Here is a 114425-nt window from a genome sequence, read left to right as displayed (position 1 = left end):
AACGCCAGGGCCTGCATCTGCTCGTTCATGGCTTCGCGGCCGGCCGACAGGCGCACGTGGGACTGCGGCATCAGGATGCGCGCCACCGCCAGCATGCGGATGAAATCGAAGGGGTCGATGTCATCGGCGTTTTCCAACGGCGTACCCGCTACCTTCACCAGCATATTGATCGGCACCGATTCCGGATGCTCCGGCAGGTTGGCCAGTTGGATCAGCAAGTTGGCGCGGTCGTCGAGAGACTCGCCCATGCCGAGGATGCCGCCCGAGCAGATCTTCATCCCCGACTCACGCACGTACGCCAGGGTTTGCAGGCGCTCGCTGTAGGTGCGGGTGGTGATGATCGAGCCGTAGAACTCAGGCGACGTATCGAGGTTGTGGTTGTAGTAGTCCAGGCCGGCCTGGGCCAGGGCTTCGGTCTGGTCCTGGTCGAGGCGACCAAGGGTCATGCAGGTTTCCAGGCCCATGGCCTTCACGCCTTTGACCATTTCCAGCACATAGGGCATGTCTTTGGCCGATGGATGTTTCCACGCCGCGCCCATGCAGAAACGCGTCGAACCGATGGCCTTGGCGCGAGCGGCCTCCTCGAGGACCTTCTGCACCTCCATCAGCTTCTCTTTTTCCAGGCCAGTGTTGTAGTGGCCTGACTGCGGACAATATTTGCAATCTTCCGGGCAGGCGCCGGTCTTGATCGACAACAGGGTCGACACCTGCACGCGGTTGGCGTCGAAATGCGCGCGGTGCACGGTCTGCGCCTGGAACAACAGGTCGTTGAAGGGCTGCACGAACAGGGCTTTGACTTCAGCTAAAGACCAATCGTGACGCAGGGTGGCAGAGGTGCTGGCGCTCATGGGCGATTCCTTGATTATGCTTTGGCAAGCGCTGTGGGAAGGGCAATACCCACAGGCACGACACGGATGCTCGGCATATTTAAGGAAGATCCATGCACTGTCAACCCAAGTACAAACACCAGGTTTACATCTGGTTAAAAAACATACAATCCTGTTTGATTTGCGATGAGTGCACCGAATCGGCCGAGGCCGTGTGCAGCGCCTGCGAAACGCAATTGCCATGGCTGATGGAACAATGCGAGCGCTGCGCCCTGCCCTTGCCCATGGATGGGTTGATCTGCGGCCAGTGCCAAAAACAGCCTACGGCCTTTCACCAAGTGGTCGCGCCATGGACCTACAGTTTTCCCGTGGATACCCTGATCAGCCGCTTCAAGCATCAGGCGCGTTGGCCGCTGGGGCACCTGTTGGCGCGCCTGCTGGGGCAGCACTTGCAGCATCGCTTCGATAACGGCGAACTGGAGCGCCCCGACTGCCTGCTGCCCGTGCCCATGGCGCGTAAACGCCTGCGCGAACGCGGCTTTAATCAAGCGTTGATGCTGGCCCGCTGGCTCAGTCACGCCCTCGACATTCCCTTTGATGAGCATGCGCTGTTGCGCCCCCATGAAACCGTGGCGCAGCAAGACCTCGATGCCAAGACCCGCAAACGCAACCTGCTCAACGCCTTCGCCCTGGCCCCCGGCATCCAGGTTGCCGGGCAGCATCTGGCGCTGGTAGACGACGTCCTCACCACCGGCGCCACAGCCCACAGCCTGGCGCGCTTGTTGATAAATGCCGGCGCCCGCCAGGTGGACGTGTATTGCCTGGCCCGTACGCCCAAACCCGGCAGCTGACTTGACTCCCCCGCGCCAGCGCGGCAACGTCGGCGCATCTCACCCAAGCGTATCTGCCATGTCTGTGCCCAGCCCTCTCAGCCAACACATCATCCGCCGCCCCCAGCGTATTGCCTTGCTGGGGCATATCGCTGAACAAGGTTCCATCACCCGTGCGGCCAAGAGTGCCGGGTTGAGTTACAAGGCCGCCTGGGACGCCATCGATGAACTGAACAACCTGGCGCAAAAACCGCTGGTGCAACGCAGCGTCGGCGGCAAGGGCGGTGGCGGCGCCAAACTGACGCAAGAAGGTGAACGGGTGCTGCGCCTTTATCAGCGCCTGCAACTGCTTCAGGCCGAAATCCTTGGCTCGGACGAAGCGGCCAGCGACTTCAACCTGCTGGGCCGCTTGATGCTGCGCACCAGCGCGCGCAACCAATTGCACGGCCAGGTCAGCGCCATAGAGAGCCATGGCCACAACGACATGATCCGACTGCAATTGGCCGGCGGTCTGCATCTGGATGCACAGATCACCCACGACAGCACCCTGCGCCTGGAACTGCAGACCGGCGTGGAAGTGGTCGCCCTGATCAAGGCCGGATGGCTGGAATTACTGGCGGACGGGCAAACCGAAACACTTGGACACAATTGCCTGGGAGGCAGGATTGAGACCATTCTCGCCGCCGAAGACGGCCCCAGCGAGGTGCGTATCGCCCTGCCCAACGGCCAAGTGTTGTGCGCACTGGCGCAGCCCGTCGCACTCAAGGCCATCGACGCAGCGCAGGGCCAGGCGATCCGCGTGCAGTTTGCACCCAGCCATGTGTTGCTCGGCACCCCGGTGTAACGGGCCCGCGTCTTCAAGCTGCAACAATTCGGTCACAAGCGCTGCTTAAGGTGTCTGCAAAAACCTTAAAGGAGCCTGTGATGAGCCTATTAGAAGAACACCAAGCCACCGACCTTGAACAGATGGTGGGCCTGACCCGCCGTCGCTTTATCGGCGCAGGCGCCTTGTGCGGCGCCGCGATGTTCCTCGGCGGTAACCTGCTGAGCCGTAGCGCCCTGGCGGTGAATGCCGCTTCCGCCAGCCCGCTGCTGGGGTTCACCAGCATCGCCGCCGCCACCAGCGACACCATCACCCTGCCACCGGGCTACAGCGCTTCGGTGCTGATCAGCTGGGGCCAGCCCCTGCACAAGAACGCCCCAGCCTTCGACCCGACCGGCCATGGCACCGCCAAGGCCCAGGAACAACAGTTCGGCGACAACAATGACGGCATGAGCCTGTTCCCATTCCCTGGCGACGACAACCGCGCGCTGATGGCGATCAACAACGAATACACCAACTACCGTTACCTCTTCGCTCACGGCGGCGCGCCGCAATCCGCCGAAGACGTGCGCAAGGCCCTGGCCAGCGAAGGCGTGTCGGTGATCGAAGTACGGCGCCAGGGTCACACCTGGCAGTTCGTCCAGGACTCGCGCTACAACCGGCGCATCCACGGCAATTCACCGCTCCGCTTGAGCGGCCCTGCTGCCGGCCATGATTGGCTGAAAACCAGCGCCGACAAGACCGGCAAAAAAGTTCTCGGCACGTTCCAGAACTGCGCTAACGGCAAGACTCCGTGGGGCACCTACTTGACCTGCGAAGAAAACTTCACCGATTGCTTTGGCAGCAGCAACCCGCAGCAAACCTTCGACGCCGGGCAGAAGCGCTACGGCGTGGTGGCCGCCAGCAAGGACATCAACTGGCATCCGCACGACCCGCGCTTTGATATGGCCAAGAACCCCAACGAACTCAATCGCCATGGCTGGGTGGTGGAAATCGACCCGTTCGATCCGCAATCCACCCCGGTCAAACGCACGGCCTTGGGGCGCTTCAAGCACGAGAACGCAGCCCTCGCCGAAACCCGTGACGGCCGCGCCGTGGTGTACATGGGCGACGATGAACGCGGTGAGTTCATCTACAAATTCGTCAGCCGCGATCAGATCAACCACACCAACCCGAAGGCCAATAAAGACCTGCTCGACCACGGCACCTTGTACGTGGCGATCTTCGACGCGGGCGACGGCAACGCCGACCACCCCAAGGGCAAAGGCCAGTGGGTTGAACTCACCCATGGCAAAAACGGCATCGACGCCAGCAGCGGGTTCGCCAACCAGGCCGAGGTCCTGATTCACGCGCGCCTGGCCGCCAGCGTGGTGAAAGCCACACGCATGGACCGCCCGGAATGGATCGTGGTCAGCCCCACCGACGGCCAGGTCTATTGCACCCTGACCAACAACGCCAAGCGCGGCGAAGAGGGCCAGCCGGTGGGCGGCCCCAACCCACGGGAGAAAAACGTCTACGGCCAGATCCTGCGCTGGAAAGCCGACGCCGATAACCACGGTGCCACGGACTTCACCTGGGACCTGTTCGTGGTGGCCGGCAACCCCGGCGTACATGCCGGCAACCCCAAGGGTGGTTCGTCCAACATCAACCCGCAAAACATGTTCAACAGCCCCGACGGCCTGGGCTTCGACAAAGCCGGGCGCCTGTGGATCCTCACCGATGGCGACTACAGCAACGCCGGCGACTTTGCGGGCATGGGCAATAACCAGATGCTGTGTGCCGACCCGAGCACCGGTGAAATCCGTCGCTTCATGGTGGGGCCGGTGGCGTGTGAGGTGACGGGGCTCAGTTTTTCGCCGGACCAGAAGACGCTGTTCGTGGGCATTCAACACCCAGGGGAAACCGGTGGTTCGACCTGGCCGGAACACCTGCCCAACGGCAAGCCGCGCTCCTCGGTGATGGCGATTCGGCGGGATGACGGCGGGATCGTAGGCGCCTGACACACCGCTATCCCTGTAGGAGCGGGCTTGCCCGCGAAGACCGTCAACGATAACGCGGGGAACCTGACTCCCCGCGCCGCTCTCTGGTTTTTCGCGAGCAAGCTCGCTCCTACAGCGTTACCATACCCGGCCGGACGCGGCGCCCTGCTGCGCGCAGGAGTTCGCATGGCCCACCCGTTTGAAACACTCACCCCAGACCTGGTGCTCGACGCCGTCGAAAGCATCGGTTTCCTCAGCGACGCGCGGGTTCTGGCGCTCAACAGCTACGAAAACCGCGTGTACCAAGTGGGCATCGAAGACGCCGAACCGCTGATTGCCAAGTTCTATCGCCCCCAGCGCTGGACCAACGAGGCGATCCTGGAAGAACACCGCTTCACCTTCGAACTGGCCGAATGCGACGTACCGGTGGTCGCCCCCATGGTCCACAACGGCGAGAGCCTGTTCGAACATGCAGGTTTCCGCTTCACCCTGTTCCCCCGCCGTGGCGGCCGCGCGCCGGAGCCTGGCAACCTCGATCAGCTTTATCGGCTTGGGCAACTGCTCGGGCGTTTGCACGCGGTGGGCTCCACCCGCCCGTTCGAACACCGCGAAGCCCTGGGGGTGAAGAATTTCGGTCATGACTCCCTTACCACCCTGCTTGAAGGCAACTTCATTCCCAAGAGCCTGCTGCCGGCTTATGAATCCGTGGCCCGCGACCTGCTCAAGCGTGTGGAAGAGGTTTACAAGGCCACCCCGCACAAGAACATCCGCATGCACGGCGACTGCCACCCCGGCAACATGATGTGCCGCGACGAGATGTTCCATATCGTCGACCTGGATGACTGCCGCATGGGCCCGGCGGTGCAAGACCTGTGGATGATGCTGGCGGGCGACCGCCAGGAATGCCTGGGCCAGCTCTCGGAGCTGATGGATGGCTACCAGGAATTCCACGACTTCGACCCACGCGAACTGGCACTGATCGAACCGCTGCGCGCCCTGCGCCTGATGCACTACAGTGCCTGGCTGGCGCGACGCTGGGACGACCCCGCATTCCCCCATAGCTTTCCGTGGTTTGGCAGCGAGCGGTATTGGGGTGACCAAGTGCTGGCATTGCGCGAGCAACTGTCGGCGCTCAATGAAGAACCGCTGAAGCTCTTCTGAACGCGTTCCATGATCGCGCCCACGCTCTGCGTGGGCGCGCATCCTGTGACGCTCCGCGTCACGATTTAAGAGCAGACGCAGAGCGTCCAAGGCGGCGTTACCACGCAGAGCGTGGGAACGAGCGTTGTCTGACAAATATCCTTACAATTGCGCTTTGTTAGCTGCCTAAGCAAGGATTCTGCAATGCAAGCCGCCAACCCTCGCAAGGGGTACATCCTGGGCCTGAGCGCCTATGTCATCTGGGGTCTGTTCCCGCTCTACTTCAAAGCCATCGCCAGCGTGCCCGCCGCCGAGATCATCGTGCACCGCGTATTGTGGTCGGCGCTGTTCGGTGGGCTGTTGCTGCTGGTGTGGAAACACCCTGGCTGGTTCCGCGAGCTGCGCGACAACCCCAAGCGTCTGGCGATCCTGGCCCTCAGTGGTTCGTTGATCGCCGCTAACTGGCTGACCTATGTGTGGTCGGTGAACACCGGGCGCATGCTCGAAGCGAGCCTGGGTTACTACATCAACCCGCTGGTAAATGTGCTGCTGGGCATGCTGATCCTCGGCGAGCGCCTGCGCCGTTTGCAATGGGTGGCTGTCGGGTTGGCTGCGGCGGGTGTGGCGCAGCAGGTGTGGCAGGTCGGTAGCCTGCCGTGGGTGTCGCTGGCGCTGGCGCTGACGTTCGGTTTCTACGGTTTGATCCGCAAGCAGGCGCCGGTCAAGGCGCTGCCAGGGCTGGTGGTGGAAACCTGGATGCTGGTACCCATTGCCATCGCCTGGTTGCTGTTCAACCCCACCGCCCACAGCGCGCAACTGGCGTTCTGGAGCACCTCCGAGGCCTGGTGGCTGGTGGCCGCAGGCCCGGTCACGCTGATCCCCCTGGTGTGCTTCAACGCCGCTGCACGGCATTTGCCCTACACCGCCCTGGGCTTTTTGCAGTATGTGGCGCCGACGCTGGTGTTGCTCGAAGCCGTGCTGTTGTTCGGTGAACACCTGGCACCGAGCACGCTGATTGCCTTCGCCTTTATCTGGGCCGGGCTGGTGGTGTACAGCCTGGATGCCTGGCTGACCGTGCGCAAACGCTGATCAAATAACGTACAAACCTCTGCAAGCCACAGCATTCGTGGCTTGCAGCGTTCCACCCCAAGGTTATCCACAACCTGATCCCCGCCATTTGTGCACAAGCCCTTGAAACTGCTCGTTTTTTGCTCAACTTGCGCAGATGCCCGGCGGGCGCGGCCTAGGGTCGGGTCTCTACAGGTTATCCACAGGCCCATGCAAGATTTCGATGCATAACCTTGTAGCTCGTTACTCCTCCTGACGCAGCTCCACCATCAAGTCATCGGCCAAGGTTTCCAAAGCCTCTTGCAAGGTTTCCAGCGACAGCGTGGCCGGCACTTGCAGCAACGCCTCGGCGTTGAACAGCGGATCACCACTCATGGGCGCCGGGCGCACATCGGTGCTCAGGCGTTCCAGGTTGACACCCTGCTGGCTCAACAGCGCGGTGATCTCACGCACGATGCCCGAGCGGTCATTGCCCACCAGGGTCATCAGGATCGGCTTGGACGCCGCTGCCTGCCCGCTGCTGCCCTCACCCACCAACACGCGAATGCCGTGTGTGGATAAGTCCTCCAGCGCCCCCACCAATGCCTGGCGCTGCTCGCTCGGCACGCTGACCCGCAGGATCCCGGCAAACTGCCCGGCCATGTGTGCCATGCGGCTTTCCAGCCAGTTACCCCCATGACTGGCGATGTTCTGCGCGATGCGCTCAACCAGGCCGGGTTTGTCGGCGGCGATAATAGTGAGTACAAGATGGTCCATGGCGAAATACCTCGGTGCTATTCCTGTAGGAGCGAGCTTGCTCGCGAAGGTCGTCAACGATAACGCGAAAAAACTGACACTTGCGGTGCTCTCAGGTTTTTCGCGAGCGAGCTCGCTCCTACAAAGTGGACGCGCGGTCGCTCGAAGACAAATCGTGTACCATTTTGATATTTATCTGGAACAATCCAATAGTTTTTTGAGAACATCCGGTTCTCCGCTGTGACCGTACGACCAAAGTGGGTCGCTAAACGACGTATTTAGTCTAATTTTCACAACCGCAAGTCATCATGTAGTATGCCCAACCGTGCACTACATAATGAAAATCTGAAAAAGCGCATAAGCTCCGCAGAGTGAGGCAAGCAATGACTGAACACGTTCAAGTCGGTGGCCTGCAGGTCGCCAAAGTCCTGTTCGACTTCGTGAATAACGAAGCCATTCCCGGTACCGGCATCACTGCCGACCAGTTCTGGGCCGGTGCCGACAAGGTCATCCATGACCTGGCCCCGAAGAACAAAGCCCTACTCGCCAAACGCGACGACTTCCAGGCGCGGATCGATACCTGGCACCAGACCCACGCAGGCCAGGCCCATGACCCGGTGGCCTACAAAGCCTTCCTGCAAGACATCGGCTACCTGCTGCCAGAAGCCCCAGACTTCCAGGCCTCGACCCAAAACGTCGATGACGAGATCGCACGCATGGCCGGCCCACAGTTGGTCGTGCCGGTGATGAATGCCCGCTTCGCCCTCAATGCCTCGAATGCGCGCTGGGGCTCGCTGTACGACGCGCTGTATGGCACCGACGCCATCAGCGAAGCCAACGGCGCCGAGAAAGGCAAGGGCTACAACAAAGTGCGTGGCGACAAGGTGATTGCCTTCGCCCGCGCCTTCCTCGACGAAGCCGCGCCGCTCAGCGCCGGCAGCCACGTCGATTCCACCGGCTACAAGATCGTCGATGGCAAGCTGATCGTCAGCCTCAAAGGCGGCAGCAACAGCGGCCTGCGTGACGATGCCCAGTTGATCGGCTTCCAGGGCCCTGCGGCCGAGCCGATTGCAATCTTGCTCAAGCACAATGGCCTGCACTTCGAAATCCAGATCGACGCCAGCACCCCAGTCGGCCAGACCGACGCTGCCGGCGTCAAAGACGTGCTGATGGAAGCCGCGCTGACCACCATCATGGACTGCGAAGACTCCGTGGCGGCTGTGGACGCCGACGACAAAGTGGTGATCTACCGCAACTGGCTCGGCCTGATGAAGGGCGACCTGGCCGAAGAAGTGGCCAAGGGCGGCCAGACCTTCACCCGCACCATGAACCCTGACCGCGTCTACACCGGCGTGGATGGCAGCGACGTGACCCTGCACGGCCGTTCGCTGTTGTTCGTGCGCAACGTTGGCCACTTGATGACCATCGATGCGATCCTCGATAAAGACGGCAACGAAGTACCGGAAGGTATCCTTGACGGCCTGATCACCAGCCTGGCGGCGATCCACAGCCTCAACGGCAACAACACCCGCAAGAACAGCCGCACCGGTTCTGTGTACATCGTGAAACCGAAGATGCACGGCCCGGAAGAAGCCGCGTTCACCAACGAACTGTTCGGCCGCATCGAAGAGGTGCTGAACCTGGCGCGCAACACCCTCAAAGTCGGGATCATGGACGAAGAGCGCCGCACTACCGTGAACCTCAAGGCCTGCATCAAGGCGGCCAGCGAGCGTGTGGTGTTTATCAACACCGGTTTCCTCGACCGCACCGGCGATGAAATCCACACCTCCATGGAAGCCGGCGCGATGGTGCGCAAGGCGGCCATGAAGGCGGAAAAATGGATCGGCGCCTATGAGAACTGGAACGTCGATATCGGCCTGAGCACTGGCCTGCAAGGTCGTGCACAGATCGGCAAAGGTATGTGGGCGATGCCCGACCTGATGGCGGCGATGCTCGAACAGAAAATCGCCCACCCACTGGCCGGCGCCAACACCGCCTGGGTACCTTCGCCAACGGCCGCGGCCTTGCATGCGTTGCACTATCACAAGGTCGATGTGTTTGCCCGCCAGGCCGAACTGGCCAAGCGCGAGCGCGCCTCGGTGGACGATATCCTCACCATTCCTTTGGCCAGCAACACCGATTGGTCCGAAGAAGAGATCCGCAACGAACTGGACAACAACGCCCAGGGCATCCTTGGCTATGTGGTGCGCTGGATCGACCAGGGTGTGGGCTGCTCCAAAGTGCCGGACATCAACGATGTCGGCCTGATGGAAGACCGCGCCACCCTGCGTATTTCCAGCCAGCACATCGCCAACTGGCTGCGCCACGGCATCGCCAACGAAGCCCAAGTGATGGAAAGCCTCAAGCGCATGGCGCCGGTGGTAGACCGTCAGAATGCCGGGGATGCGTTGTACCGCCCACTGGCTCCGGATTTCGACAGCAACATCGCGTTCCAGGCAGCGGTGGAGTTGGTGATTGAAGGGACCAAGCAGCCCAATGGCTATACCGAGCCGGTGTTGCACCGCAGGCGTCGGGAGTTCAAGGCCAAGAACGGCCTGTAATGGTAGGAGCGAGCTTGCTCGCGAAAAACGTCAACGATAACGCAGGCACCTTGGACAAACTCGGTGCCTGTGCATTCTTCGCGAGCAAGCTCGCTCCTACAGATGCAAAAAAGCCCTGATCGAAAGATCGGGGCTTTTTAATTGAAACTACTTTTTCTTGCCCCAAGGGTGTCTGTGCGGCTTCTGCGGTTGCTTGGGAGAAAGGGTTTTTTCATTTCCTTCAGGCATTGCGATGCCCAACTCCCGCTTCACCAGCTTCGCCAACTTCACGCTATCAATCGGCTTGAGCAAGAAATCCACCACGCTCAAATGCATCGCATCAATCACATCCGGGGCTTCCGCGTCGCCAGACATGATGATGATCGGCAACGCCGCACGGGTGGACTCACGCACCTGGCGGATCAATTCCAGGCCATTGCTGGGCGCCATGCGCAGGTCGGTGATCAACAAACCGATGGAACTGTGCGTCTTCAACAACTCCCACGCTGCCTCGCCACTTTCGGCTGTCATGCAGCGAATACCGTCGAGCCCAAGGATTTCCGCCAACAGTTCACGCGCGTCCTTGTCGTCGTCCACGATCAATACGCGTTGGGGGGGTAAATCGGGCTCCAGCATCACGGCGCTCAGCGCCTCGCGCTCGGCATCACTCAAAATATCGTGGTCGGACATACGTTTCTCAGCAGTTCTCATCAATCTCCCAGCACACTCGTCAGACATCTGCGGAAGGGCGATCAATGTGCACTTCGTCGGAAAGTTTGCCTAGTGGGCGTTCTACGGGTTTTGGACGATTGTCATGTAAGGTTTTTCCCTAGTTTTGCGCGGTATTCCTCGACCTAGACTTACGTCCAATGGGCACCCACCGCGCAGGAGTCGACCATGCAGCACGATAACGACAAAAACACTGCGGTCACTGTTATGAGTAAAGCTGATGCATTCGCACAGGCGGGTAAAACCGCGGTGTTGCAGAACATCCACGGCACCCTGCAATTCCTGCAACGCTTCCCGCCGTTCAACCAGATGGAACAAGCGCACCTGGCCTTCCTGGTGGAACAGTGCCAGCTGCGTTTCTACGGCCCTGGCGACAGCATCCTCAAACCGTCGGGCGGCCCGGTCGAGCATTTTTATATCGTCAAGCAGGGGCGGGTCGTGGGTGAGCGCCCAGACTCGGCAGACACTACCTTTGAAATCGCCACCGGCGAATGCTTCCCCCTCGCCGCCTTGCTGGGTGAACGCGCGACCCGCACAGAACACAAAGCCGCTGAAGACACCTTTTGCCTGCAATTGAACAAGCCGGCCTTTATCAAGCTGTTCGCGCTGTCCAGCCCGTTTCGTGATTTCGCCTTGCGCGGGGTCAGCAGCCTGCTCGACCAGGTCAACCAGCAGGTACAGCAAAAAGCCGTGGAAACCCTCGGCACCCAATACTCCTTGAATACCCGCCTGGGTGAATTGGCCATGCGCCACCCGGTCACCTGCAGCCCGCACACGCCGTTGCGTGAAGCGGTGACCTTGATGCACGAACAGCAGGTCGGCAGCATTGTGATCGTCAACGAACACAAGGCGCCCTTGGGCATCTTCACCCTGCGCGATCTGCGCCAGGTGGTCGCCGACGGCACCAGCGACTTCAGCCAGAGCATTGCCGGGCACATGACCCAGGCACCGTTTTACTTGAGCCCGGAGCACAGCGCGTTCGACGCGGCCATCGCCATGACCGAGCGGCATATCGCCCATGTGTGCCTGGTGCAAGATCAGCGCTTGTGTGGCGTGGTCTCCGAGCGTGACTTGTTCTCCTTGCAGCGCGTGGACCTGGTGCACCTGGCCCGCACCATCCGCAACGCGCCCCGGGTGGAAAACCTGGTGGCGATTCGCGGTGAAATCGGCCAGTTGGTGGAGCGCATGCTCGCCCATGGCGCCTCATCCACCCAGATCACCCACATCATTACGCTGCTCAACGACCACACCGTGTGCCGGGTGATCGAGCTGACCCTCGCGGAAAAAGGCGACCCCGGCGTGCCCTTCAGTTGGCTGTGTTTTGGCAGCGAAGGCCGTCGCGAGCAAACGCTGTACACCGACCAGGACAACGGCATCCTGTTCGAGGCCAAGGACGCCGTCGAAGCCGCCGACTTTCGTGGCCGCTTGCTGCCCCTGGCGCAGCACATCAACCAAAGCTTGGCGCTGTGCGGCTTCAGCCTGTGCAAGGGCAATATCATGGCCGGCAACCCCGAGCTGTGCTTGTCCCGCGTGGAGTGGGCGCGGCGCTTCGGCGCGTTCATTCGTGAGGCGACGCCGGAAAACCTGCTGGGCTCAAGCATCTATTTTGACTTGCGCGTGGTGTGGGGCGACGAGCGCGGTTGCGAGCAACTGCGCCAGGGCATTCTCGATCAGGTGGCGGATAACCGCTTGTTCCAACGTATGTTGGCCGAGAACGCACTGCTGCGCCGCCCGCCGGTGGGGCGTTTTCGCGAGTTTGTGCTGACCCGCAAAAATGGCGAAAAAGCCACCCTCGACCTCAAGGTGCAGGGCCTTACGCCCTTTGTAGACGGCGCGCGCCTGTTGGCGCTGGCCAATGGCATCCACGCCAACAACACCCTGGAACGCCTGCGCCAATTGGTGGACAAGGCCGTGATCGAGCCCCTGGATGGCGCCGCTTATGAAGAGGCCTACCACTTTATCCAGCAGACCCGTATGCAGCAGCATCAATTGCAGACCCGCGAGAACCTGCCCTATTCCAACCGCGTCGACCCCGACAGCCTCAACCACCTCGACAGGCGCATCCTGCGTGAGTCCCTGCGCCAGGCCCAACGCCTGCAAAGCAGCCTGAGCTTGCGGTATCAGCTGTGAGTTTGTTTGGCTGGCTGCGCGCCAAAAAGCCTGGGCTCAACGCTGCGCAACAGCAGCGCCTGGAGCAGTTACCCAAGCCCGCCGAACTGGGCAACGGCACATTGCGCAGCCAGCGCTGGGTGGTGGTGGACCTGGAAACCAGCGGCCTGAACCTTCACCGCGACCAGGTGCTGTCGATCGGCGCCGTGGTCATCGAAGACGGTGCGGTGGATTTTTCCCAACTGTTCGAACGTACCCTGCAGCGCACCGACACCAAGCTCAGCCCCAGTGTGCTGATCCACGGGCTGGGGCCCAGTGCAATCGCCGCCGGCAGCGACCCGGCCGAGGCGTTGCTGGATTTCATGGCGTTCGTGGGCGACAGCCCTCTGCTGGCCTTTCATGCGCCGTTTGATCAACACATGCTGTGCCGGGCGCTCAAGGACAGCCTGGGGTATCGCCTGGCCCATCCATTCCTGGATGTAGCAGACCTGGCCCCACTGTTGTGCCCCGAGGCGCACATTCGCGAGGCCGGGCTGGATGATTGGCTCAACCACTTCAGGCTACAGGCCGGCGAACGCCATCACGCCAGCGCCGATGCATTGGCGACGGCGGAGCTGATGCTGATCCTGTTCAGCCGTGCGCGGCAGCAACAGATCGACACGCCCCAGGCGCTGCAAGCGCGTTTGGCCCAATGGAAACGGCGCAAACAGTCCCCTTCCCTTTAACGCTTCGCGCCCGACGCGGAGCATCGCGGGATGCATTCCCACGCAGAGCGTGGGGACGATCTCCCGACAGACGCCAATTGCGCCCACTCCACGCCTCTGCGACAATCGCGAATAATTCTCGTTAGTTTAAACCTCTTGTTTATTCGGTGATGCCTTGTCGTCGGTCCAGACCCCACGCAGTGAGCTTGTTGGTGCGTTATATCGCGACCACCGTGGCTGGCTGTTGGCTTGGCTGCGACGTAACGTGGCGTGCCCGAGCCGTGCCGAAGACCTGAGCCAGGACACCTTCATGCGCCTGCTGGGCCGTGATGAGCTGCGCGAGCCCCGCGAACCGCGGGCGTTCCTGGTGGCCATCGCCAAGGGTTTGCTGTTCGACTACTTCCGTCGTGCAGCTTTGGAGCAGGCCTACCTCACCGAATTGATGCTGATCCCGGAAAGCGAGCAGCCTTCGCCGGAAGCCCAGCAACTGATCCTCGAAGACCTCAAGGCCATCGACCGCCTGCTCGGCAAACTGTCGAGCAAGGCCCGCGCCGCGTTTCTCTATAACCGCCTCGACGGCCTGGGCCACGCCGAAATCGCCCAGCGCTTGGGCGTGTCAGTGCCCCGCGTGCGCCAATACCTGGCCCAGGGCATTCGCCAGTGCTACATCGCACTGTATGGCGAGCCGTCGTGACTGCCATCGGCTCCAAACCGGTGTCGTCGCGCGTGCTGGATGCCGCGATTGCCTGGCAACTGTCCCTCGACTCTGGCAACGGCAGCGCGGTGGAACGGGAAGAGTTCAGCAAGTGGCTGGCCAGCGATGAGGAACATGCGCGCGCCTGGCGCCAGTTAGGCATGCTCGACCAGCGTTTCAGCGTGGCCTCGGGCCCGGCCCGGGCGGCGCTGCTGCAATCGCGCCACGGCATCCGCCAGCGCGTGCGCAAACTGGGCCGGGGCCTGGCCAGTATCGTTGTGGTGTGCGGCCTGGCGCTGTTTGCCGGTGAGCGTTACGTACCTATCCACTATTGGCTGGCCGACCAACGCACCGCCACCGGTGAACAACGCACGCTGAAACTGGCGGACGGCACACGGGTCAACCTCAACACCCACAGCGCCATTGATGTGCGCTTCGACGAAACACGCCGCTTGATCGTGTTGCAGGCAGGCGAAATCCTCGTCGAAACCGGCCACGACGATTCACGCCCGTTCTACGTGCAAACCCGCGACGGCAGTCTGCGGGCGCTGGGCACCCGGTTTATCGTCAAGCGCGAAGACGATGCCACGCGCCTGAGTGTGTTGCAGTCAGCCGTGGCCGCCCAGCCCGAGGCGTTGCACCAGGAACAGGTGTTCAAGGCGGGCCAGCAGGTGCTGATGCGCAGCGACGGCCTTGGCTCATTGCTGGCCGTCACCCCGGGAACCGATGCCTGGACCCGCGGCATGCTGGTGGTCGACAACGCCCGGCTGGGGGATGTGATCGAGGAATTGGCGCGCTATCGCACCGGCTACCTGGGTGTGGATAAGTCCGTGGCCGATTTGCGCATCACCGGCAGTTTCCCGCTGCACGACACCACGTTGGCATTGAATGCGCTGTTGCCGACCTTGCCGGTGCAGATCGAGCAGCACACGCCGTGGTGGGTGACCGTCAAGGGTAAGCCTTAGGTCCTGCAGCGCCTGGGCGATTGCTATCGCAGGCAAGCCAGCTCCCACATTTTGAACTGCGAACACCATCAACTGTGGGAGCTGGCTTGCCTGCGATGAGCATAGGTATCTACACAACTTTGTAGCCTGTAGCTGCCGACGGTAACCACGATGCGAAGCGAGTCGCTCTTGATCTTGATCTGCTTTTGATCTTAGGCGCCCCGTTAAACCACGCTGGCCGGAATTCGACAGGGATTTGGGGGGTAAACCGGCAGGGATGCCGGTTTAGCCGCCCCGCGCCATGGATGGCGCGTGGCGGCGGCCCCCCAAATCGCTGTCGGATTACGGGCACACCGAGCCTAAGCGAGGTGCCGAGTGGTGGGGCAAGAGCCTTTTGCTTACTTTTGGGCTCTTTTCAAAAGTGAGCCGCCGTCAGGGCGGAACCCTAAGTGGCCGTTACCGCAGAAATGGATATGTACTCGGTATAACTGTGTCGGCTGTCAGGCCGCCTTCGCGAGCAAGCCCGCTCCCACAGTTTGATCGTGGTGTGTCAGGTAGATAGGCGTCGGCTGTCTAATCCTCAAGGGAGCAATAGCGTCGTGCCGAAGTTGTGTAGATACCTATGCTGCGATGAGGCCCTCAAGCACACCTCAGTAAAATTTTTTCACTTGGCCCTATCACTTTTCGATTCTCGCTCGGCACCTAGGCAATTGAGAAATATTTCCATTCAGGAGCCGCCCGTATGTCCCGCACGCTAGACACCTTGTTGCGCCCCAGCCTGTTAGCCGTGGCGATCGCCCTCAGCGCCCCGCTCGCCAGCACCCCGCTGATCGCCGCAGAACAAGCCTCCAGTGTGCGCGCCTATAACCTGCCCGCTGCGCCACTCGCCACCACCCTGAACCAGATCGCCAGCCAGGCCGGCCTGGCCCTGACCCTCAACCCCGCACTCGCCGCCGGCAAGACCTCGGCACCGGTCAAAGGCCAGTTCGATGCGCAGGGCGCGTTGCGTGAGGCCTTGCGGGGGACGGGGCTGCAGTTGGAGCAGAGTACGGCGGGGACTTTTACCTTGGCCGCGATTCCGCAAGGGGTTGTGGCGTTGCCCGAGACCAGCATCATTGCCCAGGGCGACTATGAAAGTGCCTGGGGACCGGTGGATGGCTATGTCGCTACTCGCACAGCGGCGGGCACAAAGACTGATACTCCTATCGCCGAGCTGCCCCGTTCCGTCACGGTCATTACTCGCCAGCAAATGGAAGACCGCTCCGTTCTCAACCTTAATGACGCCCTGCGCTACACGGCCGGCGTGCAGAGCAGTGGCTATGGCTCCGATTCGCGCAGTGATTGGTTACTGGTTCGCGGTTTTGTCCCGACCCAATTCCTCGATGGTCTGCCTTTGCCCAAGGGTAACTACGCCACGCCGAAAATCGATACTTGGAATCTGGAACGCATCGCCGTGCTGCGAGGCCCCGCTTCGTCGGTCTACGGGCAAACCCCACCCGGCGGCTTGCTGGATATGGTTAGCCGTCGCCCCGAGGCCGAAAGCTCAAACGAAATTGAAGTGCAGGCAGGCAGCAACAACCACAAGCAGATCAACTTCGATAGCACCGGCAAAATCGACGACGAAGGCCAGTTCCTTTACCGAATCAGTGGCGTCGTGCGCGACAGCAATACGGCGGTAGACCACATCCCGGACAAGCGATACAACGTTGCCCCCAGTCTCACATGGAATATCAACGACGACACCAAGCTGACCTTGCTCACCCAATTCACTCGCGACGATACCGGTATCACCGGTCAGTTCCTGCCGCTGCAAGGCACCAAATTGAGCTCGCCAGCTGGCAAGATTTCCCATCATAAGAACCTGGGCGATCCAGACTGGGAGTTCTATGACCGCACTTACTACGCCCTGGGCTACGCGTTTGAAACGCGCCTGAACGACACTTGGCAGTTCCGCCAGAACCTGCGATATACCAAGAACGACTTGTCGTTCCAGGGCCTTACCGCCGGGGGCGCGTTCTTTCCGAATGGCCCGGAAGCTGCAGTTGATGCCGACGGCAACGTAAGTCGCTCCGCCGGCAAGGTCGATGAGGACATCGGCCAGTTCGCAGTCGATAACAATTTTCAAGCTAACTTCCAGACCGGTCCTGTAAGTCATACCCTGTTGCTTGGTCTCGACCACCAGCGCTCCGACAGCAATGCACGCTGGCTATGGGGTTCAGGCGGTGTACCCACTATTAACTTCAATCGACCGGTGTACGGACAGGACTTTTCCAAGGTCCAGTACTTCACCATGTATGACTACAACCAAAAAACCCAGCAGACCGGTCTGTATGTTCAAGACCAGATGGCCCTCGATAACTGGCGCTTGACCCTCGGCGGACGCGAAGACTGGGTACACACAGGCACCATCTTCCACAACTTGAACGACGCCACCAATACTCAACGTGACAAGCATTTCAGCGGTAACGCCGCGCTGAGCTATGTCTTCGACAACGGCATTACTCCGTACCTGTCTTACGCCGAGTCATTCCAGGCGGGTTCAGGCACTCAAGTAGCCAGCACGGGGGCTTTCAAACCAACTGAGGGCAAGCAATACGAAGTCGGTGTCAAATACCAGCCACCTGGCACCAAAGCCTTGTTTACCGCAGCGGTGTTCGACCTGACTCAGCAGAACACCTCGGTTACAGAAGGCAGCATCACGCGCCAAGTTGGCGAGGTTCGGGTTCGCGGCTTGGAACTTGAAGCCAGCGCAGACGTTACTGAAAGCCTAAAGCTGGTGGGCTCCTACACCTATAACGATAGCGAAATCACCCAAGGCGCAGCCGCTGAAAAAGGAAATCGTCTGAACCAGTTGCCTCGCAATCAAGCCACAGGATGGGCCGATTACACTTGGCGCAGCGGCCTGCTGGACGGTTTCGGTGTAGGTGCGGGCGTACGGTATGTCGGTGACACTTACGGCAACGCTGCCAACACCGAACTCGGCCACGTAGGGTCCTACACCGTCTACGACGCCTCGGTGCATTACGATCTTGGCCGTGTAAGCAATGTTATGAAGGGCGTAACGGTGGCCGTCGACGCCAAGAACATCTTCAACAAGGACTATCTGTCCACCTGCGATGGTTTCTACTGCTACTACGGCGACCAACGTAACGTCGTAGCCAGCGTGAACTACAAATTCTAAGACGGTGAAAAACCGCTGATAAAGGGCCGCCTGAACCGCGGCCCTTTTGCCTTTGGAGCCGTGATGAAAAGCACAACCATCCGCCGCTGGTCCTTCATCCACACCTGGACCAGCCTGATCTGCACCGTATTCCTGCTGATGCTCGCCCTCACCGGCCTGCCGTTGGTGTTTCACCACGAAATCGACCACCTGCTGGGCAACGAGCCCGAACTGGCGCAGATGCCTGCCGATACGCCCCGGCTCAACCTCGAGCAGCTAGTCGCCAAAGCCCAGGCCCATCGCCCCGGCGAGGCCATGCAGTACCTGGCCTGGGACGAAGACGACAACAACGGCGTGATCGCGATCATGGCGGCCACCGCCGGCACGGAGCCGAACTCGTCGCACACCTTCATGCTCGATGCCCGCACTGGCGAAACCGTCGAAATGCCGTCTGCCAATGGGGGCTTCACCCTGTTCCTGCTGCGCCTGCATGTGGATATGTTTGCTGGGCTCCCGGGCAAGTTGTTGCTGGCGTTCATGGGCCTTCTGTTTGTGCTGGCGATTATCTCGGGCACGGTGTTGTACCTGCCGTTCATGCGCCGCTTGAAGTTCGCCACCGTGCGCCAGGACAAATCCACTCGCCTGCGCTGGCTCGACCTGCACAACCTGATCGGCGTGGTCACCTTGACCTGGGCGCTGGTGGTGGGGGTGACTGGCGTGATCAGCGCCTGCGCCGACCTGATCATCGCCGCCTGGCGCCAGGACAGCCTCAGCGCCATGATCGAACCCTACAAGAACGCCCCGCCGCTGACCCAGCGCGCACCCGCCACCGAGCTGTTGAGCATTGCCGCCAAGGCCGCACCGGGTATGGAGCCGGACTTTATCGCCTTCCCCGGCACGCGCTTTTCCAGCGAACATCATTACGCCGTGTTCATGAAGGGCAGCACGCACCTGACCTCCCACTTGCTGACACCGGTCCTGATCGATGCCAGCACCCTGGCCGTCACCGCCATCGCCGAACGGCCGTGGTACATGGACGCCATGGGCATGTCCCAACCCCTGCATTTTGGTGATTACGGCGGCATGCCGATGAAGGTCCTGTGGGCGGTGCTGGATGTGTTGACCATCATCGTGCTGGTGAGCGGCATTTACTTATGGATCGTGCGGCGCAAGGCGGCCAAGGTATGAAGCCGCGGCAGTCGAATTTCTGGAAGGTGTTTGCCCTACCGCTGGGGATTGGCCTGCTCAGTGCCGCCGGGTTGTTTGCGGCGCTGCTGGGGGATGGGTGGTGGGATTCTTTGAGTTGGATCGGGCTGGGCATACCCGCGGCCATTGCCGTCTACAAACTACTGTAGGAGCGAGCTTGCTCGCGAAAAACCCGAGAGCACCGCGTTAAACCCGGTGAGCTGCGTTATCGTTGGCGTTATTCGCGAGCAAGCTCGCTCCTACAGAGGAATGCCCATGTCCGCGCCCAGCATGACCTTGTTCCACAACCCGGCGTCACCCTTCGTGCGCAAAGTCCGCGTGCTGCTGATCGAGACCGGCCAACAGGACCGCGTGGCCCTGCACGCTTGCATGCCCACGCCCATCACCCCGGACGCCGATGTGGTGCAAGGCAACCCCACCGGCAAAATCCCGGCCCTGCGCCTGGCCGACGGTTCGGTACTGCACGACAGCCGGGTGATCCTCGATTACTTCGACCACCAGCATGTCGGCAACCCGCTGATCCCACGCGACGGCTCGGCCCGCTGGCGGCGCCTGACCCTGGCGTCGATGGCTGACGGCATCATGGATGCCGCCGTGCTGGTGCGTTACGAAACCGCCATGCGCCCGCCAGAAAAACACTGGGCGCCCTGGCTGGAAGAACAGCGCAACAAGATCCGCCGCGCCCTCACCGAACTGGAGCGGGACGCCATTGCCGAACTGGCCAGCCACTTCGACATCGCCGCCATCAGCGTGGCCTGTGCACTGGGCTATATCGACTTTCGCCACCCGGATCTGCAATGGCGCTCGGACACTCCCAAGCTCGCCGCCTGGTACGCCGAGGTCAGCCAGCGGCCTTCGATGCAGCAGACTCAGCCGCCTCTGTAGGAGCGAGCTTGCTCGCGAAAATCATCAACGATAACGCGGGTCGTCTGGTTAAACGCGGTGTTCTTGCGTTCTTCGCGAGCAAGCTCGCTCCTACAGTGGAAGGTGGCGTTGGCGAGGAAGTTGACCATCTTGGCTTTCATTTGCTGGTCTTCGCGCAGTCCGATCATTGCCCTTGCTCCACCTTGCGTTTACCCACCCCATACCAATCCAGCTTGCGTGTCAGCACCATCACCGTGCCCAGCAAGCCAAACAGCAACAGCGAGCCCATCAACAGCGCGTAATCCTCGGCACTGAGCAACCCGTACAGCAAGCCATACAGCGCCGCCAGCCCAGCCGAAAACCCCAAGCCGTGGGCAACGCTGCGCAGCACATGGCACACGTAGAAGCCGATCAACAGCACACAGGCGCTGGCGGATATCAGGTAGGCCAGGGCAAAGCCCAGATGCTCGGACAACGACAACAGCAGCAGGTAGAAGAACGCCAGTGCGACGCCCACTAAAGCGTACTGGATCGGGTGCACCGCCAGACTCTTGAGCACCTCGAAGAGGAAAAAGCCGGCAAAGGTCAGGGCGATAAACAACAGCGCATATTTAATCGCCCGGTCGCTCTTGAGGTACTGGTCTACCGGGTCGATGAAGTTCACACCAAAGCTGCGGTTGCTGAAGTTTTCACAGCCTTGCCCGTCGAGGCAGTTCTGCAGGGCTTGTTCCAGGTTGGTGGAGAAGAATGTCGTTTGCCAATTGGCGCTGAAACCCTGGTCGGTGACGTCACGTTGAGCCGGCAGGAAGTTGCCGATAAAGCTCGGGTGCGGCCAGTTGGACGCCAGTGACACCTGGCTGGTCTTGCCCACGGGCACCACTTGCAGTTGCTCGGTGCCTTGCAGGCGCAGGTCGAAGGCGAACTCCACCACGGCGGGTTTCTTGCTGTCCTGCTCGGGCAGCGTCACATGCACGCCCTCGCCCAGCCAGTCGACTTGAGAGCCTGGCGAGAACTCCAGCCGCTGCTCGCCCAGTTCCAGCTTCAGCGCGTTTTCAATGCCGCGAATATCACTGATGCCCACCGCCAGAAACGCCGGCTCAAAGCGATAATCGGCAAAGTCTTCGGTGATCCCCAACTGCGCAGGCAACTCGAAACGCCCGCTGATACGGTTGTCGGCATGGAACAACCGTGCCTGGTAGATACCCCGCGAGCGCAGTTCGGTTTGCACCTTGCCGTCGAGCTCAAAACGGTCCGGCAGGAAATACAGACGGCCGCGTTCTTCACGGGTTTCTTCGTAGCGTTTGTTGAGCTTCTCATTGAGCTTCCACTCACGCACGGTCTTGCGATACGGCACCACCATCACCGGCCCGGTGAGGCGCTGGGCAAAGCTTGAACTGCGGGCAATGTCCATCAACACGCCGTCGCGCAATTGCTGACGGTCGCTGATGATGCCGTTGATCATCAGCAACGGAATGAGCAACAGCAGGATCAGCAGCGCAATCGCGCCCAATTTGAAAAGCAGGTTGCGGTTCATGGGTCTCTCCCTGTTTTGATGGGGAGAGTCTGCCCAGCCGGTATGAGGGATTTATGTGGGCAATGTGGAGACTGTGTGGAGATGCAGCACCGCTCGCACGCCGCCGGGTACGTTGCCGATCTGCAACGAGCCGCCGTGCAGCTTCATCACCTCCTCGACAAAGTTGAGCCCCAGGCCCGTACTTTTGCGCCCGCTGGCCGGGCGCGGCAGCGAGTAGAAGCGCTCGCTCAGGCGCGGCAAGGCGTAGTCGGGAATTGCCTGCGCCTGGTTGAACAGGCTGACCTGCACCTCGTGATGCTGCACCTGGGCGCTGAACCTCAGCGTGCCGCCCGGCGGGGTGAAATCCAGGGCATTGTCCAACAGGTTGCCCAGGGCCTGGCGCAGCAGGAAGGGTTCGCCAACCACCTTCACATCAGCGGCGATGGCCTGCTCGACGTGCAAGCCGGCGCCTTCGATCCGCGCACATTGAGCCTTGAGCACATCCTCAACCAGCGCGGCCAAAGGAATGCTCGACTGCTCCTCCAGACCCTGGCGCTGCTCCACCTGGGCCAGGTTCAACAGGCGTTCGATCAACTGTTGCAGGCGCGCGCTTTCGCTGTCGATATTGCCGACAAAACGCTGCTGCTGCTCGCGGCTCATGTCACCCTGCAACAGCTCCGCCGCTCCGCGAATCGCCGCCAATGGGCTTTTCAATTCATGGGTCAGCGTGTGCACGTAGCGCTCTACGTAAGCCTTGCCTTCCAGCTGCGTGCGCATGTGTTCCACGGCGGTGGACAACTGCTTGAGCTCGCCGCCGCGGTAATGCGGCAACTCGGCGCGGTGGCCCTCGCTCACGGCTTCGGCATAGGCGGTAAGGCGCCTGAGCGCCGCCGTCAGCCACCACGACAATAGCGCGCCCAGCAGCAGCCCCAGGGTGACCAGCCCGGCGCCGTACCACAACAGGCGCCGCTCAGTGCGATCCACGTAGGGCTGCAACGAGCTGTTGGGCTTGGCCACCGTGACCACACCGATGATCTGGCCGTTATCGCGAATCGGCGCCCCCACGTGCATCACCGATGAGGTGGCATCGTCCGCGTCACTGCGGGTGGAGCGCGCACCGTATTCGCCACGCAGGGTCAGGTACACGTCGTTCCATTTCGAATAGTCCTGGCCCACCGCTTCACCGCTGGAGTCGAGCAATACCCTGCCCTTGGCGTCGGTCACGTAGATGCGATGGTTGACCTGGTTCTTCGGCAGCCCCCAGATCACCGCACCCGGTTGACGGTTGCCATAAGCCTTGAGCAGCGCAGGCCAATGACTCTGGCCGAGGGTGCCGTTCTTCACGTCCTCGCGCAGGATCTCGGCCAACAGGTTGGCGGTGTCCACCAATGTTTCTTCGGTGGACTGGCGCACGCCGGGGCGGATTTCCTTCATCACGGTGTTGAGCACGAAGTAGCCGGTCAGGCCGATAAACAGTGCATACACCAGAAAAATCCGCAGCCCCAGGCGCATCAGCTGTGGCTCGGGCTGTAGCTATAACCGAGGCCACGATGGGTCTGGATCGGCTCGGCGTCCGCCGCCACACTCCGAAGCTTGCTGCGCAGGCTTTTGATATGGCTGTCGATATTGCGCTCGTAACCGGCATCGGCAGGTACGCCCACCGCGTCCAGCAGTTGCTCGCGGCTGAACACACGCTCGGGTTGCTCCAGCAGGCTTTGCAGCAAGCGGAACTCATGGCGCGTGAGGCTCAAGGGTTGGCCGCGATAGAGAATCTGCATGCGTTCCAGGTCTACCTGGAACAGCGTCGGCGCCACACCCGGGCCGACCCGCTTGAGAATCGCCCGGACCCGCGCCGCCACTTCCCGCGGGCTGAAAGGCTTGACCACGTAATCATCGGCGCCGATCTCCAGCCCCACCACGCGGTCGATCTCGGCATCCCGGGCACTGAGGAACATCACCGGCACTTCGCTGAAGCGGCGCAATTGCTTGCAGGTTTCAAAGCCGGTGATGTCCGGCAGGCCGATATCGAGGATAACCAGGTCCGCCGGGGTCTGGCGCTGATGCTCCAGCGCCGCCTGGCCGAGCGTCAGCCAGGTGGTGGTGAAGCCTTCGCCTTGCAGGGCAAAAATCAGCGTGTCGGCTATCGCCGCTTCGTCTTCGACAATCAGGATGTGCGGCATGGGCTCAATCAGCAGTCCGGTTTGTCGGCAGTGTAACGACGCGCCGAGTTTACCGCAGCACCAAACTCACGCAGGGCCTTGGCGCCGATCAGCAGTGGGTAGTTGAAACTGCTGCGGTCAGTAAGGTTGACCTCAACGGTGCGTTTGACGTCACCCAGGCACATTTCCAGGTCGATCACCGGGCGCTTGGCCACGCTGGCTTCGTCCTTGTCATCATCTTCGTCGGCGCGGCTCTTGATCTTGCTGATGCGCGACACCTTGTGCTCATACACCTTGTTACCGGCGTCCTCACCGCCGAGGCGGAAGCGTACCCAATCATCGCCGTCGCGCTGAAAGGTTTCGATGTCACGCGCCGACAGCGAGGCGGTCAGCGCGCCGGTGTCCATCTTGGCCTTGAAGGTCTGGCCGATCTCCGGCAACTGGATGTATTCGTAGCGACCGTAAAGGGTCGGCTCGGCCGCCATGACAGGTACGGCAACCAGGGCAAACGCGGCAAGGAGTAATTTCACGGCAGGATTTCCTCGAAAGAAGTGGGCGGAGTCTAGACCGCAAACACAGCACTTAGTTGGATGACCGAGCATATCGCGCACAGTGTGAAACATTCGTGCGCGATTTTGCGATTTGGCCTCTAGACTCACCTTGCTTATCATGGCCCGCCCACAGAATTCCAAGAGTTGCTTATGCGCCGCCTGCTCACCGGCTGTCTGGTTACACTGCTGCTGTTACTCAACACGCTGATCCTGATCGGCCCCTTGATGGTCTTCGCCCTGCTCAAGCTGGTGGCGCCAGGGCGCTCGCGTGACTATGCCTCATGGGCGGTGATGTGGATCGCCGAGACCTGGGCCGAGATCGACAAGCTGATCTTCGCCGCGTGCATCCCCACCCAATGGGATATTCGCGGTGGCGAGGACCTGCGCGGCGATACCTCTTACCTGGTGATCAGCAACCACCAATCCTGGGTCGATATTCCCGCGCTGATCCAGGCATTGAACCGGCGCACGCCGTTCTTCAAGTTCTTCCTGAAAAAAGAACTGATCTGGGTGCCCTTTCTCGGCCTGGCCTGGTGGGCGTTGGATTACCCCTTCATGAAACGCTACACCAAGGCGTTCCTGGCCAAGCACCCGGAGCTGGCAGGGCAGGATCTGAAGATCACCAAGGAGGCCTGCGAGCTGTTCAAGCGCCAGCCGGTCACGGTGGTCAATTACCTGGAGGGCACGCGGTTCAACGAGGCCAAGCGCACGCAACAGGCTTCACCGTATAACCGGTTGCTCAAGCCCAAGGCGGGCGGTGTGGCCTTTGTGCTGGCGGCGATGGGCGAACAGTTGGACGCGATCCTCGACGTGACCGTGGTGTACCCGCAGCAAAAGATTCCGGGCTTCTGGGACTTGATCAGCGGCGCGGTGCCGAAGGTGATCGTGGATATCCGCACCCGCGAACTGGACCCGGCGTTGTGGCAAGGAGATTACGAGAATGATCCGGCGTTTCGCCAGACCGTCCAGAACTGGGTCAACCAGCTCTGGATGGAAAAGGATGCGCGCATCGAACAACTGCGCGAGGAGCCTCTTTAGCTGCCGGTGCCCCACGCCTGAGCCAATTTGCCCAGTACGGAGCTGTTGGCACCCTCGCCGCCCAGGTATTGCAAAATCACCGGGGCAAACTGGCCGACCATGCCGCTGTCCATGCCCAGGGCGCTGAAGGCGGTGTTCAAGTCATTGGTGCTTTTCACGTTACCCAGCAGGCCGTCCAGGCCGCTGGTCTTGCTGCCGCCGGTTTGGCCGAGCATCCCGCTCAAGGCACCGAGGCTGCCCAATGCGTTATTACCCGATAACTTGTCCAGCCCCGGCACAGTGCTACTCAACTGCGAGAAGTCGTTGCCACTGAGTTTGTTCTTGGCCAGACCCAGCATGGCACCCGTGCCGCCCACCGCTTGCTCGGGGGTGATGTTCAGTTGCGAGGTCAGGGCCGTCAGCAGGTCGGCCGTTTCCGACGTAGGCGCGGCGGCAGCGGCCTTGTTGTTGCCACCCTGCATGCCGGAAATGGCGTTGGCTGCATCGCCAAGGCTGAAACCTGCGGCGAACACCGGGCCGGCGGCCACGGTCAACAGGCAGGACAGGGCAAAACCGCGTGAAATCTTCATCGAAACAACCTCTGGGTATAGGGGTAAACGCAGGCGTTGGACTGGGTAACCCGTCGGTTGTTCCGGAGCCCCTCAGGAACCCATCGGGGATAAGCGGGTCCATGAACTGACTACAAAATTTGTCGAGAAGAGACTTATGACTGCGATCCAACCCCCAGTGATTGAGCACAAGCCTGCGTTCTGGAGCCGCCCTCGCCTGTTCATCGGCGCCTGCGTGGTGGTGGTTGCCGGTATCGGCGGCGCGCTCTACACCCAGGACAGCGTCAAATCCGCGGCAACGTTGGTGACCACGACTCAGCAGCCGGCCGCACAAATCATGGCCCATAAGGATTACCTGGAAGTAGAACCGATTGCCTCCACGGCGCCAGCACCGGACCAAAGCCTTGAACTCTGGGCGATTCCCAAAGACGGCACACCGGTATCCCTTGGCCTGTTGCCCGAGGATGGCAAAGGCATCATTGGCCTGAACCCCCGCCAGCAGGAGACCATCAAACAACCGGTGGAGTTGATGGTAAGTTCTGAAACCAAAGGTGGTTCAGTGAGTAAGCAGCCAACCGGCCCGACGGTGTATCAAGGGGCACTGGCAATGCGTTAACCCTCACAGCATGTGATATGAGCGGTCAGTGGCCGGCATTTTTTTAAAGCCCCTGCTGCCGCTCACAATGAAACACACGGAATATACCTCCTCCTTCTTATTCCTTATCGATATGAATAACTGTCAGTTCTCACAGTATCCCTCGCTTATCACGCTTAATAACATCTAGTTCCACACCACGCTTCAAGGAACGGAAAAATGGATAAGACGTTAATTGTAGGGTTGATGGCGGCCTGTTTATTAGCTGGCAATGCTTATGCTGCTGACATAGATAAATGCCCCAAAGTCAAAAACATAGAGTCAACGCCCACGAAGCAAGAGTATTTTGTGGGTAAGGAAAAGAAATTCGAAGACGGTTTCAAATACACGTCATCTAATACTGAAGGCTCCTGGACAGGAGAAACTGCTGGAACAACGGATGACTATCTGGCGGACAAGTACGAACTTGCACCTGAGTCCTACGAGGTAGTTAATGGAGTAACTCGGTGCAACTACGGCGGAAAAACCATTGTTGAAAATGGCACAACCGCCGTTCCTAATTTGAGGCTGAATCTACAAAAATAAGAAAGGGCGACCCACGGGTCGCCCTTTTTCATTTGCCCAACGCTTTACGCCGCACTGAACAACTTATGCGGATCAATCACAAACTTCTTCGGCACACCCGCATCGAACTCGCCATAGCCACGTGGCGCATCGTCCAGGCTGATCACCTGCACGCCGACGATTTCGGCGATGTTGATACGGTCCCACATGATCGCCTGCATCAGTTGGCGGTTGTACTTCATCACGGGTGTTTGCCCGGTGTGGAAGCTGTGGGATTTGGCCCAGCCCAAGCCGAAGCGAATGCTCAGGCTGCCCATTTTCGCGGCGGCATCGACAGCACCTGGGTCTTCGGTCACATACAGGCCTGGGATACCGATCTTGCCCGCCACGCGCACCACGCCCATCAGCGAGTTGAGCACCGTGGCCGGGGCTTCGGCCTTGACGCCATCGTGGCCGTGGCCGCGTGCTTCAAAGCCTACGCAGTCAACGGCGCAGTCCACTTCCGGCTCGCCGAGCAACGCGGCAATCTGTTCGTGCAAAGGGGTATCGGTGGACAGGTCGACCACTTCAAAACCCTGGGCCTTGGCGTGGGCCAGGCGGATTGAATTGACGTCACCGATGATCACTACCGCTGCACCCAGCAAACGAGCGGAGGCCGCAGCCGCCAGACCCACCGGGCCGGCGCCGGCGATGTACACGGTGCTGCCTGGGCCAACACCGGCCGTGACGGCGCCGTGATAGCCGGTGGGCAGGATGTCGGAGAGGCAGGTCAGGTCACGGATTTTCTCCATGGCCTTGTCGCGGTCCGGCAGTTTCAGCAGGTTGAAGTCGGCATACGGCACCAGCACGTACTCGGCCTGGCCGCCGGTCCAGTCGCCCATGTCCACGTAGCCGTAGGCACCACCGGCCCGGGCCGGGTTGACGGTCAGGCAGACGCCGGTGTGTTGTTCCTTGCAGGAGCGGCAGCGGCCGCACGCCACGTTGAAGGGCACGGACACCAGGTCACCGATTTTCAGGTTCTCGACGTCGCTGCCCTTCTCGATCACTTCACCGGTGATTTCATGACCCAGCACCAGGCCGGTCTGGGCCGTGGTGCGGCCGCGCACCATGTGTTGGTCGGAGCCGCAGATGTTGGTGGAGACCACGCGCAGGATGACGCCGTGCTCAATCTTCCTGCCACGGGGGTCCTGCATTTTGGGATAGTCGATTTTCTGTACTTCGACCTTGCCGTTGCCGAGATACACGACACCACGATTACCAGACATGCTTTCACCTCGCTGTTGTTTTTATGGAACTGCGTTGCCCTTGGGGCCGCGCGTTAAGTGCTCGGATTACAGATGCTGTTTCTTGTGTTGCTTGTAAGGGCCTCATCGCAGGCAAGCCAGCTCCCACAGTGGATCGGGTTCACACATTCAAGCGTGTGGGAGCTGGCTTGCCTGCGATAGCGATCTAAAGAACGACAGTGCGATTGGCATTCAAGAACACCCGCCGCTCAATGTGATACCCCACCGCCCGCGCCAATGTGAGCCCTTCGATATCGCGGCCCTTGGCAATCAAGTCTTCGGGATAGTGGCTGTGATCCACCACTTCCACGCCTTGGGCGATGATCGGCCCTTCATCCAGATCGTTGTTGATGTAATGCGCCGTGGCGCCCACCAGTTTCACGCCCTTGTTGTACGCCTGGTGATACGGCTTGGCGCCCTTGAAGCCCGGCAGCAACGAGTGATGAATGTTGATGGCCTTGCCGTCCAGCTTGCGGCACAGCTCCGGTGACAGCACTTGCATGTAGCGCGCAAGAATCACCAATTCGGCGCCGGTGTCTTCCACCACTTGCCACACCTGACGCTCCTGGGACGGTTTGTCGTTGGGGTCCAGGGGGAAATGGTAGTAGGGAATCTGGTGCCAGTCGGCCAACGGTTTCAGATCAGGGTGGTTGGACACCACCGCGACCACATCCATCGACAACTGGCCGATGCGCTGGCGATACAGCAGGTCGTTCAGGCAGTGATCGGCCTTGGAGACCATGATCACCACTTTGGGCCGGTAGTTCGGCGCCGTCAGTTCGAAGATCATGCCAAACGCTTCGCCACGGGTCGCCAGACCTGCGCGAAAGGCTTGCTCGTCGAAACCGTCGGGCTGGCGGAACTCCACACGAATGAAAAACCGGCCAGAAAGGCGGTCATCGAACGAATGGTGCTCGGTGACGTAGCAGCCCTGCTCGAACAGGTAGCGGGTGACCGCGTCCACCGTGCCGAGCACGCTGGGGCAGTCGGCGGTCAAAATCCATGTATCGGGTGCGCGGCTCATAGGTCACTCCTCAGGCTGATCGTTCCCACGCTTTGCGTGGGAATGATCATCATGCGACAACATTCAGGCCGAATTCGGCCGAGGCATCCTGCAGCCACAACCACCAGTAATCCGAGAAGCTGCGACGGATCAGCAGCTCCCAGGTGTCCTCGCTGGTATGACGGATCACCAGTTGCGACTTGGCGAACACCGTACCCACGGCTTTGCCGACCGGGAAGTTGTTGGGGTGCACGTCGTAGCTGGTGGACTTCATCAGCACATCGCGCACATTCGGGCCGCTCAGTTCAAGAATCTGCTGGCCGCCGCTGACGTTGACGATCTGGATATGCAGGTCGCCCAGGGCGGCGCGCAGGTTTTGCTCGGCGGCAAATTCTTCACCGCTCGGCACGATCAACAGCCACTCATCCGGGCCGAGCCACTGCAGGCTGGTTTCACCCTTGAAGACCACGCTCAGGGGGCCGGGCAGTTCAATGCCGACGGCCTTGTGTACGCCAGCGGCGAAGGCGGCGTCATGGCCATCGCCACGGATGGTCAGGTGGCCGAGGAGTTTCTTTTCACGCACGGTCACGCCGGCGTTCTTGCGGCCCTTGCCCACCAGGCTGGCGAGGTCGGCATGGTGCAGCGACGACTCGGCCTTGGCACCGGTGGTGGGGCGTTGTTGGTAAACATTGGCTGCTGTCATAAAGCACCTGTTCTGAATTCTGTTGATCGTTCCCACGCTCTGCGTGGGGATGCCGCCATGGACGCTCAGCGTCCGCTCTTGGGGCGCAGAGCGCCCCGGAATGCATTCCCACGCGGAGCGTGGGAACGATCAGGTGTCAGATGTTCTGGCGATCGCCTTTCGGGTCAAAGAACACCGATGAAACAATCTCGGCCTCGATCACGCTGCCATCCGCTTGCGGCGAGAACACCCGCTCGCCGATGCGCTTCAAGCCGCCCTTCACCACACCCATGGCAAACGAATAGCCCAGGGAGTTATGCGCATAACTTGAGGTAACGTGCCCCACCATCTTCATCGGGATCGTCTGCTTCGGATCGAACACCAACTGCGCGCCTTCCGGCAGCCACACGTTCGGATCAATCGGCTTGAGCCCCACCAATTGCTTGCGCTCTTCGCGCACGCAGTCTTCACGGTTCATCCCACGCCAGCCGATCCACGAGAACGGTTTGGTACGGCCAACGCACCAGCCCATGTTCAGGTCATCCGGGGTCATCGAGCCGTCGGTGTCTTGCCCGACGATGATGAAGCCCTTCTCGGCGCGCAGTACGTGCATGGTCTCGGTGCCGTACGGGGTCAGGTTGTACTTTTTGCCGGCCTCGACGATTTTTTCCAGCACGCCCATGGCGTAGTCGGCCTGCACGTTGACTTCGTACGACAGCTCACCGGTAAACGAGATACGGAACACCCGCGCCGGCACGCCGCCCACCAGGCCTTCTTTCCAGGTCATGAACGGGAAGCCGTCCTTGTCCAGGTCGATGTCGGTGACTTCCGCCAGCAGCTTACGGCTGTTGGGGCCCGACAGGGTCATGGTTGCCCAATGGTCGGTGACCGAGGTGAAGTACACCTTGAGGTCCGGCCATTCGGTCTGCTGGTAGATTTCCAGCCACTGCAATACGCGGGCGGCGCCGCCAGTGGTGGTGGTCATCAGGAAGTGGTTGTCGGCCAGACAGGCCGTCACGCCGTCGTCGAAGACCATGCCATCTTCCTTGCACATCAGGCCGTAGCGCGCCTTGCCCACGTCGAGCTTGGTCCAGGCGTTGCTGTAGATACGGTTGAGGAACTCGCGGGCATCCGGGCCTTGAATGTCGATCTTGCCGAGGGTGGACGCGTCCAGCAGGCCGACGCTGTCACGCACGGCCAGGCATTCGCGCTTCACTGCGGCGTGCAGGTCTTCACCGTTACGCGGGAAATACCACGGGCGTTTCCACTGGCCGACGTCTTCAAACTCGGCGCCGTTCTTCACGTGCCAGGCTTGCAGCGCGGTGTAGCGTACCGGCTCGAAGATATGCCCACAGTGACGGCCCGCTACGGCGCCGAATGTCACCGGCGTGTAGTTGGGACGGAACATGGTGGTGCCCATCTGCGGGATGGTCACGTTCAGCGAACGGGCGGCGATGGCCAGGCCGTTGACGTTACCCAGCTTGCCCTGGTCGGTGCCGAAGCCCAGCGCGGTGTAGCGTTTGACGTGCTCCACCGACTCGAAACCTTCGCGGGTGGCCAGTTCGATGGCGGCGGCGGTCACGTCGTTTTGCAGGTCGACAAATTGCTTTGGCGCCCGTGCAGTGGCTTTTTCGTGGGGCACCTGGAACAGCGCCAGGGTTGGTTCTTCAAGACGGCTCAAGGCTTTTGGCAGCGTGCCTTCAACCGGGGCAAAACCGGCTTCGCTGGCCGCACGCACGCCGCCTTCAAAGCCATCGGCGAGGGAATCGCCAAGGCCGTAGACACCGTTGATGCCGCCCACGCACACGCGTTTTTGTGGAGCTTCGCCCGGTACAAAACCGAGGATATCTTCACGCCAGGTCGGCTTGCCGCCCAGGTGCGAGGCCAGGTGCACCACCGGGCTGTAACCGCCGGAGCTGGCGACCAGGTCACAGTCCAGCCACTCGCCGGGGCTGGTGACTTTATGCGCCTTGACGTCGATGGCCGCCACGCGGGCACCGGTCACGTGCTTGCTGCCACGGGCTTCGATCACGGCGCTGCCGGTGAGGATGCGAATGCCTTTGGCACGGGCTTCTTCAACCAGTGCCCCGCGTGGGTTGTGACGCGCATCGGCCACCGCGACAACGGTGAGGCCCGCATCGAACCAGTCCAGCGCTACGCGGTAGGCATGGTCATTGTTGGTCGACAGCAGCAGCTTTTTACCCGGTGCCACGCCATAGCGACGCACATAGGTAGACACCGCACCCGCGAGCATATTGCCCGGCACATCGTTGTTGCCGTACACCAGCGGACGCTCGCACGCACCGGTGGCCAGCACCACACGCTTGGCACGTACGCGGTGGATACGCTGACGCACCACACCAATCGGCGCACGGTCACCCAGGTGGTCGGTCAGGCGTTCGTGAATGGTCAGGAAGTTATGGTCGTGGTAGCCGTTGACGGTGGCGCGGGGCAGCAGCACCACGTCCGGCAGGGCTTTCAATTCGGCAATGACGCTGGCGACCCATTCAGTGGCGGGCTTGCCGTCGAGGCTTTCACGGGAATCGAGCAGCGAGCCACCAAATTCCTCTTGCTCGTCGGCGATGATCACACGGGCACCGCTGCGCGCCGCCGCCAGTGCCGCTGCCAGGCCGGATGGGCCTGCACCGACCACCAGCACATCGCAATGACGGTTGAAGTTGTCGTAGGTGTCCGGATCGTTCTCGGTGGGCGAACGGCCAAGGCCCGCCGCCTTGCGGATGTACTTCTCGTAGGTCATCCAGAACGATTGCGGGTACATGAAGGTTTTGTAGTAGAAGCCCGGCGGCATCAGCTTGCCGCCGACCTTGCCGAGAATGCCCATCATGTCGTTGTTCACGCTCGGCCAGCCGTTGGTGCTGGTGGCGACCAATCCCTGGTACAGCGCCTGTTGGGTGGCGCGCACGTTGGGGATCTGCGTGGCTTCGGTGGCGCCGATCTGCAGCACCGCGTTCGGCTCTTCGGCGCCTGCGGCAAAGATGCCCCGTGGGCGCGAGTACTTGAAGCTGCGGCCAATGATATCGACGCCGTTGGCCAGCAGGGCTGCGGCCAGGGTGTCGCCTTCAAAGCCTTTGTAGCTCTGACCGTTGAACGTAAACGTCAGGACTTTATTACGGTCGATGCGGCCACCGTTGGACAGGCGATTGATCTGGCTCATACCTTCTCTCCAGAGGCCTTGGCGGTGAACTGAGGCTTCTCACCGATCTTGTAGGTTTCAAGAATTTCGTAGGTCACAGTGTCGCGGGTGGCGTTGAAATACTGGCGGCAACCGGCGGCATGGATCCACAGTTCGTGGTGCAGCCCGCGTGGGTTATCGCGAAAGAACATGTAGTCGCCCCACTGCTCGTCGGTGCAGGCATTCGGGTCCAGCGGGCGCGGGATGTGCGCTTGGCCGGACGCGTGGAATTCCTCTTCGGAGCGCAGTTCGCCACAGTGAGGACAGAAGATATGCAACATAGGGAATTTCTCCTGTTAGTGGGCGACGGCCGCAGCGCCGTGTTCGTCGATCAGCGCACCGTTGTGGAAACGGTCGATGGAAAAAGGCGCGGCCAGCGGGTGCATTTCACCCTTGGCCAGGCTGGCGGCAAACACGTTGCCTGAGCCTGGGGTGGCCTTGAAGCCGCCCGTACCCCAACCGCAGTTGAAGAACATGTTCGGCACTGGGGTCTTGGAAATGATCGGGCAGGCGTCCGGAGTGGTGTCGACGATGCCGCCCCACTGGCGGTTCATACGCACCCGTGACAGCACCGGGAACATCTCGACGATGGCCTGGATGGTGTGCTCGATCACCGGGTACGAGCCGCGCTGGCCGTAGCCGTTGTAGCCGTCGATACCGGCGCCGATCACCAGGTCGCCCTTGTCGGACTGGCTGATGTAGCCGTGCACGGCGTTGGACATGATCACGCTGTCGATAATCGGCTTGATCGGCTCCGACACCAGAGCTTGCAGCGGGTGGGATTCGATCGGCAGGCGAAAGCCCGCCAGCGAAGCCATGTGCCCGGAGTTACCGGCTGTGACCACACCGACGCGCTTGGCGCCGATAAAGCCCTTGTTGGTTTCCACACCGATGCACACGCCGTTTTCCTTGCGAAAACCGATCACTTCGGTCTGCTGGATCAAGTCCACGCCCAAGGCGTCGGCAGCGCGGGCAAAGCCCCAGGCCACGGCATCGTGACGGGCCACGCCGCCGCGCCGTTGCACGGTGGCACCGAGCACGGGGTAACGGGTGTTCTTGGAGCAATCCAGGTACGGGATTTCGTCGGCCACTTGCTGGGCATTCAGCAGTTCGCCGTCTACGCCGTTGAGGCGGTTGGCGCTCACACGGCGCTCGGAATCACGGATGTCCTGCAGGGTGTGGCACAGGTTGTACACGCCGCGCTGGGAGAACATCACGTTGTAGTTCAGGTCCTGGGACAAACCTTCCCAGAGTTTCATGGCGTGTTCGTACAGGTGCGCCGACTCGTCCCACAGGTAGTTGGAACGCACGATGGTGGTGTTGCGCGCGGTGTTACCGCCGCCCAGCCAGCCTTTCTCGACCACGGCCACGTTGGTGATGCCGTGCTCCTTGGCCAAGTAATAGGCGGTCGCCAGACCATGCCCGCCACCGCCGACGATCACCACGTCATAGACCTTTTTAGGGGTCGGCGTGCGCCACATCTTCTGCCAGTTTTCGTGATGGCTGAGGGAGTGCTTGAAGAGGCCGAAGCCTGAGTAGCGTTGCATAGTCATTACTCCAAAACCGCGCTCAGCGATAAACCGGGAAATCAGCGCACAGGGCAGACACGTGCTTGGCCACGTTGGCCTCGACATCGGCGTCGCCGAGGTTGTCGAGGATGTCGCAGATCCAGCCGGCCAGCTCGACGCACTGCGGCACTTTGAAGCCACGGGTGGTCACCGCCGGGGTACCGATGCGCAGGCCCGAGGTCACGAACGGCGACTGCGGGTCATTTGGTACCGCGTTCTTGTTGACGGTGATGTGGGCGCGCCCCAGGGCGGCGTCCGCCTCTTTGCCGGTGAGGCCCTGGCGGATCAGGCTGACCAGGAACAGGTGGTTGTCGGTGCCGCCGGAGACCACGTCGTAGCCACGCTTGATGAACACTTCGGCCATGGCCTGGGCGTTATCGATCACTTGCTGCTGGTAAGCCTTGAAGCCGGGCTCCAGCGCTTCCTTGAAGCACACGGCCTTGCCGGCGATCACGTGCATCAGCGGGCCGCCTTGAGCGCCGGGGAATACCGCAGCGTTGAGTTTCTTTTCGATTTCTTCGTTGGCCTTGGCCAGGATCAAGCCGCCCCGTGGACCGCGCAGGGTCTTGTGGGTGGTGGTGGTGACCACGTCGGCGTAAGGCAGCGGGTTGGGGTACAGGCCGGCGGCGACCAGGCCGGCAACGTGGGCCATATCGACGAACAGCAGCGCGCCTACTTTGTCAGCGATCTGACGGAAGCGTGGGAAATCCAGGGTCTTGGAGTAGGCCGAGAAACCCGCCACGACCATCTTCGGCTTGTGCTCGACCGCCAGGCGCTCGACCTCGTCGTAGTCGATCAGGCCGGTGTCGGTGTTGATGCCGTATTGCACCGCGTTGTACAGCTTGCCCGAGGACGACACTTTGGCGCCGTGGGTCAGGTGACCGCCGTGGGCCAGGCTCATGCCCAGGATGGTGTCGCCGGCATTGATCAGCGCCAGGTACACCGCGCTGTTGGCCGAGGAACCGGAGTGCGGTTGCACGTTGGCGTAATCGGCGCCGAACAGCTGCTTGGCGCGTTCGATGGCCAGGGCTTCGACCTTGTCCACATGCTCGCAGCCACCGTAGTAGCGCTTGCCCGGGTAGCCTTCGGCGTATTTGTTGGTGAGGCCGCTGCCTTGGGCTTCCATCACGCGCTTGCTGGTGTAGTTCTCCGACGCGATCAGCTCGATATGATCTTCCTGGCGCTGCTCCTCGGCATTCATCGCCGCCAGCAGTGCGTCGTCATATCCCTGGATCTGGTCTTGTTTGCTGAACATCGCGTCTCTCCCAGCCTTTCGTATTGTTGAGGCCCGTGCAGGGCCCTTTGATGCGATGGTAGGGCTGGCGCGTGCGGGCCAAATGCCTGCGCACGCCACGCAAAGGTGCGTTTACGACATGACTGAACGAATGATATTGGCAGGCCTCACAATTTGTAGGAGCGAGCTTGCTCGCGAAAAACTCATAGGCGCAGTGTTTATTCAGTAAGCACGCGTAATCGTTGACGTTTTTCGCGAGCAAGCTCGCTCCTACAGGCGGGTTAGGCGATGAGCGTGCGAAGGAGCAGCAACAGGAGGAAGTGCAGCGGATAAAGGGCATAGGCCCAGCGGCGCATTGCCGGGGGCGCAACGCTGCGGGCGTGTCGCAATAAGACCCACCCAGCCATGGGCGCAATCAGACATGCAGCCAACCCCAGCTGCGCCACAAGCGTGCCGCTATTGAGCAGAATCTGCCATTGATTGGCAGCGACACACACCACCCCCGGCAATAGGCTGAAATACCAGGGTCGAGTAAACACCAGCAACATCGCCAAGGGCAGCAACACGCCGAAAAAGCCGAACATCAGATGTGTCGCAAACACCGCCGCGATACTGAGTGCTATCAGCGCTAATCCTCGATCAAAAAGCGCCTGTTGCTGCCAACCTCGGGCAACCAGCAAGCCCAGCGCCAGGGTCGGCAACACGTTCAAGGTATCGGCATCCTCGATAAATAGCCGGTACGGCACCTCGCTGATCACGCTGAACAGCAGCAACCAACCCAGGTAGCGCCAATGGCCGGTCACCGGAGCATTGCGGACCCGATGCAAATTGGCCGCAATCGCCAGGCAAAACCACGGAAACGCCAGGCGCCCCGGCACGTATAGCCCATCCAGGCTCAGCCCCACATAGCGCAGGTGATCGAGCACCATACTCAGCAGCGCCAGCCACTTGAGCAGATCCAAAGCGCCATCTCGGACAGGTCCGACAGGCAGGGTTTGAGTACCGTGCATAATTCCCCAACGACTTTGCATTTACAGTGCGTGCGCGCCCCCGGCAATCTTGGGTAAAGTGCGCACCAACATCGACCACAGGAACGGGCCATGACCGACAAGAGCCAACAATTCGCCAGTGACAACTATTCCGGCATCTGCCCGGAAGCCTGGGCCGCCATGGAACAAGCCAACCAGGGCCATCAGCGCGCCTACGGCGATGATGAATGGACCCACCGCGCCGCCGACGGTTTCCGCAATCTGTTCGAGACCGACTGCGAGGTGTTCTTCGCTTTCAACGGTACGGCCGCCAACTCCCTGGCGCTGTCCTCGTTGTGCCAGAGCTACCATAGCGTGATTTGCTCGGAAACCGCCCACGTCGAGACCGACGAATGCGGCGCGCCGGAGTTTTTCTCCAACGGCTCCAAACTGCTGGTTGCCCGCACCGAAAACGGCAAGTTGACCCCGGAGTCGATCCGCGAGATCGCCCTCAAGCGTCAGGACATCCACTACCCCAAGCCTCGCGTGGTCACCCTGACCCAAGCCACCGAAGTCGGCAGCGTGTACACCCCCGAAGAAATCCGCGCGATCAGCGCCACCTGCAAGGAGCTGGGCCTGAACCTGCACATGGACGGCGCACGCTTCGCCAATGCCTGTGCATTCCTGGGTTGCTCACCGGCCGACCTGACCTGGAAAGCCGGCGTGGATGTGCTGTGCTTTGGCGGCACCAAAAACGGCATGGCGGTGGGTGAAGCCATCCTGTTCTTCAATCACAAACTGGCTGAAGACTTTGATTACCGCTGCAAACAGGCCGGTCAGTTGGCGTCGAAAATGCGCTTCCTTTCTGCACCATGGGTAGGCCTGCTGGAAAATGGCGCCTGGCTCAAGCATGCACGCCACGCCAACCATTGCGCGCAATTGCTGAGCAGCCTGGTGGCGGATATTCCCGGCGTGGAATTGATGTTCCCGGTACAGGCCAACGGCGTGTTCCTGCAACTCTCGGAACCCGCAATTGCAGCGCTGACCGCCAAGGGCTGGCGCTTCTACACCTTCATCGGCAAAGGCGGTGCGCGCTTCATGTGTGCGTGGGATACCGAGGAAGAGCGTGTAAGGGAACTGGCCGCCGATATTCGGGAAGTCATGAACGCTTAACGTACGAATTCGGCCAGTCCGTACTGGCCGATCGCCGAGACTGTTTTTTGATATTTCTGACAGCAATACGGCTCGTTTTTATTGTCTAGCCTCTTGTTACCCGCAAGGAAAACGCAGCGATATCTGCCACCTTTCGGGTTTCACTGCCGGCCGAATAATCGGCGGCAAAGGTAAATCAATGGAGAGCTTAATCATGGAATATCAAAGCAATAGCAACGCATTGCAAAGCGGCGGCAGCAGTAGCACCACGGTCATTGACTGGGATGAGTTCAGGAAACACGCCAAAATCGGGGATACCATTCAAGAGCCATCGCAAACCCTGACCATCTACGACAAAGTCTACGAACTGACAACCTCAGGCCAGCACTTTGTTGTTCATATCTACGCCCAATAAGCGTTAACACCTAAGGCTCGCGTCGCAGACTGCGACGCGACGCTGAAGAAGTTGCTCGTTCCCACGAAAGTGCGTCAGCCAATTCAAATCCTTCACCGCTCGCACCATCATTGACGACCTGCAAAGCAAAGGCGCGGAGCGGGTATTGCAGCGCCTGCGTTTCTGCAAGCGTGCACACAAGACAGATCGTGTTTATCAACTGTGGCAGGAAGGCTCACATGCGCAATTGATCTACAGCGAGGCTGTCATGCGCCAGAAGCTTGATTACATCCATCACAACTCCATAAAGCGAGGCTATGTGGACCTGGCTGAACACTGGCGTTACTCCAGCGCTCGCAACTATGCGGGTATGCCTGGCCTGATCGACATCCAACCGTGGCTCTGAAGATCCGGGTCACCCTTCACTTGCGACGGGACGCGGAGCGTCCTGGGCGGCGTTCCCACGCTGAGCGTGGGAACGAGCAGATCAGAATTCGATGCGTACATCACCCTTCGGCACACTGCAGCACGACAGGATGTAGCCTTCGGCTTCGTCCTCTTCGGTAATCCCGCCGTTGTGCTCCATCTCCACCTCGCCGCCCAGCTTCATCACCTTGCACGTGCCACAGATGCCCATGCCACAGGCCTTGGGGATCAGCAGGCCGAGCTTGGCGGCTGCGGCGTGCACGGTTTCCCCCGGCGCCACGCGAATGCTCTTGCCGGACGCGATAAATTCCACCTGATGCAGGTCTGCCAGGTCGATCTCCGGCGCATCTGCCGCTTGCTCGGCCTGCTCCACCGCATCGGCACGGGCTTCCGGTGGCGTCGCGCCAAAGGATTCTTCGTGATAACGGGTCATGTCGAAACCGGCGACTTCCAGCAAACGCTTCACTGCGTTCATGTACGGCGTAGGGCCGCAGCAGAACACTTCGCGCTCCAGGAAGTCCGGCACCATCAGCTCCAGCATCTTGTGGTTCAGATAGCCGCGATACCCGGCCCAGGGTTCGCCCAGGCCGTGTTTTTCGCAGATCAGGTGCAGGCTGAAGTTGTCGATCCGCGACGCCATGTGCTCCAGCTCGCGGTGATAGATGATGTCCTTGGGCGAGCGGGCGCTGTGGATAAAGGTCATGTCGACGTTGGCGTTGGTGTCGTAGAACCAGCGCGCCATGGACATCACCGGCGTGATGCCGACCCCACCGCTGAGGTACAGCACTTTAGGGCTTGGGAAGTCGATGGCATTGAACAGCCCGACCGGGCCGTGTACGGCCAACTCCTGGCCTTCGTGCAAGGTATCGTGCAGCCAGTTGGAAACCCGGCCGCCCGGTACGCGCTTGATGGTCACCGAAAAACTGTAAGGCACCGACGGTGAGCTGGAAATGGTGTACGAGCGCATGATCGGCTGGCCTTCGATTTCCAGCTCCAGGGTGACGAATTGCCCCGGCTTGAAAAAGAACAGGATCGGCTGATCGGCCATAAAGCAGAAGGTGCGCACATCCCAGGTTTCCTGGATGACTTTGACGCAACGGACGATGTGCCGACCATTGGCCCAGGTCTGGGTGGTTACCGGATTCAGGAAATTATTGGACATGTTGTTCTCCACCGCCGACGTCGGCCTTATGGTGGCGATTCTGCGTAACGCGAGAACCACCCATTTACCTATCTGCGACATTCACATACTTACGGCGACCAGCCCCCAAAGACAGGGGCTTGCGCGTCGGGATCAGATTGGGCCATGTCGCCCATGGATAAGGTCCGACGTGACGCCGGGCCCACACTCGCTCCCAACAAAGACGCGTTCTTTACGCCTTGCACAGCACCAACCGTAGCCACTATTCGCCGGCCACACAGAATGGCCATGAGGACACACACGATGGACGTCACCGCAACCTTAAGCTTGGGCGATCCGCTGGAACCCGCACGCAAGGCCACCGCGCAAATGCTGCAAGAGCGCGAGCGCACTTTTTCGCTGCCGCAGCCGTTTTACTCTGATGAGCGGCTGTTCGATATCGACATGCAGGAGATCTTCCAGAAAGAGTGGTTGATCGCCGGCATGACCTGCGAAATCCCCACCAAGGGCAACTACCTCACCCTGCAAGTGGGCAAGAACCCGATCATCGTGATCCGGGGGGCCGACGGCGTGGTGCATGCGTTCCACAACGTCTGCCGCCACCGTGGCTCACGCTTGTGCACCAGCGACAAGGGCAAGGTCGCCAAATTGGTCTGCCACTACCACCAGTGGACCTACGAGCTGGACGGCCGCCTGCTGTTCGCCGGCACCGAGATGGGCGCCGATTTCGACATGAAGCAGTACGGCCTCAAGCCGGTGAACGTAAAGACCGCTGGCGGCTACATCTTTATCAGCCTGGCCGAAAACCCACCGGCCATCGATGACTTCCTGTCGACGCTCAGCCATTACATGGAACCCTACGACATGGAGAACACCAAGGTGGCGATCCAGACCACCTTGTTCGAAAAAGCCAACTGGAAGCTGGTGCTGGAAAACAACCGCGAGTGCTACCACTGCAACGCGTCACACCCCGAACTGCTGAAAACCCTGCTGGAGTGGGACGACGTCACCGACCCACGCGCCGACCAAGCGTTCAAGGACCACGTGGCCGCTTCTGCCGCCGCCTGGGATGCCGAAAAAATCCCTTACGCCCACGCCAGCTTCGGCCTGCGTAACCGCATTGTGCGCATGCCGCTGCTCAAGGGCACCGTGTCGATGACTCTGGATGGCAAGCAAGGCTGCGCCAAGCTGATGGGCCGCATCAAGAACCCGGATCTGGGCTCGATGCGCATCCTGCACCTGCCCCACTCCTGGAACCACTGCATGGGCGACCACATCATTGTGTTCACCGTGTGGCCCATCAGCGCCCAGGAAACCATGGTCACCACCAAGTGGATCGTGCACAAGGACGCCGTGGAAGGCGTGGACTACGACGTGGAGCGCATGCGCCAGGTGTGGGACGCCACCAACGACCAGGACCGTCGCCTGGCCGAAGAGAACCAGCGTGGCATCAACTCCACCGCTTACCAGCCTGGCCCTTACTCCAAGACCTATGAGTTTGGCGTGGTGAATTTTGTGGATTGGTACAGCGAGCGCATGTTGAGCAACCTGGGCGCTGCTCCGGCGCCGTACCTCAAAGGTGTGGCAGCACACGAATAACTGACACCTATGGATCACACTGTAGGAGCGAGCTTGCTCGCGAAAAACTCACAGGCACCGCGTATATTCAGGAAGCACGCGTTATCGTTGACGTTTTTCGCGAGCAAGCTCGCTCCTACATCATTTCTCGCGCAAGCCGCTAGGGCCCTGCCTTCCAGCCTTTACCCCACAACTTATCCACAAAGCCACCCACAGCAATTGTGGGCAAGTACGCCGTGCACGCAAATTAAATCAAGAACATCCGTGACTTATTTAAACTTGCGGGTTTTATCTTAAGCTGTTCATTTATTGATCAAACCTACAAGAGCCTTGTTTGGCGTGGCTTTCAGCGGTAAGCGAACACCTTATCCACAGATGCACCAACAGACTTTGGGGGCAACTTTGTCCGGGTTGTGGAAAAGCCTGGGAAACCCTCATAAATCGGGGATGTGTCGCAGTTAAAAACGCGAAAAAGTTAGATTTGATCAATTATTAACCAATCCTGCGAAAGCCACGTTTCATAAGGCCTGTAGCGGATAGCGAACATCTTATCCACAAAAGCGCCAACAGACTTTGGGGGCAAGTCGAGGCATTGAGCCGATGAAAACCCGAGCAAAAACCGAGAGTTAGGCTGGTTAGTTTTCGTACAAAGGGCTGGAGAGCTTGATACGCCGGGCTTGTGGACAACCGCGAACAGGTTATCCACAGGCGGATCAACAGGCCTTGTGGGTAAGCCAGCTCCCACAAGGTTTGGTGGTGGTCAGGTATCAGCGTACGACACCCTCTTCTACAAGAAGCTTGAGAATCGCCTGCGCGCCTTCTTCGGCGCTGACGCCCTTGAGCACCTGCCCCCCACCACCACTGGCCTTGGCCGTGGCAGCCTTCATCCGATCGGCGCCGCTCTTGGCCTTGATCACCTTGAGGCGCTTGGGCCGTGGCTTGGCCGGTTGCAGCAGTGCGCCTGTGAATAACTCATCCTGTTCAATCTCGACGTCATGGGCCGCCAGCTCACCCCGTTGCGCCGGGCCGTAGGCGCTCTGGCGTGGCTTGGGCGCCGCGTTATCCACAGTGGCAAGAAACGGCAGGCGCACCTTCAAGCGCCGCCGCTGGCCGCGAGGCAACGCCTGCAGCACCAGGGCTACGCCGGCGTCGATGGACTCCACCTGCGCCAGCCCCACAATCAGCGGCCAGCCCAATTGTTCGGCCAACAGGAACGGCAGCATCCCCGAACCTTCGCCGGTTTCTGCCTGGCTTCCGGTCAGAACCACTTGGGCACCGGCGTCGCGCAGATACTCGCTGAGCACCGGCAACGCATCGGCGCCGGCCGGCTGTTCGAGTACCTGCAGTTGCGGCAGGCCCATGCCCAGGTAGCTACGCAGGGTCGGCTCGCTGACATCACCCGCGTGCAGCACCTGCAACTTATCCCCAGCCAGTTGCAGCCCCAGCTCGACCGCGCGCGCGTCCTGCTCGGCGCGGCGTGGGCGCCCGGAGGTGGGGTGAGCGCCGATGGACACCAGGCTGAATACTGTGTTCGTCATGGTCATATCCTCAGGCTGCATCGCGCTTGGCGCCGTTGCGGTAGGTTTCGACCGCTGCGATCAAAGCGTTGAGTATCGCGGCGCTTTCGCCGATCACCGACAGGTCGGCACGCTTGATCATGTCGCAACCCGGGTCGAGGTTGATTGCCACCACCTTGTCGCAGGCACCAATGCCTTGCAGGTGCTGGATCGCCCCGGAAATCCCGACGGCCACGTACACCCGCGCAGTGACCCAGGTACCGCTGGCGCCGACCTGGCGATCACGCGCCATGAAGCCATCGTCCACTGCCACCCGCGAGGCGCCTTCGGTGGCGCCCAGGGCCGCGGCGGTCTGGTGGAACAGCGCCCAGTCCTTCACGCCGTTGCCACCTGAGAAAATGAACTCGGCCTCGGCCATTGGAATCGCTGCCGGGTCGACCGCCACCGCACCGAGGTCTTCGATACGCGGCAAACTGCGCGCCAGGCTTGTGGATAACTCCACGGGCAAGACTTCGTGGCGGGTCTCGCTGACCGGATCGGCACATTCGGCGGCGGCGAGGATCAGACGGGGCAACGGTCGCGCCAGGTCTTCCTGGCCGGCACCGGCGCGGCCGATGCATTCCTCGCCCTTGATCTGCCACACCCGCGTTGCCGGGCGTTCCTTGAGGCTGGCGGCAAAGCGTCGCCCCAGTTCGCCACCACCGCTGCGGCTGTCTGGCAGCAGCCAGTGGCGCGGGCTGAATTGGTTATCCACAGCACGCAAACCCTGCACGCGTTGCTCCGGTGCATAACCTTCGAATTCATGCCCCTCCAGCACCAGCAATCGGTCGACGCCGGCGGTGGCAAAGGCGCTTTCCTTGTGTTCACCGAACACCACCGCCAACACCGCGCCGTCACTGCCGGCCAGTTGGCGCGCCAGGCCAAGCAGGTCACGGTCGTGGCTGCTCAGGCGGCCACCGACCATGTCCGGTACCACGTTGATGTAGAACGCCGGGGCCGGCACCTGATGCAGCGGCAATTGCACTTCCACTGCCGCGGTACGCTTGGACGCGCCGCCCTGCTGGGCACCGCTGCGGTCGATGCGCTTGATGCCGTTGGGGCCGATAAAACCGACACCATGCACGTTTTTGCGAATGACACCGTTGGGCCCCATCCAGCTGTGTTGCAGCGGCTGCATCGCCGCGTGCAACGGGTGCAGGCGGTTACGGGCGATCCATTCGGCCCGTGGGTCGCGGCGGATAATGTCGCTCATCAGTGCACCTCCGCAGGTTCACGCTTGAGGGGGGCTTTGGCTGGCGCGGCGTCTTCAAGCAACGCGTCGGCGACCAGCTCGGCGATGTCTTTGATCAACGGGCGTGGTTCGACCACGCCTTCCAGCATCGCGGTGCATTGCGGGCAACCCACGGCCACCAGTTCGGCACCGGTCTCGCGGATGTCGTCCATGCGCATATCGGGAATACGTTGCTTGCCGGGAATGTCGGTGATCGGCGCGCCGCCGCCGCCACCGCAGCAACGTGAACGGAAGCCCGAGCGTTGCATCTCCTTGACCTCGATACCCAACGCCCGCAGCACTTGGCGCGGCGCCTCGTATTCCCCGTTGTAGCGGCCCAGGTAGCACGGGTCGTGGTAGGTCACGCTGCTGCCTTTGTGCTGGCCCAGGTTCAGCGCGCCCTCGCCAATCAGCTCGGCCATGAAAGTGCTGTGGTGCTGCACCCGGTAGTTACCGTTGAAGGCGCCGTATTCGTTTTTCAGCACATGGAAGCTGTGTGGGTCGCAGGTGACGATGCGCTTGAAGCTGTACTTGGCCAGGGTCTGGATATTGCGCGTGGCCAGCAGCTGGAAGGTCGCTTCATCGCCGAGGCGCCGCGCCACGTCACCGCTGTCGCGTTCTTCCAGGCCAAGCACGGCGAAGTCCACCTGGGCAGCCTTGAGCACTTTGACGAACGCGCGCAGGGTGCGTTGGTTACGCATGTCGAAGGCGCCGTCGCCGACCCAGAACAGTACATCGCAACTGCCATTGTCGCTGAGCAACGGCAGGTTCAGGTCTGCCGCCCAGTTCAGACGACCACCGGGGGCAAAGCCGCCAGGGTTGTCAGTAGCGATCAGGTTTTCCAGGACTTCGGCGCCCTTGTTCGGCGTGGCGCCTTTTTCCAGGGTGAGATGGCGGCGCATGTCGACGATGGCGTCCACGTGCTCGATCATCATCGGGCACTCTTCCACGCAGGCGCGGCAGGTGGTGCACGACCACAGGGTCTCGGCGTCCACCAGGCCGTTGACGATCGGCTGGTGCGGATTGCCGCCGTGTTCGCCCACCGGTTTGCCGGGGTACGGGCTGCCGGCGAACTTGGCATCGGTGCCACCGGCCAGGCCGACCACCATGTCCTGGATGAGTTTTTTCGGGTTCAGTGGCTGGCCGGCGGCAAACGCCGGGCACGCCGCTTCGCACTTGCCGCACTGCACGCAGGCGTCAAAGCCAAGCAGTTGGTTCCAGGTGAAGTCCTTGGGTTTTTCCACGCCCAGCGGCGCGGTTTTATCGCTCAGGTCCAACGGTTTCAAACCGGTGGAGCGGCCACCGCCAAAGCGTTCGGCGCGGCGGTGCCAGGCCAGGTGCAGGGCACCTGCGAAGGCGTGTTTCATCGGCCCGCCCCAGGTCATGCCGAAGAACATTTCGGACACGCCCCACAACACGCCCACGCTCAGCAATGCCGCAAGCAACCAGCCGCCGAAGTCGGCGGGCAGAATCCCGGCCACCGGCAAGGTCACCAGGAAGAAGCTCACCGAGAAGGCCATCAGGCTTTTGGGCAGGCGCATCCACGGGCCTTTGGACAGGCGCGCAGGCGGATTGCGGCGGCGCAGGTACATGAAGATCGCGCCGACAAACATCAATGTCGACGCCAGCAGCAGTGCATAGCCAAGAATGCGGCTCTGCAGGCCGAAACCGTGCACCGCAATCGCCAGCAGCGCCGACAGCACAAAGCCCAGCGCCGTCGCAACGTGGGTGTTGGCGATGTATTTGTCACGGGCGACCACGTGGTGCAGGTCGACCATGTAGCGCTTGGGCATGGCCAACAGGCCACCCAGCAGGTCGACTTTGGATGCGCGGCCACGGCGCCACATGTTCACCCGGCGCAGGGCGCCGAGGACGGCGAGGCCCAGGGCGGCAAAGAGCAGGATGGGAAGAAGGGTATTCAGCATGGTGAAGCTCCCACTAAGATCGTTCCCACGCTCTGCGTGGGCATGCATCCTGTGACGCTCTGCGTCACGACCTTAAAAGCAGACGCGGAGCGTCCAGGGCGGCATTCCCACGCAGAGCGTGGGAACGATCAGGTGCGTCAGAAATCCTTGCACAAGCGCAGGGCGTCATAGATGGCGGCGTGGGTATTGCGCTGGGCCACACAGTCACCAATGCGGAACAGCAAGTACCCCTCGCCCGCTTCGCTCAAGCAGGGCTGCGGCTTGATCGCAAACAAGGCTTCAACGTCGATCTGGCCCTTGTTGCGTGAGCCTTCCTTGAGCCCGTAGTAAATGGCCTCGTCCGGACGCACGCCGTTCTCCACCACCACCTGGTCGACCACCCGCTCCTCTTTGGCGCCGGTGTATTCGTTCTCCAGCACAGCCACCAGCTTGTCGCCCTCGCGGTAGACCTTTTCCAGCATCATGTCGCCGGTCATGATCACTTCCTTGGGGTACATGCTGCGGTAGTACGTGGGGAACGACGTACCGCCGATCGCCACGCCCGGCTTGATGTCGTCGGTGACGATTTCCACCTGGCTGCCTTTGTCGGCCAAGAAGTCGGCCACCGACATGCCGGTGAATTCACAGATGGTGTCGTACACCAGCACGTTCTTGCCCGGCGCCACCTTGCCGTCGAGCACGTCCCAACTGCTCACCACCAAGCCTTCGGCGGCGCCCCAGTGTTCGTTCTGCTCGATGAACGGATGACCGCCCACCGCCAGCACCACCACGTCCGGACGCACGTCCAGGATGGTCTCGGCATCGGCTGCAACACCCAGGCGCAGGTCGACTTTCAAGCGCGCCAGTTCCAGTTGATACCAACGGGTGATACCGGCGATCTGGTCACGCTGCGGCGCTTTCGACGCGGTGGTGATTTGCCCGCCGATAAACTCTTTTTTCTCGAACAGCGTCACGTCGTGGCCACGTTCAGCCGCCACGCGTGCAGCTTCCATCCCGGCCGGGCCGGCACCCACCACAACCACCTTGCGCTTGGGCCCGGTGGACTTCTCGATGATGTGCGGCACGCCCATGTATTCACGGGAGGTCGCGGCGTTCTGGATGCACAGCACATCCAGGCCCTGGTACTGGCGGTCGATGCAGTAGTTGGCGCCCACGCACTGCTTGATCTGGTCGATCTGGCCCATCTTGATCTTGGCGATCAGGTGCGGGTCGGCGATGTGCGCACGGGTCATGCCGACCATGTCCACATAGCCGCCTTCCAGAATGCGCGTGGCCTGGTTCGGGTCCTTGATGTTCTGCGCGTGCAGCACCGGAACCTTGACCACTTCCTTGATGCCGGCCGCCAGGTGCAGGAACGGCTCCGGCGGGTAGCTCATGTTCGGGATGACGTTGGCCAGGGTGTTGTGGGTGTCGCAACCCGAGCCCACCACACCGATGAAATCGAGCATGCCAGTGTCGTCGTAGTACTTGGCGATTTGCTTCATATCCTCGTGGGACAAGCCGTCCGGGTGGAACTCGTCACCGCACAGGCGCATGCCCACGCAGAAGTCGTCACCCACTTCGGCACGCACGGCCTTCAACACTTCCAGGCCGAACTTCATGCGGCCCTCGAAAGTGCCGCCCCATTCGTCGGTACGCTTGTTGACCCGCGGGCTCCAGAACTGGTCGATCATGTGCTGGTGCACGGCCGACAGTTCCACCCCGTCCAGGCCACCGGCCTTGGCCCGGCGTGCAGCCTGGGCGTAGTTGCCGATCACACGCCAGATCTCTTCCGGCTCGATGGTCTTGCAGGTGGCACGGTGCACCGGCTCGCGCACGCCGGACGGCGACATCAGGGTCGGCCAGTTGAAGCCGTCCCAACGCGAGCGACGGCCCATGTGGGTAATCTGGATCATGATCTTGGCGCCATGCTTGTGCATGGCATCGGCCAAATTCTGGAAGTGCGGGATGATGCGGTCGGTGGACAAGTTTACCGACGCCCACCACTCCTGCGGGCTGTCGATGGCCACCACCGAGGAGCCGCCGCAGATTGCCAGGCCAATACCGCCCTTGGCTTTCTCTTCGTAGTACTTCACATAGCGGTCGGTGGTCATGCCGCCGTCGGTGGCATACACCTCGGCATGCGCAGTGCTGAGCACGCGGTTGCGGATGGTCAGTTTGCCGATCTGGATCGGCTGGAACATTGCTTCGAAAGCCATGGCACGGTCCTCGGCTTACAACGGTTTGACGGTGAACAGACCATCGTCGTGGCCCTCTTCGGAGCCTCCGTAGACTTGTTCGGCGACAGTGCGGATCTTGCTGCCACGGGCCTCAAGAATCTGGTCCATGGCACCGGCAAACCAGCCGGTGAACATGTAGTCCACCTTGCGGCCGACCTTGCCGTACACGTAGACGAATGCCGAGTGTTCCAGCTTGACGCTGGCGGTACCTTTATCCAGGTCGATGTCCTGGATCTTGAACAGGCCCCAGCCGCGTTGCGACAGGCGTTTCATGTAATGCTCGAACACCGCGACGCCTTCCAGGCCATGGCATTCAGCTTCTTTTTCACACCAGTGCCAGGCGGATTTGTAGCCGGCCTTGTAGAGGATCTCGGCGTAGGCGTCAGCGCCCAGCACTTCTTCGATACCCATGTGGTTGTTGACGAAGAAATGGCGTGGCACGTACAGCATCGGCAGGGCGTCGGAAGTCCAGACACCGGTTTCGCTGTCGACTTCGATAGGCAATTGCGGGGCGATCTTGGCCATGGAAACTTAACTCCAGAAAATTCGTTTTGATGCCCGCCGCGCGGATGGCGGCGGGTGAAGGATTAAGCGAGCAGTGGCTTATTCGCCCCAGACGTCCTTGAGCACGTTGACCCAGTTCTCGCCCATGATCTTGCGCACCACGCGCTCGCTGTGGCCGCGCTTGAGCAGGGTCTCGGTGAGGTTGGGGAACTCACCCACGGTGCGGATGCCCAGCGGGTTGATGATCTTGCCGAAGCTGGTCAGGCGGCGGGCGTAACCCTTGTCATGGGTGAGCATTTCGAAGAAATCCTGGCCATGGCCCTGGGTGAAGTCGGTGCCGATGCCGATGGCGTCTTCGCCGACGATGTTCATGGTGTATTCGATGGCTTCGGCGTAGTCGTCGATGGTCGAGTCGATGCCCTTGGCCAAAAACGGCGCGAACATGGTCACGCCGACAAAACCGCCATGGTCGGCGATGAACTTCAGCTCTTCATCGGACTTGTTGCGCGGGTGCTCTTTAAGCCCGGACGGCAGGCAGTGGGAGTAGCACACCGGCTTTTTCGATTCGAGGATGACCTCTTCGCTGGTCTTGGAGCCGACATGGGACAGGTCGCACATGATGCCGACGCGGTTCATCTCGCCGACGATCTCACGCCCGAAACCCGACAGGCCGCCATCGCGTTCGTAGCAACCGGTGCCCACCAGGTTCTGGGTGTTGTAGCACATCTGCACCACGCCAACGCCGAGCTGCTTGAAGATCTCGACATAGCCGAGTTGGTCCTCAAACGCATGGGCATTCTGGAAGCCGAAGATGATGCCGGTCTTGCCCTGCTCCTTGGCGCGACGGATGTCGGCGGTGGTTTTCACCGGGATCACCAGGTCGCTGTTTTCCCGGATCAGGGTCTGACTGGCAACGATGTTATTGATCGTGGCCTGGAAGCCTTCCCACACCGACACCGTGCAATTGGCGGCGGTGAGGCCACCTTTGCGCATGTCTTCGAACAGGTCGCGGTTCCACTTGGCAATAATCAGACCGTCGATAACGATGCTGTCGGCGTGCAACTCGGCTGGGCTCATCAGGCGTCCCCTTATTGGCGATTCATGCGCCGAATCGTCTGCCGGCGCTTTGGGGCCAGCATATGCCCAGGCACCGACGGAGCCGGGTGCAAAAACGACAGGGGAATTGCCGAAAGCGTCAATCCGCGACAAAGGCTGCGAAGACAGGCCCCACGGTCGGCTGTTCTTTGTCTTACGCTTGAGCCAGAATTCCTCATCACCTGATATGAGACGGCGCAATGAAATCGATTTTCCTGGCTTTGGCACTCATCGCAACCACCGCCCACGCGGCCGAAGACCCCGACAGCACGCCGTGCGACGGCATCGAGAACGACCAGCAAACCCTGGAATGCGCCACCTACAACAAAACCACCGCCGAGCAATTGCTCAAGGATAACTATCAGGGGTTGCTGGAGCGCATGGGTTCGACCTACGGCAGCGACAAGACCAAACTGGCGGACATTACCGCCCGTCTGAAGGATGCCCAGCAAAAATGGGAAAAACTGCGCGACGCCGATTGTGCAGTGGACACCTTCCCGGCGGTAACCGGCACCAAGGCGTATGCCATTGCGCACAACGACTGCCTGGCGCGGATGAGTGATGAGCGGTCGGAGTTTTTGGAGTCGATTGGCCAGGAATAAGCGACAATCGCGCCACTCTTTCTTTTGACCAAGGCTACTCATGACTCTGTGCGGCATAGAAATCAAAGGCAGCGAAGCCATCATCGCTGTCGCCTCCCTGGACAACCAGGCGCTGACCCACGTCGCCCTGGCCACCAAGAAAATCGCCCTGGACGATGACGACGAAGCGGCCAACGTCAAAGCCTTTGCCGCACAGGTGAAGGCGTTCGTGCAGGCGAACGCCATTACCCGTATCGCGATCAAGAAGCGCAGCAAAAAAGGTGAGTTCGCCGGTGGCCCGACGACGTTCAAGATTGAAGGGGTGTTTCAATTGCTGGAGGGGGTTGAGGTGACGCTGCTGTCGCCGCAGACCATCAATGCGCAATACAAAAAGCACACCTTTGATCTGCCAGCGACGCTCAACAAGTATCAGCACGAGGCCTATAAAACAGCCTGCTCAGGCCTGATGAAGAAATAACTGCGCGTCAGCTTTTGACGCAGTGCTCCAGGCCGTGCCCGCCGCCTTCGTATTCTGGGCCGTAGTAATACTTGACGAAGGACACCTTGCCTTCCGGGGTGGGTGTTACTTGGGCGACACCCACACCAAAGTCTTTCAAGGCAGGGTCGGTATGGGCGAAGTAGATACCCAGGGTATCGGCAGTCCCGGCGGCCATGCCTTCATAGCGGGACTTGTCTTCCAGGGTCAGAGTGAAGGTGTAGGCCGCATATTTGCCAGTGCTTTGCTTGGCGTCGAGTTTCATGTCGACAACGCCTTTGAAGTTGCCAATATGTTTGTCCTGGCCGGTACATTCATAACGCCCGCTGTAATCGGCGCCCGTGAAAGGCGCTGGCGCCTGGGCGGCCCACACTGGGGTGGACGCGAGTGCAATCAGAGTGATTAGTTTTTTCAGCATGCCAACCTCTTATGGTTACGTAAGGAACCCTTTGGACGTTAGCAGTCCGTTTCCAGTAATCGCTCGCAACCTTGCAAAACAAGAATATTCCCACGCCACCACATGCGTTTACTGACATCACACTACATACCAATGTGGGAGCTGGCTTGCCTGCGATTGCGATGTATCAGTTGGCCTATGCAGTGCTGACCCGCCGCCATCGCAGGCAAGCCAGCTCCCACCTTGAATCTGCACCAACGCTTAAACCACCTCCCGTCGCCGATCCTCCCGCGGGCATTTGGCAAACCTTGCGCGATAGCTCCTGGTGAAATACGACGGCGACTCAAACCCGCACGCAATACTCACCTCCAGCACGCTCATGTCGCTCTGGCGCAGCAGTTTTCGGGCTTTTTCCAGGCGCAGGCCAAGGTAGAAATTACTGGGGGTGTCGTTCAGGTGCAGGCGAAACAGCCGCTCCAGTTGGCGTCGGGTGACTTTGATCGTTTCGGCCAGGGCCAAGGTGCTCAGGGGCGGTTCGGTATGCTGTTCCATTTCGCCGATCACGTGTACCAGCTTCTTGTTGTTGATGCCGTAGCGCGTGGCGATCTGCATGCGCTGGTGGTCTTTGCGTGGGCGGATGCGGCTGAGTACGAATTGCTCGGAAACCTGGATAGCCAGCTCCGGGCCGTGGGCCTGGGCGATGAGGTCGAGCATCAGGTCGATGGAAGCCGTGCCGCCGGCGCAGGTGATGCGGCGCCGGTCGATTTCGAACAGCTCCTGGGTCACGCTCAGGTGCGGATAGGCTTCCTTGAAGGCGTCGATGGCTTCCCAGTGCAAGGTCAGGCGGTGGCCGTCGAGCAGCCCCGCCTCGGCCAGCACGCAGGCGCCGGTGTCGATGGCGCCGAGGGTCACACCCTCATGGTCGAGGCGGCGCAGCCAATGCTCCAGGGCGGGCGTGGCGAACTGCAGGGGTTCGAAGCCGGCCACCACCAGTAAAGTCGCGCCTTTTTTCAGTGGCTCGAGCGCTGCGTCAGCGTTGACCGACATACCGTTGCTCGCCAGCACCGCGCCGCCATCGGCACTCAAGATGTGCCAGCGGTACAGCTCGCCGCGAAAGCGGTTGGCCACCCGCAACGGTTCCAGCGCGGAGATAAAACCGAGGGCCGAGAAACCCGGCATCAGCAAGAAGTAGACATCCTGGGACATGGTGGCGCTCTCGTCGGACGGGCAGCGTGGTCACTGTGATACGCCAGTTCAACCGGCCATTCAAGAGCACAGGTCGCTGCAGTGCAAGAGCGAGTCGCCGCCGTGCGCTTTGCGGGGCGCCAAGCTGCGTAACGTGATCCTACGGCGCACCAAGACGCCGGCACCCACAATAACGACCTGCCGAGGGCTCCACCCATGAACCGACTGATCAGCCGCTGCGTACTTGCACTCAGCGCCAGCGCTATTTTGAGCACCCCTGTCATGGCAGCGGATGCCCCTGCTTGCCAGAACGTGCGCATGGGCGTGGTGAACTGGACCGACGTCATCGCCACCAGCGCCATGGCCCAGGTGCTGCTCGATGGCCTCGGCTACAAGACCAAACAAACCAGCGCCTCTCAGCAAATCATCTTTGCCGGCATCCGCGACCAGCGCCTGGACCTGTTTCTCGGTTACTGGAACCCGCTGATGACCCAGACCATCACGCCGTTCGTCGACGCCAAGCAAGTCAAGGTCCTCGACAAAGCCAGCCTGGAAGACGCCCGCGCCACCCTCGCAGTGCCGACTTACCTGGCCGACAAGGGCCTGAAAACCTTTGCTGACATCGCCAGGTTCGAGAAAGAACTGGGCGGCAAGATCTACGGCATCGAGCCGGGCTCGGGGGCTAACACGCAGATCAAGGCAATGATCGCCAAGAACCAGTTCGGCCTGGGCAAGTTCCAGTTGGTGGAGTCCAGCGAAGCCGGCATGTTGGCGGCCGTGGACCGTGCCGTGCGCCGCAAGGAAGCGGTGGTGTTCTTTGGGTGGGCGCCGCACCCGATGAACGTCAATGTGGCGATGACTTACCTCACCGGCAGCGAAGACGCCCTGGGCCCGAACGAAGGCATGGCCACCGTATGGACCGTGACCGCGCCGGCCTACGCCGAGCAGTGCCCCAACGTGCATAAGCTACTGACCAACCTGACGTTCACCGCCGCCGACGAGAGCCGGATGATGCAGCCGCTGCTGGATCACAAGGACGCTTTGGAATCCGCACGGCAGTGGCTCAAGGATCACCCTCAAGACCGGCAGCGCTGGCTCGATGGCGTCACCACTTTCGACGGCAAACCCGCCGCGACCAACCTGCAACTGACCAGCAAATAACATTTTGCGAACCACCGTTTCGCGGCCACTTGCGACCGCGAACGGCACCACCACGCCTGTAAGGAACCGCCTCATGAACCACGACGTCATCATCACCTGCGCACTCACCGGTGCTGGCGACACGACCGCCCGAAGCCCACACGTGCCGGTCACGCCCAAACAAATCGCCGCCGCCGCGGTGGAAGCCGCCAAGGCCGGCGCCACCGTGGTGCACTGCCATGTACGCGACCCGCAGACCGGCAAATTCAGCCGCGATGTAGCCCTGTACCGCGAAGTGATGGAGCGCATCCGCGAGGCCGACATCGACATCATCGTCAACCTCACCGCCGGCATGGGCGGCGACCTGGAGATCGGTGGCGGCGAGAATCCCATGGAGTTCGGGCCCAATACCGACCTGGTGGGCCCACTGACCCGCCTGGCCCACGTTGAAGAACTGCTGCCGGAAATCTGCACCCTGGACTGCGGCACGCTGAACTTCGGCGATGGCGACACCATTTACGTGTCCACCCCGGCGCAACTGCGTGCCGGCGCCAAACGTATCCAGGAACTGGGCGTAAAGGCCGAGCTGGAGATTTTCGACACCGGCCACCTGTGGTTCGCCAAGCAGATGATCAAGGAAGGGTTGCTCGATAACCCGCTGTTCCAACTGTGCCTGGGCATTCCCTGGGGCGCGCCGGCCGATACCACCACCATGAAAGCCATGGTCGACAACCTGCCCGCCAACGCGGTGTGGGCCGGCTTCGGCATTGGTCGCATGCAAATGCCGATGGCCGCGCAAGCGGTGCTGTTGGGCGGCAACGTACGGGTGGGCCTGGAGGACAACCTGTGGCTGGACAAGGGCGTGCTCGCCACCAATGGCCAGTTGGTGGAACGCGCCAGTGAAATTCTCAGCCGGTTAGGCGCACGGGTCCTGACCCCGGCCGAAGGCCGCATCAAGATGGGCCTGACCCAACGCGGCTAACACAGACACCACCACTCCTGTGGGAGCCGGGCTTGCCCGCGATGAGGCCAGTACATCCGCCACATCTCTAGAGCTTGGAATGCCGCCATCGCGGGCAAGCCCGGCTCCCACAAAGGATCACCGAACACTTTAGGAATATGCCATGCGCTTTATCACCGACATCAAAACCTTCGCCGCGTTGGGCAGCGGCGTCATCGGCAGCGGCTGGGTATCCCGTGCCCTTGCCCATGGCCTGGATGTGGTCGCCTGGGACCCCGCCCCCGGTGCCGAGGCAGCCTTGCGCAAACGTGTCGCCAACGCCTGGGCCGCCCTTGAGCAACAGGGCCTGGCGCCCGGAGCCTCCCAAGACCGCCTGCGCTTTGTCACCACCATCGAAGACTGCGTAAAAGACGCCGACTTCATCCAGGAGAGCGCCCCGGAACGCCTGGAACTGAAGCTGCAATTGCACAGCCAGATCAGCGCCGCGGCCAAGCCCAATGCCTTGATTGGTTCGAGCACCTCCGGGCTGTTGCCCAGCGAATTCTATGAGGGCTCCACCCACCCGGAACGCTGCGTGGTCGGCCACCCCTTCAACCCGGTCTACCTGTTGCCACTGGTAGAGGTGGTGGGCGGCAAAAACACCGCGCCAGAGGCGATCCAGGCAGCGATCAAGGTGTATGAATCCCTGGGCATGCGTCCGCTGCATGTACGCAAGGAAGTGCCGGGGTTTATTGCCGACCGCCTGCTGGAAGCGCTATGGCGTGAGGCCCTGCACCTGGTCAATGACGGCGTGGCGACGACTGGTGAAATCGACGATGCCATTCGTTTTGGTGCCGGGTTGCGCTGGTCGTTCATGGGTACCTTCCTCACTTACACCCTGGCGGGCGGCGATGCCGGCATGCGCCACTTCATGGCCCAGTTCGGCCCAGCGTTGCAGTTGCCGTGGACTTACCTGCCGGCACCTGAATTGACTGAAAAACTGATTGATGATGTGGTCGACGGCACCAGTGAACAGTTAGGTAACCACAGCATCTCGGCGCTGGAGCGCTATCGTGATGACTGCCTGCTGGCGGTACTGGAAGCCGTAAAAACAACCAAGGCCAAGCACGGCATGAACTTCGCCGAATAACCCTGTAGGAGCGAGCTTGCTCGCGAAGATCGCCGACGCTAACGCGCGGCATCAGGTACCCCACGGCGATCTTGAGTTTTTCGCGAGCAAGCTCGCTCCTACAAATTGGAATTCCTACCATGCCCGCACTGACCACCTACACCACCAAAATCCTGCCGGACTGGGTCGACTACAACGGCCATCTGCGTGACGCGTTCTATCTGCTGATCTTCAGCTACGCCACCGATGCGCTGATGGACACCCTGGGGCTGGACAGCGAAAACCGCGAAGCCAGCGGCCACTCGCTGTTCACTCTGGAGCTGCACCTGAACTACCTGCACGAGGTAAAGCTCGGCGCCGAGGTTGAGGTGCATACCCAACTGATCGCCCACGACGCCAAGCGCCTGCACCTCTATCACAGCCTCCACCTTGTGGGCGAAGGGCGCGAGTTGGCCGGTAACGAGCAGATGCTGCTGCATGTCGATCTGGCCGGGCCGCAGTCGGCGCCGTTTGCCGGCGCCACCCTGGAAAAACTCACTGCCCTGAGCCAGGAACACGCCGACCTACCCCGGCCTGCCCTGCTCGGCCGGGTGATCGGGCTGCCCGCAAAAAAAAAGCCCCGATCCAGCCGTGACGGGATCGGGGCAGAGTGCTTTGTGTGAGCCGTGCATTCGAGGGTGACCAAACCGTCAAGCTGCGTGCCTGGGTTCAGTGTGCCTGTAACGGGTCAGATCAAGTGACCCGAAAACGACCTGTTCATAGCCATGCGAGCCATCGCTGGATTCTGCCCTTGCCGCCAGTCCTGGGGCCTACCAGAATCCAAGTCAATTCCCGCTCCCTACACCAGGATGACTGTCATGATGCACGCGGATTTGATTGACCAGGATGACCTGCTGGGCCAACTGCGCTCGCTGGGTTTTGAAGTGTCCAGCGGCGCTACCGCCGAGCAGGCTTGCGAATGTGCGGTGCGCGGGTTGAGCGAAGCCCGGGCCAAGGCGCTCAAGGGCATGGTTGAAAAGATGTACAGCGGCAGCGCGACGATTTTGCCGGCGGTGAGGCAGGCGATCGACAAGCAATTGTTGCCGGCGCTGATGCAGTTCAAACAAAGCTCCGGCGCCTGAAATACATCCTCTGTAGGAGCGAGCTTGCTCGCGAAGATCGCCAACGATAACGCGGGGCATCAGGTGCCCCACGGCGATCTTGAGTTTTTCGCGAGCAAGCTCGCTCCTACCATAAGGCAGCCCGGTGTCAGAGCCTTACGCTGGCAAACGTCGACTCATTGCGCGCCTGGCTCAACGCCGACATCGGCCCCGACAATGGGGACAACACCAGTGCCGGCGGAATCGGCATCATCGCCACTTGCTGGGTGGTGTTGGAGCCTACGCGCTCATCCCGTGGCGGAATGCCGAAGTACTCGCGATAGCACTTGGAAAAGTGTGGCGTAGACACAAACCCGCACACCGAGGCGACTTCGATGATCGACATCGGCGTCTGCTTGAGCAGTTGCCGTGCGCGGATCAGGCGCAGCTTGAGGTAGTAGCGCGACGGCGAGCAGTGCAAGTATTTCTGGAACAGCCGCTCCAACTGCCGGCGCGACACGGCGACATACACCGCCAGTTCGTCCAGGTCGATCGGCTCTTCGAGGTTGGCTTCCATCAGCGCGACGATTTCCTGCAGCTTCGGCTGGTTGGTGCCGAGCATGTGCTTGAGCGGCACACGCTGGTGATCTTGTTCGTTGCGGATGCGTTCGTACACGAACATCTCGGAGATGGCGGCCGACAATTCACGGCCGTGGTCGCGGCTGATCAGGTGCAGCATCATATCCAGGGGCGCGGTGCCGCCGGAACTGGTGAAGCGGTTGCGGTCGAGGGTGAACAGGCGCGTGCTCATGGCCACCCGCGGGAAGGCTTCCTGCATCGACGCCAGGCATTCCCAGTGCACGCTGCAATCAAAGCCGTCGAGCAAGCCGGCGCAGGCCAGGGCCCAGCTGCCGGTGCACACTGCGCCGAGGCGACGAGACTGGCGTGCCTGGCTTTGCAGCCACGACACATGTTCACGGGTGACGGTGCGCTGGATACCCACGCCGCCGCACACGATGACCGTGTCCAGGACGGGTGCTTTGTGCATGGAGGCATCGGGGGTGATTTGCAGGCCATCGCTGGCCCACACCTGGTTGCCGTCGACGCTCAGGGTTGTCCAGCGATACAGCTCGCGGCCGGACAGCTGGTTGGCCATGCGCAGTGGCTCCACGGCTGACGCCAGGGAAATCAGCGTGAAATTGTCCAGCAGCAAAAAGCCGATGGATTGAGGCGCACGGTTCTGGGGTTGGGCCCCGGAGTTGGTCGACGTCATCGCAGTATCTCCTCACATCACACAAAGCAGGTGGTGGCCTCAGGCGAGGCTCTTGTTATTGCGCTCGTCCTGAAAAGGAGAGGCTTTGCAATTGATAGAGCAAATGCCATGCCTAAAATTGAATGGCTATTCAAGAACTCCTGAAAACGACCTGTTGATGCGTCTATACAAGCCCGCGCGTGAAGTGCGGGATATGACGCATAACGGGCCGGGTTCAAGGGGTGTGAGCAGATCGGTAGCACTTGTGGGAAGGCGCTTTGCGGGCGTAGGAGAAGTCTGTCACCCAAAGCACATCAGGCGTGTGATCGTGTAGGAATCGTTCGGAAGCTACTTATCTATTTGCGACGCGCTAAAAGGTGGCGATTTTGGCCGGGATGTTCACTTTGTGAGCAATGATGCTCCTCTGTTCGGCTCGTTCCCACGCTCTGCGTGGGCATGCATCCTGTGACGCTATGCGTCACCCATGGGACGCGGAGCGTCCGGGGCGGCATTCCCACGCGGAGCGTGGGAACGATCATGTCACTGACTCAACATTCAACCGCACTCACCGCCAACCCACCCCGCGATGTCTCTTTGTACTTGTCATGCATATCAGCCCCGGTATCACGCATGGTGCGGATCACCCGGTCCAACGAGATGAAGTGCTGGCCATCGCCACGCAACGCCATTTGCGCCGCGTTGATCGCCTTCACCGCCGCGATCGCATTGCGCTCGATACACGGCACTTGCACCAAACCGCCCACCGGGTCGCAGGTCAGGCCAAGGTTATGTTCCAAACCGATTTCGGCGGCGTTGCACAGTTGCTCCGGCGTGGCGCCGAGGATCTCCGCCAATCCGGCCGCAGCCATGGCGCACGCAGAACCGACCTCGCCCTGGCAACCGACTTCGGCCCCCGAGATCGAGGCGTTCTTTTTACACAGGATGCCCACCGCCGCCGCGCCGAGCAGGTAGTCGACCACGTTGGCTTCGGTGACTTCTTCACTGAACTTCATAAAGTAGTGCAACACCGCCGGGATGATCCCCGCCGCGCCATTGGTGGGCGCCGTGACCATGCGCCCACCGGCGGCGTTTTCTTCGTTGACCGCCAGGGCGAACAGGTTGACCCATTCCATGGCGCTCAAGGTCGAGCCGATCACATTGGGCTTGTTCAGCTCCTGCAAGCTGCGGTGCAACTTGGCGGCGCGACGGCGCACGTTCAAGCCGCCGGGCAGGATGCCTTCGTGCTTGAGGCCCTGCTCCACGCAATCTTGCATGGCGCGCCAGAGCTTCATCAGGCCGCTGCGGATTTCTTCTTCGCTGCGCCAGGTTTTTTCATTCGCCAGCATCAGTTCGGCAACGCGCAGGTTGTGGGTCTTGCACAGCTGCAACAGCTCCACGGCACTGGAAAAGTCATAGGGCAGCTCAGTGCGGTCCATGTCTGCCACACCGCTTTGGGCCTGGGCTTCATCCACCACAAAACCGCCACCCACCGAGTAATAGGTGTCGCGGTGCAACTCGCCGTTTTCGCCGAATACCACCAGGGTCATGGCATTGGGATGGAACGGCAGGTTTTCATCGAGCAGGCGCATGTCTCGGGCCCACACAAACGGCACCGGCAACCGCCCGTCCAGCAGCAGCGTGTCGGTTTCGCGCAAGGTGTGAATGCGGGCGCCGATTTGCGTGGGGTCGATTGCGTCCGGCCATTCGCCCATCAGGCCCATGATGGTCGCGGTGTCGCTGCCATGGCCGATGCCGGTGGCCGACAGCGAGCCGTACAGTTGCACTTCGACACGCTGCACCTGTTCCAGCCACCCACGCTCACGCAACCCTTGAACGAACAACGCCGCGGCGCGCATGGGCCCCACGGTGTGCGAACTCGAAGGCCCGATGCCGATCTTGAACAGGTCGAAAACGCTGATAGCCATTAACGTGAAACTCCTCGATAAGCACGGGCCGGGCTTGAACGAGGTGCTACGCTCAGATCGCCCAGATGGCGGCATCATCAAGCTTTTATTCGTCATCACGGCGTCTCACACCGACGCACTCATGCTCACCAGCGGCGCTCGCGTGCGAACGCCAGTTTTGGCCGTTTTTTGCGGTGCAGAAGGGTAAAAACAGCAGTTTTACCTTCGGAAAAACCTGTAAGCGACGTCATCGGTACTGGATGCGACCCTCCCTGTACTGGATACGACGCCCCCTGTAGGCGTCAGATTTTCACTGGTACATGATCAGTCTCGACTCGTTTGCAAGGCACCGCGCCAGAGCTGTTGCCTCACGCTCCAACCGCAACACTTATAAAGCGCGGCGAATGCCGCCAGAAAAAGACACAGGAGTCTACCCACATGAAAGGTTCACCCTCGTTGTTGTTGGCCGCCATGCTGAGTCTGCCAGTCGTGGCACACGCCGCAGAACCGGAACAGTGCAAGACCGTCAACTTCTCCGATGTCGGCTGGACCGACATCACCGTCACCACCGCGACCACCAGCGAGATCCTCAAGGGCCTGGGCTACAAGCCGCGCACCACGATGATTTCGGTACCGGTGACTTACAAGTCCCTGGCCGACGGCAAGAACATGGACATTTTCCTCGGCAACTGGATGCCGACCATGGAAAACGACATCAAGCAGTACCGTGATGCCGGCACCGTGGAAACCGTGCGCGCCAACCTGGAAAACGCCAAGTACACCCTGGCGGTCCCTGAGGCGCTGTACGAGAAGGGCCTGAAAGACTTCGCCGACATCGCCAAATTCAAGGATGAGCTGGGCGGCAAGATCTACGGCATCGAGCCGGGCAACGATGGCAACCGCACCATCCAGACGCTGATCGACAAAGATGCCTTCGGCCTCAAAACCGCCGGCTTCAAGGTGGTCGAATCCAGCGAAGCCGGCATGCTCTCTCAGGTTGAACGCGCCTCCAAGCGCAACCAGGCCATCGTGTTCCTCGGCTGGGAACCGCACCCGATGAACACCCGCTTCAAGATGAAGTACCTGACCGGTGGTGACGACTCGTTCGGCCCCAACTACGGCCAGGCCACCATCTACACCAACACCCGCAAAGGCTACACCCAGGAGTGCAGCAACGTGGGTCAGTTGCTGAAGAACCTGGTGTTCACCCTCGACATGGAAAGCACCCTGATGGGGAACGTCCTGGACGACAAGATGAAGGCCGATGCTGCCGCCAAGGCCTGGCTGCAAAAGAACCCGCAAGTGCTCGACACCTGGCTCGCCGGTGTCACCACCGTTGATGGCAAACCAGGGCTCGATGCCGTTAAAGCTTACCTCGCCAAATAGCACCCGCTGACCCCAGGCCGGTGCGCTGGCCTGGGATGTTTTCCCCTTCGCATGTGGACATTCACTACCATGCTGACTGAACAGAAAATCCCACTAGGCCAGTACATCGCTGCCTTCGTCGACTGGTTGACCCGACACGGGGCCAACTACTTCGACGCAATCGCATCGACACTGGAAACGATGATCCACGGCGTGACGTTTGCGCTGACCTGGTTCAATCCACTGGCATTGATCGGTCTGATTGCGCTGCTGGCTCACTTTATTCAACGTAAATGGGGACTGACTGTTTTTGTCATCGCCTCCTTCCTGCTGATCCTCAACCTGGGGTACTGGCAGGAAACCATGGAAACCCTCGCGCAGGTGCTGTTCGCCACCCTGGTCTGCGTGGTCATCGGTGTGCCGCTGGGCATTGTTGCCGCGCATAAACCGATGTTCTACACCATGATGCGGCCGGTACTCGATCTGATGCAGACCGTGCCGACCTTCGTCTACCTCATCCCTACCCTGACCCTCTTTGGGCTGGGTGTGGTGCCTGGGCTGATTTCCACGGTGGTGTTCGCGATTGCCGCACCGATCCGCCTGACCTACCTGGGTATCCGCGATGTCCCGCAAGAGCTGATGGACGCCGGCAAGGCCTTTGGCTGCTCGCGCCGCCAGCTGCTCTCACGCATTGAACTGCCCCACGCCATGCCGAGCATCGCCGCCGGCATTACCCAGTGCATCATGCTGTCGCTGTCTATGGTGGTGATCGCGGCCCTGGTGGGCGCCGATGGCCTCGGCAAGCCGGTGGTCAACGCACTCAACACCGCAGACATTGCCTTGGGCTTTGAAGCGGGCCTGGCCATTGTGTTGCTCGCCATCATGCTCGACCGTATCTGCAAACAACCCGACGCTAAAGTAGGGGGTGATGCATGAGCATTATCCGATTCGACAATGTCGACGTGATCTTTTCCAAAGACCCACGCGAAGCGCTCAAGCTGCTGGACCAGGGCATGAGCCGTAATGAAATCCTGAAGAAGACCGGGCAGATTGTCGGCGTTGAAAAGGCCAGCCTGGACATTGAGAAAGGCGAGATCTGTGTGCTGATGGGCCTCTCGGGCTCAGGCAAGTCCAGCTTGCTGCGCTGCATCAACGGCCTCAATACCGTCAGCCGTGGCCAGCTGTTTGTAGAGCATGAAGGTCGCCAGATCGACATCGCCTCCTGCACCCCCGCCGAACTGAAAATGATGCGCACCAAACGCATCGCCATGGTGTTCCAGAAGTTCGCCCTGATGCCCTGGCTGACGGTGCGCGAGAACATCAGCTTCGGCCTGGAGATGCAGGGCCGCCCAGAGAAAGAACGGCGCACGCTGGTAGATGAGAAACTCGAACTGGTGGGCCTGAGCCAATGGCGCAACAAGAAGCCCGACGAGTTGTCCGGCGGTATGCAGCAGCGCGTCGGCCTGGCTCGCGCGCTGGCGATGGACGCCGATATCCTGCTGATGGACGAACCCTTCTCGGCCCTCGACCCGCTGATCCGCCAAGGCTTACAAGATGAACTGCTGGAACTGCAACGCAAGTTGAGCAAGACCATCGTGTTCGTCAGCCACGACCTGGACGAAGCACTCAAGCTCGGTAGCCGTATCGCGATCATGAAAGACGGCAAGATCATCCAGTACAGCGTGCCGGAAGAGATTGTGCTGAACCCGGCGGATGACTATGTGCGCACCTTCGTCGCCCATACCAACCCGCTGAACGTGCTGTGCGGGCGCAGCCTGATGCGCACCCTGGATAACTGCACGCGTGTGAATGGTTCAGTGTGCCTTGATCCGGGTGGCGACTCCTGGCTGGACCTGGCCGAAGGCAACACCATCCAGGGCGCACGCCAGAATGGCGTGACGATGAATCTGCAGAACTGGGCGCCAGGGCAAGCCGTGGAAGGCTTGGGCCGCGTACCGACGCTGGTGGACTCGAACATCGGCATGCGCGATGCGTTGCAGATTCGCTACCAGACAGGCAACAAGCTGGTGCTGCACGACAACAACAAGGTGGTGGGGATTTTGGGAGACAGCGAGCTCTACCATGCCCTGCTGGGCAAGAACCTGGGTTAAGCCGCACCGCAAAGCAAATGTGGGAGCGGGCTTGCTCGCGAATGCGGTGGATCAGTAATAGATGTACTGACTGACACACCGCATTCGCGAGCAAGCCCGCTCCCACATTTTGATCTGCTTTCACATTAGCTAAGCGGCGCCAGTGAGGGCGCCGCCAGTTCAACTATCAGCTATAGACCCGGCCAAGGAGCTGCCGATGGCTTTCAAACTGATCGAGCACATCCCGGGTGATCTGCTCCTGGGTGAAGCCCATCAGGTCATACTCCTGCGGCCCGTTGTGCAGGTACACCTCGGCACGGTAGTAACGGGTGCGCTCTTCTTCAGGCAGGTCAGCCGGCGCTGCCGAGTAGCCATCCAGGCTCACTTCGTAGACAAACGGGTTGCCCTCGTCCATCTCGATCCGCACGCCGATGCAGCGTTTGGATTTGCCCAGCAAGGTCTGCACTTCCAACCCCTGATCACGCAACGCAATCGCGGCTTCTTCCAACGCAGGCGTTACGTGCTTGTCCATAAAGCGCTGCACGGTGGCCTGGCTCGGTTGCAGGTCCAGGGCAGTCAAACGCTCGCTGAAACCACGACGCCCGCGTTCAGCCAATTGCGCCTGCTCCTGTTCGGTGGCCACGTCCTGGCGCATGGCCTTGTGCAAACCGAACATAAAGAACACCAGCACCACCGAGAACGGCAGCCCCGCCAGCACCACCATGGTTTGCATGGCTTCGAAGTTACCGGCAAACAGCAGGCCGATGGTCACCAGGGTGATCACCGCCGACCAGAAGATACGCAACCAGTGCGGCGCGTCTTCATCCACGTTGCCGCCTTTGCAGGAAAGGTTGGCCATCATCACCGCGCCGGAATCCGCAGGCGTCAGGAACAGCACGAAGCCCACGAAGATCGACACGCCGATCACCACTTTCGACGCCGGGTAATGCTCAAGCAGTTGGTAGATGGCCATGGACGGTTGCTCCAGCGCCGTCTTGCCCAACTCCACCGCCCCATGGTTCAACACCAAATCCAGGGCCGAGTTGCCGAAGATCGACAGCCACGCCAGGGTAAAGCCCAACGGGATCAGCAATACGCCAGCCACCAGTTCACGCACGGTACGCCCACGGGAAATACGCGCGATGAACATGCCTACAAATGGCGCCCAGGAAATCCACCAGGCCCAGTAAAACAGGGTCCACAGGCCCATCCAGCGTTCGGTCTTGGCACCGTCGCCTTCGTACACATACAGGTCGAAGGTTTTGAGCACGATCCCGTTGAGGTAATCACCGGTGTTCTGCACCAGGCCATTGAGCAGGTGCAAGGTGGGGCCGAACAGCAGCACGAAGATCAGCAAACTGCTGAACAGCACGATGTTGAGGTTGGAGAGGCGACGAATGCCGTTTTCCACACCCGACACGGCAGCGATGGTCGCCACGGTGCTCATCACGATGATCACGATCAGCAAATTGGTATTGCTGTGCTCCATGCCGAACAGGTTTTCCAGCCCCGACGACACTTGCATCGAGCCGATCCCCAGGTTGGTCACCAGACCCAGCAGGGTCACGAACATACCGAAACCGTCTACCGCATGGCCGGCCGCGCCCTTCACCCAACGCTCGCCCACCAGCGGGTACAGCGCCGAACGCAAGGCCAGCGGCTGGTTGTGGCGATAAGCAAAGTACGCCACGGCCAGGCCCACCAGCGCATAGATCGCCCAGCCGTGCAGGCCCCAGTGCAGGAAGGTCAGTTGCAGCGCCTGGCGTGCCGCGCCATTGCTGGCCGCAGCGCCTTCGGGCGGGTTGAAGTAGTGGTCCAACGGCTCGGACGCACCGAAATACAACAGCGAGATGCCGATACCCGACGAGAACAACATGCCGGCCCAGGCGCCGTAGCTGAAGTCTGGGGTATCGTCCTTCGCACCCAGCTTAAGTTTCCCATAGGACGAAAACGCCAGGCCGACCACAAACACCAGGTAGGCGGCGATGACCACCATGTAGTACCAGCCAAAGCTTTTCGACAGCCAGGCCTGTGCTACGCCGAGCAAGCGCCCGGCCTCCTGCGGGGCGACGATCAGAATGGCGGTCAACAATAAAATCAGCGCGGTGGAGGTGTAGAACACCCAACCGTTGACCCGAACCTTTTCCGGTGGGGTCTTTATAAGAGAGGCAGAACTCATGGCGCAGATGCTCCAGGCAGTGCGAGAGAGAAACACAAGGCAACGGTTATCCCGGGACATCGATTTTTCGGCAGTCGACGGACGGGTGTTATAAAGACACCCCGAAAATTCTTGAGCCCGCCAAGGCGGTGATCAGGCTCTGAAGTGGCCTGTTTCAAGGGTTTTTGCAGGTGTCGAAGGTTGCAGCTCGCAGGTAGGAAATATCTGTAGGCAGCGACCATTTGTCGCAGATCTTATTCTTTGTTGATTGAACGTTCAATCAAAACAAAATAGACTGGCCCTCAAGCCGACGGACGTGGATCGCCCATCGGCAGGCCTAAGGAGAGGTGCTACATGCCCAAGGTCGGTATGCAACCCATACGCCGCCAGCAGTTGATCGAAGCCACGTTGACGGCCATCGATCGGGTCGGGATGGGAGATGCCAGCATTGCGCTGATCGCCCGTCTGGCCGGCGTCTCGAACGGCATCATCAGCCACTACTTTCAGGACAAGAACGGCCTGATCGCAGCGACGATGCGCTACCTGATGAATGCGCTGATCGAGAACGTGCAAGAACGCAGGCGTGCCTTGAAGGATGACAGCCCACGGGCGCACCTTCAGGTGATCATCGAAGGTAACTTCGACGCCAGCCAGGTCAACGGCCCGGCAATGAAAACCTGGCTGGCCTTCTGGGCCACCAGCATGCACCACCCGTCATTGCACAGGTTGCAGCGGATCAACGATCAACGTCTGTATTCCAACCTGTGCTGCCAGTTCCGCCGAGTGCTGCCACTGCCGCACGCACGCAAAGCAGCCCGAGGCCTGGCGGCTCTGATCGACGGTTTGTGGTTGCGCGGCGCCCTGTCGGGAGACGCTTTCGACACGGCGCAGGCGCAACGGATCGCTTACGAATACATGGATTTCCAATTGGCCAAGCAGGTGAGTTAGAGCACACATAACCGCTCAACCCCTGAACGTCCGCCGCTCAGTGTTGCCACAACCCCATGGCCCACTGTTCGGCGGGTAACGCCAACCACTTATGCACTTGCGAGGACTTTATGGCCCGTTTCGACCTGCAAAAACTCTACATTGACGGCGGCTACAGCGACGCTGGCAGCGATGCCACCTTCGAAGCCATCAACCCGGCTAACGGTGAAGTTCTCGCCCAAGTGCAACGCGCCACCTTCGATGACGTTGAACGTGCCGTGGTCAGCGCTGAAAAAGGCCAGGAAATCTGGGCCGCCATGACCGCCATGGAGCGTTCGCGCATCCTGCGTCGTGCCGTGGACATCCTGCGCGAGCGCAACGATGAGCTGGCCGCCCTGGAAACTCTGGACACCGGTAAAGCCTTTTCCGAAACCAAGTACGTCGACATCGTCACCGGTGCTGACGTGCTGGAATACTACGCCGGCCTGGTGCCAGCCATCGAAGGCGAGCAGATCCCACTGCGCGACACTTCGTTTGTCTACACCCGCCGCGAGCCGCTGGGCGTGGTTGCCGGTATCGGCGCGTGGAACTACCCGATCCAGATCGCCCTGTGGAAATCCGCACCAGCCCTGGCTGCCGGTAACGCGATGATTTTCAAGCCAAGCGAAGTCACCTCGCTGACCACTCTGAAACTGGCCGAGATCTACACCGAGGCTGGCGTTCCAGCGGGCGTGTTCAACGTACTGACCGGCAGCGGCCGTGAAGTCGGCACCTGGCTGACCGAGCATCCGCGCATCGAAAAAGTCTCCTTCACCGGCGGCACCGACACCGGCAAGAAAGTCATGGCCAGCGCGTCGAGCTCCTCGCTCAAAGACGTGACCATGGAGCTGGGCGGCAAGTCCCCGCTGATCATTTTCGACGACGCCGACCTCGACCGCGCCGCCGACACCGCGATGATGGCCAACTTCTACAGCTCCGGCCAGGTCTGCACCAACGGCACCCGCGTGTTCGTGCCCAAGCACCTGCAAGCCGCGTTCGAAGCCAAGATCGTTGAGCGTGTTGCGCGTATTCGCATCGGCAACCCGGAAGACGAAAACACCAACTTCGGCCCGCTGGTCAGCTTCGCCCACATGGAAAGCGTGCTGGGCTACATCGCCAAAGGCAAAGAGCAAGGCGCACGCCTGCTGTGCGGCGGCGACCGCCTGACCGACGGCGACTTCGCCAAAGGCGCCTTCGTGGCCCCGACCGTGTTCACCGACTGCACCGACGACATGGTGATCGTGCGTGAAGAAATCTTTGGCCCGGTGATGAGCATCCTCACCTACGAAACCGAAGAAGAAGTGATCCGCCGCGCCAACGACACCGACTTCGGCCTTGCTGCCGGCCTGGTCACCAAGGACCTGAACCGCGCCCACCGCGTGATTCACCAGTTGGAAGCCGGTATCTGCTGGATCAACGCCTGGGGCGAGTCCGACGCGAAAATGCCGGTCGGTGGCTACAAGCAGTCGGGTGTGGGCCGTGAAAACGGCATCAGCTCGCTGAACAACTTCACCCGCATCAAATCGGTACAGGTTGAATTGGGCGATTACGCCTCGGTGTTCTAACACCAGCGAGTCTTGTATTGCCCGTGAGGCCATCGCGGCGGTGCGACGACTCGACAAGCCCGGCTCCCACATTTGTTCTGTGTGAACCCGATCAAATGTGGGAGCTGGCTTGCCTGCGATCGAGTGCGAAGCACTCGCCAGACCTGACCATACTTCAAAGAGGGTACATTCATGTCCCAAGAATACGATTACATCATTGTGGGTGCCGGCTCCGCCGGTAACACCCTGGCGACCCGTCTGACCGAAGACGAAGGCGTCACCGTCCTGTTGCTGGAAGCCGGTGGCCCGGACTACCGCCTCGACTTCCGTACCCAGATGCCAGCCGCCCTGGCCTTCCCGCTGCAAGGCCGCCGCTACAACTGGGCCTACGAAACCGATCCAGAGCCACACATGGACGGCCGCCGGATGGAATGCGGTCGCGGCAAGGGCCTGGGTGGCTCTTCCCTGATCAACGGCATGTGCTACATCCGTGGCAACGCCATGGACTATGACAATTGGTCGAAGCTGCCGGGCCTGGAAGACTGGACCTACCTGGACTGCCTGCCGTATTTCCGCAAAGCCGAAACCCGCGACATCGGCCCTAACGATTGGCACGGTGGCGACGGCCCGGTCAGCGTGACCACGCCGAAAGCGGGCAACAACCCGCTGTTCCACGCCATGGTTGAAGCGGGCGTACAGGCCGGTTACCCACGTACCGAAGACTTGAACGGCTACCAGCAAGAAGGCTTCGGCCCGATGGACCGTACCGTCACGCCGAACGGCCGTCGCGCCAGCACCGCTCGCGGTTACCTGGACACGGCTAAAAAGCGTTCGACCCTGACCATCGTCACCCATGCCCTCACCGACAAAGTACTGTTCGAAGGCAAGCGTGCCGTGGGCGTGCGTTACCTGATTGGCGCCGCCGAAGAACGCGTTGAAGCCCGTGCGCGCAAAGAAGTACTGGTGTGCAGCGGCGCAATCGCTTCGCCGCAACTGCTGCAACGCTCCGGCGTCGGCCCGGCCAAACTGCTGGAAAGCCTCGACATCCCGGTGGTCCACGACCTGCCGGGTGTGGGTGAAAACCTGCAGGACCACCTTGAACTGTACCTGCAATATGCGTGCACCCAGCCGGTGTCGCTGTACCCTTCGCTGCTCTGGTACAACCAGCCGGCGATTGGTGCCGAATGGCTGTTCAACGGCACCGGCATCGGCGCCAGCAACCAGTTCGAAGCGGGCGGGTTTATCCGTACCCGTGAAGAATTCGAGTGGCCGAACATCCAGTACCACTTCCTGCCGGTAGCCATTAACTACAACGGCAGCAACGGTGTGAAAGAGCACGGTTTCCAGGCGCACATGGGCTCCATGCGTTCGCCAAGCCGTGGCCGTATCCAGCTGAAGTCGAAGAACCCACGGGACTACCCGAGCATCCTCTTCAACTACATGGCCACCGAGCAGGACTGGCAGGAGTTCCGCGATGGCATCCGCCTGACCCGTGAAATCATGCAGCAGCCTGCACTGGACCCATACCGTGGCCGCGAAATCAGCCCGGGCATCGACGTGCAAACCGATGAGCAGTTGGACAAGTTCATCCGCGAGCACGCCGAAACCGCGTTCCACCCGTCCTGCTCGTGCAAGATGGGCACCGACGAGATGGCTGTAGTCGATGGTGAAGGCCGCGTGCATGGCATGCAGGGCCTGCGTGTGGTTGATGCCTCGATCATGCCGATCATCACCACCGGCAACCTGAACGCGCCGACGATCATGATCGCCGAGAAAATCGCCGACAAGATCCGTGGCCGCCAGCCATTGCCGCGCAGCACTGCCGATTACTACGTGGCAGGCGATGCGCCAGTGCGTGGCAAGCCGCTGCGTGAGATTGCGCAGTAACTGAAACACCGCGGTTGATCGTTCCCATGCTCCGCGTGGGAACGCATCCTGTGACGCTCCGCGTCACGCCCTTCAAGAGCGGACGCAGAGCGTCCGGGGTGGCATTCCCACGCAGAGCGTGGGAACGATCACACAACAAAACCTCCCTTGATCAGCTCCCCGCCCGGGCCTACTCTGTTGGCCTGCCCGCGCCGAGCCGCCCACAAGGAAGGCCCCATGTTCGAACACCACGCCACGCTCAAGAAACACTTCGGTGCCCTGCGCACCACCGCCGAATTTTTCTCCCTGCGCTACGTACGCGAATCCGGCCAGTACCTGTCGGTGCGCAAGAACGTCGCCGAACCGCCTCACCTGGGCCACGACGAAGGCGCCATGCTCACCGTGCGCCTCAACGGCGTGGAAGCCTACGCCGCGACCAACGATATTTCCCTTGCCGGCCTGCAAGCCGCCCTTGAGCGTGCTGAACAGCAAGCCCGGTTGATCAAGCCCCACGCCCTGCTCGACCTGCACCAGCAACCGGTGTCCAGCGACGTCGCCGACTACCTGTCGCCCGACCTCGACCAGCCCTTCCCGTCCCTGAGCGACTGCTACCAATTGCTCGGCGATGAGTCCGCCGCCGTGCCCAAGGATGAGCGCCTGGTGAGTTGGGAAGTCAGCTTGGGCACCACGCGGGTCGAACAGATCTACCTCAACAGCGCCGGCGCGCAATTGCGTCAGGCCCAGCGTTTCGTGTTCCCCGGCCTGAGCGTCACCGCCTTCGACGGCAACGACAGCCAGACCCGCACCCTGGGCGGTACCAACTTCGGCCAGCAAGGCAGTGCCGGCGTGATCCAGCGCTTCGGCCTGGTGGGCGCCGCCCGTAAAGTGGCCGACGAAGCGCTGCAATTGCTGCTCGCACCGAATACGCCCCACGGCCCGCGTGACCTGCTGCTGATGCCCGACCAGATGATCCTGCAGATCCACGAGTCCATCGGCCACCCGCTGGAGCTGGACCGCATCCTCGGTGACGAGCGCAATTACGCCGGCACCAGTTTTGTGAAGGCCAGCGACTTCGGCCACCTGCAATATGGCTCACCGTTGCTCAACGTGACCTTCGACCCGGACATCCCCGAACAGCTTGCCAGCTACGGCCATGACGACGACGGCACGCCTGCCAGCAAGCAATTTCTGATTCGCGAGGGCCTGCTGCTCAAGCCGTTGGGCGGGGCCTTGTCGCAATTTCGCGCCAACCTGCCAGGCGTTGCCAACAGCCGCGCCTGCGGCTGGAACCGTGCGCCCATCGACCGCATGGCCAACCTGAATATCGAGCCCGGCGATAAAAGCCTCGCGCAACTGGTGGGCGGTATTGAAAGCGGCATCCTGATGTCGACCAACCGTTCGTGGTCCATCGACGATGCGCGCAACAAGTTCCAGTTCGGCTGCGAGTGGGGCCAGTTGATCGAAAACGGCGAGCTCAAGGGCGTGGTAAAGAACCCCAACTACCGGGCGATTTCCGCGCAGTTCTGGCGCAAGCTCAGCGCGGTGGGCGATGCCAGCACCTTCAAGGTCTTGGGCACGCCGAACTGCGGCAAGGGCGAACCCAACCAGGTGATCCGCGTCGGCCATGCGTCGCCGGCCTGTGTATTCAGCAATGTCGATGTATTTGGGGGAGATGCCTGATGAACCACTTCAAGGCACTGGTGGACTGGCTCCAGCAAGCCATCACCGACAAGGAACACTTTCAACTCGGCTACGCGGATGAAGCGTCCGAGTTCGTGCGCTTCAACCACGCACAGGTGCGCCAGGCCGGCCAGGTACAGCAGGCCAGCCTGAACCTCAAATTGATCAACGATGGGCGCCACGCCGACCTGGGTATCACCCTGTCGGGCGAAGCGGAGCTGGATCGCCAACGCCTGGCGAATGGCCTGCAACAACTGCGCGAAACCTTACCGCTGTTACCGCCTGACCCGTACCTGCTGTTGAACCCCGACGCCTGGCACAACCATAACGAACAGCTGCGCCCGCTGCCGGAGCTGGCCCAAGTGCTGAACGATATCAGCCAGGCCGCCGACGGCGTGGACCTGGTCGGTTTCTACGCCGCAGGCCCCATCAGCCGTGGTTTCGCCAGCTCAACGGGCGCGTTCGGCTGGCACCGGGCTAACAGCTTCAATTTCGATTTCAGCCTGTTCCACGCCAATGGCGAAGCGGTCAAAGCCAGCTACGCCGGGCATACCTGGAACAGCGCTGACTTCGCCGCACGTTTCCAACAGGCCCGGGAGCAACTGGCGTTTCTCGGGCGCCCGCTGCACAACCTGGCGCCCGGCCAATATCGCGCCTACCTTGCGCCGGCAGCGCTGGAAGAAATCATCAGCATCATCACCTGGGGTGGTTTTTCGGCCCAGGCCATTGCCAGCAAAGGCAGTTCGTTGCAACGCCTGTACGCGGGTGATCAGTCACTGAGCCCGCTGGTGACGGTGGATGAGCAGATCAGCGGCTCCCTGAGCCAGGCGTTTTCCACTGAAGGCTACCCGCGCAAGGATGTCACCCTGATCAACGCAGGCCAGGCGGAGGGGCAGTTGATCAACTCGCGCAGCGCCGCCGAATACGGCTTGAAAACCAACGGCGCCAGCAGCGACGAGTCGCCCAGCGCCTTGCAAATGGCGGCCGGCAACCTGGCCCAGGCCGATATTCTCAAGCAGTTGGGCACTGGGCTGTATATCAGCAACCTGTGGTACCTGAACTACTCCGACCTGCCGGCAGCGCGTCTGACCGGCATGACGCGCTTTGCGACCTTCTGGGTGGAAAACGGCGAGATCCAGGCGCCGGTCAGCACCATGCGCTTTGATGACAGTGTCTATCAGTTGCTCGGTTCGCAATTGGAAGCGCTGACTGCTGATCGGGAGCTGCTGTTGTCGGCCAGTACCTACAGCCAGCGCAATACCGCTTCCAACCTGTTGCCAGGCGCTTTGGTAAAACGCCTGACGCTGACCTTATAAACCGTAGGAGCGAGCTTGCTCGCGAAGAACGTACAGACACTGCGGGCTGGCTGTCAGCGCTGCGTTATCGTTGGCGTTTTTCGCGAGCAAGCTCGCTCCTACAGAGCAATAACCTGCACTGCAAAGAAACGTCTATCCCGCCACCCCTGCCCACGAGAGCATAACCTTGCCTGGGAAAGGCAAGCTGGAGTCTTGAGATGAACCATGGAAGTTTTGTCATAGAGAAGCTGTACAAGCACTACAACGTTCACGTAGAGCAACTGAGTAACGACCCGCACAGAAAAACCGTACTGATGGTCAACGGCGCGCTGTCCACCACGCGCTCCTTTGCCCGCACCAGTAAATGCCTGGCCGAGCACTTCAATGTGCTGCTGTTCGACTTGCCCTTCTCTGGCTTGTCACGCGAGCACAACACCGAACTCGACCTGGTTACCAAGGACGACGAAGTGCAAATCCTGCGTGCCTTGGTGGCGCGCTTTGCGGTCAACCATCTGGTCTCGGCATCATGGGGCGGCATCTCCACGCTGTTGACCCTGGCGCACAACCCGCCCTCCATCGAAAGCTCGGTGGTGATGGCCCTGGCGCCCAACCTCAACCAGGCGATGCTCGAGTATGTCGAGCGCGTGCGTGTGCTGATCGAGGCTGATGACAAGTCGGCGGTCGGCCATCTGCTCAACGAAACGGTGGGCAAATACCTGTCGCCGCGCCTCAAGCGCAATAACCATCGGCACCTGTCGACCATGGCCACCACCGAGTACCGCCAGGCGCGCTTTCATATTCATCAGGTGCTGGGCTTGGGCGATGGCAACTACTTGCCGGCGCTCAGGCAGATTGAAACACCGGTGCACTTTCTCAACGGCGCGCTGGACGAATACACCCCGGCCGACGAGGCCCAGCTGTTCAAACACTATGTAGGCCGCAGCAGCTTTGCCGTGGCCGAACACACCGGCCATCTGCTGGACCTGGAGTCCCGCGAAGCCGCGCTGGCAGTGCACCGGGCCTTGCTGGACTTCTTGGTGGGCGAGCATGCGAGCTTGTCAGCTATAGACGAACCGCCAGTGGGAAAAGGGGCGACGGATGGCGCATAATCGCCAACACATAGCCTGCTAATAAAAAGGGATCCCATGCCGAATCGTGCCCCTCTCGATGCCAAGACCGCCCGCTGGCTCCCCTGGGTGGTAGCGATTGCCTTCTTCATGCAGTCGCTGGACGGGACGATTCTCAACACCGCGCTGCCGGCGATGGCGCAGGACCTCGCGGAAAACCCGCTGCGCATGCAAGGCGTGGTGATTGCCTACATGCTCACCGTGGCCTTGCTGATTCCCGCCTCGGGCTGGATCGCCGACCGCTTTGGCACCAAGAAGATTTTCTTTGGCGCGATCATGCTGTTCAGCATCGGGTCGTTGCTGTGTGCGCTGTCCAGTAGCCTGAGCATGCTGGTGGGCGCACGGGTGGTCCAGGGTCTGGGCGGCGCGCTGATGCTGCCGGTCGGGCGGCTGGTGGTGCTGCGGGCTTATCCGCGCTCCGAGCTGGTGCGGATCATGGGCTTTATCACCATTCCCGGCCTGCTCGGCCCCTTGCTTGGCCCGACAATGGGCGGCTGGATGGTGCAATACCTGACCTGGCACTGGATCTTCCTGATCAACCTGCCGGTGGGCATGATCGGCTGCTATGCCGTTTGGAAATTCATCCCCGACCTGCGCGGCAGCGAGCGCACGCGCTTCGACGGCCTGGGCTTTCTGCTGTTCGGCGCGGCGATGGTGCTGATCACCATCGCCATGGAGGGCCTGGGCGAACTGCACCTGCCGCACCTGCGGGTGATGTTGCTGTTGTTCGGCGGGCTTGCCTGCCTGGCGGCGTACTGGCTGCGCGCCGGGCATATCGATAACCCACTGTTCTCGCCGGTGTTGTTCAAGACGCGCACCTTTGCCGTGGGGATCCTCGGCAACCTGTTTGCGCGCCTGGGCAGCGGCGCACTGCCGTTCCTGGTGCCGCTGCTGTTACAAGTGGCGCTGGGCTATTCGCCGTCAGAAGCGGGCATGAGCATGCTGCCGCTGGCGGCGGCGGCAATGTTCGCCAAATCCATCGCCCGCCCGCTTATCGAGCGCCTCGGCTACCGCATCGTCCTGACCGGCAACACCCTGGCCCTGGGCCTGATGCTGGCGAGCATGGGCCTGGTCAGCGAACAAACGCCCTACCCGTTACTGTTAGGCATGCTGGCAGTACTGGGGGCCATCAACTCCCTGCAATTTACCGCGATGAACACCGTCACCCTGATCGACCTCGACGACGCCCAGGCCAGCAGCGGCAACAGCTTGCTGTCGGTGGTGGCGCAGTTGTCCCTGAGCTTGGGCGTGGCCTGTGCCGGTGCATTGCTCGGCGGCTTTACCGCTGAAGCCGGCAATGACGGGGTGAATACGGTGCTGGGCGCCTTCCAGCTGACCTTCCTCACCGTGGGCATCATGGCGATGCTGGCGGCGGCGATCTTCCTGCAACTGTCGCCCAAGGACGGCAAACGCGTCGTCAGCCGCGAGCACGATATCGAGCACTAACGGGCGTCTCGTCGAGAACTTGCGGGGAAAATCCCACGAGACTGGTACACTGCGCGACATTTTGTTTTGCAGAGCCAGTCCCGTGACTACCATCGCCACCGCTTTTAATACTTTGCCCCTGTCCGCCGCCATGCTGGCTAACCTCGACTCGCTGGGTTATGTCGAGATGACGCAGATCCAGGCGCAAAGCTTGCCGGTGATCCTCAAAGGGCTGGACCTGATTGCCCAGGCCAAGACCGGCAGCGGCAAAACCGCTGCATTCGGCATCGGCCTGTTGAACCCGATCAACCCGCGCTACTTCGGTTGCCAGGCGCTGGTGATGTGCCCGACTCGCGAGCTGGCCGACCAGGTCGCCAAGGAAATCCGCCGCCTGGCCCGTGCCGAAGACAACATCAAGGTACTGACCCTGTGCGGCGGCGTGTCCCTCGGCCCGCAGATCGCCTCCCTGGAGCACGGCGCCCACGTTATCGTCGGCACGCCAGGTCGTATCCAGCAGCACCTGCGTAAAGGCTCGCTGGTGCTGGACGGCTTGAACACCCTGATCCTCGACGAAGCCGACCGCATGCTCGACATGGGCTTCTACGACGCCATCGAAGACATCATCAGCAAGACCCCGCCGCGCCGCCAAACCCTGCTGTTCTCGGCCACGTACCCAGTGAGCATCAAGCAGCTCGCTTCCAAGTTCATGCGTGCGCCGCAACAGGTCAAGGCCGAAGCGTTCCACTCCGACGACCAGATCGAACAGCGCTTCTACGAGATCTCCCCGGAAGAGCGCATGGACGCTGTGACCAAGGTGCTGGCGCACTTTCGCCCGGCCTCCTGCGTGGCGTTCTGCTTTACCAAGCAGCAAGTGCAGGAAACCGTCGACCACCTGACCGCCAAGGGCATTTCCGCCGTTGGCCTGCATGGTGACCTGGAACAGCGCGACCGTGACCAGGTACTGGCGATGTTTGCCAACCGCAGCACCTCGGTGCTGGTGGCCACCGACGTTGCCGCCCGTGGCCTGGACATCGACGCCCTGGACATGGTGATCAACGTCGAACTGGCCCGCGACTCGGAAATTCACATCCACCGTGTAGGCCGTACCGGCCGTGCCGGTGAGACCGGCATCGCCATCAGCCTGGTGGCGCCGTCCGAAGCCCACCGCGCCCAGGCCATCGAGCAACTGCAAAAGTCGCCGCTGAACTGGGACCAACTGGACAACCTCAAGCCACAAAGCGGTGGCCCACTCTTGCCGCAGATGAGCACCCTGTGCATCGCCGCCGGGCGTAAAGACAAGGTTCGCCCAGGCGACATCCTCGGTGCATTGACCGGTGAAGCCGGCATTCCGGGTGCCCAGGTCGGCAAGATCGCGATCTTTGATTTCCAGGCCTTCGTGGCCGTGGAGCGCGGCATCGCCAAGCAGGCGCTGCAGCGTTTGAATGACGGCAAGATCAAAGGCCGTTCGCTGCGCGTGCGTATTTTGTAATAACACCGAGTTCCCATTGCAGGAACCGAATCAATGTGGGAGCTGGCTTGCCTGCGATAGCGACGGTGAATCCACTACCGTTATCGCAGGCAAGCCAGCTCCCCAGTGTTGATTGCATTTCAGATCAATATTTTTGTGAGGACATGGCTGTGCGCTCGACCGAAGTTGTGATCATTGGCGCCGGCGCCGCAGGCTTGATGTGCGCGTTGACCGCCGCCGGGCGTGGGCGCAAAGTGATGTTGATCGACCACGCCAACAAGGCCGGCAAGAAAATCCTGATGTCCGGTGGCGGCCGCTGCAACTTCACCAACATGTACACCGAGCCGGCCAACTTCCTCTCGCATAACGCGCACTTCTGCAAGTCCGCCCTGGCCCGCTACACCCAGTGGGATTTCATCGGGCTGGTGGCCAAGCACGGCGTGCCGTACCACGAGAAGAAACTCGGCCAGCTGTTCTGCGACAACAAGTCCAGCGACATCCTCGGCATGCTGCTTGATGAGTGCATCCAGACAGGCGTGAGCCTGCACCTGGACACCTCCATCGAGGCCATCGCCAAGCTCGAAAGCGGCTATCAACTGCAAACGACCCTGGGCGAACTGCGCTGTGAATCGCTGGTGATCGCCACGGGCGGTTTGTCGATCCCGACACTGGGCGCCACCGGTTTCGGTTACCAAGTGGCCAAGCAATTCGGCCACGAACTGCTGCCGACCCGCGCCGGGCTGGTGCCGTTCACCATCACCGACCAGCTCAAGGAGCTGTGCGGCGAGTTGTCCGGCACCTCGGTCGACTGCCTGGTGAGCTGCAACGGCCAGAGCTTTCGCGAGAACATCCTGTTCACCCACCGCGGCCTGAGCGGGCCGGCAATTTTGCAGATTTCCTCGTATTGGCACTCCGGCGACACGGTGGAAATCAACCTGCTGCCCGACCACGACGCCCATGCCTGGCTGCAACAGCAACAGGCCGAACACCCCAACAGCGAGTTGAAAACCCTGCTGGGCGAGATCTTCACCAAGAAGATGGCCAACCTGCTGGCCCAAAGCTGGTTCGAATCCAAGCCGATGAAGCAGTACACCCACGCTGAAATTGCCGATATCGCGCAAAAACTGGGGAGCTGGCAACTGGTACCGGCCGGCACCGAGGGTTATCGCACCGCCGAGGTGACATTAGGCGGGGTGGATACGCGGGAAGTATCGTCCAAGACCATGGAATCGCTGAAAAGCCCCGGCCTGTACTTTATCGGCGAAGTGCTGGATGTGACCGGCCACCTGGGCGGGTTCAATTTCCAGTGGGCCTGGGCCTCGGGCTACGCGGCCGCGCAATACGCCTGACTTGCACTTTGAAATGCAATCCCCTGTGGGAGCTGGTTTTGCAGTGATACTGAACATTTTGCTGTCCGATGTGATCGCCGCGCTTGCCGTGGCGTCATTACTGGCTCAATTTAGCGACAATGTCCCGGAAGACTCCAGACTTCATGTCATCGACCTCGTTCAAGCAGTCCATGCGGCGCCTGTGGGCGCTGGATAAATTCAGCTACAGCGTACGGGTGTTCATCGCCCTCACCGGCAGCATGGCGTTGTGTTGGTACCAGGATGAAATGACGCTGCTGATCCCGCTGTTCCTGGGGATTATCGCCAGCGCCCTGGCCGAGACCGATGACAGCTGGCAAGGCCGCCTCAACGCGCTGGCGGTGACACTGGTGTGTTTCAGCATCGCCGCGCTGTCGGTGGAGCTGCTGTTCCCTTACCCCTGGATATTTGCCATCGCCCTGGCCTTGGCCAGTTTCGGCCTGACCATGCTCGGCGCGCTGGGCGAACGCTATGGCGCGATTGCTTCGGCCACCTTGATTCTGTCGGTCTACACCATGATCGGCGTGGACCAGCGCGGCGGCGCCGTCACGGACTTTTGGCATGAGCCGCTGCTGCTGGTCGCCGGTGCCGCCTGGTACGGCGCGTTGTCGGTGCTGTGGCAGGCGCTGTTTTCCAACCAGCCGGTGCAGCAGAGCCTGGCGCGGTTGTTCCGCGAGCTGGGGCGTTACCTCAAGCTCAAGTCCTCCCTGTTCGAACCGATCCGGCAGTTGGATGTAGAAGCGCGGCGCCTGGAATTGGCCCAGCAAAATGGCCGGGTAGTGGCTGCGCTGAATGCCGCGAAGGAAATCATCCTGCACCGCGTCGGCAATGGCCGGCCGGGCTCGAAGGTCAGCCGTTACCTGAAACTCTACTTCCTGGCCCAGGACATCCACGAGCGCGCCAGTTCCTCCCACTACCCCTACAACGCCCTCACCGAAGCCTTCTTCCACAGCGATGTGCTGTTTCGTTGCCAGCGCTTGCTGCGCCAGCAAGGCAAGGCCTGCCAGACCCTGGCCGAGTCGATCCAACTGCGCCAACCGTTCATCTATGACGACAGTTTTGCCCAAGCCCTGGGCGACCTCAACGCATCCCTGGAGCACCTGCGCATCCAGAGCAACCCGGCCTGGCGTGGCCTGCTGCGCTCCTTGCGCGCCTTGGCGGCCAACCTGTCCACGCTCGACCGCCTGCTGGGCGACGCCAGCAACCCCGATGCCCTGGCCGACGCCACCGACAGCAACCTGCTGGACCGCGCACCGCGCAACCTCAAGGAAATGTGGACGCGCCTGCGCACCCAACTCACGCCCACTTCGTTGCTGTTTCGCCACGCCCTGCGCCTGTCCCTGGCGTTGACCGTCGGCTACGCCACCCTGCATGCCATCCATGCGTCTCAGGGTTACTGGATCATCCTCACTACCCTGTTCGTGTGCCAGCCGAGTTACGGCGCCACCCGGCGCAAACTCGGCCAGCGGATCATCGGCACCGCCATCGGCCTCACCGTGGCCTGGGCGCTGTTCGATCTGTTCCCCAACCCAGTGGTGCAGTCGATGTTCGCTATCGCCGCAGGCCTGGTGTTCTTTATCAACCGCACCACCCGCTACACCCTGGCGACGGCGGCAATCACCTTGATGGTGCTGTTCTGCTTCAACCAGGTGGGCGATGGCTACGGGCTGTTCCTGCCACGCCTGTTCGATACCTTGCTCGGCAGCCTGATCGCGGGCCTGGCGGTGTTCCTGTTCCTGCCAGACTGGCAAGGCCGGCGCTTGAACAAAGTGCTGGCCAACACCCTGACCTGCAACAGCATCTACCTGCGCCAGATCATGCAGCAATACGCCGCCGGCAAGAGCGACGACCTGGCTTACCGCCTGGCCCGCCGCAACGCCCACAACGCCGACGCCGCGCTGTCCACCACCCTGGCCAATATGCTGATGGAGCCGGGGCACTTTCGTAAGGAAGCCGATGTGGGTTTTCGCTTCCTGGTGCTGTCTCACACCTTGCTCAGCTATTTGTCAGGGTTGGGGGCGCATCGCGATACTTCGCTACCGAGCGATGTGCGTGAGCACTTGATCGAAGGCGCGGGCAACAGCCTCGCGGCGAGCATCGATGAGATCGCCACCGGCCTGGCCAACAAACAGTCGATTGCGATCCAGAGTGATGCCGAGGAAGCGCTGGCCGCCGAGCTTGAGCAAATGCCTGATGAAATCGACGAAGGGCAGCGGTTGGTACAGACGCAGTTGGCGTTGATTTGCCGGCAGTTGGGGCCGTTGCGTACGTTGGCGGCGCATTTGATCAAGGATACCGGTGCGGCTTAGACCGCTATCGCAGGCAAGCCAGCTCCCACATTGGAACGCATTCAACTGTGGGAGCCGGGCTTGCCCGCGATGAGGCCCGCAAGCACCCTACATCCCATGCGCCTTCATCAACCGCGCATAACTGCCATCAGCCTTCATCCTGGCAATCTCCCGATCAAAGCTGGCGACAATCTGCGCATGCTCGGGGTTCTTCAAACTGACCAGAATATGCAGGCTGTTCTCGCTCAAAGGCTTGCCCACAAACGCCACGGTATTGCGCACCCGCGGCGACTCCCGAGCCAGGTAATAACGCGCCACGTATTCATCTTCCAGCGTCAACCGCACCCGCCGCGCCGCGAGCATGCGCACTGCCATGGCGAAGTTGTGCACGGGTACTTTCTGTAGCTGGGTGTCTTGATCGAACGCCGCCGAATAGGCATAACCGCGTACCACGGCGATAGTCTCGTCGCGCAGTTGGGCCAGGCTTTGATAAGCGATGTCATCGTCGCTGCGCTTGAGAAAGCGCACACGGTTAAGCAGGTACTCAGCAGAAAACTGGCCAAACTGCGTGCGGGCCTCGTCGTACCAGGCGTTGATCAGCACATCGTAGCGCCCATCGCCCACGCCCTTGAGCGCACGGGCCCAGGGCACCTGCTCAAAATCACTGGCGTACCCCGCACGGGCCAGGGCGGTGCTGACGATATCGGTGGCCAAGCCGCCATTGATCAAGGTTGCATCGGTGAACGGTGGCCAGCCATCCGCCACCAGGCGCAGACGCTGTGCCAGCACCGGCTGGGCCAGCAACAGCACTGCGATCAAAGCAACGGCACGAGTCAATCGCGGCATGCTCAAAGTCCTTGGCGGGCAGGCGGTGGCCTGATAACAGTAGCTCATCAATAAGCTTGCATTGCAGATTACACAAAGCAGCCAACGGCGCACGCACTGAATGATGGCAAATTGACGCCATTCACACATTTGCCAATTTTAGACAGCGGCGCCCGTCACGCTTACTATCCAGGCACGTCTTTATAAGAGCACACATCATGACGGTTGATTGGGTTTGTAAACATCACAACGACTTGGGCAAGGACCAGCTATATGCCGTCCTGCGTTTGCGCAGCGAGGTATTTGTCGTCGAGCAGAAATGCGCGTATCAGGACATCGACGGGCAAGACCTGGCGGGTGATACCCATCACCTGATGGCCTGGCAGGATAATGAGCTAGTGGCTTACCTGCGCCTGCTGGACCCGGAGTCCCAGGGCGGCGACGTGGTGATTGGCCGGGTGATCGTTGCGCCATCGGCACGCGGCACCGGGTTGGGGCACACGATGATGGAAGAGGCCCTCAAGCAGATTGAAGAAATCTGGCCCGAGACACCGATCTTTCTGTCAGCTCAGGCGCATCTGCAGGGGTATTACGGGCGGTATGGGTTTGTAGTGGCGGGTGAGGAATACCTGGAGGACGATATTCCACATATCGGTATGCGGCGCCTCTGAGGGCGCCATCGCAGGCAAGCCAGCTCCCACATTGGAACGCATTCAACTGTGGGAGCCGGGCTTGCCCGCGATAGCGTCAGCCCTGCCACCGCTGAACTCAGGGATAGCCCAACACCTGCTTGATCGACGCCAGATTAGCCTCGATCCACCCCCGATCAATCGCCCCCCAATCCCGAATCCGATAGCGCCCCGCATGGTTGCGCGCACCGTCCTCCTGCTCGAACTCACAGACAATATCCAGGTCGGCCAACGCCGCAATCGTGTCCTGGGCGGTACGCCGAGGCATGCCGGTGGCCTCGGTCAGCGCCGGGACGCTGCTGGCCAGTTGGCTGTCGATCAAGTACGCCACGTACAGGCGGCGGTAGAAGCTGCTTTTGGTCTTGCTCACATCCATGGTCAGTCGCCTTGGGGTTAGGGCTTGCCCTGCAGATCACGCCAGGTGAGGTACACACGCAGGTCGAATTCCACCTGATGGTAGCCCGGCATCATGTATTGGCAGAGTTTATAGAACGCCTTGTTGTGGTCCGACTCCTTGAAGTGAGCCAGTTCATGTACCACGATCATGCGCAGAAACTCCGGGGCCGCTTCCTTGAACAGCGAAGCGATGCGGATCTCTTTCTTGGACTTGAGATTACCGCCCTGCACTCGGGAAATCGTGGTGTGCAAACCCAAGGCACGATGGGTCAGGTCCAGGCGGTTGTCGAACAGCACTTTGTCGATAGACGGCGCGTTACGCAGGTGCTCCTGCTTCAAGGCCAGGGCGTACGCATACAGGGCCTTGTCGCTCTGCACCGCATGGCGTTCGGGGTAACGCTGTTCCAGATAGGCACCCAACTGGTCCTTGGCGATCAGTTGGCGCACTTGCTCCTGGAGCGCGGCGGGGTAGGCCTGGAGGTATTTCAACGCGGTCATGGGCTCGGCAACGCAATTGGGACGGGCGCCAGTGTAGCGAATTCAAAGCGCGCGAGGGTACGACCAGCCGGCAACGTCTTCGGCCATCAACGGCAGCGCCGCCCACGGCCCCTGGATATACGCGCAGCCATTGGCCTTGAGCCACTGTGTTTGCTCAAGGCTCTCCACGCCTTCGGCGATCACCAGCACGCCAAAATGCTCGCACAGTTGGATGATGCTGCGCGCCATCGCCGCATCCCGCGCCGAGCCAGGCAGGCGCGCCACCAGTTGAGGGTCAAGCTTGAGGGTATCGAACTTGAGGTCGCGCAAATGGGCCAGGGAGCACTGGCCGCAGCCAAAGTCGTCCAGGGCAATCCGCACCCCGATCCGGCGCAGTAACTGAAGTTGCTTGGTAGACTCGGCAAGATTACTCATCAAGCAGTCTTCGCCGATTTCCACCTCCAGTTGCCGTGCCTGTAACCCATGCCGCTCCAGCATCTGCTGCAGTTGGTTGGCCAGGTTGGGCATGTTGAACTGGCTGCTGCTCAGGCTCACGCTCAACACCAGTTCGGGGTCGAAGATGGCTTGCCAGGCCTGGCGCTGAGCGGCGACTTGCTGGTAGATCCAGGCACTCAACTGGTTGATCAACCGCGCCTCTTCCAGCAGCGGCAAGAACAGGCCCGGCGGCACATCGCCGACGCTGGGATGCTGCCAGCGCAACAGCGCCTCGACGCCGCGCAAACGCCCGTCTTCCAGGGAGACTTGGGGCTGGTACACCAAGGTGAAATCCTTGTTGGCAATGGCGGTACGCACACTGTCTTCCAGCATCAGCCGCGAGCGGGCGCGGCCGTTCATTTCCTGGTCGTAGTACCGATACTGCTGACGGCCGGCGCGCTTGGCTTCGTACATGGCAATATCCGCGGCCCGCAGCAGGCCGCCCAAGTCCGAGCCGCAATCCGGGAAGGTCGCGATGCCGATACTGACCCCAAGCATCACCTCCAACCCATCGACCTGCTGGCACACAGACACCCGTTCGATGAGCTTTTCCGCGATCTTCGCGGCCTGCTCGGGAAACTCCAGCTCCAGCAACGCGGTGAATTCATCCCCGCCCATGCGCCCCAGAATGTCGTAGGAACGCAGGCACGCCTGCATTTGCTCCGAGACCCAACGCAACACGCGATCCCCGGCGTCATGGCCCAGCGTATCGTTGACCCGCTTGAAGCCATCCAGGTCCAGGTACAGCAATACCAGCGCCTGCTCGCTACGTTCGCTGCGCAGCAAGGTGTTCTCCATCGCCTGATGGAAACCACGCCGGTTCAACAGCCCGGTCAACGGGTCGGTCACGGCCTGGAATTCCAGTTGCTGGTGCAAGTGCCTTACTTCAGACATGTCCAGCACCGTCACCACCATCGCCTTCTGCTCGGCAGGCAAGGGCGCACAGGACAACGCCACCGGCACCTGCTGACCCCGACCGGTGCGCAAAATGGCATCGTGCTGGCGCCACGTCTCGCCCCGGCGATACGCCTCGTACATGGGGAAACCCAACCAGGCTGGCACATGGGGCTTTTGCAGAAAACTGAGGAAACTCTCGCCCTGCAACTCAGCCATCGTCGCATTCAACAGCCGCGAAATGGCCGGGTTGGCGTACTCGATCACGCTGGTTTCGCTCACCACCAAAATACCCTCGGCGGCGTTATCCAGCACCGAGGCATTAAAGGCGCGGGCCAACTCCAGGTCATGGCTCAGGCGCTGCAAGGCACGGCGATTGCGCTGGTGCTCCAGCAACGCCTGCACCTTGGGCTTGAGGATATGCGGGTCGAAGGGCTTGAACAGGTAGTCGATCGCCCCGCTGGCATAGCCTTCAAGCACCGCGTCGGGCGAATGGGCGGTGGCGGTCAGAAAGATAATCGGCGTCATGCGCGTGCGCTGGCTGCCCCGCATCAGGCGTGCCACCTCAAAGCCGTCCATGCCCGGCATGCGCACGTCCAGCAACACCAGGTCGACGTCGTGGGCCAGCAGTAACTCCAGGGCCTCCAGGCCAGACGCGGCGGTGATCACACGCCAATCGTCACGCTGCAACAGCGCACGCATGCTGACGAGGTTTTCCGGGTAGTCATCGACCACCAGAAGAACCGAAATTGCATCGTCGTGTTGTGGAGCGCCATCCATGCTACGTCTCTTCCTTAGGGAGCTACACCGGTCACTTTTGCTACCAAGGCCGGATAAACACTGAGGGCTCACTCTAGCCGCGCGGCCAAAAAAGCAGAAGTGACGTAGGGGCCATCATTGTGCCAAAGGCCAGGAAGCCGACTAACGGTAAGGCCCTGTAGCCCGCGGTTCACGGGCAACATGGCTTTTTGGCATTCCTCTGACGCCAATAAATTGCCAGCAATTGTTTAACAATCTCACCAGCACCGCCTATAAAGAACCTGGAAGGCCCTTTGGGCCAATGCCTACACCCTCTGTAAAAAGGCCAACACCATGATCGACCTTTCCACCTGGAACCTGAGCATTCCGGTCGGCTCCCCACCCACGACCATTGAAACGCCAAGGCTGATGAGCGGCTTCAACGATCAATACTTCCAGGCCGAAGGCAGCGACGTGCAGTTCTGGACACCTGTGACGGGCTCGCGCACCGAAAACGCCATCTACCCACGCAGCGAACTGCGCGAAACCTACGCCGACGGCCGCCTGCGCAACTGGACCTACCCCGAAGCCGACAACTTCCTGCGCGCCACTCTCACGGTCAACCAGGTGCCCTCCTCCGGCAAGATCGTGATCGGCCAGATCCACGCGTACGACAGCCAGAAACCGTTGATCAAGCTGGAGTACCAATTCAAGGAGAAAACCCAGACCGGCAACATCGTCGCCAAGGTGCGCATGCGCCCGGACGAGGCCGAAAGCCGGGTGATCATCGTCGCCTCCAATGTGCCGCTGGAGAAGAGCTTCACCTATGTGATCAACCTAAATAAAGCCGGGCTGCTCAGCGTGTATGCCGCCGACAGCGAGTGGAATGAACGGATTGGCGCGGCCTGGGGCGACAAGCCGTTGTACTTCAAGGCGGGGGTGTACGTGCAGGACAATTCGGGCGACACCAATGAGGGCGCGCGGGTGACGTTTGCGAAGTTGGATATTGATCATGAGTAAGGGGATTGGCCTCATTTCAAGTAGGCAATGCCCGATGAGTACAAGGATCCTTCGCGAGTAATCCAATCACTTAAAGCCACTGCCCCCCCTGTGGGAGCGGGCTTGCTCGCGAATGCGCAGGATCAGCCAAAATCTATATTGACTGATACACCGCATTCGCGAGCAAGCCCGCTCCCACAAAGGTTCTGTGTGGCCTGAGGATCCTGTGCGGGTCCTACAGCACCATTGCGACAAGCCACATCGCCTCTTTAGCCCCTGCACAGAAACCGCCACCGACTACCCCGTACTGTTGATCGACAGCGAAGCCCCACTGCTCGACCTCCACGCCTGCCTGCGCGAACGTCTCAACGCCGCTCTGGAACACCTAAACCTGATGGCGTGCTCCAGCCTGCCGGACTTCGCCGAGCGCGACCTGAATAACGTGGCCAATACCGCACGTATTCTGGTGCGGGATGTGAGTGATGTAGTTCGAGTCATTGAAAAACCGTAGTTTCGATACTTTATCGGCAAGCTATACAACAAACCGCACTCTTGCGGTTTTTTGGCGAGCAAAAATCGACCGGCAGCGTTCACCAGCTATCAAAATTACACACTCAAAATAAGTACGGAAATATCACCAATAGCAAAAAATTATAAATAACTGTCAATTTTCACAGGTACCCCAACCTAAAAAATATTTTACCTTTATTTCGCAGACATCAAAAACATCCTGCATACAATCGCAATCATCGCCAACTTTAGAGAGACAAAGCCATGAGCACCGATCGCCAAAAATCGTTTACTGCACGCCTGTCACATAACACATTCGCCGTGTGTTTCTATGAGCTTACATTAGAGGCAGTTTCGTTTACCGCAAATTTCAGAGGTAGACCAACTACAGTGCAGGGCGTTAGTGGCTTTGCAGGCCTAAAACCAAGCCAATACCTATGCTTGAACGATAAACTGTACACAAACGAGGGTGACCTCTTTTATTTTCGCTACAGAAATGGCAAATACATCATCTACGTTCGTGAGCAAGGAACGCACTATGGAAAAGTGATAGATCAATCAAATGGTTGGCTATTAGCTGGAGACAACGGAGTATCATTCAACTTGGTAAATCCAAACAATCACAACCAAGTAATGACACTTGATGATTTCCCAGGCGCCACCAGCCAGCAGCTTTGTCTCCAAAGTGAGCGAGGGCTGGTTCAGGACTACGATTACGTAGCATGTGACCACTCATTCTCACACTCCTTTCTTGTTACACATGGAGGAAGAAAATCAATTCCGTTTAACTTTGAGATTGTAGAAACAAACGTACCTTACGTGGGCAACCCAGAAGAGGTTTGATATATTCATTTCATAATCGAGCAACCATGCCGAGCACTTTAAAAAAACCCGCATCAGTGCGGGTTTTTTGATTTGATATCTCGCCCCGCACTAACGACAGGCCAATCTAAACAATGTCATCCATATCTAAACTTTGCGACGGATGCTATGAAATACCGGCCCTAGCTGACGTTACATATAACAAATCACGCAGCCCCTACAAAAAAGCCCGCATCGCTGCGGGCTTCTTTCAAACGCCTAAGACTCAGTTCACCTTAGCGTTCAACTCACCTTTCAAATACCGCTGATACATCGCTTCCAACGAGATCGGCTTGATCTTCGAAGCATTGCCCGCAGTACCAAACGCTTCATAACGTGCGATACACACATCACGCATCGCGGTAACGGTGGCGCCGAAGAATTTACGCGGGTCGAACTCGCTCGGGTTGGTGGCCATCAGGCGACGCATCGCACCGGTAGAAGCCAGGCGCAGGTCGGTGTCGATGTTGACCTTGCGCACGCCGTACTTGATGCCCTCGACGATTTCTTCAACCGGTACGCCGTAGGTTTCTTTGATGTCGCCGCCGTACTGGTTGATGATCGCCAGCCACTCTTGCGGTACCGAGGAAGAGCCGTGCATCACCAGGTGGGTGTTGGGGATGCGCTTGTGGATTTCCTTGATGCGGTCGATGGCCAGCACGTCGCCGGTAGGCGGCTTGGTGAACTTGTAGGCGCCGTGGCTGGTGCCGATGGCGATGGCCAGGGCGTCGACCTGGGTTTTCTTGACGAAGTCGGCGGCTTCTTCCGGGTCGGTCAGCATCTGGCTGTGATCCAGCACGCCTTCGGCGCCGATACCGTCTTCTTCGCCGGCCATGCCGGTTTCCAGCGAACCCAGGCAGCCCAGCTCGCCTTCAACCGATACGCCGCAGGCGTGGGCCATGGCCACGGTTTGTTGGGTCACGCGTACGTTGTACTCGTAGTCGGTTGGGGTCTTGCCGTCTTCGCCGAGGGAGCCGTCCATCATTACCGAGCTGAAGCCCAGTTGGATCGAGCGCTGGCACACGTCAGGGCTGGTGCCGTGGTCCTGGTGCATGCACACCGGGATGTGTGGGAATTCTTCGATCGCGGCGAGGATCAGGTGACGCAGGAACGGGGCGCCGGCGTATTTGCGCGCACCGGCCGAAGCCTGGACGATCACTGGGGAGTCGGTCTTGTCAGCGGCTTCCATGATGGCGCGCATCTGCTCAAGGTTGTTGACGTTAAAGGCTGGGACGCCGTAGCCGAACTCGGCTGCGTGGTCCAGCATTTGACGCATGCTGATAAGTGCCATTGTGTTGTCTCTCCCGGTCGAGGGTCGTTAATCGTGCAAGCCTGCCGTAGCGGCGGCTGCTATTCAAGTTATTGCAGATCAAGGGGTTGAGCCTTGTGCTGCTGAATCGTTATTGCTGGTGTGGCCTAGCGCTAATGCCACTGTGAAGCAGGTCAATGTGGGAGCTGGCTTGCCTGCGATGGCGGCGAGCCAGTCGATATTAGCTTTGCTGACCCACCGCAATCGCAGGCAAGCCAGCTCCCACATTCTGATCTCATTGGACTTCAGATCGTATTTTCACTGGGCCTTACAGCCGCGCCCAATCAAATCATCCGTCGCCACCCAGTAAACCAGGCCTTCCTCACCCTTGGTGTGAAACGCCAACTGGCCGTCGCTGTACAACACGCCGGAGGCGGCAACTTCTTGCTTGAGCCGGTAAACCTGGTCCGAACCGCCGAGGCGTACATCCACTTCGGAACGGGCCGGGTTGGCAAAGCGCCAGTTCACCTCGGCCTTGCTGTCGCAGGTCCAGGTGGTCCATTTGTCGGCAGGCGTGGCCTTGTCGAACAGGTTCATGCTGCTGCAGCCGGCCAACAGGGCCAGGGCTGCCAGGGCGAAAACGCCTTTCATTGCCAATCCTCGCAGGGAAGCCTATGGGCCGCCGTTGCTGTCGGTTAGTGGATCAGACCCGTCATGGGCAACCCTGTTCCTGACCGTTGGGCGCGGAGTCGTATTTCTCCAGCCGTTCGTTGCCGATGCGCTTGTTGATCACCGGCATAGTCTCGGCTTGCCAGTCAGCCTGGTAACAGCTTTTTCTCAACGGTGCCTTGGCATTATCCGCCTCGGGCGCCGCGCTGGGTGTGCTGCCGCAGCCGGCCAACAGGCCCGCTGCGATCACCAGTGCCAACGACTTGATCATGGGAACGCTCCTTTTCCTGATCACGCGAGCCTTAACCTTTGGCTCGGGTTTCCAGCACTTCCACGGCTGGCAACACCTTGCCCTCGACGAACTCGAGGAAAGCGCCACCACCGGTAGAAATGTAGGAGATCTGATCAGCCACACCATATTTATCGATAGCCGCCAAGGTATCGCCACCGCCCGCGATGGAGAACGCCGAGCTTTCAGCGATCGCTTTAGCCAGTACTTTGGTGCCGTTGCCGAATTGGTCGAACTCGAACACGCCCACCGGGCCATTCCACAGGATAGTCTGGGATGCCTTGAGCAGCTCGGCGAAGTTGGCCGCGGTTTGCGGGCCGATGTCCAGGATCATGTCGTCGTCGGCCACGTCAGCGATGAGCTTGACGGTAGCGGCGGCGCTTTCCGCGAATTCCTTGGCAACTACCACGTCTACCGGCAGCGGCACGCTGACCTTGGCGGCGATGGCGCGGGCGGTGTCGAGCAGGTCTGGCTCGTACAGGGACTTGCCCACCGGGTGGCCGGCAGCGGCCAGGAAGGTGTTGGCAATGCCGCCGCCGACGATCAGTTGGTTGCAGATCTGGCTCAGGCTGTTGAGCACGTCCAGCTTGGTGGAGACCTTGGAGCCAGCGACGATAGCGGCCATTGGCTGGGCCGGAGCGCCCAGGGCCTTGCCCAGTGCATCCAGCTCGGCAGCCAACAACGGGCCAGCGGCTGCGACCTTGGCGAACTTGGCCACGCCGTGGGTCGAACCTTCGGCGCGGTGGGCGGTGCCGAACGCGTCCATCACAAACACATCGCACAGGGCGGCGTATTGCTGGGCCAGTTCGTCGCTGTTCTTTTTCTCGCCCTTATTGAAGCGCACGTTTTCGAACAGCACGATATCGCCCGCTTTCACGTCCACGCCGCCCAGGTAGTCTGCGACCAATGGCACGTCACGGCCCAGGGCCTTGCTCAGGTACTCGGCGACCGGCTTGAGGCTGTTTTCGGCAGAGAACTCACCTTCGGTCGGACGACCCAGGTGGGAGCAGACCATCACGGCCGCGCCTTTTTCCAGGGCCAGCTTGATGGTCGGCAGCGAGGCCAGGATTCGCGCATCGCTGGTGACAACACCGTCCTTGACGGGGACGTTGAGGTCTTCGCGGATCAGTACGCGCTTACCTTGCAGATCGAGGTCGGTCATCTTCAACACGGTCATGGGTCGCAGTTCCTGAATTACTGTTGAGGTTGTTTAGAAGCGATGTGCAGATAGTGTTCGGCAACATCCAGCATGCGGTTGGCAAAGCCCCATTCGTTGTCGAACCAGGCCAGGATGTTCACCAGCCTGGGGCCGGAAACGCGGGTCTGGCTGGCATCGACAATCGCCGAATGCGGGTCATGGTTGAAATCGCAACTGGCGTGGGGCAACTCGGTGTAGGCCAACAGGCCTTTGAGCGGGCCGCTGGTGGCGGCGTCGCGCAGGATCCGGTTGACCTCGGCCGCGTCAGTGTCGCTCACGGTTTGCATGGTGATATCCAGGCAAGACACGTTCACCGTCGGCACCCGTACGGCTTTGGCCTGGATTCGCCCGGCAAGTTCCGGCAGCAGTCGCTCGATGCCGCGCGCCAGGCCGGTGGACACCGGAATCACTGACTGGAACGCCGAACGGGTGCGGCGCAGGTCTTCGTGGTGATAGGCGTCGATCACCGGCTGGTCGTTCATCGCCGAATGAATCGTGGTGATCGACACGTAATCCAGGCCGATCGCCTGGTCCAGCAGGCGCAACAACGGCACGCTGCAGTTGGTGGTACACGACGCGTTGGACACCAGCAGCTCATCGCCGGTCAGGCAATCCTGGTTGATGCCGTAGACGATGGTGGCGTCGACATCCGCCTCGCTGGCCATCGGCTGGGAAAACAGCACACGCGGTGCGCCGGCGTCGAGAAAACGCTGGCCATCGGCACGGGTGTGATAGACACCGGAGCATTCCAGCACCAGGTCGACGCCCAGTGCTTTCCAGTCGATGCCTTCGGGGGTGGCACTGCGCAACACTTGCACGCAGTTGCCATTGATATGCAGACAATCGCCTTCAACCCGCACTTCGCCCGGGAAGCGGCCGTGAGTGGAGTCAAAGCGTGTCAGGTATTCGATGCTGGCCATGTCGGCCAAATCATTGATCGCGACAATTTCAAACCCGGCCGCCGCCCCTCGCTCGAACAGAGCACGCAAGACGCAACGACCAATGCGGCCGTAGCCGTTGAGTGCAACTTTGTAGGGACGCGGTTGAGGCATGGGGTTCTCGCATTGTGGGCGACACAAACCACTGTAGGAGCGAGCTTGCTCGCGAAGAACCTGAGAGCGCCGCGTTAAACCAGAAACGCTGCGTTATCGTTAACGATCTTCGCGAGCAAGCTCGCTCCTACAGTAGATGCGGTGACCAGTTGGCCACCGCGTTAGCGCCTTAGTCTTCCAGCAACTCTTCAGCCTGACCCAGGATGTTTTCCAGGGTGAAACCGAACTCTTCGAACAAGGCTGGCGCAGGCGCCGACTCACCATAGGTGGTCATGCCGATCACGCGGCCTTCCAGGCCCACGTACTTGTACCAGTAGTCGGCGTGGGCCGCTTCGATGGCGATACGCGCGCTGACCTGCAGCGGCAATACCGATTGCTTATAGCCGGCGTCCTGGGCTTCGAACACGCTGGTGCAGGGCATGGACACAACACGTACGTTGCGGCCTTGGGCAGTCAGCTTGTCGTACGCCTGAACGGTCAGGCCCACTTCGGAACCGGTGGAGATCAGGATCAGCTCCGGCTCGCCGATGCAGTCCTTGAGCACATAACCGCCACGGCTGATGTCGGCGATCTGCGCGTCGGTACGCACCTGGTGTTGCAGGTTCTGACGCGAGAAGATCAGCGCCGAAGGGCCGTCCTTGCGCTCGATGGCGTGCTTCCAGGCCACGGCGGATTCCACCGCATCGGCTGGGCGCCAGCAATCCAGGTTCGGCGTGGTGCGCAGGCTGGTCAATTGCTCGACCGGCTGGTGCGTCGGGCCGTCTTCGCCCAGGCCGATGGAGTCGTGGGTGTAGACGTGGATCACGCGCTTCTTCATCAGCGCGGCCATACGTACGGCGTTACGAGCGTATTCCATGAACATCAGGAAGGTCGCGCCGTAAGGCACCAAACCGCCGTGCAGGGACACGCCGTTCATGATGGCGCTCATGCCGAACTCGCGCACGCCGTAGTACATGTAGTTGCCGCTGGCGTCTTCGGCCGAGACACCTTTGCAACCTTTCCACAGGGTCAGGTTGGAACCGGCCAGGTCAGCCGAACCGCCGAGGAACTCAGGCAGCAACGGGCCAAAGGCGTTCAGGGTGTTCTGGCTGGCTTTACGGCTGGCGATGGTCTCGCCCTTGGCCGCGACTTCAGCGATGTAGGCCGAGGCTTTTTCCGAGAAGTCGGCAGGCAGGTCACCGGCCAGGCGGCGTACCAGTTCGTTGGCCAATTCCGGGAATTCGGCGGAGTAGGCCGAGAAACGCTGGTCCCACTCGGCTTCGGCGGCCAGGCCTTTTTCCTTGGCATCCCATTCGGCATAGATGTCGGCCGGGATTTCGAACGGGCCGTGGTTCCACTTCAGCGCTTCGCGGGTCAGGGCGATTTCCGCGTCACCCAGTGGGGCGCCGTGGCAGTCTTCTTTACCTTGCTTGTTCGGCGAGCCGAAACCGATGGTGGTCTTGCAGCAGATCAGGGTTGGCTGCGCGCTCTTGCGAGCGGTGTCGATGGCGGTCTTGATCTCTTCCGGATCGTGGCCGTCGACGTTGCGGATCACCTGCCAGTTGTAGGCTTCGAAACGCTTAGGCGTGTCGTCGGTGAACCAGCCTTCGACTTCGCCGTCGATGGAGATGCCGTTGTCATCGTAGAAGGCAATCAGCTTGCCCAGGCCCAGAGTGCCGGCCAGGGACGCGACTTCGTGGGAAATGCCTTCCATCATGCAGCCATCACCCAGGAATACGTAGGTGTGGTGGTCAACGATGTCGTGGCCAGGGCGGTTGAACTGCGCGCCCAGGACTTTTTCCGCCAGGGCGAAACCAACCGCATTGGCCAGGCCTTGGCCCAGGGGACCGGTGGTGGTCTCGACGCCTGGGGTGTAGCCGAATTCCGGGTGGCCCGGGGTGCGGCTGTGCAGCTGACGGAAGCTCTTGAGGTCGTCGATGGTGACGTCGTAGCCGGTCAGGTGCAGCAGCGAATAAATCAGCATCGAGCCGTGGCCGTTGGACAGCACGAAGCGGTCACGGTCGGCGAACGACGGGTTGCTCGGGTTGTGTTTCAGGTAGTCACGCCAAAGTACCTCGGCGATATCCGCCATGCCCATCGGGGCACCGGGATGGCCGCTGTTGGCTTTTTGCACGGCATCCATGCTGAGGGCACGAATGGCGTTGGCACGCTCACGACGGCTGGGCATCGCTGATCTCCTGGAGTTTGCTTATAAAGAAACGGAAAAAAGGACCGGCATTTTCCCTCAGCCACCGCCTGCGGGCAATGACAGATAGTCACTTGTGGGCGTTTTTCCTGTGCTTTGGGCACCAATCCCTTGCAGAAACCTTTAACCGGTTCGTCTAAAGGTTATAGCGATGGCTTATAACCGCCACTTATCGATCAATATCAAAACTTTTTGATATTGGACTTGCGGGGATCTACACCCGTCACTAGACTGCTGGCCTTATGAACCTACCCGTGCCCTCCCTGCGTCCTGACGACGGCGATGAACTGGCTGCCTTGTGCAAGGCCGCTGGCGATCCGTTGCGCTTGAACGTATTGCGCGCACTGGCCAACGATTCTTTCGGGGTACTGGAGCTGGCGCAGATCTTCGCCATCGGCCAGTCCGGCATGAGCCACCATTTGAAGGTGCTGGCCCAGGCCGACCTGGTGGCCACCCGTCGTGAAGGCAATGCGATTTTCTACCGACGCGCCCTGCCCCACACCGAACTGCTTGGCGGCAAATTGCACGCCGCCCTGCTCGACGAAGTGGACAACTTATGCCTGCCCGGTGATGTGCAGTCGCGCATCGGCCAGGTGCACGGGCAACGCGCCGCCGCCAGCCAGGATTTTTTCTCACGGGTGGCCGACAAGTTTCGCGCCCAACAGGACCTGATCGCCGGCTTGGCCCAGTACCGCGAAAGCGTACTGGCGCTGTTGGACAAGCTGAGCTTCAGTGAAGAAGCCACGGCCTTGGAAGTCGGCCCTGGCGACGGCGGTTTCCTGCCCGAACTGGCGCGCCGCTTCGAGCAGGTCACGGCGCTGGATAACAGCCCGGCAATGCTTGAACTGGCACGCCAACTCTGTGAGCGCGAAGCCCTGGGCAATGTGCGCCTGCAGTTGGCCGACGCCCTGAGTGACACCGGCCTGCGGGCCGATTGCGTGGTGCTGAACATGGTCTTGCACCATTTCGCCGCACCGGCAGAAGCCCTCAAGCAAATGGCCGGGTTGCTGCACCCCGGCGGTAGCCTGCTGGTTACGGATTTATGCAGCCACAACCAGAATTGGGCCAAGGAGGCCTGCGGTGATCTCTGGCTGGGTTTTGAACAGGACGATCTGGCCCGTTGGGCCACCGCTGCGGGACTCGTTCCCGGGGAAAGCCTCTATGTAGGTTTACGTAATGGTTTCCAGATTCAGGTCCGCCATTTTCAGCGACCGGCTGGCGACACTCACCATCGGTAAATATCAGGAAAACATCGAGATGAGCGAATACTCCCTTTTCACCTCCGAGTCCGTGTCTGAAGGGCATCCGGACAAAATCGCCGACCAGATTTCTGACGCGGTGCTGGACGCTATCATCGCTGAAGACAAGTTCGCCCGTGTGGCGTGCGAGACGCTGGTGAAAACGGGCGTGGCGATCATCGCCGGCGAAGTCACCACCACTGCCTGGGTTGACCTGGAGCAGATCGTACGTGACGTGATCACCGACATTGGCTACAACAGCTCCGACGTTGGCTTTGACGGCGCGACCTGCGGCGTGATGAACATCATCGGCAAGCAATCCCCGGACATCAACCAGGGCGTTGACCGCGCCAAGCCAGAAGACCAGGGCGCGGGCGATCAGGGCCTGATGTTCGGCTACGCCAGCAACGAAACCGACGTGCTGATGCCTGCACCGATCACCTTCTCGCACCAGCTGGTACAACGCCAGGCCGAGGCGCGTAAATCCGGCGTACTGCCATGGCTGCGCCCGGACGCCAAGTCCCAGGTGACCTGCCGCTACGAAGGCGGCAAAGTGGTGGGCATCGACGCCGTCGTACTGTCGACCCAGCACAACCCCGACGTGTCCTACGCCGACCTGCGTGAAGGCGTGATGGAGCTGATCGTCAAGCACGTGCTGCCTGCCGAACTGCTGACCAAGGACACCCAGTTCCACATCAACCCGACCGGCCAGTTCATCATCGGTGGCCCGGTGGGCGACTGCGGCCTGACCGGCCGCAAGATCATCGTCGACAGCTACGGCGGCATGGCCCGTCACGGCGGTGGTGCGTTCTCCGGCAAGGACCCGTCCAAGGTTGACCGCTCTGCCGCTTACGCCGGTCGTTATGTGGCCAAAAACATCGTCGCTGCCGGCTTGGCCGAGCGCTGCGAAATCCAGGTGTCCTACGCCATTGGCGTGGCCCAGCCTACGTCGATCTCGCTGAATACCTTCGGCACCGGCAAGATCAGCGATGACAAGATCGTCAAGCTGGTGCGCGAGATCTTCGACCTGCGCCCTTACGCGATCACCACCATGCTCGACCTGCTGCACCCGATGTATCAGGAAACCGCAGCCTACGGCCACTTCGGCCGTACCCCTGCGCAGAAGACTGTGGGCGATGACACCTTCAGCACCTTCACCTGGGAAAAAACCGACCGCGCCAACGACCTGCGTACCGCCGCCGGCCTGTAATCGTTCGCGGTAAATAAAGCCCCGCCAGGCCTGCCTGGCGGGGCTTTTTATTGCCTGCCAGACTGGGTGCGGTTTTGGAGGCCTCGCTGGGGCAGGTCAACAAAGCTTGCAACAAACTCGCCGACAGCCAGGCAAAAGTCGACGCCAAGCAGCAAAAGCAGCAGGCCAAGGCTGAAAACAACGACGCTGTGAAGGCCTTGGGCGGCCTGTTCAAGTAAACAGAAATACCCGGTAAAAAGCCCCGCTCGGTCGGGGCTTTTTTGTGGGCGCGTGGATCACTTAGGCTGGGCACCCCTTTTCGAGCAAGGATGCTCCTGATGCAAGTCTTACTGGCTGTTCTCATAAGCGCCCTGCCAGCCTGGGCCTGGGCCGAAACCTGCCCCGATGACGTTCACTCACAGTTGGAAACCTTGTCCAGGCAAATCCAGCAGTGGGACGACAGCTACCATCGACAGGGCCAATCCCTGATCAGCGACGAGCTCTACGACCAGGCCCGCACACGCCTGGCGCATTGGCAGGAATGCGCCCGCCAGCAGACACCCAAGGCTGATAACCCACTGGCCAGGGCGCGCGGCACCTTACGTCATCCGGTCGCGCACACGGGTTTGCAAAAGCTGCCGAGCGAGCCGGCCGTCAGTGACTGGCTCAGCACTCGACAGGATGTCTGGGTCCAACCCAAGGTGGATGGCGTTGCGGTGACCCTGGTGTATCGCCAGGGCCGCTTGCACCAGCTCATCAGTCGGGGCGACGGCCTGCTGGGTCACGACTGGTCAGCCTCCGCCGCCAAGATCCCCGGCATTGTCCAGCAACTGCCCGACGCCGTTGATGTGGTGCTGCAAGGCGAGCTCTATTGGCGCCTCGACCACCATGTGCAATCGCTCAAGGGCGGGCTCAATGCCCGCAGCAAAGTGGCCGGCCTGATGAACCGTCGCCAGTTGAACGATGCCGAGGCTGCCGGGATCGGCCTGTTCGTCTGGGCATGGCCCCACGGCCCGACGGACTTCACCGAACGCCTGGCCACCCTGGCGCGCTGGGGGTTCACCGACAGTCAACAGTACAGCCAGCCCGTCGGCACCATCAGCGAAGCCGCGCATTGGCGTACCCATTGGTACAACGCGCCATTGCCCTTCGCCAGCGATGGCGTGGTGCTGCACCAGGCTGCGCGAGCGCCCGCCGAGCGCTGGCAAGCCAGTGCGCCTTACTGGTCGGTTGCCTGGAAGTACCCGGCCATCAAGGCACTGGCGCTGGTGCGCAAGGTGCAGTTCAGGGTGGGGCGCACCGGGCGAATTACCCCAATCCTCGAACTGGAGCCCGTACGGCTGGATGATCGGCAGATCAGCCGGGTTAGCGTCAGCTCGCTCAAGCGCTGGCAAGCCCTGGATATCCGCCCAGGCGATCATGTGTCGATCAGCCTGGCGGGCCAGGTGATACCGCGGCTGGACGAAGTCATCCTGCGCAACAAGACACGCGTGGACGTGCAGGTCCCCGACCCTCAAGACTTCCACGCCTTGAGCTGCTTGCAACTGGACCCCGGCTGCGAAGATCAACTGCTCGCCCGCCTCACCTGGTTGAGCGGCAAACACGGCCTGGCCTTGCCCCATATGGGCCGTGAAACCTGGAACGTATTGATCCAGGCGGGTCTAATCGCAGGCTTTCTCGATTGGTTAACCCTGGATGCGGCCGAGCTTGCTACCATTGAGGGCTTAGGCGAGCGTACCCGTGCACGGATGCTCGACAGTATTCAAAGCGCCCGGCAACGCCCTTTTTTACAATGGCTCTGCGCCTTGGGCATACCGCCAGCGGCGCGCAACAACCTGGAAGGCAACTGGCAGACGCTGGTCGCCAAAGACACCCAAGCCTGGCTGGCCTCAGATGGCATCGGCCCGGGACGCGCGGCGCAACTCAGCGCTTTTTTTCGCGACCCGCAGGTACAAGCCATGGCTGAAACATTACGCGCAGCCGGGGTAGATGGGTTTTGAACACCACCCGGCCACCTGATTGCGAACCTGGAGCTTTATATGAAATTTCTCGCCCCCTTTGCCTTGCTGACCCTCGCAGGCTTCATGAGCACGCCACTGTTGGCCGCCGAAGACGCGCAACCCCTCACAGGCTGCGCCGCCAAACGCCAGGCCATCAGCAGCCAGATCGAACAGGCCAAGGCCCACGGCAACAGCTACCAACAGGCCGGCCTGGAAAAAGCCCTGGCCGAAGTCACCGCCAACTGCACCGATGCCGGCTTGAAGAAAGAACGTGAAAACAAGGTGCTCGACGCCAAGCATGATGTCAGCCGCCGTCAGGCCGACCTCGACAAGGCCATGAAAAAAGGTGACCCGGACAAGATCAACAAGCGCAAGGAGAAGCTGGCCGAAGCGCGCAAAGAGCTGCAAGACGCGGTGGAAGAACTCGACCAGTAAAACCGATCAATGATCGCGGAACTGTTTATGGCAAGCGCTGCAGGCATCTTCAACTTTTTGCACCGCAGGCTGAAGGTTGCTGGCTTTATAAGGCTGCACCTGGCTGGCGATCACCAATTCACCGGTGGCCGCCTCAAGGTCGCGGGCCAGTTGCTGGAACTGCGCCTGTTTTTGCCACACATCATCTTTGGCACTGGTGTGGTCTTCTTCGCGCACGCTCGGGAAATGTTTCCACGGCTCATGGGACAACGCATCCAGCTTGACCGCACCCTCGGCGAACTTGGCGCCATCGAATGGGATACGCCCGCGCAGCATGCCGCCCAAGTCTTCACCGGTCTTGAGCATCTGCTTGAAGATCGCCTTGCGCTGGCCCAAGGGAGAATTGGGGTCAACACCGCCACAGGCAGACACCGCCAGGCAGGCCAGCAATACAACAGTCAATTTTTTTAACATCATCATGGCTTCAAGGTCACGGGAAACGGCGGCCAGTATCCTCGCACCGCCTACAAAGACCAATAGCCCTATTAATAATAAGGGTTGCCCGGATGCAGTGAAGCACGGGCAATCGTTTCAGGAACTACCTACATGAATGTCATCTTCAAACCCTGGGGCCGGCGCCTGGCGTGGGCTCTGCCGATGTTCGCGCTACTGGCCGGCTGCGATGGCGGTAAAGACACCGGCAAAGAAGTTGCCCAGGAGCCAACCAAGCCTCACGCCATTGCCACCTATGTGAGCGCACCGTGGGAAGCCCTGCCGAGCGTTTCCGACAGTGACTTGCTCGCCGGGTTTGAATCCTGGCGCAGCGCCTGCCAGCGCCTCAAGGCCGACCCGATCTGGGGCGCGACCTGCGCGGCCGCGGCCAGCGTACCGGGCGATGCCGTGGCGGTTCGCGGCTTTCTCAAGGAACACCTGGATGTCTTCGGCCTGCGCTCGGCCAACAACACGCCAAACGGCTTGATCACGGGCTATTACGAGCCGGTCTACCCCGGCAGCCTGACAAAGACCGCCACCGCCCACGTGCCGGTATACGGCGTGCCGGATGACCTGATCATCGTCAACCTTGAGAGCATCTACCCGGAACTCAAAGGCAAGCGCCTGCGCGGGCGCCTGGAAGGTCGCGTGCTCAAGCCGTATGACGATGCCAGCACCCTCAACAGCCAAGGTTCCACCGCCAAGCCGATCGCCTGGCTGACCGACCCGATGGACCTGCAATTCCTGCAGATCCAGGGCTCGGGGCGTATTCAACTGGCCGGCGGGCGCCAACTGCGTGTGGGTTACGGCGACCAGAACGGCTACCCGTACCGCCCTATCGGCCGCTGGCTGGTGGAACAAGGCGAGCTGAAAAAAGAAGACGTGACCATGGGCGCCATCAGCGCCTGGGCCAAGGCCCACCCGCAGCGCATTCCAGAACTGCTGGCGAGCAACCCCAGCTACGTATTCTTCAGCGCCCGCCCCGACAGCAACGAAGGCCCGCGTGGTTCGCTGAACGTGCCATTGACCGCCGGCTACAGTGTGGCGGTGGATCGCAAGGTGATTCCGCTGGGCAGCCTGTTGTGGTTGTCGACCACCAAGCCGGACGGCACGCCACTGGCACGCCCAGTCGCAGCCCAGGATACCGGCGGCGCGATCACCGGCGAAGTACGCGCAGATTTGTTCTGGGGCACAGGCAGTGCAGCAGGCGAGTTGGCGGGAAATATGAAACAGCAAGGGCAGATCTGGATGCTGTGGCCCAAAGGTGCGGCATTGCCCCAGGTGCCGGATGCGCCTGCCGGCACCTGACAACCGCTAGTAATCAATGTGGGAGGGACTTGCCCTAATTCCATGTAGGAGCGAGCTTGCTCGCGAAAAACGCACAGGCGCCGCGCTTACTCAGCGAGCACGCGTTATCGTTGACGTTCTTCGCGAGCAAGCTCGCTCCTACAGTCGGGTTTGCCGCCCCCCACTTACATCGAAACGAAGAAGAAACTCGCAATCAGCGCCATACCCACTGCCCACACCAGCGAACGCAAGATCGCCCAGTCTGCCAGGTAGCAGATGATGTACAGCAGGCGGCTGGTGATAAACAGCACTGCCAGCACGTTGATCGTCACCAGGTCGGCGTTGCCGGCCAGGTGCGCAACGATCACTGCGGCGGCAAACGCCGGTGTCACTTCGAAACTGTTGAGTTGCGCGCTATGCGCACGCTTGGCGACGCCTTCCAGGCTATCGAGGAAGGCGCGCGGGTCGTGGTTATCCCGTGGCCCGAACTTGCCTGTACTGAACTTGGCCACACCGGTGCAAATGTACGGCAGAAAAATTGCGATCAACACACACCATAAAGCGACTGTCATCACCGATTCCTTTTAGTTTTATCCGACGGTTAGAGTTTCATCACCAACATGCCAATCAACACCAACCCACAGGCTATGAGCCGTGGACGGCCAAAAGGTTCTTTCAAGTAACGCATGCCGAACAGCACCACCAGGATCACACTGACTTCGCGCAGCGCGGCGGCTTCGGCAATCGAGCCCAACTGCATGGCCCAAAGTACCAAAGCGTAGCTCAACAATACGCACAGCCCCACGCTCAAGCCCAACCGCCACTGGGTGCGCCAGAACAGGCTGAAGGCTGCACGCTTGCGCACCAGCGCCAGCAACGGAAACGGCCACGCACTGACCAGCGTCAGCCACACCAGGTAATCCAGCGGATGCGACCAGCGCCGTAGCGCCTGCCCATCCAGAAAGGTGTAGGAGCCGATGCACAGGCCGATCAGCAACACCACCGGCAGCATCGACCAGGGCAACCGGTCACCGCCGCCGCCCTGCCACAACAGGCATACCATGCCGAACGGGATCAGCAGGATCCCCAGAATCTGCTGGGTGCTCAACACTTCGCCAGCAAACACCAGCGTCAGCACCAGCACCACCAGCGGCGACAAACCGCGCATCAACGGATACACCAGGCCCAGGTCCCCCACCCGATAGGCCTGGATCAACAAATAGCGATAGAGCAATTCAAACAGCGCCGAGGCCGCGATCCACGGCCAAATGTCCAGCGGCGGCAAGGACACGAACCCCACCGCCACTACCACGAACAGCAGCGCCACGCTGTCCATGCAGGCGATGACCAAAAGGCGCTCGCCACTGAACTTGATCAAGGTGTTCCACGTCGCATGCAACAGCGCCGCTACCAGCACCAGAGCTGTCGCTACCACCCGAACCTCCTTAATTGATACGTCATGTAACAGCACCTGTTTATACTAACCACCGATTCGACGCACCCCGTGCGCCTATATTTCCCTGCTCCAAGGACCCCGGATGCTTGAACTTGTCGCCGCCTTCATCTGCCTCACCACCCTGCTCACTTATGTGAACTTCCGCTTTATCGGCCTGCCGCCCACCATCGGCGTGATGGTCACTGCACTGCTGTTCTCGCTGATCCTGCAAGGCCTGAGCGTGCTCGGCTACCCAGGTTTAGAGGAACGCGTCCAACAGCTGATCGGCCAGATCGACTTTGGCGATTTGCTGATGAACTGGATGCTGTCGTTCCTGCTGTTCGCCGGCGCCTTGCACGTCAACTTGAACGACCTGCGCAGCTACCGCTGGCCCATCGGCCTGCTGGCAACCTTTGGCGTGTTGATCGCCACCGTGGTGATCGGCAGCCTGGCGTACTACATCTTCGCCCTGTTTGGCTGGCACGTGAGTTTCCTTTACTGCCTGCTATTCGGCGCGCTGATCTCCCCCACCGACCCCATTGCGGTGCTCGGCGTGCTGCGGACCGCCAATGCCTCCAAACCGCTGAAAACCACCATCGTCGGCGAGTCGCTGTTCAATGACGGCACCGCCGTGGTGGTGTTTACCGTGCTGCTGGGCATCGCGCAGTTGGGTGAAACGCCCACCGTCGGCGCCACGGCCATGCTGTTTGCCCACGAAGCCATTGGCGGCGTGCTGTTTGGCGGGCTGATCGGCTACCTCGTGTACCTGATGATCAAGAGCATCGAACAGCACCAGATCGAAGTCATGCTGACCCTCGCCCTGGTGATCGGCGGCTCGGCCATGGCTTCGGAACTGCATGTGTCCGCACCGATTGCGATGGTGGTCGCGGGGCTGATCATCGGCAACCTGGGGCGCAAGCTGGCGATGAACGACATGACGCGTCGCTATCTGGATGGTTTCTGGGAACTGCTCGATGACATGCTCAACGCGCTGCTGTTTGCGCTGATCGGCATGGAGCTGCTGCTATTGCCATTCAACTGGCTGCACGTGTTCGCGGCCAGCCTGCTGGCGGTGGCGATCCTGCTCTCGCGCCTGCTGACCGTGGCCCCGGCGATCCTGTTGCTGCGCCGTTGGCGCTCGGTGCCACGCGGCACAATCCGCATCCTCACCTGGGGCGGCCTGCGTGGCGGCGTCTCGGTGGCACTGGCCTTGGCCCTGCCCTTGGGCCCGGAGCGCGACTTGTTGCTGAGCATCACCTACATCGTGGTGCTGTCTTCGATCCTGTTGCAGGGGTTGACGATTGGTCGCGTTGTCAGCCGTGTCACTGCGCCGCAGTAACCGCGCCGCGCAACACGTCAAGCAGATGCCGCATCGCCAACGGGCGGCGCGGTGTCGAGCTGTACATGACCACCATCTCGCGTGCATAGCACAGCCGGTCGCCGGCCGGTAACACACGGATGCCGTTGCAGGGCATGCCCGCCCACTGCGGCACCAGCGATACCCCCATCCCCTGGGCGACCAGCATCAGGATAGTTTCCAGCGCATCCAGCTCACATAACACCTCGGGCTCAAAGGACTGTTCATCGAGAAAGCGCTGGGCGATCTGCCCACCCCAGGAGCGAGCGTCATAGCGGATAAACGGGCGTTCGCCTAACAAGGCTGCCAGTGACTGCGCCCCCCACTCGGCGGGCGCAATCAGAATCAAGGGTTCGGCACGCAGCAAAGCCATCGACAAGGCTTTGGGCGGTTGAAAGGGCGGTCGCACCAGTATCGCTGCATCCAATTCCTGGTTGAGCAACTTCTCATAGAGGCTTCTGGAATCGCCGGGTGTGATCTTCAGCCGCAGCTTGGGTGCCGACACTGTCAGCCGCTCGATCAGTCCGGGCAAGATGCCGGTCAGCGCCGTGGAAATGGCCCCGATTTTAATCTCCCCCGATAACTCGTCCTGGCTCAGGTGCTCCTGCAACTGGCGCGCCTGTTCAATGACGGCCTGGATTCTGGGCAAAAGCAGCAAGCATTGGTCCGAAGGCCACGCGGCATGTGCGGTGCGCATGAGCAGCGTACAACCCAGCGTGCGCTCAAGCGCCTTGACCCGCTGGCTGATCGCCGCCGCACTGCGGTTTTCACGCCGTGCAGCAGCGGCTATGGACCCGGTTTCAATGACAGCGACCAGGCTCCTCAGGAATCGAACATCCATAAGTTTTCCTTTCGCTCAGACCAAGGCAAACCCGTTTTACCCTGGCGGCACCGCCTGTTTAACCTGACAGCTCACCATCTGGAGAGCCAGCCATGAACAGACCCTTCCACGCTGCATACCATGTTTATGACTTAGACGAGGCGCGCATTTTTTATCGAGATGTTTTGGGTTGCACCGAGGGCCGGTGCAGCGCGACCTGGATCGACTTCGACTTTTTCGGCAATCAACTTTCACTGCACCTGGGTACGCCCTTCCCCACTACACGTACCGGCCTGGTCGGTGAGCACCGGGTACTGATGCCGCACCTGGGCGTGGTGTTGCCACTTGATGAGTGGTTAACGCTTGCCGAGCGCCTCACCCGCCGGGGCACACGCTTCGAGATCCCACCCGTGACGCGCTTTGCCGGCGAACCGGGCGAGCAGCGCACGATGTTTTTCCTCGACCCCAGCGGTAATCCCATAGAAGTGAAAGGGTTCAAGCACTTCGAAGGGTTGTTCGCCCAGTAAATTCCTGACCACCACAACAATAAGGGCCACCCCCATGACCGTCAGAAAACCCACCAGCCTCATCACCCGCATCATGATCGGCCTGGTTGCCGGGATAATCGTCGGCATCCTGCTCAACCAATTTCCCGAGCAAAAAGCCTGGTTCATCGACAACCTGCTGCAACCGGCGGGCGACCTGTTCATCAAGCTGATGAAGATGATCGTCGTGCCGCTCGTCTTCGCCTGCATGACCGTCGGCATCGCCGGCATGGGCAACCCGGCTGCCCTGGGTCGCGTCGGCCTGAAGACCTTCGTGTACTTCTTCACCATCACCAGCATCGCCATCGTCTTCGGCCTGCTGGTTGGCAATGTGGTGCAGCCGGGGTCGGGCGCCGAATTCGGCAGCACGCTGCAGGCACCGGCCACGGGGCTGGCCTCCAGTGGCAGCCCGCAGAACCTGGGCCAGATACTGCTGGCGATCGTGCCGGACAACATCGTCCTGGCCATGTCGCAGGGCAAGCTGCTGTCGGTGCTGTTTTTCGCGATTCTGTTCGGTTGTGCCTTGTCGTTGCTGCCCGAGGAGCGCAAAGCGCCGTTGATCAGCGTGATGCAGGGCGTCTCCGACACCATGTTCAAAGTCACCCACTTGGTTATGCATTACTCGCCGATAGGTATTTTCGGGCTGATCGCGGTCACCGTCGCCAGCTTTGGCCTCAGCGCGTTGCTGCCACTGGCCAAACTGATCGGCACCACCTATGTCGCGGTGCTCTTGTTTGCCCTGTGTGTATTGGGGGCAGTGGCACGCCTGGCCGGCGTCGGCTTTTTTCACCTGCTGCGAGAAATACGCAGTGAACTGTTACTGGCCTTCAGCAGCGCCGCCTCGGCGACGGTCATGCCTCAACTGATCGAGAAGATGGAGCGTTATGGCGCGCCTCGGCCCATTACCAGCATGGTGATCCCGCTGGGTTACTCGTTCAACCTGGATGGCGCATCGCTGTTTGCCGCACTGGGCACGCTGTTCATCGCCCAGGCGTATGGCATCGACTTGAGCCTGGCGGATCAAGGCATGCTGGTCTTGATCATGGTGCTGACATCAAAGGGCGCGGCAGGCGTGCCAGGCTTCATGTTCATCATCCTGACCGCGACCTTGACCGCCGCAGGGCTGCCGGTGGAAGGCGTGGCGATCATCGCAGGCATCTATCGGCTGATGGATATGCCCGTCACCGCACTGAACGTACTGGGCAACGCATTGGCACCCTTGGTCATCGCACGCTGGGAAGGCCAGCTCAAGGCACCCGACAGCACGCCGGCCTCCGAGCCTCCCAGCGTGCCATTCAAGGCCTGACGCGGCAGCCAGGGTGATGTCAGGCTTTGTCCTTATCCTGACGGGGCTTGGCCCGCGTATGAGATTGAGTAACAGCAGGCACGGACGCCTCGCTGCGAACCTGGGCATGGCTGATCAACGCAAAGATGAAACTACCACCGATGATGTTGCCGGCCAGGGTCGGCCCGGCGAAGACCAGCCAGAAATCCTTCCACGGCAACTCGCCGGCAAACACCAGATAGGACACTTCGGCCGAACCGACGACGATATGGGTGAAGTCCCCCAGCGCCATGAAGTAGGTGATCAGAATGATGATCCACACCTTGGCACTCTCCATCGACGGGATCATCCAGACCATGGTGGCGATCATCCAACCGGAGACGATGCCCTTGGCAAACATCTGCGCAGGGTCGTTCTCCATGACCTTGCGCCCGATCTCGAGGAAGGCAAGGTCAGTCTTGGTATCGAAGATCGGCAGGTGCAGCATCACGTAGGCCACCAGTAAGGTGCCACACAGGTTACCCACCAACACCACCGTCCACAGCCGCAACAAGCGCGCGGCATTGGCCAGGGTCGGCTTGCTCATCACCGGCAGCACGGCGGTCAGGGTGTTTTCGGTAAACAATTGCTGACGGGCAAGAATTACTGCGAGAAAGCCTGCGCAATAGCCAAAGCTGGCGATCACCTTGAATTCCTCACCATCCGGCAGGCGCGAATTGAGCAGGCCCATGCCCATCAGCGACAGGCCCATGGTCAAGCCGGCAGCCAGCGCCGACCACCACAACGCGGCCACATTGCGCTCCAGCTCCTGATCGCCTTGGGTGCGGATAATTTCGTGTAATACAGCCGCGCGAGGCGGCTGGTTGTCATCAACGTCCTGCTGCTCTTCCTGCGACAGGTTGGGGGTCTTGCCGTCTGCTTGAGTGGCCATGATGTACCAGAGTCCAAGGGGTGCCTGTAGCTACGACACGCCGCGACGATGGCTGTTCAGTGGCACCGCAACTAAACCGGAATACGCCAGGCCTTGGCCTGCTCCACGGTGGTAGAGCTCAAGGGTTTACCCCACGGTTTATTGCGCGCCCGGTAGTGTTTGACGATGCCATCAAGCACACGGTTAAACTCCGCTGGCGTCGTCGCCTCGCCCAAATCACGCACCGCGCGTTGCAATAACTCGACGTTGGCAGCCGGCTGACCAGGGCGGTATAGCGAGGGATAAATGACTTCGCGGATAAAATTCGCTGCCTTCACCCCGATATCGCGTTTTTGCATTTCAGTGACGGCGCTGCTCAACACCTTGGACAGGCCAGAGCCATTGCCCGTCCCGCGTTTGGCGCCCACCTGCAGCAGTTGCTGAAAATTACGCTGGCCTGGCGCATTCAGGCGCTTGCCCAGCCAGTCGATATCCTCGGGTCTACGGGCGAGGGCGTCCAGATTGCGCAGCGCCGAGGCTATTTTTGGCGTCATCACCAGCGACGTGTCGGATTGATTCGCTTCGGCAATCGCACTGTCCAACGCCTTTAACGCCTGTTGTGCGTCTTTGCGAAAACGCAACGCCTCGGCGCCGGCCGGGTCCTTTTGCAGTTCGTCCTGCACGCTGGCGAGCATTTGATCATCCATCGCCATCACGGCATCGTTCAGCGAGGGGAATTCATGGCGCTCGCGCTCCAGCTCACGTTTTTGCAGATGCCCTGACACCGCCTGGCGGGCCTGGGCCTGCAAATGCTGTTTCTGCTCGCAGGTCATGGTGAAGTTGACGGTGCCACCGAGCAGGCCGCGATAGTCGCCTTTATCGGAGTTCAACGGCAACGTTACGGTTTGCTCCGAATACGCTTTGAGCCGGTCATCCTGATAGCTTTCAGCGGCGGTGTGTGGCGTGCCGGTGAACGTGTCGGTCAGATAGCTGAAAAAACCACCGCTTTGGGGGGGCGCTGATGGTTTGTCAGACTCGAACTTGACGATCAGGGCTTCGTCCTTGCCCAGGGGGCTTTGCGGGAAAGAACGCTCAATAATGCCTGGCGCCGGGGTATTGAGGAGCAAACCACCGTCCTGAAACGCCGTGACCTCTGAAGCAGCCTGAAACCCGTGGCCCTGTTCGGAAGGGCTCTTGAACAACCCAGGCAGCGCCCCCGAAATAAGCGCGGCGCGGGCGATATCCATATCCGGTGTGAGGCTGGCATTGAACACCACCAACTGCGGGCGACCGTCGAACATGCCCGTGCCGGTAATGTTCAGTTGCTTGATCGCCGGAATATGCCGGCTCAAGATCTCCAAGTCGCGAAAAGTGGGGCCACCGCCAGCGCTGAGCCGTTCGGCAATTGCGGTGACTTCCGGGGGGCGGTTGGCTGCGGGCATACCCGCGATATGGGCGAGAACAGACTTACGTGATTCATTACGAATCAAGTCTTCCAGCGGCTGCCCCTCGGTTTGCAGGCGCGGCAGCAACGTCAGCAGCAGTTGAGAGATATTACCCGCCGGCCCTGGCACTTTCCCGACGAGTTTGCCGATCTGGGAACTGGCCTCCTGCAACCACGCCGTGACCGGGTCTTTGCTATTGAGCAGGCTGGGCAGGTCAAGGTTATTCGACAGTTGCGTAAAGGCCTTGGCATCCATGCCGCTGGCGAGTAGCGCTGCCGAAATAGCGCCGGCAGAAGAGCCGGAAACCACTTTGACGCCTTTGAGCTTATCGGCCTCTTCAAGCGCCTGCACCATCCCTGGAAAGGCGATGCCCTTGGCGCCACCGCCACTGAGCACCAAGTGAGCAGGCGGCGGCGGTGACAGCACCACCTCCACCCGCCCGTCACTGTGACGATAAATACTCAGGTTGCGCTCGCCCACACCTTTGACCAGAGGCGTCTTTACGTCCTGGCCGGTGGTCTGAGGCTGAGGGGGCTGATTCTGTACAACAGAACTGGAGACTTTCATACACGAGGCTCTCTCTACAGGGTGTAGGCCTGAGTGATGAGAGAGCCTCGGATAGATCCATGTGGAATGATTTGGTCACGCAAATCACGCCACGTAGGTGTTACTCGGGAAGACTGTCGTCCTTGAACTGGTCCTTCACGTACTTGATCTCGGTGCGGCCGTGGGGTGCCGGCAAACCGTCTTCGCCCAGGTTGACGAAGACCATTTTTTCCACGGTCAGGATGCTTTTGCGCGTGATCTTGTTGCGCACTTCACAGGTCAGGGTGATGGAGGTGCGGCCGAACTCGGTGGCGGTGATGCCCAGTTCGATGATGTCGCCCTGGCGCGAGGCGCTGACAAAGTTGATTTCCGAGATGTACTTGGTGACCACGCGCTGGTTGCCGAGTTGGACAATCGCGTAGATCGCCGCTTCTTCGTCGATCCAGCGCAGCAAGCTGCCGCCGAACAGCGTGCCGTTGGGGTTGAGGTCTTCGGGTTTTACCCATTTGCGGGTGTGGAAGTTCATGATCACTCCAAAGCGTCTTGCCAAATGATGGGCAACATCATGGCAGAGCCAGGGCCCAAGCTCTATGAGCCATTAGCTATCAGGCCCATGCGCGATCTTCATGCCGCCGACAGAAAGGCTTGGGAAGTGCCGCTTACACGGCTATAATCGCCTCCGTTTCAAAACGGTCATCTTCGATTGATACCGTTCTCCCGCCACCTGTCCGAGGGGCGCTGCAGCAGGTTCAACCTGTCAGGCTCGGATGGGGCGTTGTCCGGCCTGGTTGCCCTGGCCTGATACTAAACGCACAACGGCGCCCATTCGCACCCTACGAATGGAGGCTCTCTATGAGCGCTGTAATGACGCCTGCTGATTTCAATGACTACAAAGTCGCCGATATGTCCCTGGCTGCCTGGGGCCGTCGCGAAACCTTTATCGCCGAATCCGAAATGCCAGCCCTGATGGGCCTGCGTCGCAAGTACGCCGCTGAGCAGCCGCTCAAGGGTGCGAAGATCCTCGGCTGCATCCACATGACCATCCAGACTGCCGTGCTGATCGAAACCCTGGTTGCCCTGGGTGCCGAAGTGCGTTGGTCGTCCTGCAACATCTTCTCGACTCAAGACCAGGCCGCCGCCGCTATCGCTGCTGCCGGTATCCCGGTATTTGCCTGGAAAGGCGAGACCGAAGAAGAGTACGAGTGGTGCCTTGAGCAAACCATCCTCAAAGATGGCGCGCCTTGGGATGCCAACATGATCCTTGACGACGGCGGCGACCTCACCGAGCTGCTGCACAAGAAGTACCCGCAAATCCTCGACCGCGTCCACGGCGTGACCGAAGAGACCACCACCGGCGTACACCGCCTGCTGGACATGCTGGCCAAGGGCGAGCTGAAAATCCCGGCCATCAACGTCAACGACTCGGTGACCAAGAGCAAGAACGACAACAAGTACGGCTGCCGTCACAGCCTGAACGATGCGATCAAGCGCGGCACCGACCACCTGCTGTCGGGCAAGCAAGCCCTGGTAATCGGCTACGGTGACGTGGGCAAGGGTTCGTCCCAGTCGTTGCGTCAGGAAGGCATGATCGTCAAGGTCTCCGAAGTTGACCCGATCTGCGCCATGCAAGCCTGCATGGACGGTTTCGAAGTGGTTTCGCCGTTCATCAACGGCCAGAACGACGGCACCTCCGCCTGCATCGACGCAGCCCTGCTGGGCAAGATCGACCTGATCGTCACCACCACCGGTAACGTGAATGTGTGCGATGCGAACATGCTCAAGGCCCTGAAAAAGCGCGCCGTTGTCTGCAACATCGGTCACTTCGACAACGAAATCGACACCGCTTTCATGCGCAAGAACTGGGCATGGGAAGAAGTGAAGCCGCAGGTACACAAGGTTCACCGTACCGGCGCTGGTGATTTCGACCCGCAGAACGATGACTACCTGATCCTGCTGGCCGAAGGCCGCCTGGTAAACCTGGGCAACGCCACTGGCCACCCAAGCCGCATCATGGATGGCTCGTTCGCCAACCAGGTGCTGGCGCAGATCTTCCTGTTCGAACAAAAGTACGCCGACCTGTCGCCCGCCCAGAAAGCCGAGCGCCTGACCGTGGAAGTACTGCCCAAGAAACTCGACGAAGAAGTGGCCCTGGAAATGGTCCGCGGCTTCGGCGGCGTCGTGACTCAACTGACCAAGACACAGGCCGACTACATCGGCGTGACGGTTGAAGGTCCGTTCAAGCCGCACGCTTACCGCTACTAAGTAACCGGCCCTCTCCTTGCCGCAGAGGGCTTGTGTGGGAGCGGGCTTGCTCGCGAATGCGGTGTGTCAGTTGATGTATAGGGTGACTGACACGCCCCTTTCGCGAGCAAGCCCGCTCCCACATTAAATCGGTGCATGACTTCCGGTATCCAAGTTTCATAGGGTTATTACCATGTCCCAAGACCGTCGCTACAGCTTCGAGTTCTTCCCTACCAAGACCGATGCTGGGCATGAAAAACTGATGGCCACTGCCAAGCAGTTGGCCAGCTTCAGCCCTGACTTCTTCTCCTGCACCTACGGCGCTGGCGGTTCGACCCGTGACCGCACGATCAACACCGTGTTGCAGCTGGAAAGTGAAGTCAAAGTTCCCGCCGCTCCGCACTTGTCGTGCGTGGGCGACAGCAAGGCCGACCTGCGTAGCCTGCTGACCCAATACAAAGCCGCCGGCATCAAGCGCATCGTTGCGCTGCGTGGCGACCTGCCATCGGGTATGGGCATGGCCAGCGGAGAGCTGCGCTACGCCAACGACCTGGTGAGTTTCATCCGCGAAGAAAGCGGTGATCACTTCCATATCGAAGTGGCCGCTTATCCGGAGATGCACCCCCAGGCGCGCAATTTCGAAGACGATTTGCAGAATTTCGTGCGCAAGGCCAATGCCGGCGCCGACAGCGCAATCACCCAGTACTTCTTCAACGCCGACAGCTACTTCTACTTCGTCGAACGTGTACGGGCGATGGGCGTGAACATCCCCATCGTGCCGGGCATCATGCCCATCACCAACTACAGCAAGCTGGCGCGCTTCTCCGACGCCTGCGGCGCCGAGATCCCACGCTGGGTGCGCAAGCAACTGGAAGCCTATGGCGATGACGTCAAAAGCATCCAGGCGTTCGGCGAGCAGGTCATCACCGAGATGTGTGAGCAATTGTTGCAAGGTGGTGCACCAGGGTTGCATTTCTATACCCTGAACCAGGCTGAACCCAGCCTTGCCATCTGGAACAACCTCAAGCTGCCACGTTAACGCTTGACCGGTTGTACCAAGGCCCTCGTTCTGACGAGGGCCTTTGTCGTTTTACGTTACCCACGGAACCCCGCAGTCCATGAATACAGTGCCCCCGACGTCCCGCCCGCAACTGGTTTACCTGGTCTTCGGCGCCGACACCTACCATCAGGAAGCCGTATTCAGCATCGCCAGCGCACTGGCGTTCCTGCAGGACACCCCGGACGCGAACATCGACATCCAGGTATTTAGCGACAACCCCGAGCCCTATCGCCTGCTGCCGGTGCGCGTGCGCCCATTGGACGAGGCCACCCGCAAGCGCTGGAGCGAGCCTCACGGCTATCACTTTCGCACCAAACACGTAGTGCTGCGCCAAGTGCTGCAAGAGTCCCCGGTGGCGCTGCTGATCGACACCGACACTTTCTTCCATCATTCGCCCATGGCCCTGTTCGAACGCGTCCAGCCCGGCACCCTGTTGTGCAACGCCTTCTACACCAAGTACGGCGACAACCACGAAAGCATCCTGTACACCGCCCTGCGCCAGCGCCTGCTGGATATGGGCGTGGCCGACGATGACATGATGACCCTCAACTCCGGCGTCATGGGCCTGACCCAACAGGATGCGCACATCCTCGACCGCTCCATCGAGTTGATGGATGAACTGTTCCCCCATGCCCAAGGCGCCTACACCCTGGAAGAGTTCTGCCTGTCCATCGCCGCCTACCGCACCGTGAAGGTGCGCGAGTGCCCGGACCTGATCCACCATTACTGGAGCCGTAAACAGCTGTTCCGGGCCAAGGTCAAGGCGTGGATCGCCAAGCACGCCAGCGCGCCCACCAGCGCACAAGCCCTGGCCGATACGCGCCAGGTCTCCTCGCACCTGCCGCGCCCGCCGCGTTTGCAGCGTTTGATGTACAAGCTGATCACCCTGCTGTTGCCCAAGCATCAGCAACAGTTCATCCGCGAGATTCTTTACGGCTGCTACGAACACGAAAACGAGTTCGACCAGGCCTGCGGCCCGGTCTGGTGGGACAAAGCCCGACAAAATCAGGAAGAACGCCAGAAGCGCCCGCTTGATGCCCACCAGTTGCAACACTGGTTCGCCAACCCCGTGGTGCGTTTGATTCTGGGTGAACGCCGCGCCGCGATCCAGGAACACCTGTTGAACGCTCCCGCGAAGTAAGACCGCCCGCCAATGCGCGTGCCAGAGCTTCTCTTTCTGTGGGCAGCGTCGTAACCTCAGGGTATGCCCGTCCTCTTCAAGCTGTTCACCGCTGTGCTGTTTTCTTGCCTGAGCCTGGCCGCTCATGGCGAGAAGCTGCGCATTGTCACCGAACCCTGGGCGCCCTATGTCTACGAAGACAACGGCACCATGGCCGGCCTGGATTATGAAACCACCCTGATCGTGTTCCAGCGCCTGGGGGTGGAGGTGCAATGGCAGTTCCTGCCCTGGAAGCGCTGCC

At 60.7% G+C, this 114425-nt stretch carries 102 protein-coding genes, 3 pseudogenes and 1 riboswitch (2 of these 106 only partly in view); of the genes and pseudogenes, 59 read left to right on the top strand and 46 right to left on the bottom strand.

The annotated features are described in order from the left end of the window. A protein-coding gene (gene bioB, locus CRN80_RS11535; RefSeq protein ID WP_032894995.1) for a biotin synthase BioB crosses the window boundary here: on the bottom strand, positions 1-848 show its 5' portion. It extends 208 nt beyond the left edge of the window; 848 of the gene's 1056 nt are visible here — the first part of the coding sequence; the start codon lies at positions 846-848; its stop codon lies beyond the left edge, outside the window. A gap of 92 nt (positions 849-940) precedes the next feature. On the opposite strand from bioB, the gene CRN80_RS11530 reads away from it, so the two are divergent. The 5 genes from CRN80_RS11530 to rarD all read left to right on the top strand — a co-directional run bounded on the left by CRN80_RS11530 (position 941) and on the right by rarD (position 6688). Further along, positions 941-1678: a ComF family protein gene (locus CRN80_RS11530; protein ID WP_098950181.1), complete on the top strand. Its 738-nt coding sequence runs from the start codon at positions 941-943 to the stop codon at positions 1676-1678. A gap of 58 nt (positions 1679-1736) precedes the next feature. Further along, the gene (locus CRN80_RS11525; RefSeq protein WP_098950180.1) at positions 1737-2501 is read left to right on the top strand and encodes a TOBE domain-containing protein; all 765 of its coding nucleotides are present in this window, start codon (positions 1737-1739) and stop codon (positions 2499-2501) included. Between the two features lie 80 nt (positions 2502-2581). After that, positions 2582-4480: a PhoX family phosphatase gene (locus CRN80_RS11520; protein ID WP_098950179.1), complete on the top strand. Its 1899-nt coding sequence runs from the start codon at positions 2582-2584 to the stop codon at positions 4478-4480. A 165-nt stretch (positions 4481-4645) separates the two neighbouring features. Further along, the gene (locus CRN80_RS11515; RefSeq protein ID WP_098950178.1) at positions 4646-5620 is read left to right on the top strand and encodes a serine/threonine protein kinase; all 975 of its coding nucleotides are present in this window, start codon (positions 4646-4648) and stop codon (positions 5618-5620) included. Between the two features lie 183 nt (positions 5621-5803). Then, positions 5804-6688 (top strand): EamA family transporter RarD, encoded by an 885-nt coding sequence (gene rarD, locus CRN80_RS11510; RefSeq protein ID WP_098950177.1) that lies wholly within the window; start codon positions 5804-5806, stop codon positions 6686-6688. Between the two features lie 222 nt (positions 6689-6910). Here rarD and CRN80_RS11505 read toward each other — a convergent pair whose 3' ends face one another. Beyond that, entirely contained in the window at positions 6911-7423 is a 513-nt protein-coding gene (locus CRN80_RS11505; protein WP_032894984.1) for a glycine cleavage system protein R, read from the bottom strand. Between CRN80_RS11505 and CRN80_RS30580 the strand changes: the two genes are divergently transcribed. After that, positions 7422-7646, top strand: coding sequence for a hypothetical protein (locus CRN80_RS30580; protein ID WP_125970770.1), 225 nt, complete (start codon positions 7422-7424; stop codon positions 7644-7646). The genes CRN80_RS11505 and CRN80_RS30580 overlap by 2 nt on opposite strands. A gap of 139 nt (positions 7647-7785) precedes the next feature. Further along, positions 7786-9963 (top strand): malate synthase G, encoded by a 2178-nt coding sequence (locus CRN80_RS11500; protein ID WP_098950176.1) that lies wholly within the window; start codon positions 7786-7788, stop codon positions 9961-9963. Positions 9964-10194: 231 nt separating this feature from the next. Here CRN80_RS11500 and CRN80_RS11495 read toward each other — a convergent pair. Next, positions 10195-10632 (bottom strand): annotated as a pseudogene (locus CRN80_RS11495) (response regulator); the annotation flags it as partial. 246 nt (positions 10633-10878) lie between these two features. Here CRN80_RS11495 and CRN80_RS11490 point away from each other — a divergent pair. The 8 genes from CRN80_RS11490 (at position 10879) to CRN80_RS11450 (ending at position 20373) form a co-directional block, all read left to right on the top strand. Next, positions 10879-12801: a putative nucleotidyltransferase substrate binding domain-containing protein gene (locus CRN80_RS11490; RefSeq protein WP_098952599.1), complete on the top strand. Its 1923-nt coding sequence runs from the start codon at positions 10879-10881 to the stop codon at positions 12799-12801. Continuing rightward, positions 12798-13505: a PolC-type DNA polymerase III gene (locus CRN80_RS11485; RefSeq protein ID WP_098950175.1), complete on the top strand. Its 708-nt coding sequence runs from the start codon at positions 12798-12800 to the stop codon at positions 13503-13505. The genes CRN80_RS11490 and CRN80_RS11485 overlap by 4 nt, the downstream gene beginning before the upstream one ends. Before the next feature lie 154 nt (positions 13506-13659). Beyond that, positions 13660-14178 (top strand): RNA polymerase sigma factor, encoded by a 519-nt coding sequence (locus tag CRN80_RS11480; protein WP_003194824.1) that lies wholly within the window; start codon positions 13660-13662, stop codon positions 14176-14178. Continuing rightward, positions 14175-15143 (top strand): FecR domain-containing protein, encoded by a 969-nt coding sequence (locus tag CRN80_RS11475; RefSeq protein WP_098950174.1) that lies wholly within the window; start codon positions 14175-14177, stop codon positions 15141-15143. Before CRN80_RS11480 ends, CRN80_RS11475 begins: the two co-directional genes overlap by 4 nt. A 721-nt stretch (positions 15144-15864) precedes the next feature. Next, on the top strand, positions 15865-18303 hold the full coding sequence (locus tag CRN80_RS11465) for a TonB-dependent siderophore receptor (RefSeq protein ID WP_098950173.1): 2439 nt from the start codon (positions 15865-15867) through the stop codon (positions 18301-18303). 63 nt (positions 18304-18366) lie between these two features. Beyond that, positions 18367-19470: a PepSY domain-containing protein gene (locus CRN80_RS11460; protein ID WP_098950172.1), complete on the top strand. Its 1104-nt coding sequence runs from the start codon at positions 18367-18369 to the stop codon at positions 19468-19470. Continuing rightward, on the top strand, positions 19467-19637 hold the full coding sequence (locus tag CRN80_RS31210) for a hypothetical protein (RefSeq protein WP_098950171.1): 171 nt from the start codon (positions 19467-19469) through the stop codon (positions 19635-19637). The genes CRN80_RS11460 and CRN80_RS31210 overlap by 4 nt, the downstream gene beginning before the upstream one ends. A 106-nt stretch (positions 19638-19743) precedes the next feature. Next, positions 19744-20373, top strand: a complete 630-nt coding sequence (locus CRN80_RS11450) for a glutathione S-transferase family protein (protein ID WP_032894974.1) — start codon at positions 19744-19746, stop codon at positions 20371-20373. Here the strand turns inward: CRN80_RS11450 and CRN80_RS32095 are convergent. Genes CRN80_RS32095 through CRN80_RS11425 form a run of 5 tightly spaced genes read right to left on the bottom strand, consistent with a single transcriptional unit; the run spans position 20358 to position 24554 of the window. Continuing rightward, complete coding sequence (locus CRN80_RS32095; RefSeq protein WP_169918556.1) at positions 20358-20540, bottom strand: hypothetical protein; 183 nt, start codon at positions 20538-20540, stop codon at positions 20358-20360. The genes CRN80_RS11450 and CRN80_RS32095 overlap by 16 nt on opposite strands. Next, entirely contained in the window at positions 20537-21886 is a 1350-nt protein-coding gene (gene creD, locus CRN80_RS11440; protein WP_098950170.1) for a cell envelope integrity protein CreD, read from the bottom strand. Before creD ends, CRN80_RS32095 begins: the two co-directional genes overlap by 4 nt. A gap of 51 nt (positions 21887-21937) precedes the next feature. Then, on the bottom strand, positions 21938-23377 hold the full coding sequence (gene creC, locus CRN80_RS11435; RefSeq protein WP_098950169.1) for a two-component system sensor histidine kinase CreC: 1440 nt from the start codon (positions 23375-23377) through the stop codon (positions 21938-21940). Then, positions 23377-24045, bottom strand: coding sequence for a two-component system response regulator CreB (creB, locus tag CRN80_RS11430; RefSeq protein WP_034133934.1), 669 nt, complete (start codon positions 24043-24045; stop codon positions 23377-23379). Before creB ends, creC begins: the two co-directional genes overlap by 1 nt. A gap of 8 nt (positions 24046-24053) precedes the next feature. After that, entirely contained in the window at positions 24054-24554 is a 501-nt protein-coding gene (locus CRN80_RS11425; RefSeq protein WP_098950168.1) for an ATP-dependent zinc protease, read from the bottom strand. Between the two features lie 171 nt (positions 24555-24725). Between CRN80_RS11425 and CRN80_RS11420 the strand changes: the two genes are divergently transcribed. Further along, on the top strand, positions 24726-25613 hold the full coding sequence (locus CRN80_RS11420; RefSeq protein ID WP_032894964.1) for an acyltransferase: 888 nt from the start codon (positions 24726-24728) through the stop codon (positions 25611-25613). On the opposite strand, the gene CRN80_RS11415 is transcribed toward CRN80_RS11420, so the two are convergent. Continuing rightward, positions 25610-26182 carry a DUF2780 domain-containing protein gene (locus CRN80_RS11415; protein WP_098950167.1) on the bottom strand — a complete coding sequence of 191 codons (573 nt, stop codon included), beginning with the start codon at positions 26180-26182 and terminating at the stop codon, positions 25610-25612. The genes CRN80_RS11420 and CRN80_RS11415 overlap by 4 nt on opposite strands. 136 nt (positions 26183-26318) lie before the next feature. Here CRN80_RS11415 and CRN80_RS11410 point away from each other — a divergent pair, with 136 nt between their 5' ends. Together CRN80_RS11410 and CRN80_RS11405 are read left to right on the top strand one after the other, a co-directional pair. Further along, positions 26319-26777, top strand: a complete 459-nt coding sequence (locus CRN80_RS11410; protein ID WP_032894959.1) for an anti-sigma factor domain-containing protein — start codon at positions 26319-26321, stop codon at positions 26775-26777. A 198-nt stretch (positions 26778-26975) separates the two neighbouring features. Continuing rightward, positions 26976-27341, top strand: a complete 366-nt coding sequence (locus CRN80_RS11405) for a hypothetical protein (RefSeq protein WP_098950166.1) — start codon at positions 26976-26978, stop codon at positions 27339-27341. Between the two features lie 44 nt (positions 27342-27385). Here the strand turns inward: CRN80_RS11405 and fdhA are convergent, their stop codons facing one another. The 8 genes from fdhA to CRN80_RS11365 form a co-directional block, all read right to left on the bottom strand. Next, positions 27386-28585: a formaldehyde dehydrogenase, glutathione-independent gene (gene fdhA / locus CRN80_RS11400; protein ID WP_014720230.1), complete on the bottom strand. Its 1200-nt coding sequence runs from the start codon at positions 28583-28585 to the stop codon at positions 27386-27388. Between the two features lie 184 nt (positions 28586-28769). After that, positions 28770-29627, bottom strand: coding sequence for a formyltetrahydrofolate deformylase (gene purU, locus CRN80_RS11395; protein ID WP_032894958.1), 858 nt, complete (start codon positions 29625-29627; stop codon positions 28770-28772). Between the two features lie 49 nt (positions 29628-29676). Next, the gene (locus tag CRN80_RS11390; protein WP_032894956.1) at positions 29677-30309 is read right to left on the bottom strand and encodes a sarcosine oxidase subunit gamma; all 633 of its coding nucleotides are present in this window, start codon (positions 30307-30309) and stop codon (positions 29677-29679) included. A gap of 136 nt (positions 30310-30445) precedes the next feature. After that, positions 30446-33463, bottom strand: a complete 3018-nt coding sequence (locus CRN80_RS11385) for a sarcosine oxidase subunit alpha (protein ID WP_032894955.1) — start codon at positions 33461-33463, stop codon at positions 30446-30448. After that, positions 33460-33762, bottom strand: a complete 303-nt coding sequence (locus CRN80_RS11380; protein ID WP_003194855.1) for a sarcosine oxidase subunit delta — start codon at positions 33760-33762, stop codon at positions 33460-33462. Before CRN80_RS11380 ends, CRN80_RS11385 begins: the two co-directional genes overlap by 4 nt. Positions 33763-33777: 15 nt before the next feature. Further along, the gene (locus tag CRN80_RS11375; protein WP_003176546.1) at positions 33778-35028 is read right to left on the bottom strand and encodes a sarcosine oxidase subunit beta; all 1251 of its coding nucleotides are present in this window, start codon (positions 35026-35028) and stop codon (positions 33778-33780) included. Between the two features lie 22 nt (positions 35029-35050). Beyond that, positions 35051-36304 carry a serine hydroxymethyltransferase gene (gene glyA / locus CRN80_RS11370; RefSeq protein WP_003194857.1) on the bottom strand — a complete coding sequence of 418 codons (1254 nt, stop codon included), beginning with the start codon at positions 36302-36304 and terminating at the stop codon, positions 35051-35053. A 260-nt stretch (positions 36305-36564) separates the two neighbouring features. Then, a complete protein-coding gene (locus CRN80_RS11365) occupies positions 36565-37293 on the bottom strand; it encodes a TraX family protein (protein ID WP_098950165.1) in 729 nt (242 codons plus the stop codon). A 90-nt stretch (positions 37294-37383) separates the two neighbouring features. On the opposite strand from CRN80_RS11365, the gene CRN80_RS11360 reads away from it, so the two are divergent. The 3 genes and pseudogenes from CRN80_RS11360 to CRN80_RS11350 form a co-directional block, all read left to right on the top strand. Continuing rightward, on the top strand, positions 37384-38424 hold the full coding sequence (locus tag CRN80_RS11360; protein ID WP_032894950.1) for a low specificity L-threonine aldolase: 1041 nt from the start codon (positions 37384-37386) through the stop codon (positions 38422-38424). A 193-nt stretch (positions 38425-38617) separates the two neighbouring features. Beyond that, complete coding sequence (locus CRN80_RS11355; RefSeq protein ID WP_032894949.1) at positions 38618-38818, top strand: hypothetical protein; 201 nt, start codon at positions 38618-38620, stop codon at positions 38816-38818. A 67-nt stretch (positions 38819-38885) separates the two neighbouring features. Continuing rightward, positions 38886-39203 (top strand): annotated as a pseudogene (locus tag CRN80_RS11350) (transposase); the annotation flags it as partial. Between the two features lie 81 nt (positions 39204-39284). On the opposite strand, the gene gbcB reads toward CRN80_RS11350, so the two are convergent. After that, a complete protein-coding gene (gene gbcB / locus CRN80_RS11345) occupies positions 39285-40385 on the bottom strand; it encodes a glycine-betaine demethylase subunit GbcB (protein ID WP_014720237.1) in 1101 nt (366 codons plus the stop codon). A 282-nt stretch (positions 40386-40667) separates the two neighbouring features. Between gbcB and gbcA the strand changes: the two genes are divergently transcribed. Beyond that, complete coding sequence (gene gbcA / locus CRN80_RS11335; protein ID WP_032894948.1) at positions 40668-41963, top strand: glycine-betaine demethylase subunit GbcA; 1296 nt, start codon at positions 40668-40670, stop codon at positions 41961-41963. Between the two features lie 746 nt (positions 41964-42709). On the opposite strand, the gene CRN80_RS11330 is transcribed toward gbcA, so the two are convergent. From CRN80_RS11330 to CRN80_RS11305, 6 genes are all read right to left on the bottom strand, one after another. Further along, positions 42710-43486: an electron transfer flavoprotein subunit beta gene (locus CRN80_RS11330; protein ID WP_164545343.1), complete on the bottom strand. Its 777-nt coding sequence runs from the start codon at positions 43484-43486 to the stop codon at positions 42710-42712. Positions 43487-43490: 4 nt separating this feature from the next. Further along, complete coding sequence (locus CRN80_RS11325; protein WP_098950164.1) at positions 43491-44711, bottom strand: electron transfer flavoprotein subunit alpha/FixB family protein; 1221 nt, start codon at positions 44709-44711, stop codon at positions 43491-43493. Next, on the bottom strand, positions 44711-46654 hold the full coding sequence (gene dgcB / locus CRN80_RS11320) for a dimethylglycine demethylation protein DgcB (protein ID WP_098950163.1): 1944 nt from the start codon (positions 46652-46654) through the stop codon (positions 44711-44713). The genes CRN80_RS11325 and dgcB overlap by 1 nt, the downstream gene beginning before the upstream one ends. 137 nt (positions 46655-46791) lie before the next feature. Beyond that, a complete protein-coding gene (gene dgcA, locus CRN80_RS11315; protein WP_032894946.1) occupies positions 46792-48852 on the bottom strand; it encodes a dimethylglycine demethylation protein DgcA in 2061 nt (686 codons plus the stop codon). Between the two features lie 15 nt (positions 48853-48867). Beyond that, positions 48868-49398 (bottom strand): DUF5943 domain-containing protein, encoded by a 531-nt coding sequence (locus CRN80_RS11310; protein WP_005792152.1) that lies wholly within the window; start codon positions 49396-49398, stop codon positions 48868-48870. Positions 49399-49476: 78 nt separating this feature from the next. Next, positions 49477-50454 carry a dipeptidase gene (locus tag CRN80_RS11305; RefSeq protein ID WP_014720245.1) on the bottom strand — a complete coding sequence of 326 codons (978 nt, stop codon included), beginning with the start codon at positions 50452-50454 and terminating at the stop codon, positions 49477-49479. 218 nt (positions 50455-50672) lie between these two features. On the opposite strand from CRN80_RS11305, the gene CRN80_RS11295 reads away from it, so the two are divergent. Together CRN80_RS11295 and CRN80_RS11290 are read left to right on the top strand one after the other, a co-directional pair. Continuing rightward, on the top strand, positions 50673-51074 hold the full coding sequence (locus CRN80_RS11295) for a lysozyme inhibitor LprI family protein (protein WP_044271826.1): 402 nt from the start codon (positions 50673-50675) through the stop codon (positions 51072-51074). Between the two features lie 40 nt (positions 51075-51114). After that, positions 51115-51531 carry a DUF3010 family protein gene (locus CRN80_RS11290; protein ID WP_098950162.1) on the top strand — a complete coding sequence of 139 codons (417 nt, stop codon included), beginning with the start codon at positions 51115-51117 and terminating at the stop codon, positions 51529-51531. A gap of 7 nt (positions 51532-51538) precedes the next feature. Here CRN80_RS11290 and CRN80_RS11285 read toward each other — a convergent pair whose 3' ends face one another. Beyond that, on the bottom strand, positions 51539-51967 hold the full coding sequence (locus CRN80_RS11285) for a hypothetical protein (RefSeq protein ID WP_047711954.1): 429 nt from the start codon (positions 51965-51967) through the stop codon (positions 51539-51541). Positions 51968-52207: 240 nt separating this feature from the next. Beyond that, the gene (locus CRN80_RS11280; RefSeq protein ID WP_032894941.1) at positions 52208-53152 is read right to left on the bottom strand and encodes a GlxA family transcriptional regulator; all 945 of its coding nucleotides are present in this window, start codon (positions 53150-53152) and stop codon (positions 52208-52210) included. Between the two features lie 195 nt (positions 53153-53347). On the opposite strand from CRN80_RS11280, the gene CRN80_RS11275 reads away from it, so the two are divergent. From CRN80_RS11275 to CRN80_RS11255, 5 genes are all read left to right on the top strand, one after another. Then, positions 53348-54292 carry a choline ABC transporter substrate-binding protein gene (locus CRN80_RS11275; protein ID WP_032894940.1) on the top strand — a complete coding sequence of 315 codons (945 nt, stop codon included), beginning with the start codon at positions 53348-53350 and terminating at the stop codon, positions 54290-54292. Positions 54293-54365: 73 nt separating this feature from the next. Continuing rightward, positions 54366-55253 carry a 3-keto-5-aminohexanoate cleavage protein gene (locus tag CRN80_RS11270; RefSeq protein WP_056782933.1) on the top strand — a complete coding sequence of 296 codons (888 nt, stop codon included), beginning with the start codon at positions 54366-54368 and terminating at the stop codon, positions 55251-55253. A gap of 142 nt (positions 55254-55395) precedes the next feature. Further along, positions 55396-56361: an L-carnitine dehydrogenase gene (locus tag CRN80_RS11265; RefSeq protein ID WP_032894937.1), complete on the top strand. Its 966-nt coding sequence runs from the start codon at positions 55396-55398 to the stop codon at positions 56359-56361. A 119-nt stretch (positions 56362-56480) separates the two neighbouring features. Next, positions 56481-57002 (top strand): thioesterase family protein, encoded by a 522-nt coding sequence (locus CRN80_RS11260; RefSeq protein WP_138183515.1) that lies wholly within the window; start codon positions 56481-56483, stop codon positions 57000-57002. A 195-nt stretch (positions 57003-57197) separates the two neighbouring features. Next, on the top strand, positions 57198-57461 hold the full coding sequence (locus CRN80_RS11255) for a hypothetical protein (protein WP_032894934.1): 264 nt from the start codon (positions 57198-57200) through the stop codon (positions 57459-57461). Between the two features lie 127 nt (positions 57462-57588). Here the strand turns inward: CRN80_RS11255 and CRN80_RS11245 are convergent, their stop codons facing one another. Together CRN80_RS11245 and CRN80_RS11240 are read right to left on the bottom strand one after the other, a co-directional pair. Continuing rightward, positions 57589-58692 (bottom strand): GlxA family transcriptional regulator, encoded by a 1104-nt coding sequence (locus tag CRN80_RS11245; RefSeq protein ID WP_003194907.1) that lies wholly within the window; start codon positions 58690-58692, stop codon positions 57589-57591. Between the two features lie 527 nt (positions 58693-59219). Then, positions 59220-60596, bottom strand: a complete 1377-nt coding sequence (locus tag CRN80_RS11240; RefSeq protein ID WP_014720257.1) for an L-serine ammonia-lyase — start codon at positions 60594-60596, stop codon at positions 59220-59222. 417 nt (positions 60597-61013) lie between these two features. On the opposite strand from CRN80_RS11240, the gene CRN80_RS11235 reads away from it, so the two are divergent. The 3 genes from CRN80_RS11235 to choV all read left to right on the top strand — a co-directional run bounded on the left by CRN80_RS11235 (position 61014) and on the right by choV (position 64051). Continuing rightward, positions 61014-61961, top strand: a complete 948-nt coding sequence (locus CRN80_RS11235) for a choline ABC transporter substrate-binding protein (RefSeq protein ID WP_034128893.1) — start codon at positions 61014-61016, stop codon at positions 61959-61961. 69 nt (positions 61962-62030) lie between these two features. Then, the gene (gene choW, locus CRN80_RS11230; RefSeq protein WP_098950161.1) at positions 62031-62876 is read left to right on the top strand and encodes a choline ABC transporter permease subunit; all 846 of its coding nucleotides are present in this window, start codon (positions 62031-62033) and stop codon (positions 62874-62876) included. Then, entirely contained in the window at positions 62873-64051 is a 1179-nt protein-coding gene (gene choV / locus CRN80_RS11225; RefSeq protein ID WP_032894931.1) for a choline ABC transporter ATP-binding protein, read from the top strand. Before choW ends, choV begins: the two co-directional genes overlap by 4 nt. A gap of 166 nt (positions 64052-64217) precedes the next feature. Here the strand turns inward: choV and CRN80_RS11220 are convergent, their stop codons facing one another. Further along, positions 64218-66152, bottom strand: a complete 1935-nt coding sequence (locus CRN80_RS11220) for a BCCT family transporter (RefSeq protein WP_256588880.1) — start codon at positions 66150-66152, stop codon at positions 64218-64220. 390 nt (positions 66153-66542) lie between these two features. Between CRN80_RS11220 and betI the strand changes: the two genes are divergently transcribed. The 10 genes from betI to yccS all read left to right on the top strand — a co-directional run bounded on the left by betI (position 66543) and on the right by yccS (position 81235). Beyond that, positions 66543-67136, top strand: coding sequence for a transcriptional regulator BetI (gene betI, locus CRN80_RS11215; protein ID WP_044271839.1), 594 nt, complete (start codon positions 66543-66545; stop codon positions 67134-67136). 110 nt (positions 67137-67246) lie between these two features. Beyond that, positions 67247-68719, top strand: coding sequence for a betaine-aldehyde dehydrogenase (betB, locus tag CRN80_RS11210; protein WP_098950159.1), 1473 nt, complete (start codon positions 67247-67249; stop codon positions 68717-68719). Positions 68720-68890: 171 nt separating this feature from the next. Next, entirely contained in the window at positions 68891-70585 is a 1695-nt protein-coding gene (gene betA / locus CRN80_RS11205) for a choline dehydrogenase (protein ID WP_069557084.1), read from the top strand. Between the two features lie 216 nt (positions 70586-70801). Then, positions 70802-72244, top strand: coding sequence for a TldD/PmbA family protein (locus tag CRN80_RS11200; RefSeq protein ID WP_098950158.1), 1443 nt, complete (start codon positions 70802-70804; stop codon positions 72242-72244). Further along, a complete protein-coding gene (locus CRN80_RS11195) occupies positions 72244-73560 on the top strand; it encodes a TldD/PmbA family protein (RefSeq protein WP_098950157.1) in 1317 nt (438 codons plus the stop codon). Before CRN80_RS11200 ends, CRN80_RS11195 begins: the two co-directional genes overlap by 1 nt. A gap of 197 nt (positions 73561-73757) precedes the next feature. Beyond that, entirely contained in the window at positions 73758-74648 is an 891-nt protein-coding gene (locus CRN80_RS11190; RefSeq protein WP_098950156.1) for an alpha/beta fold hydrolase, read from the top strand. A 36-nt stretch (positions 74649-74684) separates the two neighbouring features. Next, positions 74685-76112 (top strand): multidrug transporter subunit MdtD, encoded by a 1428-nt coding sequence (mdtD, locus tag CRN80_RS11185; protein ID WP_032894917.1) that lies wholly within the window; start codon positions 74685-74687, stop codon positions 76110-76112. A 130-nt stretch (positions 76113-76242) separates the two neighbouring features. Beyond that, positions 76243-77580 carry an ATP-dependent RNA helicase DbpA gene (gene dbpA / locus CRN80_RS11180; RefSeq protein ID WP_232964675.1) on the top strand — a complete coding sequence of 446 codons (1338 nt, stop codon included), beginning with the start codon at positions 76243-76245 and terminating at the stop codon, positions 77578-77580. 149 nt (positions 77581-77729) lie between these two features. Next, entirely contained in the window at positions 77730-78908 is a 1179-nt protein-coding gene (locus CRN80_RS11175) for an NAD(P)/FAD-dependent oxidoreductase (RefSeq protein ID WP_032897743.1), read from the top strand. A 143-nt stretch (positions 78909-79051) separates the two neighbouring features. Then, positions 79052-81235 (top strand): YccS family putative transporter, encoded by a 2184-nt coding sequence (gene yccS / locus CRN80_RS11170; protein WP_044271848.1) that lies wholly within the window; start codon positions 79052-79054, stop codon positions 81233-81235. Positions 81236-81322: 87 nt separating this feature from the next. On the opposite strand, the gene CRN80_RS11165 is transcribed toward yccS, so the two are convergent. Next, positions 81323-82060 carry an ABC transporter substrate-binding protein gene (locus CRN80_RS11165; RefSeq protein WP_098950155.1) on the bottom strand — a complete coding sequence of 246 codons (738 nt, stop codon included), beginning with the start codon at positions 82058-82060 and terminating at the stop codon, positions 81323-81325. Between the two features lie 197 nt (positions 82061-82257). On the opposite strand from CRN80_RS11165, the gene CRN80_RS11160 reads away from it, so the two are divergent. Further along, on the top strand, positions 82258-82710 hold the full coding sequence (locus tag CRN80_RS11160) for a GNAT family N-acetyltransferase (protein ID WP_098950154.1): 453 nt from the start codon (positions 82258-82260) through the stop codon (positions 82708-82710). Positions 82711-82807: 97 nt separating this feature from the next. Here the strand turns inward: CRN80_RS11160 and CRN80_RS11155 are convergent, their stop codons facing one another. From CRN80_RS11155 to CRN80_RS11145, 3 genes are read right to left on the bottom strand one after another with little or no spacing between them, the layout of a single operon-like run. Further along, positions 82808-83104 (bottom strand): helix-turn-helix domain-containing protein, encoded by a 297-nt coding sequence (locus tag CRN80_RS11155; RefSeq protein ID WP_057710268.1) that lies wholly within the window; start codon positions 83102-83104, stop codon positions 82808-82810. Positions 83105-83121: 17 nt separating this feature from the next. Next, positions 83122-83622, bottom strand: coding sequence for a M48 family metallopeptidase (locus CRN80_RS11150; protein ID WP_003194942.1), 501 nt, complete (start codon positions 83620-83622; stop codon positions 83122-83124). Between the two features lie 42 nt (positions 83623-83664). Next, positions 83665-85770 carry a bifunctional diguanylate cyclase/phosphodiesterase gene (locus tag CRN80_RS11145; RefSeq protein ID WP_098950153.1) on the bottom strand — a complete coding sequence of 702 codons (2106 nt, stop codon included), beginning with the start codon at positions 85768-85770 and terminating at the stop codon, positions 83665-83667. Positions 85771-86082: 312 nt separating this feature from the next. Here CRN80_RS11145 and CRN80_RS11140 point away from each other — a divergent pair, with 312 nt between their 5' ends. The 3 genes and pseudogenes from CRN80_RS11140 to CRN80_RS30555 all read left to right on the top strand — a co-directional run bounded on the left by CRN80_RS11140 (position 86083) and on the right by CRN80_RS30555 (position 88080). Beyond that, positions 86083-86748, top strand: coding sequence for a polysaccharide lyase family 7 protein (locus CRN80_RS11140; RefSeq protein ID WP_098950152.1), 666 nt, complete (start codon positions 86083-86085; stop codon positions 86746-86748). Between the two features lie 205 nt (positions 86749-86953). Further along, positions 86954-87260 (top strand): annotated as a pseudogene (locus CRN80_RS11135) (hypothetical protein); the annotation flags it as partial. A 241-nt stretch (positions 87261-87501) separates the two neighbouring features. Next, positions 87502-88080, top strand: a complete 579-nt coding sequence (locus tag CRN80_RS30555; RefSeq protein ID WP_138183513.1) for a hypothetical protein — start codon at positions 87502-87504, stop codon at positions 88078-88080. Positions 88081-88324: 244 nt separating this feature from the next. Here CRN80_RS30555 and fba read toward each other — a convergent pair whose 3' ends face one another. The 6 genes from fba to tkt all read right to left on the bottom strand — a co-directional run bounded on the left by fba (position 88325) and on the right by tkt (position 94722). Next, on the bottom strand, positions 88325-89389 hold the full coding sequence (gene fba, locus CRN80_RS11130; protein ID WP_003177554.1) for a class II fructose-bisphosphate aldolase: 1065 nt from the start codon (positions 89387-89389) through the stop codon (positions 88325-88327). Between the two features lie 276 nt (positions 89390-89665). Continuing rightward, positions 89666-89998 (bottom strand): MliC family protein, encoded by a 333-nt coding sequence (locus CRN80_RS11125; RefSeq protein WP_032894907.1) that lies wholly within the window; start codon positions 89996-89998, stop codon positions 89666-89668. A 61-nt stretch (positions 89999-90059) separates the two neighbouring features. Beyond that, positions 90060-90287 carry a hypothetical protein gene (locus tag CRN80_RS11120; RefSeq protein WP_003194953.1) on the bottom strand — a complete coding sequence of 76 codons (228 nt, stop codon included), beginning with the start codon at positions 90285-90287 and terminating at the stop codon, positions 90060-90062. A gap of 31 nt (positions 90288-90318) precedes the next feature. Further along, positions 90319-91482, bottom strand: a complete 1164-nt coding sequence (locus CRN80_RS11115; RefSeq protein ID WP_003194956.1) for a phosphoglycerate kinase — start codon at positions 91480-91482, stop codon at positions 90319-90321. 17 nt (positions 91483-91499) lie between these two features. Continuing rightward, positions 91500-92555: an erythrose-4-phosphate dehydrogenase gene (gene epd / locus CRN80_RS11110; protein WP_003194958.1), complete on the bottom strand. Its 1056-nt coding sequence runs from the start codon at positions 92553-92555 to the stop codon at positions 91500-91502. A gap of 169 nt (positions 92556-92724) precedes the next feature. Further along, entirely contained in the window at positions 92725-94722 is a 1998-nt protein-coding gene (tkt, locus tag CRN80_RS11105) for a transketolase (RefSeq protein WP_034133964.1), read from the bottom strand. A gap of 260 nt (positions 94723-94982) precedes the next feature. On the opposite strand from tkt, the gene CRN80_RS11100 reads away from it, so the two are divergent. The 5 genes from CRN80_RS11100 (at position 94983) to CRN80_RS11085 (ending at position 99602) form a co-directional block, all read left to right on the top strand. Beyond that, positions 94983-95978, top strand: a complete 996-nt coding sequence (locus CRN80_RS11100) for a metalloregulator ArsR/SmtB family transcription factor (RefSeq protein ID WP_003194962.1) — start codon at positions 94983-94985, stop codon at positions 95976-95978. Between the two features lie 19 nt (positions 95979-95997). After that, the gene (metK, locus tag CRN80_RS11095) at positions 95998-97188 is read left to right on the top strand and encodes a methionine adenosyltransferase (RefSeq protein ID WP_003194964.1); all 1191 of its coding nucleotides are present in this window, start codon (positions 95998-96000) and stop codon (positions 97186-97188) included. 50 nt (positions 97189-97238) lie between these two features. Continuing rightward, positions 97239-97406 carry a hypothetical protein gene (locus CRN80_RS31200; RefSeq protein WP_169918551.1) on the top strand — a complete coding sequence of 56 codons (168 nt, stop codon included), beginning with the start codon at positions 97239-97241 and terminating at the stop codon, positions 97404-97406. Positions 97407-97505: 99 nt separating this feature from the next. Beyond that, positions 97506-99167 carry an NAD-dependent DNA ligase LigB gene (gene ligB, locus CRN80_RS11090; protein WP_098950150.1) on the top strand — a complete coding sequence of 554 codons (1662 nt, stop codon included), beginning with the start codon at positions 97506-97508 and terminating at the stop codon, positions 99165-99167. 39 nt (positions 99168-99206) lie between these two features. Beyond that, positions 99207-99602: a DUF1090 domain-containing protein gene (locus CRN80_RS11085; RefSeq protein ID WP_032894900.1), complete on the top strand. Its 396-nt coding sequence runs from the start codon at positions 99207-99209 to the stop codon at positions 99600-99602. 6 nt (positions 99603-99608) lie between these two features. Here CRN80_RS11085 and CRN80_RS11080 read toward each other — a convergent pair whose 3' ends face one another. Beyond that, positions 99609-100058, bottom strand: coding sequence for a cytochrome c (locus CRN80_RS11080; RefSeq protein WP_003194972.1), 450 nt, complete (start codon positions 100056-100058; stop codon positions 99609-99611). A 129-nt stretch (positions 100059-100187) separates the two neighbouring features. Between CRN80_RS11080 and CRN80_RS11075 the strand changes: the two genes are divergently transcribed. Then, positions 100188-101381, top strand: a complete 1194-nt coding sequence (locus tag CRN80_RS11075; protein WP_098950149.1) for a murein transglycosylase A — start codon at positions 100188-100190, stop codon at positions 101379-101381. A gap of 164 nt (positions 101382-101545) precedes the next feature. On the opposite strand, the gene CRN80_RS11070 is transcribed toward CRN80_RS11075, so the two are convergent. Next, positions 101546-101932 carry an MAPEG family protein gene (locus CRN80_RS11070; protein ID WP_003194977.1) on the bottom strand — a complete coding sequence of 129 codons (387 nt, stop codon included), beginning with the start codon at positions 101930-101932 and terminating at the stop codon, positions 101546-101548. A gap of 29 nt (positions 101933-101961) precedes the next feature. Then, on the bottom strand, positions 101962-102795 hold the full coding sequence (locus tag CRN80_RS11065) for an EamA family transporter (protein WP_032894898.1): 834 nt from the start codon (positions 102793-102795) through the stop codon (positions 101962-101964). 103 nt (positions 102796-102898) lie between these two features. On the opposite strand from CRN80_RS11065, the gene CRN80_RS11060 reads away from it, so the two are divergent. Continuing rightward, positions 102899-104134, top strand: coding sequence for a sodium:proton antiporter (locus tag CRN80_RS11060; RefSeq protein WP_098950148.1), 1236 nt, complete (start codon positions 102899-102901; stop codon positions 104132-104134). On the opposite strand, the gene CRN80_RS11055 is transcribed toward CRN80_RS11060, so the two are convergent. Further along, positions 104118-104993 carry a LysR family transcriptional regulator gene (locus tag CRN80_RS11055; protein ID WP_098950147.1) on the bottom strand — a complete coding sequence of 292 codons (876 nt, stop codon included), beginning with the start codon at positions 104991-104993 and terminating at the stop codon, positions 104118-104120. The genes CRN80_RS11060 and CRN80_RS11055 overlap by 17 nt on opposite strands. 92 nt (positions 104994-105085) lie before the next feature. Here CRN80_RS11055 and CRN80_RS11050 point away from each other — a divergent pair, with 92 nt between their 5' ends. Both CRN80_RS11050 and CRN80_RS11045 read left to right on the top strand, forming a co-directional pair. Next, positions 105086-105499: a VOC family protein gene (locus CRN80_RS11050; protein WP_098950146.1), complete on the top strand. Its 414-nt coding sequence runs from the start codon at positions 105086-105088 to the stop codon at positions 105497-105499. Positions 105500-105533: 34 nt separating this feature from the next. Continuing rightward, positions 105534-106823 carry a cation:dicarboxylate symporter family transporter gene (locus tag CRN80_RS11045; RefSeq protein ID WP_256588830.1) on the top strand — a complete coding sequence of 430 codons (1290 nt, stop codon included), beginning with the start codon at positions 105534-105536 and terminating at the stop codon, positions 106821-106823. Positions 106824-106842: 19 nt separating this feature from the next. Here the strand turns inward: CRN80_RS11045 and CRN80_RS11040 are convergent, their stop codons facing one another. The 3 genes from CRN80_RS11040 to CRN80_RS11030 all read right to left on the bottom strand — a co-directional run bounded on the left by CRN80_RS11040 (position 106843) and on the right by CRN80_RS11030 (position 110229). After that, positions 106843-107733, bottom strand: a complete 891-nt coding sequence (locus CRN80_RS11040) for a formate/nitrite transporter family protein (protein ID WP_032894799.1) — start codon at positions 107731-107733, stop codon at positions 106843-106845. A gap of 71 nt (positions 107734-107804) precedes the next feature. Next, positions 107805-109724: a patatin-like phospholipase family protein gene (locus CRN80_RS11035; protein WP_098950145.1), complete on the bottom strand. Its 1920-nt coding sequence runs from the start codon at positions 109722-109724 to the stop codon at positions 107805-107807. Positions 109725-109824: 100 nt separating this feature from the next. After that, a complete protein-coding gene (locus CRN80_RS11030; RefSeq protein ID WP_003194988.1) occupies positions 109825-110229 on the bottom strand; it encodes an acyl-CoA thioesterase in 405 nt (134 codons plus the stop codon). Positions 110230-110427: 198 nt separating this feature from the next. Further along, a riboswitch (S-adenosyl-L-homocysteine riboswitch) is annotated at positions 110428-110534 on the top strand. 21 nt (positions 110535-110555) lie between these two features. Between CRN80_RS11030 and ahcY the strand changes: the two genes are divergently transcribed. The 4 genes from ahcY to CRN80_RS11010 form a co-directional block, all read left to right on the top strand. Further along, the gene (ahcY, locus tag CRN80_RS11025; protein ID WP_003194990.1) at positions 110556-111965 is read left to right on the top strand and encodes an adenosylhomocysteinase; all 1410 of its coding nucleotides are present in this window, start codon (positions 110556-110558) and stop codon (positions 111963-111965) included. Between the two features lie 172 nt (positions 111966-112137). Next, on the top strand, positions 112138-112983 hold the full coding sequence (metF, locus tag CRN80_RS11020; protein WP_098950144.1) for a methylenetetrahydrofolate reductase [NAD(P)H]: 846 nt from the start codon (positions 112138-112140) through the stop codon (positions 112981-112983). Between the two features lie 79 nt (positions 112984-113062). Beyond that, complete coding sequence (locus CRN80_RS11015) at positions 113063-114145, top strand: hypothetical protein (RefSeq protein ID WP_032894791.1); 1083 nt, start codon at positions 113063-113065, stop codon at positions 114143-114145. Positions 114146-114208: 63 nt separating this feature from the next. Next, positions 114209-114425 carry the start of an ABC transporter substrate-binding protein gene (locus tag CRN80_RS11010; RefSeq protein ID WP_098950143.1) on the top strand. Its footprint extends 587 nt past the window's final position, so 217 of the gene's 804 nt are visible here — the first part of the coding sequence; it begins with the start codon at positions 114209-114211; the stop codon falls past the right edge of the window.

This window comes from Pseudomonas sp. FDAARGOS_380 (genome assembly GCF_002591235.1).
Lineage (GTDB): Bacteria > Pseudomonadota > Gammaproteobacteria > Pseudomonadales > Pseudomonadaceae > Aquipseudomonas > Aquipseudomonas salmasensis.
The sequence above is the reverse complement of the archived record's forward strand: the minus strand, read 5'-3'. Positions and strand labels throughout refer to the sequence as shown.

What these genes read in the sequence shown, in the direction of transcription:
- CRN80_RS11410 (WP_032894959.1), top strand. Translation starts at nt 26,319, where the DNA reads ATGACTGCGATCCAACCCCCAGTGATTGAGCACAAGCCTGCGTTCTGG.
- metF (WP_098950144.1), top strand. Translation starts at nt 112,138, where the DNA reads ATGTCCCAAGACCGTCGCTACAGCTTCGAGTTCTTCCCTACCAAGACC.
- CRN80_RS11505 (WP_032894984.1), bottom strand. Translation starts at nt 7,423, where the DNA reads ATGGACCATCTTGTACTCACTATTATCGCCGCCGACAAACCCGGCCTG.
- choW (WP_098950161.1), top strand. Translation starts at nt 62,031, where the DNA reads ATGCTGACTGAACAGAAAATCCCACTAGGCCAGTACATCGCTGCCTTC.
- CRN80_RS11450 (WP_032894974.1), top strand. Translation starts at nt 19,744, where the DNA reads ATGTCCGCGCCCAGCATGACCTTGTTCCACAACCCGGCGTCACCCTTC.
- CRN80_RS11260 (WP_138183515.1), top strand. Translation starts at nt 56,481, where the DNA reads ATGCCCGCACTGACCACCTACACCACCAAAATCCTGCCGGACTGGGTC.
- CRN80_RS11075 (WP_098950149.1), top strand. Translation starts at nt 100,188, where the DNA reads ATGAATGTCATCTTCAAACCCTGGGGCCGGCGCCTGGCGTGGGCTCTG.
- CRN80_RS11285 (WP_047711954.1), bottom strand. Translation starts at nt 51,967, where the DNA reads ATGCTGAAAAAACTAATCACTCTGATTGCACTCGCGTCCACCCCAGTG.
- CRN80_RS11140 (WP_098950152.1), top strand. Translation starts at nt 86,083, where the DNA reads ATGATCGACCTTTCCACCTGGAACCTGAGCATTCCGGTCGGCTCCCCA.
- CRN80_RS11305 (WP_014720245.1), bottom strand. Translation starts at nt 50,454, where the DNA reads ATGAGCCCAGCCGAGTTGCACGCCGACAGCATCGTTATCGACGGTCTG.
- rarD (WP_098950177.1), top strand. Translation starts at nt 5,804, where the DNA reads ATGCAAGCCGCCAACCCTCGCAAGGGGTACATCCTGGGCCTGAGCGCC.
- CRN80_RS11080 (WP_003194972.1), bottom strand. Translation starts at nt 100,058, where the DNA reads ATGATGTTAAAAAAATTGACTGTTGTATTGCTGGCCTGCCTGGCGGTG.
- CRN80_RS11265 (WP_032894937.1), top strand. Translation starts at nt 55,396, where the DNA reads ATGCGCTTTATCACCGACATCAAAACCTTCGCCGCGTTGGGCAGCGGC.
- CRN80_RS11280 (WP_032894941.1), bottom strand. Translation starts at nt 53,152, where the DNA reads ATGTCCCAGGATGTCTACTTCTTGCTGATGCCGGGTTTCTCGGCCCTC.
- CRN80_RS11530 (WP_098950181.1), top strand. Translation starts at nt 941, where the DNA reads ATGCACTGTCAACCCAAGTACAAACACCAGGTTTACATCTGGTTAAAA.
- CRN80_RS11240 (WP_014720257.1), bottom strand. Translation starts at nt 60,596, where the DNA reads ATGGCTATCAGCGTTTTCGACCTGTTCAAGATCGGCATCGGGCCTTCG.
- CRN80_RS11115 (WP_003194956.1), bottom strand. Translation starts at nt 91,482, where the DNA reads ATGACCGTGTTGAAGATGACCGACCTCGATCTGCAAGGTAAGCGCGTA.
- CRN80_RS11520 (WP_098950179.1), top strand. Translation starts at nt 2,582, where the DNA reads ATGAGCCTATTAGAAGAACACCAAGCCACCGACCTTGAACAGATGGTG.
- CRN80_RS11270 (WP_056782933.1), top strand. Translation starts at nt 54,366, where the DNA reads ATGAACCACGACGTCATCATCACCTGCGCACTCACCGGTGCTGGCGAC.
- CRN80_RS11060 (WP_098950148.1), top strand. Translation starts at nt 102,899, where the DNA reads ATGCTTGAACTTGTCGCCGCCTTCATCTGCCTCACCACCCTGCTCACT.
- CRN80_RS11125 (WP_032894907.1), bottom strand. Translation starts at nt 89,998, where the DNA reads ATGAAAGGCGTTTTCGCCCTGGCAGCCCTGGCCCTGTTGGCCGGCTGC.
- tkt (WP_034133964.1), bottom strand. Translation starts at nt 94,722, where the DNA reads ATGCCCAGCCGTCGTGAGCGTGCCAACGCCATTCGTGCCCTCAGCATG.
- CRN80_RS11040 (WP_032894799.1), bottom strand. Translation starts at nt 107,733, where the DNA reads ATGGCCACTCAAGCAGACGGCAAGACCCCCAACCTGTCGCAGGAAGAG.
- purU (WP_032894958.1), bottom strand. Translation starts at nt 29,627, where the DNA reads ATGAGCCGCGCACCCGATACATGGATTTTGACCGCCGACTGCCCCAGC.
- ligB (WP_098950150.1), top strand. Translation starts at nt 97,506, where the DNA reads ATGCAAGTCTTACTGGCTGTTCTCATAAGCGCCCTGCCAGCCTGGGCC.
- dbpA (WP_232964675.1), top strand. Translation starts at nt 76,243, where the DNA reads ATGCTGGCTAACCTCGACTCGCTGGGTTATGTCGAGATGACGCAGATC.
- CRN80_RS11145 (WP_098950153.1), bottom strand. Translation starts at nt 85,770, where the DNA reads ATGGATGGCGCTCCACAACACGACGATGCAATTTCGGTTCTTCTGGTG.
- CRN80_RS11195 (WP_098950157.1), top strand. Translation starts at nt 72,244, where the DNA reads ATGAACCACTTCAAGGCACTGGTGGACTGGCTCCAGCAAGCCATCACC.
- creC (WP_098950169.1), bottom strand. Translation starts at nt 23,377, where the DNA reads ATGCGCCTGGGGCTGCGGATTTTTCTGGTGTATGCACTGTTTATCGGC.
- metK (WP_003194964.1), top strand. Translation starts at nt 95,998, where the DNA reads ATGAGCGAATACTCCCTTTTCACCTCCGAGTCCGTGTCTGAAGGGCAT.
- dgcB (WP_098950163.1), bottom strand. Translation starts at nt 46,654, where the DNA reads ATGCTGAATACCCTTCTTCCCATCCTGCTCTTTGCCGCCCTGGGCCTC.
- creB (WP_034133934.1), bottom strand. Translation starts at nt 24,045, where the DNA reads ATGCCGCACATCCTGATTGTCGAAGACGAAGCGGCGATAGCCGACACG.
- CRN80_RS11415 (WP_098950167.1), bottom strand. Translation starts at nt 26,182, where the DNA reads ATGAAGATTTCACGCGGTTTTGCCCTGTCCTGCCTGTTGACCGTGGCC.
- CRN80_RS30580 (WP_125970770.1), top strand. Translation starts at nt 7,422, where the DNA reads ATGGCGAAATACCTCGGTGCTATTCCTGTAGGAGCGAGCTTGCTCGCG.
- CRN80_RS11375 (WP_003176546.1), bottom strand. Translation starts at nt 35,028, where the DNA reads ATGCAACGCTACTCAGGCTTCGGCCTCTTCAAGCACTCCCTCAGCCAT.
- CRN80_RS11155 (WP_057710268.1), bottom strand. Translation starts at nt 83,104, where the DNA reads ATGGATGTGAGCAAGACCAAAAGCAGCTTCTACCGCCGCCTGTACGTG.
- CRN80_RS11015 (WP_032894791.1), top strand. Translation starts at nt 113,063, where the DNA reads ATGAATACAGTGCCCCCGACGTCCCGCCCGCAACTGGTTTACCTGGTC.
- CRN80_RS11055 (WP_098950147.1), bottom strand. Translation starts at nt 104,993, where the DNA reads ATGGATGTTCGATTCCTGAGGAGCCTGGTCGCTGTCATTGAAACCGGG.
- CRN80_RS11275 (WP_032894940.1), top strand. Translation starts at nt 53,348, where the DNA reads ATGAACCGACTGATCAGCCGCTGCGTACTTGCACTCAGCGCCAGCGCT.
- CRN80_RS11405 (WP_098950166.1), top strand. Translation starts at nt 26,976, where the DNA reads ATGGATAAGACGTTAATTGTAGGGTTGATGGCGGCCTGTTTATTAGCT.
- CRN80_RS11500 (WP_098950176.1), top strand. Translation starts at nt 7,786, where the DNA reads ATGACTGAACACGTTCAAGTCGGTGGCCTGCAGGTCGCCAAAGTCCTG.
- CRN80_RS11200 (WP_098950158.1), top strand. Translation starts at nt 70,802, where the DNA reads ATGTTCGAACACCACGCCACGCTCAAGAAACACTTCGGTGCCCTGCGC.
- glyA (WP_003194857.1), bottom strand. Translation starts at nt 36,304, where the DNA reads ATGTTCAGCAAACAAGACCAGATCCAGGGATATGACGACGCACTGCTG.
- CRN80_RS11100 (WP_003194962.1), top strand. Translation starts at nt 94,983, where the DNA reads ATGAACCTACCCGTGCCCTCCCTGCGTCCTGACGACGGCGATGAACTG.
- yccS (WP_044271848.1), top strand. Translation starts at nt 79,052, where the DNA reads ATGTCATCGACCTCGTTCAAGCAGTCCATGCGGCGCCTGTGGGCGCTG.
- CRN80_RS11525 (WP_098950180.1), top strand. Translation starts at nt 1,737, where the DNA reads ATGTCTGTGCCCAGCCCTCTCAGCCAACACATCATCCGCCGCCCCCAG.
- CRN80_RS11385 (WP_032894955.1), bottom strand. Translation starts at nt 33,463, where the DNA reads ATGAGCCAGATCAATCGCCTGTCCAACGGTGGCCGCATCGACCGTAAT.
- CRN80_RS11050 (WP_098950146.1), top strand. Translation starts at nt 105,086, where the DNA reads ATGAACAGACCCTTCCACGCTGCATACCATGTTTATGACTTAGACGAG.
- ahcY (WP_003194990.1), top strand. Translation starts at nt 110,556, where the DNA reads ATGAGCGCTGTAATGACGCCTGCTGATTTCAATGACTACAAAGTCGCC.
- mdtD (WP_032894917.1), top strand. Translation starts at nt 74,685, where the DNA reads ATGCCGAATCGTGCCCCTCTCGATGCCAAGACCGCCCGCTGGCTCCCC.
- CRN80_RS11360 (WP_032894950.1), top strand. Translation starts at nt 37,384, where the DNA reads ATGACCGACAAGAGCCAACAATTCGCCAGTGACAACTATTCCGGCATC.
- CRN80_RS11290 (WP_098950162.1), top strand. Translation starts at nt 51,115, where the DNA reads ATGACTCTGTGCGGCATAGAAATCAAAGGCAGCGAAGCCATCATCGCT.
- CRN80_RS31210 (WP_098950171.1), top strand. Translation starts at nt 19,467, where the DNA reads ATGAAGCCGCGGCAGTCGAATTTCTGGAAGGTGTTTGCCCTACCGCTG.
- CRN80_RS11355 (WP_032894949.1), top strand. Translation starts at nt 38,618, where the DNA reads ATGGAATATCAAAGCAATAGCAACGCATTGCAAAGCGGCGGCAGCAGT.
- CRN80_RS11295 (WP_044271826.1), top strand. Translation starts at nt 50,673, where the DNA reads ATGAAATCGATTTTCCTGGCTTTGGCACTCATCGCAACCACCGCCCAC.
- CRN80_RS11515 (WP_098950178.1), top strand. Translation starts at nt 4,646, where the DNA reads ATGGCCCACCCGTTTGAAACACTCACCCCAGACCTGGTGCTCGACGCC.
- CRN80_RS11190 (WP_098950156.1), top strand. Translation starts at nt 73,758, where the DNA reads ATGAACCATGGAAGTTTTGTCATAGAGAAGCTGTACAAGCACTACAAC.
- CRN80_RS32095 (WP_169918556.1), bottom strand. Translation starts at nt 20,540, where the DNA reads ATGATCGGACTGCGCGAAGACCAGCAAATGAAAGCCAAGATGGTCAAC.
- CRN80_RS11085 (WP_032894900.1), top strand. Translation starts at nt 99,207, where the DNA reads ATGAAATTTCTCGCCCCCTTTGCCTTGCTGACCCTCGCAGGCTTCATG.
- CRN80_RS11235 (WP_034128893.1), top strand. Translation starts at nt 61,014, where the DNA reads ATGAAAGGTTCACCCTCGTTGTTGTTGGCCGCCATGCTGAGTCTGCCA.
- creD (WP_098950170.1), bottom strand. Translation starts at nt 21,886, where the DNA reads ATGAACCGCAACCTGCTTTTCAAATTGGGCGCGATTGCGCTGCTGATC.
- CRN80_RS11255 (WP_032894934.1), top strand. Translation starts at nt 57,198, where the DNA reads ATGATGCACGCGGATTTGATTGACCAGGATGACCTGCTGGGCCAACTG.
- choV (WP_032894931.1), top strand. Translation starts at nt 62,873, where the DNA reads ATGAGCATTATCCGATTCGACAATGTCGACGTGATCTTTTCCAAAGAC.
- CRN80_RS11390 (WP_032894956.1), bottom strand. Translation starts at nt 30,309, where the DNA reads ATGACAGCAGCCAATGTTTACCAACAACGCCCCACCACCGGTGCCAAG.
- CRN80_RS11030 (WP_003194988.1), bottom strand. Translation starts at nt 110,229, where the DNA reads ATGAACTTCCACACCCGCAAATGGGTAAAACCCGAAGACCTCAACCCC.
- betA (WP_069557084.1), top strand. Translation starts at nt 68,891, where the DNA reads ATGTCCCAAGAATACGATTACATCATTGTGGGTGCCGGCTCCGCCGGT.
- betI (WP_044271839.1), top strand. Translation starts at nt 66,543, where the DNA reads ATGCCCAAGGTCGGTATGCAACCCATACGCCGCCAGCAGTTGATCGAA.
- CRN80_RS11465 (WP_098950173.1), top strand. Translation starts at nt 15,865, where the DNA reads ATGTCCCGCACGCTAGACACCTTGTTGCGCCCCAGCCTGTTAGCCGTG.
- CRN80_RS11490 (WP_098952599.1), top strand. Translation starts at nt 10,879, where the DNA reads ATGAGTAAAGCTGATGCATTCGCACAGGCGGGTAAAACCGCGGTGTTG.
- CRN80_RS11460 (WP_098950172.1), top strand. Translation starts at nt 18,367, where the DNA reads ATGAAAAGCACAACCATCCGCCGCTGGTCCTTCATCCACACCTGGACC.
- epd (WP_003194958.1), bottom strand. Translation starts at nt 92,555, where the DNA reads ATGCCTCAACCGCGTCCCTACAAAGTTGCACTCAACGGCTACGGCCGC.
- CRN80_RS11330 (WP_164545343.1), bottom strand. Translation starts at nt 43,486, where the DNA reads ATGACCATGACGAACACAGTATTCAGCCTGGTGTCCATCGGCGCTCAC.
- CRN80_RS11310 (WP_005792152.1), bottom strand. Translation starts at nt 49,398, where the DNA reads ATGGCCAAGATCGCCCCGCAATTGCCTATCGAAGTCGACAGCGAAACC.
- CRN80_RS11245 (WP_003194907.1), bottom strand. Translation starts at nt 58,692, where the DNA reads ATGACGTCGACCAACTCCGGGGCCCAACCCCAGAACCGTGCGCCTCAA.
- betB (WP_098950159.1), top strand. Translation starts at nt 67,247, where the DNA reads ATGGCCCGTTTCGACCTGCAAAAACTCTACATTGACGGCGGCTACAGC.
- CRN80_RS11420 (WP_032894964.1), top strand. Translation starts at nt 24,726, where the DNA reads ATGCGCCGCCTGCTCACCGGCTGTCTGGTTACACTGCTGCTGTTACTC.
- gbcB (WP_014720237.1), bottom strand. Translation starts at nt 40,385, where the DNA reads ATGTCCAATAATTTCCTGAATCCGGTAACCACCCAGACCTGGGCCAAT.
- fba (WP_003177554.1), bottom strand. Translation starts at nt 89,389, where the DNA reads ATGGCACTTATCAGCATGCGTCAAATGCTGGACCACGCAGCCGAGTTC.
- CRN80_RS11325 (WP_098950164.1), bottom strand. Translation starts at nt 44,711, where the DNA reads ATGAGCGACATTATCCGCCGCGACCCACGGGCCGAATGGATCGCCCGT.
- CRN80_RS11045 (WP_256588830.1), top strand. Translation starts at nt 105,534, where the DNA reads ATGACCGTCAGAAAACCCACCAGCCTCATCACCCGCATCATGATCGGC.
- CRN80_RS11160 (WP_098950154.1), top strand. Translation starts at nt 82,258, where the DNA reads ATGACGGTTGATTGGGTTTGTAAACATCACAACGACTTGGGCAAGGAC.
- dgcA (WP_032894946.1), bottom strand. Translation starts at nt 48,852, where the DNA reads ATGGCTTTCGAAGCAATGTTCCAGCCGATCCAGATCGGCAAACTGACC.
- CRN80_RS11150 (WP_003194942.1), bottom strand. Translation starts at nt 83,622, where the DNA reads ATGACCGCGTTGAAATACCTCCAGGCCTACCCCGCCGCGCTCCAGGAG.
- CRN80_RS11365 (WP_098950165.1), bottom strand. Translation starts at nt 37,293, where the DNA reads ATGCACGGTACTCAAACCCTGCCTGTCGGACCTGTCCGAGATGGCGCT.
- CRN80_RS30555 (WP_138183513.1), top strand. Translation starts at nt 87,502, where the DNA reads ATGAGCACCGATCGCCAAAAATCGTTTACTGCACGCCTGTCACATAAC.
- CRN80_RS11070 (WP_003194977.1), bottom strand. Translation starts at nt 101,932, where the DNA reads ATGACAGTCGCTTTATGGTGTGTGTTGATCGCAATTTTTCTGCCGTAC.
- CRN80_RS11120 (WP_003194953.1), bottom strand. Translation starts at nt 90,287, where the DNA reads ATGATCAAGTCGTTGGCACTGGTGATCGCAGCGGGCCTGTTGGCCGGC.
- CRN80_RS11165 (WP_098950155.1), bottom strand. Translation starts at nt 82,060, where the DNA reads ATGCCGCGATTGACTCGTGCCGTTGCTTTGATCGCAGTGCTGTTGCTG.
- CRN80_RS11380 (WP_003194855.1), bottom strand. Translation starts at nt 33,762, where the DNA reads ATGTTGCATATCTTCTGTCCTCACTGTGGCGAACTGCGCTCCGAAGAG.
- gbcA (WP_032894948.1), top strand. Translation starts at nt 40,668, where the DNA reads ATGGACGTCACCGCAACCTTAAGCTTGGGCGATCCGCTGGAACCCGCA.
- fdhA (WP_014720230.1), bottom strand. Translation starts at nt 28,585, where the DNA reads ATGTCTGGTAATCGTGGTGTCGTGTATCTCGGCAACGGCAAGGTCGAA.
- CRN80_RS11035 (WP_098950145.1), bottom strand. Translation starts at nt 109,724, where the DNA reads ATGAAAGTCTCCAGTTCTGTTGTACAGAATCAGCCCCCTCAGCCTCAG.